Source organism: Pseudoalteromonas sp. bablab_jr010 (assembly GCF_016464105.1).
Lineage (GTDB): Bacteria > Pseudomonadota > Gammaproteobacteria > Enterobacterales > Alteromonadaceae > Pseudoalteromonas > Pseudoalteromonas simplex.
On record NZ_JACDWV010000085.1, the window covers coordinates 1 to 115,343 of the forward strand.

General features: G+C 41.3%; 94 protein-coding genes. 55 read left to right on the forward strand and 39 right to left on the reverse strand.

Annotated features, from left to right (window positions below; translation table 11 throughout):
* The first annotated feature begins 214 nt into the window (after nucleotides 1-214).
* Both JIG37_RS07750 and JIG37_RS07755 read left to right on the forward strand, forming a co-directional pair.
* Nucleotides 215-847, forward strand: a complete 633-nt coding sequence (locus JIG37_RS07750; protein ID WP_166339057.1) for a LysE family translocator — start codon at nucleotides 215-217, stop codon at nucleotides 845-847.
* Nucleotides 848-855: 8 nt separating this feature from the next.
* Nucleotides 856-1,320, forward strand: coding sequence for a methylglyoxal synthase (locus tag JIG37_RS07755; protein WP_054551787.1), 465 nt, complete (start codon nucleotides 856-858; stop codon nucleotides 1,318-1,320).
* A 31-nt stretch (nucleotides 1,321-1,351) separates the two neighbouring features.
* Here JIG37_RS07755 and yegD read toward each other — a convergent pair whose 3' ends face one another.
* The 6 genes from yegD to JIG37_RS07785 all read right to left on the reverse strand — a co-directional run bounded on the left by yegD (nucleotide 1,352) and on the right by JIG37_RS07785 (nucleotide 9,190).
* A complete protein-coding gene (yegD, locus tag JIG37_RS07760) occupies nucleotides 1,352-2,719 on the reverse strand; it encodes a molecular chaperone (protein WP_199529108.1) in 1,368 nt (455 codons plus the stop codon).
* A gap of 67 nt (nucleotides 2,720-2,786) precedes the next feature.
* Nucleotides 2,787-3,626 (reverse strand): DNA ligase, encoded by an 840-nt coding sequence (locus JIG37_RS07765; RefSeq protein ID WP_199529167.1) that lies wholly within the window; start codon nucleotides 3,624-3,626, stop codon nucleotides 2,787-2,789.
* Between the two features lie 92 nt (nucleotides 3,627-3,718).
* Entirely contained in the window at nucleotides 3,719-4,375 is a 657-nt protein-coding gene (locus tag JIG37_RS07770) for an HAD family phosphatase (RefSeq protein ID WP_199529109.1), read from the reverse strand.
* A gap of 48 nt (nucleotides 4,376-4,423) precedes the next feature.
* Nucleotides 4,424-4,723 carry a hypothetical protein gene (locus JIG37_RS07775; protein WP_054551791.1) on the reverse strand — a complete coding sequence of 100 codons (300 nt, stop codon included), beginning with the start codon at nucleotides 4,721-4,723 and terminating at the stop codon, nucleotides 4,424-4,426.
* Nucleotides 4,724-4,832: 109 nt separating this feature from the next.
* The gene (locus JIG37_RS07780) at nucleotides 4,833-7,127 is read right to left on the reverse strand and encodes a TonB-dependent receptor (RefSeq protein WP_199529110.1); all 2,295 of its coding nucleotides are present in this window, start codon (nucleotides 7,125-7,127) and stop codon (nucleotides 4,833-4,835) included.
* Nucleotides 7,128-7,495: 368 nt separating this feature from the next.
* Nucleotides 7,496-9,190, reverse strand: coding sequence for a mechanosensitive ion channel domain-containing protein (locus JIG37_RS07785; protein ID WP_235376934.1), 1,695 nt, complete (start codon nucleotides 9,188-9,190; stop codon nucleotides 7,496-7,498).
* 156 nt (nucleotides 9,191-9,346) lie between these two features.
* On the opposite strand from JIG37_RS07785, the gene JIG37_RS07790 reads away from it, so the two are divergent.
* Entirely contained in the window at nucleotides 9,347-9,895 is a 549-nt protein-coding gene (locus JIG37_RS07790; protein ID WP_054551794.1) for a DUF308 domain-containing protein, read from the forward strand.
* Nucleotides 9,896-9,917: 22 nt separating this feature from the next.
* Here the strand turns inward: JIG37_RS07790 and JIG37_RS07795 are convergent, their stop codons facing one another.
* Nucleotides 9,918-10,790, reverse strand: coding sequence for a mechanosensitive ion channel domain-containing protein (locus JIG37_RS07795; RefSeq protein ID WP_054551795.1), 873 nt, complete (start codon nucleotides 10,788-10,790; stop codon nucleotides 9,918-9,920).
* Nucleotides 10,791-10,988: 198 nt separating this feature from the next.
* Between JIG37_RS07795 and JIG37_RS07800 the strand changes: the two genes are divergently transcribed.
* The 5 genes from JIG37_RS07800 (at nucleotide 10,989) to JIG37_RS07820 (ending at nucleotide 16,593) form a co-directional block, all read left to right on the forward strand.
* Nucleotides 10,989-11,198: a hypothetical protein gene (locus JIG37_RS07800; protein WP_138616917.1), complete on the forward strand. Its 210-nt coding sequence runs from the start codon at nucleotides 10,989-10,991 to the stop codon at nucleotides 11,196-11,198.
* A 217-nt stretch (nucleotides 11,199-11,415) separates the two neighbouring features.
* Nucleotides 11,416-13,554 carry a M3 family metallopeptidase gene (locus tag JIG37_RS07805; protein WP_138616915.1) on the forward strand — a complete coding sequence of 713 codons (2,139 nt, stop codon included), beginning with the start codon at nucleotides 11,416-11,418 and terminating at the stop codon, nucleotides 13,552-13,554.
* An 89-nt stretch (nucleotides 13,555-13,643) separates the two neighbouring features.
* Entirely contained in the window at nucleotides 13,644-14,501 is an 858-nt protein-coding gene (locus JIG37_RS07810) for a carboxylate/amino acid/amine transporter (protein WP_199529111.1), read from the forward strand.
* A 35-nt stretch (nucleotides 14,502-14,536) separates the two neighbouring features.
* Nucleotides 14,537-15,766 (forward strand): glycerophosphodiester phosphodiesterase family protein, encoded by a 1,230-nt coding sequence (locus JIG37_RS07815; RefSeq protein ID WP_199529112.1) that lies wholly within the window; start codon nucleotides 14,537-14,539, stop codon nucleotides 15,764-15,766.
* 89 nt (nucleotides 15,767-15,855) lie between these two features.
* Complete coding sequence (locus JIG37_RS07820; protein ID WP_199529113.1) at nucleotides 15,856-16,593, forward strand: dienelactone hydrolase family protein; 738 nt, start codon at nucleotides 15,856-15,858, stop codon at nucleotides 16,591-16,593.
* Here the strand turns inward: JIG37_RS07820 and JIG37_RS07825 are convergent.
* A complete protein-coding gene (locus JIG37_RS07825) occupies nucleotides 16,590-17,501 on the reverse strand; it encodes a LysR family transcriptional regulator (RefSeq protein ID WP_199529114.1) in 912 nt (303 codons plus the stop codon). The two genes, JIG37_RS07820 and JIG37_RS07825, sit on opposite strands and share 4 nt — an antisense overlap.
* A gap of 134 nt (nucleotides 17,502-17,635) precedes the next feature.
* On the opposite strand from JIG37_RS07825, the gene JIG37_RS07830 reads away from it, so the two are divergent.
* The gene (locus JIG37_RS07830; RefSeq protein ID WP_187490557.1) at nucleotides 17,636-18,322 is read left to right on the forward strand and encodes a type 1 glutamine amidotransferase domain-containing protein; all 687 of its coding nucleotides are present in this window, start codon (nucleotides 17,636-17,638) and stop codon (nucleotides 18,320-18,322) included.
* Between the two features lie 112 nt (nucleotides 18,323-18,434).
* A complete protein-coding gene (locus JIG37_RS07835; protein WP_199529115.1) occupies nucleotides 18,435-19,025 on the forward strand; it encodes a rhomboid family intramembrane serine protease in 591 nt (196 codons plus the stop codon).
* A gap of 22 nt (nucleotides 19,026-19,047) precedes the next feature.
* Here the strand turns inward: JIG37_RS07835 and JIG37_RS07840 are convergent, their stop codons facing one another.
* Both JIG37_RS07840 and JIG37_RS07845 read right to left on the reverse strand, forming a co-directional pair.
* Nucleotides 19,048-20,067, reverse strand: coding sequence for an endonuclease/exonuclease/phosphatase family protein (locus JIG37_RS07840; RefSeq protein ID WP_348535077.1), 1,020 nt, complete (start codon nucleotides 20,065-20,067; stop codon nucleotides 19,048-19,050).
* Nucleotides 20,068-20,075: 8 nt separating this feature from the next.
* A complete protein-coding gene (locus tag JIG37_RS07845) occupies nucleotides 20,076-20,450 on the reverse strand; it encodes an STAS/SEC14 domain-containing protein (protein WP_054551805.1) in 375 nt (124 codons plus the stop codon).
* Nucleotides 20,451-20,561: 111 nt separating this feature from the next.
* Between JIG37_RS07845 and yghU the strand changes: the two genes are divergently transcribed.
* From yghU to JIG37_RS07860, 3 genes are read left to right on the forward strand one after another with little or no spacing between them, the layout of a single operon-like run.
* Nucleotides 20,562-21,401 carry a glutathione-dependent disulfide-bond oxidoreductase gene (yghU, locus tag JIG37_RS07850; RefSeq protein ID WP_199529116.1) on the forward strand — a complete coding sequence of 280 codons (840 nt, stop codon included), beginning with the start codon at nucleotides 20,562-20,564 and terminating at the stop codon, nucleotides 21,399-21,401.
* Between the two features lie 35 nt (nucleotides 21,402-21,436).
* On the forward strand, nucleotides 21,437-22,735 hold the full coding sequence (locus tag JIG37_RS07855; RefSeq protein WP_054551807.1) for an MFS transporter: 1,299 nt from the start codon (nucleotides 21,437-21,439) through the stop codon (nucleotides 22,733-22,735).
* 58 nt (nucleotides 22,736-22,793) lie between these two features.
* On the forward strand, nucleotides 22,794-23,180 hold the full coding sequence (locus JIG37_RS07860; protein WP_054551808.1) for a hypothetical protein: 387 nt from the start codon (nucleotides 22,794-22,796) through the stop codon (nucleotides 23,178-23,180).
* Between the two features lie 59 nt (nucleotides 23,181-23,239).
* Here the strand turns inward: JIG37_RS07860 and JIG37_RS07865 are convergent, their stop codons facing one another.
* Entirely contained in the window at nucleotides 23,240-25,162 is a 1,923-nt protein-coding gene (locus JIG37_RS07865) for a S9 family peptidase (protein WP_199529117.1), read from the reverse strand.
* 186 nt (nucleotides 25,163-25,348) lie between these two features.
* On the opposite strand from JIG37_RS07865, the gene JIG37_RS07870 reads away from it, so the two are divergent.
* Nucleotides 25,349-25,948: an NAD(P)H-dependent oxidoreductase gene (locus JIG37_RS07870; RefSeq protein WP_199529118.1), complete on the forward strand. Its 600-nt coding sequence runs from the start codon at nucleotides 25,349-25,351 to the stop codon at nucleotides 25,946-25,948.
* 43 nt (nucleotides 25,949-25,991) lie between these two features.
* Here the strand turns inward: JIG37_RS07870 and JIG37_RS07875 are convergent, their stop codons facing one another.
* Nucleotides 25,992-26,459, reverse strand: a complete 468-nt coding sequence (locus JIG37_RS07875) for a hypothetical protein (RefSeq protein ID WP_138601393.1) — start codon at nucleotides 26,457-26,459, stop codon at nucleotides 25,992-25,994.
* Entirely contained in the window at nucleotides 26,456-26,743 is a 288-nt protein-coding gene (locus JIG37_RS07880) for an EF-hand domain-containing protein (protein WP_199529119.1), read from the reverse strand. The genes JIG37_RS07875 and JIG37_RS07880 overlap by 4 nt, the downstream gene beginning before the upstream one ends.
* Nucleotides 26,744-26,912: 169 nt before the next feature.
* Here JIG37_RS07880 and JIG37_RS07885 point away from each other — a divergent pair, with 169 nt between their 5' ends.
* The 4 genes from JIG37_RS07885 to JIG37_RS07900 all read left to right on the forward strand — a co-directional run bounded on the left by JIG37_RS07885 (nucleotide 26,913) and on the right by JIG37_RS07900 (nucleotide 29,987).
* Entirely contained in the window at nucleotides 26,913-28,409 is a 1,497-nt protein-coding gene (locus JIG37_RS07885; protein ID WP_199529120.1) for a deoxyribodipyrimidine photo-lyase, read from the forward strand.
* On the forward strand, nucleotides 28,399-28,551 hold the full coding sequence (locus JIG37_RS07890) for a DUF2256 domain-containing protein (protein ID WP_138601387.1): 153 nt from the start codon (nucleotides 28,399-28,401) through the stop codon (nucleotides 28,549-28,551). Before JIG37_RS07885 ends, JIG37_RS07890 begins: the two co-directional genes overlap by 11 nt.
* Before the next feature lie 89 nt (nucleotides 28,552-28,640).
* Entirely contained in the window at nucleotides 28,641-29,069 is a 429-nt protein-coding gene (locus JIG37_RS07895) for an OsmC family protein (RefSeq protein WP_054551814.1), read from the forward strand.
* 126 nt (nucleotides 29,070-29,195) lie between these two features.
* The gene (locus JIG37_RS07900) at nucleotides 29,196-29,987 is read left to right on the forward strand and encodes a putative porin (RefSeq protein WP_138601384.1); all 792 of its coding nucleotides are present in this window, start codon (nucleotides 29,196-29,198) and stop codon (nucleotides 29,985-29,987) included.
* Between the two features lie 65 nt (nucleotides 29,988-30,052).
* Here the strand turns inward: JIG37_RS07900 and JIG37_RS07905 are convergent, their stop codons facing one another.
* Entirely contained in the window at nucleotides 30,053-31,543 is a 1,491-nt protein-coding gene (locus JIG37_RS07905; RefSeq protein WP_199529121.1) for a dipeptidase, read from the reverse strand.
* A gap of 156 nt (nucleotides 31,544-31,699) precedes the next feature.
* On the opposite strand from JIG37_RS07905, the gene JIG37_RS07910 reads away from it, so the two are divergent.
* Nucleotides 31,700-31,846: a DUF2986 domain-containing protein gene (locus JIG37_RS07910; RefSeq protein WP_199529122.1), complete on the forward strand. Its 147-nt coding sequence runs from the start codon at nucleotides 31,700-31,702 to the stop codon at nucleotides 31,844-31,846.
* A gap of 1,092 nt (nucleotides 31,847-32,938) precedes the next feature.
* On the opposite strand, the gene JIG37_RS07915 is transcribed toward JIG37_RS07910, so the two are convergent.
* Both JIG37_RS07915 and JIG37_RS07920 read right to left on the reverse strand, forming a co-directional pair.
* Nucleotides 32,939-35,071, reverse strand: coding sequence for a TonB-dependent receptor (locus JIG37_RS07915; protein WP_199529123.1), 2,133 nt, complete (start codon nucleotides 35,069-35,071; stop codon nucleotides 32,939-32,941).
* A gap of 104 nt (nucleotides 35,072-35,175) precedes the next feature.
* Nucleotides 35,176-36,027: a universal stress protein gene (locus JIG37_RS07920; RefSeq protein WP_187489923.1), complete on the reverse strand. Its 852-nt coding sequence runs from the start codon at nucleotides 36,025-36,027 to the stop codon at nucleotides 35,176-35,178.
* A gap of 267 nt (nucleotides 36,028-36,294) precedes the next feature.
* Here JIG37_RS07920 and JIG37_RS07925 point away from each other — a divergent pair, with 267 nt between their 5' ends.
* On the forward strand, nucleotides 36,295-37,494 hold the full coding sequence (locus tag JIG37_RS07925) for an MFS transporter (protein WP_138619567.1): 1,200 nt from the start codon (nucleotides 36,295-36,297) through the stop codon (nucleotides 37,492-37,494).
* A gap of 86 nt (nucleotides 37,495-37,580) precedes the next feature.
* Here the strand turns inward: JIG37_RS07925 and JIG37_RS07930 are convergent, their stop codons facing one another.
* The gene (locus JIG37_RS07930; RefSeq protein ID WP_054551820.1) at nucleotides 37,581-37,772 is read right to left on the reverse strand and encodes a helix-turn-helix transcriptional regulator; all 192 of its coding nucleotides are present in this window, start codon (nucleotides 37,770-37,772) and stop codon (nucleotides 37,581-37,583) included.
* On the reverse strand, nucleotides 37,769-38,197 hold the full coding sequence (locus JIG37_RS07935) for a hypothetical protein (RefSeq protein ID WP_054551821.1): 429 nt from the start codon (nucleotides 38,195-38,197) through the stop codon (nucleotides 37,769-37,771). Before JIG37_RS07935 ends, JIG37_RS07930 begins: the two co-directional genes overlap by 4 nt.
* A gap of 238 nt (nucleotides 38,198-38,435) precedes the next feature.
* Between JIG37_RS07935 and JIG37_RS07940 the strand changes: the two genes are divergently transcribed.
* From JIG37_RS07940 to JIG37_RS07955, 4 genes are all read left to right on the forward strand, one after another.
* On the forward strand, nucleotides 38,436-41,690 hold the full coding sequence (locus JIG37_RS07940) for a winged helix-turn-helix domain-containing protein (RefSeq protein WP_199529124.1): 3,255 nt from the start codon (nucleotides 38,436-38,438) through the stop codon (nucleotides 41,688-41,690).
* A gap of 23 nt (nucleotides 41,691-41,713) precedes the next feature.
* Nucleotides 41,714-42,091, forward strand: coding sequence for a DP-EP family protein (locus tag JIG37_RS07945; protein ID WP_199529125.1), 378 nt, complete (start codon nucleotides 41,714-41,716; stop codon nucleotides 42,089-42,091).
* A 150-nt stretch (nucleotides 42,092-42,241) separates the two neighbouring features.
* A complete protein-coding gene (locus JIG37_RS07950) occupies nucleotides 42,242-43,222 on the forward strand; it encodes a sensor domain-containing diguanylate cyclase (RefSeq protein WP_316247573.1) in 981 nt (326 codons plus the stop codon).
* A gap of 135 nt (nucleotides 43,223-43,357) precedes the next feature.
* Nucleotides 43,358-45,877: a TonB-dependent receptor gene (locus JIG37_RS07955; RefSeq protein ID WP_187489926.1), complete on the forward strand. Its 2,520-nt coding sequence runs from the start codon at nucleotides 43,358-43,360 to the stop codon at nucleotides 45,875-45,877.
* A 58-nt stretch (nucleotides 45,878-45,935) separates the two neighbouring features.
* Here the strand turns inward: JIG37_RS07955 and JIG37_RS07960 are convergent, their stop codons facing one another.
* Nucleotides 45,936-46,817: an intradiol ring-cleavage dioxygenase gene (locus JIG37_RS07960; protein ID WP_199529126.1), complete on the reverse strand. Its 882-nt coding sequence runs from the start codon at nucleotides 46,815-46,817 to the stop codon at nucleotides 45,936-45,938.
* A gap of 231 nt (nucleotides 46,818-47,048) precedes the next feature.
* Here JIG37_RS07960 and JIG37_RS07965 point away from each other — a divergent pair, with 231 nt between their 5' ends.
* The 3 genes from JIG37_RS07965 to JIG37_RS07975 are packed head-to-tail and all read left to right on the forward strand — an operon-like array spanning nucleotide 47,049 to nucleotide 49,766.
* A complete protein-coding gene (locus tag JIG37_RS07965; RefSeq protein WP_199529127.1) occupies nucleotides 47,049-48,458 on the forward strand; it encodes an ATP-binding protein in 1,410 nt (469 codons plus the stop codon).
* Nucleotides 48,459-48,462: 4 nt separating this feature from the next.
* Complete coding sequence (locus JIG37_RS07970; RefSeq protein WP_166339112.1) at nucleotides 48,463-49,158, forward strand: response regulator transcription factor; 696 nt, start codon at nucleotides 48,463-48,465, stop codon at nucleotides 49,156-49,158.
* Nucleotides 49,159-49,217: 59 nt separating this feature from the next.
* The gene (locus JIG37_RS07975; protein WP_199529128.1) at nucleotides 49,218-49,766 is read left to right on the forward strand and encodes a hypothetical protein; all 549 of its coding nucleotides are present in this window, start codon (nucleotides 49,218-49,220) and stop codon (nucleotides 49,764-49,766) included.
* Here the strand turns inward: JIG37_RS07975 and JIG37_RS07980 are convergent.
* On the reverse strand, nucleotides 49,763-50,668 hold the full coding sequence (locus tag JIG37_RS07980) for a hypothetical protein (RefSeq protein ID WP_138619559.1): 906 nt from the start codon (nucleotides 50,666-50,668) through the stop codon (nucleotides 49,763-49,765). The genes JIG37_RS07975 and JIG37_RS07980 overlap by 4 nt on opposite strands.
* Before the next feature lie 306 nt (nucleotides 50,669-50,974).
* Nucleotides 50,975-52,327, reverse strand: coding sequence for a magnesium transporter (locus JIG37_RS07985; RefSeq protein WP_199529129.1), 1,353 nt, complete (start codon nucleotides 52,325-52,327; stop codon nucleotides 50,975-50,977).
* Nucleotides 52,328-52,586: 259 nt separating this feature from the next.
* Here JIG37_RS07985 and JIG37_RS07990 point away from each other — a divergent pair, with 259 nt between their 5' ends.
* The 3 genes from JIG37_RS07990 (at nucleotide 52,587) to JIG37_RS08000 (ending at nucleotide 59,325) form a co-directional block, all read left to right on the forward strand.
* Complete coding sequence (locus tag JIG37_RS07990; protein ID WP_199529130.1) at nucleotides 52,587-55,346, forward strand: cadherin-like domain-containing protein; 2,760 nt, start codon at nucleotides 52,587-52,589, stop codon at nucleotides 55,344-55,346.
* Between the two features lie 258 nt (nucleotides 55,347-55,604).
* The gene (locus JIG37_RS07995; protein ID WP_199529131.1) at nucleotides 55,605-58,262 is read left to right on the forward strand and encodes a TonB-dependent receptor plug domain-containing protein; all 2,658 of its coding nucleotides are present in this window, start codon (nucleotides 55,605-55,607) and stop codon (nucleotides 58,260-58,262) included.
* Complete coding sequence (locus tag JIG37_RS08000; protein WP_054551832.1) at nucleotides 58,255-59,325, forward strand: cytochrome c peroxidase; 1,071 nt, start codon at nucleotides 58,255-58,257, stop codon at nucleotides 59,323-59,325. Before JIG37_RS07995 ends, JIG37_RS08000 begins: the two co-directional genes overlap by 8 nt.
* Nucleotides 59,326-59,361: 36 nt before the next feature.
* On the opposite strand, the gene JIG37_RS08005 is transcribed toward JIG37_RS08000, so the two are convergent.
* Nucleotides 59,362-60,360 carry an AraC family transcriptional regulator gene (locus JIG37_RS08005; protein WP_166339122.1) on the reverse strand — a complete coding sequence of 333 codons (999 nt, stop codon included), beginning with the start codon at nucleotides 60,358-60,360 and terminating at the stop codon, nucleotides 59,362-59,364.
* Nucleotides 60,344-61,261 carry a sensor domain-containing diguanylate cyclase gene (locus JIG37_RS08010; protein ID WP_138599929.1) on the reverse strand — a complete coding sequence of 306 codons (918 nt, stop codon included), beginning with the start codon at nucleotides 61,259-61,261 and terminating at the stop codon, nucleotides 60,344-60,346. The genes JIG37_RS08005 and JIG37_RS08010 overlap by 17 nt, the downstream gene beginning before the upstream one ends.
* Nucleotides 61,262-61,545: 284 nt before the next feature.
* Between JIG37_RS08010 and JIG37_RS08015 the strand changes: the two genes are divergently transcribed.
* Both JIG37_RS08015 and JIG37_RS08020 read left to right on the forward strand, forming a co-directional pair.
* Nucleotides 61,546-63,846 carry a TonB-dependent receptor gene (locus tag JIG37_RS08015; protein ID WP_199529132.1) on the forward strand — a complete coding sequence of 767 codons (2,301 nt, stop codon included), beginning with the start codon at nucleotides 61,546-61,548 and terminating at the stop codon, nucleotides 63,844-63,846.
* 58 nt (nucleotides 63,847-63,904) lie between these two features.
* Nucleotides 63,905-65,833, forward strand: coding sequence for a phytase (locus tag JIG37_RS08020; protein ID WP_199529133.1), 1,929 nt, complete (start codon nucleotides 63,905-63,907; stop codon nucleotides 65,831-65,833).
* A 57-nt stretch (nucleotides 65,834-65,890) separates the two neighbouring features.
* Here the strand turns inward: JIG37_RS08020 and JIG37_RS08025 are convergent, their stop codons facing one another.
* The 3 genes from JIG37_RS08025 to JIG37_RS08035 form a co-directional block, all read right to left on the reverse strand.
* On the reverse strand, nucleotides 65,891-67,477 hold the full coding sequence (locus tag JIG37_RS08025; RefSeq protein ID WP_199529134.1) for an L-lactate permease: 1,587 nt from the start codon (nucleotides 67,475-67,477) through the stop codon (nucleotides 65,891-65,893).
* A gap of 94 nt (nucleotides 67,478-67,571) precedes the next feature.
* The gene (locus tag JIG37_RS08030; RefSeq protein WP_054551838.1) at nucleotides 67,572-68,156 is read right to left on the reverse strand and encodes a VTT domain-containing protein; all 585 of its coding nucleotides are present in this window, start codon (nucleotides 68,154-68,156) and stop codon (nucleotides 67,572-67,574) included.
* Between the two features lie 59 nt (nucleotides 68,157-68,215).
* Complete coding sequence (locus JIG37_RS08035; RefSeq protein ID WP_054551839.1) at nucleotides 68,216-69,124, reverse strand: GGDEF domain-containing protein; 909 nt, start codon at nucleotides 69,122-69,124, stop codon at nucleotides 68,216-68,218.
* Nucleotides 69,125-69,360: 236 nt separating this feature from the next.
* On the opposite strand from JIG37_RS08035, the gene JIG37_RS08040 reads away from it, so the two are divergent.
* Both JIG37_RS08040 and JIG37_RS08045 read left to right on the forward strand, forming a co-directional pair.
* Entirely contained in the window at nucleotides 69,361-70,593 is a 1,233-nt protein-coding gene (locus JIG37_RS08040; RefSeq protein WP_199529170.1) for a TMEM143 family protein, read from the forward strand.
* Nucleotides 70,594-70,734: 141 nt separating this feature from the next.
* Nucleotides 70,735-72,774: a S9 family peptidase gene (locus tag JIG37_RS08045; protein WP_138599923.1), complete on the forward strand. Its 2,040-nt coding sequence runs from the start codon at nucleotides 70,735-70,737 to the stop codon at nucleotides 72,772-72,774.
* 32 nt (nucleotides 72,775-72,806) lie between these two features.
* On the opposite strand, the gene JIG37_RS08050 is transcribed toward JIG37_RS08045, so the two are convergent.
* Nucleotides 72,807-73,937: an ROK family transcriptional regulator gene (locus tag JIG37_RS08050; protein WP_199529135.1), complete on the reverse strand. Its 1,131-nt coding sequence runs from the start codon at nucleotides 73,935-73,937 to the stop codon at nucleotides 72,807-72,809.
* Between the two features lie 155 nt (nucleotides 73,938-74,092).
* Here JIG37_RS08050 and fucP point away from each other — a divergent pair, with 155 nt between their 5' ends.
* From fucP to JIG37_RS08090, 8 genes are all read left to right on the forward strand, one after another.
* On the forward strand, nucleotides 74,093-75,370 hold the full coding sequence (gene fucP, locus JIG37_RS08055) for an L-fucose:H+ symporter permease (RefSeq protein ID WP_199529136.1): 1,278 nt from the start codon (nucleotides 74,093-74,095) through the stop codon (nucleotides 75,368-75,370).
* 150 nt (nucleotides 75,371-75,520) lie between these two features.
* Nucleotides 75,521-75,901 (forward strand): hypothetical protein, encoded by a 381-nt coding sequence (locus JIG37_RS08060; RefSeq protein ID WP_199529171.1) that lies wholly within the window; start codon nucleotides 75,521-75,523, stop codon nucleotides 75,899-75,901.
* A complete protein-coding gene (locus JIG37_RS08065; protein ID WP_138599920.1) occupies nucleotides 75,901-76,281 on the forward strand; it encodes a hypothetical protein in 381 nt (126 codons plus the stop codon). Before JIG37_RS08060 ends, JIG37_RS08065 begins: the two co-directional genes overlap by 1 nt.
* A gap of 84 nt (nucleotides 76,282-76,365) precedes the next feature.
* The gene (locus JIG37_RS08070; RefSeq protein ID WP_199529137.1) at nucleotides 76,366-77,124 is read left to right on the forward strand and encodes a transporter substrate-binding domain-containing protein; all 759 of its coding nucleotides are present in this window, start codon (nucleotides 76,366-76,368) and stop codon (nucleotides 77,122-77,124) included.
* Nucleotides 77,124-79,340 (forward strand): tetratricopeptide repeat protein, encoded by a 2,217-nt coding sequence (locus JIG37_RS08075; protein WP_199529138.1) that lies wholly within the window; start codon nucleotides 77,124-77,126, stop codon nucleotides 79,338-79,340. Before JIG37_RS08070 ends, JIG37_RS08075 begins: the two co-directional genes overlap by 1 nt.
* 160 nt (nucleotides 79,341-79,500) lie before the next feature.
* A complete protein-coding gene (locus tag JIG37_RS08080) occupies nucleotides 79,501-81,384 on the forward strand; it encodes a propionyl-CoA synthetase (protein WP_199529139.1) in 1,884 nt (627 codons plus the stop codon).
* 112 nt (nucleotides 81,385-81,496) lie between these two features.
* Complete coding sequence (locus tag JIG37_RS08085; RefSeq protein ID WP_199529140.1) at nucleotides 81,497-83,164, forward strand: asparagine synthase; 1,668 nt, start codon at nucleotides 81,497-81,499, stop codon at nucleotides 83,162-83,164.
* A 115-nt stretch (nucleotides 83,165-83,279) separates the two neighbouring features.
* Nucleotides 83,280-83,849, forward strand: a complete 570-nt coding sequence (locus JIG37_RS08090; RefSeq protein ID WP_199529141.1) for a DUF2799 domain-containing protein — start codon at nucleotides 83,280-83,282, stop codon at nucleotides 83,847-83,849.
* Here the strand turns inward: JIG37_RS08090 and JIG37_RS08095 are convergent.
* From JIG37_RS08095 to JIG37_RS08115, 5 genes are all read right to left on the reverse strand, one after another.
* The gene (locus JIG37_RS08095) at nucleotides 83,835-85,517 is read right to left on the reverse strand and encodes a sensor domain-containing diguanylate cyclase (protein ID WP_054551849.1); all 1,683 of its coding nucleotides are present in this window, start codon (nucleotides 85,515-85,517) and stop codon (nucleotides 83,835-83,837) included. The two genes, JIG37_RS08090 and JIG37_RS08095, sit on opposite strands and share 15 nt — an antisense overlap.
* Before the next feature lie 130 nt (nucleotides 85,518-85,647).
* On the reverse strand, nucleotides 85,648-86,961 hold the full coding sequence (locus JIG37_RS08100; RefSeq protein ID WP_199529142.1) for a DASH family cryptochrome: 1,314 nt from the start codon (nucleotides 86,959-86,961) through the stop codon (nucleotides 85,648-85,650).
* Nucleotides 86,962-87,057: 96 nt separating this feature from the next.
* The gene (locus JIG37_RS08105; protein ID WP_054551851.1) at nucleotides 87,058-87,531 is read right to left on the reverse strand and encodes a VOC family protein; all 474 of its coding nucleotides are present in this window, start codon (nucleotides 87,529-87,531) and stop codon (nucleotides 87,058-87,060) included.
* A 139-nt stretch (nucleotides 87,532-87,670) separates the two neighbouring features.
* Nucleotides 87,671-91,231 carry an ImpA family metalloprotease gene (locus tag JIG37_RS08110; RefSeq protein WP_199529143.1) on the reverse strand — a complete coding sequence of 1,187 codons (3,561 nt, stop codon included), beginning with the start codon at nucleotides 91,229-91,231 and terminating at the stop codon, nucleotides 87,671-87,673.
* A 144-nt stretch (nucleotides 91,232-91,375) separates the two neighbouring features.
* Nucleotides 91,376-92,626, reverse strand: coding sequence for an MFS transporter (locus JIG37_RS08115; protein WP_199529144.1), 1,251 nt, complete (start codon nucleotides 92,624-92,626; stop codon nucleotides 91,376-91,378).
* 251 nt (nucleotides 92,627-92,877) lie between these two features.
* Between JIG37_RS08115 and JIG37_RS08120 the strand changes: the two genes are divergently transcribed.
* The 3 genes from JIG37_RS08120 (at nucleotide 92,878) to JIG37_RS08130 (ending at nucleotide 97,065) form a co-directional block, all read left to right on the forward strand.
* Nucleotides 92,878-95,247: a TonB-dependent receptor gene (locus JIG37_RS08120; protein ID WP_199529145.1), complete on the forward strand. Its 2,370-nt coding sequence runs from the start codon at nucleotides 92,878-92,880 to the stop codon at nucleotides 95,245-95,247.
* 158 nt (nucleotides 95,248-95,405) lie between these two features.
* Nucleotides 95,406-96,326, forward strand: a complete 921-nt coding sequence (locus tag JIG37_RS08125; protein ID WP_194442744.1) for an alpha/beta hydrolase — start codon at nucleotides 95,406-95,408, stop codon at nucleotides 96,324-96,326.
* Between the two features lie 43 nt (nucleotides 96,327-96,369).
* A complete protein-coding gene (locus tag JIG37_RS08130) occupies nucleotides 96,370-97,065 on the forward strand; it encodes an ATP-dependent Clp protease proteolytic subunit (protein WP_138599910.1) in 696 nt (231 codons plus the stop codon).
* On the opposite strand, the gene JIG37_RS08135 is transcribed toward JIG37_RS08130, so the two are convergent.
* The 4 genes from JIG37_RS08135 to JIG37_RS08150 all read right to left on the reverse strand — a co-directional run bounded on the left by JIG37_RS08135 (nucleotide 97,062) and on the right by JIG37_RS08150 (nucleotide 101,242).
* Nucleotides 97,062-98,138: a hypothetical protein gene (locus JIG37_RS08135; protein WP_187489949.1), complete on the reverse strand. Its 1,077-nt coding sequence runs from the start codon at nucleotides 98,136-98,138 to the stop codon at nucleotides 97,062-97,064. The two genes, JIG37_RS08130 and JIG37_RS08135, sit on opposite strands and share 4 nt — an antisense overlap.
* Nucleotides 98,139-98,280: 142 nt before the next feature.
* Nucleotides 98,281-99,648 (reverse strand): alkaline phosphatase PhoX, encoded by a 1,368-nt coding sequence (locus JIG37_RS08140; protein WP_199529146.1) that lies wholly within the window; start codon nucleotides 99,646-99,648, stop codon nucleotides 98,281-98,283.
* Between the two features lie 112 nt (nucleotides 99,649-99,760).
* The gene (locus JIG37_RS08145) at nucleotides 99,761-100,414 is read right to left on the reverse strand and encodes a hypothetical protein (protein ID WP_054551859.1); all 654 of its coding nucleotides are present in this window, start codon (nucleotides 100,412-100,414) and stop codon (nucleotides 99,761-99,763) included.
* 15 nt (nucleotides 100,415-100,429) lie between these two features.
* Nucleotides 100,430-101,242, reverse strand: coding sequence for a MipA/OmpV family protein (locus JIG37_RS08150; RefSeq protein WP_199529147.1), 813 nt, complete (start codon nucleotides 101,240-101,242; stop codon nucleotides 100,430-100,432).
* Nucleotides 101,243-101,445: 203 nt separating this feature from the next.
* Here JIG37_RS08150 and JIG37_RS08155 point away from each other — a divergent pair, with 203 nt between their 5' ends.
* The 9 genes from JIG37_RS08155 (at nucleotide 101,446) to JIG37_RS08195 (ending at nucleotide 111,876) form a co-directional block, all read left to right on the forward strand.
* Entirely contained in the window at nucleotides 101,446-102,543 is a 1,098-nt protein-coding gene (locus JIG37_RS08155) for a sensor histidine kinase (protein WP_199529148.1), read from the forward strand.
* Between the two features lie 3 nt (nucleotides 102,544-102,546).
* Entirely contained in the window at nucleotides 102,547-103,182 is a 636-nt protein-coding gene (locus JIG37_RS08160) for a response regulator transcription factor (protein ID WP_199529149.1), read from the forward strand.
* Between the two features lie 88 nt (nucleotides 103,183-103,270).
* Nucleotides 103,271-103,741 (forward strand): DUF4920 domain-containing protein, encoded by a 471-nt coding sequence (locus JIG37_RS08165; RefSeq protein WP_054551863.1) that lies wholly within the window; start codon nucleotides 103,271-103,273, stop codon nucleotides 103,739-103,741.
* Nucleotides 103,734-104,303 (forward strand): PepSY-associated TM helix domain-containing protein, encoded by a 570-nt coding sequence (locus tag JIG37_RS08170; protein ID WP_199529150.1) that lies wholly within the window; start codon nucleotides 103,734-103,736, stop codon nucleotides 104,301-104,303. The genes JIG37_RS08165 and JIG37_RS08170 overlap by 8 nt, the downstream gene beginning before the upstream one ends.
* 464 nt (nucleotides 104,304-104,767) lie before the next feature.
* Nucleotides 104,768-106,312, forward strand: coding sequence for an aspartate aminotransferase family protein (locus JIG37_RS08175; RefSeq protein ID WP_199529151.1), 1,545 nt, complete (start codon nucleotides 104,768-104,770; stop codon nucleotides 106,310-106,312).
* Entirely contained in the window at nucleotides 106,305-107,597 is a 1,293-nt protein-coding gene (locus JIG37_RS08180) for a SidA/IucD/PvdA family monooxygenase (RefSeq protein WP_054551866.1), read from the forward strand. The genes JIG37_RS08175 and JIG37_RS08180 overlap by 8 nt, the downstream gene beginning before the upstream one ends.
* Nucleotides 107,594-108,781, forward strand: coding sequence for an MFS transporter (locus tag JIG37_RS08185; RefSeq protein ID WP_199529152.1), 1,188 nt, complete (start codon nucleotides 107,594-107,596; stop codon nucleotides 108,779-108,781). The genes JIG37_RS08180 and JIG37_RS08185 overlap by 4 nt, the downstream gene beginning before the upstream one ends.
* Before the next feature lie 19 nt (nucleotides 108,782-108,800).
* Complete coding sequence (locus JIG37_RS08190; protein ID WP_199529153.1) at nucleotides 108,801-111,200, forward strand: GNAT family N-acetyltransferase; 2,400 nt, start codon at nucleotides 108,801-108,803, stop codon at nucleotides 111,198-111,200.
* Complete coding sequence (locus JIG37_RS08195) at nucleotides 111,175-111,876, forward strand: (2Fe-2S)-binding protein (RefSeq protein WP_199529154.1); 702 nt, start codon at nucleotides 111,175-111,177, stop codon at nucleotides 111,874-111,876. Before JIG37_RS08190 ends, JIG37_RS08195 begins: the two co-directional genes overlap by 26 nt.
* A gap of 46 nt (nucleotides 111,877-111,922) precedes the next feature.
* On the opposite strand, the gene JIG37_RS08200 is transcribed toward JIG37_RS08195, so the two are convergent.
* Nucleotides 111,923-112,372: an Lrp/AsnC family transcriptional regulator gene (locus JIG37_RS08200; RefSeq protein WP_054551870.1), complete on the reverse strand. Its 450-nt coding sequence runs from the start codon at nucleotides 112,370-112,372 to the stop codon at nucleotides 111,923-111,925.
* Nucleotides 112,373-112,471: 99 nt separating this feature from the next.
* Here JIG37_RS08200 and JIG37_RS08205 point away from each other — a divergent pair, with 99 nt between their 5' ends.
* The gene (locus JIG37_RS08205) at nucleotides 112,472-113,062 is read left to right on the forward strand and encodes a LysE family translocator (RefSeq protein ID WP_199529155.1); all 591 of its coding nucleotides are present in this window, start codon (nucleotides 112,472-112,474) and stop codon (nucleotides 113,060-113,062) included.
* A gap of 59 nt (nucleotides 113,063-113,121) precedes the next feature.
* On the opposite strand, the gene JIG37_RS08210 is transcribed toward JIG37_RS08205, so the two are convergent.
* On the reverse strand, nucleotides 113,122-114,303 hold the full coding sequence (locus JIG37_RS08210; protein WP_199529156.1) for a hypothetical protein: 1,182 nt from the start codon (nucleotides 114,301-114,303) through the stop codon (nucleotides 113,122-113,124).
* A gap of 254 nt (nucleotides 114,304-114,557) precedes the next feature.
* Nucleotides 114,558-115,229, reverse strand: coding sequence for a penicillin-insensitive murein endopeptidase (locus JIG37_RS08215; protein ID WP_199529157.1), 672 nt, complete (start codon nucleotides 115,227-115,229; stop codon nucleotides 114,558-114,560).
* Nucleotides 115,230-115,343 lie beyond the last annotated feature (114 nt).

A 115,343-nucleotide genomic window follows, 5' to 3' on the forward strand; every position in this document is an offset into this window, starting at 1 on the left:
ATGAATTACTGACAACTCTTAGGTTGTTTATCTTACCCGATAGGCTACCAGACAGGCATTATCCAAGGGTGGTAAGAAGGAAACCTAATAAATATCCCTATAAAAGAAAATGCCAGTCAGCTCTTAACTGACTGGCATTAGGCATTGATTGCCCGCTTTTTCTTTTTCTAGAAGCTTGTTAAAATCAACTACCTAGCTTTTTATCTTTGTGCCGATGATCAATCCAGAATTTCTACTGTCGTTTTTAGGCGCCAGCTTTTTAATTGCCGTAGCTCCCGGCCCTTCTAATGCATTTTTAATGGCACAAACCTTTGCCAATGGCCGTAAAGCCGGAATGCAAAGTGCCTTTGGTTTTGCCTTAGGTGGTGTAGTGCATACTTTTTTTGCGGTGGTGGGTTTAACAGCAATCTTAAAAGCATCGACTGTTGCCTATACCACAGTCCAGTACTTAGGTGCGGCGTACCTGTGCTATTTGGGCGTAATGACGTTAAAAGACACCTTCACACAGCCTGAGCCAGACTGCGACGAAAAACCCCATGTAAGTACCAGTAAAAAGCAAAATGTGATGTTTCAAGCAATGATGACCGAGGTACTCAATCCTAAAGTCGCCTTATTCTTTATTGCGTTTATTCCGCAGTTCGTCGATCCGAGCTTATCTTCAACGACCTTCCAGCTCGCTTTTTTTGGCTTACTCTACCCACTTTTTGCTTTTCCGATCGACTGCACGTATATTTATTTCGGCGATAAGATAGCCAGTTATTTTCGTGATCACCCACAAACCCAAATTTGGATTGATCGGATCACGGGGCTGGTGTTTATTGCACTAGCAATTAACCTATTGATATAAGAGCACTTATGGAACAAAAACAACAAGCCTTACCAGCCAAAAAGAATATTGCCCTCGTAGCCCATGATGGTAAAAAAGCTGCCCTTCAGGCGTGGTGTGAAAAACACCAAGACATTTTAAGTAAGCACACGCTATACGGTACGGGCACAACAGGTCATTTAATCGAGCGTACAACAGGGCTTGAAGTGATTAAGCTGCTAAGCGGCCCTATGGGGGGCGATCAACAACTTGGTGCTAAAATTGCTGAACATGAAGTGCACATGCTGGTGTTTTTCTGGGATCCACTTGCATCGCAGCCACACGACCCAGATGTAAAAGCATTACTGCGTTTAGCTGCGGTTTGGAATATTCCTGTTGCCTGTAATGAAGTCAGTGCCGATATGCTATTAAGCTCACCTATGATGGAAACTGAGCTGTGCCGCACGTTGCCAGATTACGAAAAATACCTCGCAACGCGCCAAGTGACTCTTTAGTTCTATAAATCGATATCTCAAAGTGGGGCGATTAGCTATAAAGCTTATGCGCCCACTTAGTTAAACCTGCAGTCACACTACCAAAGTGATCTCCGTTCAGCATTGCAATATCACCTAAATGGGCTTTTAACGCAGCCTTGATAAGCGGTGATTGTGCACTACCGCCCGTTAGGTAAATAACATCAGGCGTTGTACCTGCTTCTTGAATCGCTTGTTTAGCTAGGCTCACGATCTGGCTTATCGAATCATCAACGGCTAAAGCGAGATCTTTTAGCGTTAAGCACTGTGTTAAGTCTGAATCTAAGAAACGCAAATCTGTAGTAAATTCATTCGCTGATGAGAGCGCAATTTTTGCCGCCTCGCCTTGCTGCACTAATTGATGACCTTGCTTATTTTGCTGCAATTGAATTAAGCGTTTAAAAAGCGCAGGCTCTTTGACTTCACGAAGTTGAGTCAGTAACTCACGATGATGGGCATCGCTATAAAACTGACTTTGCAGATTTACATCATTGATTTTACAAGCTTGCCAAAACGGTTGATTCGGCAGTGGAAGTCCCGATTTAAACTCAGTGCCTAAACCTAGTAATGGCATTAAACCATGAAAGCTCAGCGCAATATCTAAATCATTTCCACCCACACGCTTACCACTGTGAGCTAAAAAGTCATTGTCACGGCACTGTTTTTCACGAAAGCTCGGCCCCATTTGTACAAATGAGCAATCGCTAGTCCCCCCGCCAATATCGACAACCAACACTTTTTGGTCTTGCTGCAATGAGGTTTCATAATCAATCCCCGCCGCTAACGGCTCATATAAAAATGAGACCTCTTTAAAGCCTGCGCGTTTTGCTGCTCGCTCTAATATGCCGAGCGCTTGTTGATTAGACTCTTCACCACCGACTGATTGAAAGTTTACCGGTCGTCCAATTACTGTTTCTGTTAATGTGTCTTGCAAAGATTGCTCGGCGCGTTGTTTAATTTTTAAAATCATCGCCGTGGCAATGTCTTCAAAGAAGTTTATTTGCCCTTGCTTTAAGCCTACTGCACCAAAGAATGACTTAGGTGATTTTACAAAGTAACCTTCTTCAGGAAATTGCACATACTCGCTAATTGCTTCGCGACCTATAAATAAGGTCTCATCACCAGCTTGAATATCGAGGTCAGATTTAATCCGAGGAATGATATTTAAAAGCGCTTGTCGCTCAGTTTTAAAGTCGTGCTCAAACGGGCTACCTGTCAGATGTTTTGTCACAAAATCGACAACTAATGCACTGTGATGAGTATAAAGTGTTGAGGGTAAATACTGTTTGCCTTGCTCAAGGGGTACTAAAGAGACTTGTTGCTCATTATCCATTACACCGATTGCACAATTTGAGCTACCGTAATCAAAGCCTGCAAACATTCTAACACCTATACATCAATAAAAAGGCCGCGAAATTTACCATAGTCGCAGCCATTTTTGAATGACGCTATGGCGTTTCATGCAAAAAGCTTGCAAAACGTGGTAGGCCATTTTTAGTAAAGCCATGATATTTGTAGGTAATAGTACTACCTATCGCTGGAGGCGATGTTCTTTGTTGATCGGTAAACCCCGAGCCAATTTTAAATTCGGTCCCATCACTGCTACGCACCTTGAGTGCACCAAGCATATTTTTATACTTACCCTTTCCTGCAATGTAACCGATTACAACCGCTTCAGCGTCAAAATAAGGCTTTAACTTTAACAATGCATCACTACGCCCTGTACTGTGCTTAGCTGAGGCTAAATGCAGCATGACGCCCTCAGCACCTTGTGCGACTAGCTCATCCATAAACAAACTAAGTTGCTTGTTATCGTTAAAATGTTTTTGCTCAACAGCTTTAATATGCTCAATTTTCAGCTGGTTTACTAACCTTGAATAGTTTTCATAGCGCTGACTGAATGGCGTTGTTGCATCCGGCATATCAAATATCATGTAACTGACGGTTTGCCATTCAGACTCTACAGGTGTGACTTTTCGAACAATCCCGCTCACATTGGCAAAGTCTTGGTGCTTAGTCCAAAGCTCTCCATCAAGCCAAACATCTGGCAGCGGCGCGGTAAACCACTTTGGCGCATAAATTAGGTTACCATTTCGGGTTACTAATTGACTCCCAGTCCAAATAGCTCGAACGCCATCATATTTTTCACTAACTAAATAGTCAGATACATTTACCTTTTCGGCTTGATAGACGTTTGCTAAAAGGACTGAAGGAGCTTGTTGCGCCTCGGCTGAAAAGCCTATAAATAAAGTGATTGCGCACAAAAGCGCACGAGTGAATTTAACCATCATTGCTTCCTTGCAAATTTGTGAGTTTTAAAGTGGCTATTCCTGCTTAATCATAACCACTTAACAATAGCTGTTTTGTGATTGCCAGCTAATTATAGTTTAGTTTCTAGCCATTTGAAAAATTCGTTCAAATCAGCAAACACGCCTGCCGCTTTACTAAAATCATGCTCTAACGTGAAATGATTAGGCACAGCAAACACAGCAACACCGGCATTGCTCGCAGCGGTGACACCGGTATAAGTATCTTCAACTGCTACAGCTTCATTAGCTGTAATATTTAACGTATCAAGAGCTAGTTGATAAGGGTCACCAGCAGGTTTAGGATTGTTAACATCATCTTTGGTAACCACACAATCAAACCAATCAAAAATGCCATAGCCTTTTAAAATAGGATAGGCTTCATTTTTTGCACTGCCTGTTACTAAAGCCATTTTTAAACCACTGGCTTTTACTTGCTCTAGCACTTCTTTAGCGCAAGGCATATAGGCGGGTAAATGAGTACTAACAAAACGGCCAAATGCCGCGTACTTATCATCCGTTAACTGCTCTGGATTGATACTAAGCCCATAACTTTCAACAACCTCCTTTGCGGCTTCAAATGTTGGTCTCCCAGAGAAGCGCTTACAAAAAGTAGCTTCATCATACTGCACACCAAAAGGAGCTAATAAATCATTCCAAATATTAAAATGCACACTTTCAGAGTCCACTAAAGTGCCATCCATATCAAACAATACTGCTTTTAAAGTCATCCTCATTCCTTCAAAGTAAAAAGGTGCCATAGGCACCTTTAAATATGATTATTCAGTTAAGCCCGCAGGTGGCTCAGCAAACGCTTCCTCGCCGGTTTCTACATCAACCAGCTCGTAGCCACGTTGCTTTCTTACCACTTTTAAAATTGGCTTAGAAAACGCTGTTTTTAAACGATCTGCATCTGCTTCAAGTTCTTCGACTGTATTACCAAATGGTGCGGCACCGGTTTCTGACCAGTTAGTCACTTTACCATTTAAGTTATATTCAACTTCATGAATTTGATATTGTGCCGCTTCATCTTTTGTTGCTTCACAAAAAATGACACGGTAGTTCCAAAATCCAGCCATAGCTATTCTCTTTCTCTTTAATTAATCCTGCCACTTTAGCAGTTACCAACGCGATTATAAACGAAAAAACCCGCTATACAGCGGGTTTTCATAAGACTTATTTTTCAGCTTAGAAGAAGCTTACTTTAAACTCAGCACCGATGTAACGCTCTTCGTTCACCATTGCTGTGTTGTTATTGAAGTCAATAGCACCGATTGATTGCTGCTCATCGAACATGTTACGTACGAATGCTGATACTTCATATTCGTTGTCGCCTTGTGCCCAAGCATAGCCTGCACGTAAACCAACTTCAGTTAAAGGCTTGCCTTCAAACTCAACTGACTCATATAAGAAGTAGTTGATTTCACTGCGGTAAGACACGTCAGCGTAAGTGAAGAATTCACCATCAGCTACTTCGCGGCTATAACGTAATGTAAGGTTAGAGATCCACTCAGGTGCGTGCGGTAAGCTGTTACCGTCTAAAATTGCACGGTCTTCAGGACCAAAGGCACCAGGCACTTGGAATGTTGGATCAGTCACTGTACATTGACCACATACTGCAACAGCTAGGTTATCATCTTTAAGCTCTGTGTTGTTATAGCTTAAGTTAAACGTTGCGTTTAGGTTGTCAGTTAATACCCACTCAGTGTCTAACTCAAAACCATAACCAGTTGTTTTATCAGCATTAACTAAGCGATTGAAGTTTGCACCACCACCTACAGCTGTTAATTGTTGGTCATCCATTGTGTAGTAGAACACTGTTGCGTTTACACGACCTTGGCCGTCAAGTACGTCTGATTTGATACCTGTTTCGAATGACGTCACAGTTTCAGACTCAGCAACAGTTACTTCATCACCGAATAAGATACGACCTTGGATACTTGGTGCACGGAAGCTGTTAGCAACACGTGCGTACCAGTTTACGTCATCGTTGATCTTGTAGTTAGCAGATAAATCCCAGCTAACGTGGTCGTCACTTGGGTTTTCTGTTAGGTATAACGCACCGCCACCTGCTGGGCTTAAAGTACGGTTTGCAGAGAACTCTTTTTCGTCATCTGAGTAACGAAGGCCTGCAGTGATTTTTAAATCATCTGTGATTGTGTAATCTAATGAACCGAATACCGCCCATGCTTTGGTATCTTGCTGCTGGATAACATAGCCGTTTAACTCACCCGGTGTTGAACCGTATGTATCGTAGCTGAAGTTTTCGATTGTTAGCGCTTCATCAAAGTAGAAAACACCTACTTGGAAGTTTACGTCGCCAGCATAGTTACTAGATAAACGAAGTTCTTGCGTGTATTGGTCTTGATCTGGAATGCCGTCAGCACTTTCAGAGTAGAATGGGATAAAACCTGGGCCCATTGGAGCTGAAGGATCGTCTTTAACATAAAAGCCGTAACCACCGTCGATGTCAGCGCGAGAATAGATTTCGGCACTTTCCCATGCAGAGATTGACGTAAGAGTTAAATCATTGATATCCCACTCAAGCTTTAAGCTTGCGCCTTGAGATTCAACTTGCTGTGTCGCACGAGAAGCCGCATCGTGATAAACCACATCGTGCTCAAAATTATCTACTAAGTCGTTTGAACCCGCTTTAATAGCGTTACCACGGAATGCGATTGGCTTACCGTCCATATCACGAACGTGGTAGTTGAAAAGACCTGTGAAATCGTCACCTTCGTATAAAAACTGAATACGTGCCGCTTTTTCAGTGTAACCACCTAAAACGTCATCTTGTTCAAAACCAGGTGCACGATTATCAATATAATCGTCTTTTTCTTGCCAAAGTACAGAAACACGCGTTGATAAACGGTCAGTTAAGCCACCGCCAACAGCACCTTCAAAGTCAACTGCGCCACGGCTACCGTAAGATACTGAACCATAGCCTTCAAATTCTTGTGATGGTTTAACTGTATCAAATTTAACAAGGCCAGCCGGTGTATTACGACCGAATAAAGTACCTTGTGGGCCACGTAGAACTTCTACACGTGCTACGTCAAAAACAGGGAAACCTTTTAAGATTGCATTCTCTTGAACAACTTCGTCTACAACTAACGAAACTGGTTGAGAAGCATTTAGGTCAAAGTCAGTGTTACCTAGACCACGAACATAAAAGCGTGGGAAAGAACGACCAAACGAAGATTCGATTGATAAGCTTGGGATCTTCGCGTTCATAAAACGAATATCCATACCAGCTGAGCTGTAAGCGTCTAAGTTGTCACCTTGTAATGCAGATACAGCAACAGGTACTTCCTGAGCATTTTCTACACGTTTACGTGCGGTGATTTGAATAACTTCTAGTTGGTTGTTTTTTGCTGCTGGCGCTTCGTCTGCAGCAAGAGTTGAAAATGAAGTACCTGCTACGGCAGAGAACAACGTTGCATTGATAAGTGTTGCTAACGTAGATCTTTTCATTGCTTTCATGTCGGGTTTTAACCTTTTTTATGCACTCTTATTCAACGGTGATGATGTTGCGTCAATTCATTTGACGGGCTCGGCCAATTTTTCGCGCCTTGTAATAAGCTGCGCGGACCTCTAAATCGAGAGTGCAAAACGAAGTGAAGAGGCTGAACGAACGCTGACGATTATAACACTTTATGACACTTTTACTGCATTAAAAGTTAGAAATATACAAATTTTTTACAACAATTAGCGGCAACATCGGCGCATTTAGAAGATTTTATGCAATTATTTTTCAATAAAGCGGACATATGTCCTGTGCATCTAATTACAACAATGTGTAGACATTATGTACAAATGAGAGCCACTTTCATTTGCTCCTTTTTCAGTAACTAATCGGTAACTCGTGCGAATTCTGGGTTAGCTAATTCGCATTCATGCTCATTTAATAAGCCTAACACTGCTAAATTTAATTCTTCGATTACTTCCATATAGAATGCAAAGTCGACGGTCTCTACGTAGCTTAGTACATCCACTTGTAAAGCCCAAGGCGTAAAGCCTTTAAAGCGAACCCGACACGGTTCAAAGGCGATATGCTTATGTTGTTCTAATAACTCTCTTAGGGCCTGCATAAACGACATAAGATTTTGTTGCTTGGTGTTGGCACTGAGCATCAGTTTAGGTCGATAAGAAATTCGCTCTCGTTCAGAGACGTTCTCAAGCTGCATATCAACAAACTTAGCATTTGCTACATAAATGACAGAGCGGTCAAGGGTTCGGATACGCGTGGCTCTTAAGCCTATTTCTTCCACAGTCCCCAACTGACTGCCAAATTTACATAGATTACCTATTTTTACCGGCGCAGAAATATAAAGGGTGATTGCAGCAATGATATTCTCAACAGTTTTTTGCGCTGCAAGGGCAATAGCAAGCCCACCAATGCCTAAGCCAGCTAACAAGGTAGTAGCATTAAAGCCTAAATTTTCAAACCACATAAATAGCAATGAAATGACAATCAGAGTTTTTGCTACATTGCTTATAGGTCGTAATAAGAAAATCGCTTGTGGCTTATCTTGTTTAATAAAACGCTGGCTTAATCTGTGTTTGGCAAGATCAACTGCCCGTAAACAAATCCAACCCCACGCAATCAATAACACAGTTGCGCCATGGAATAGCGCCATTACAGCAATAGTGACATTTGATTGGTCGTTCAATGAACGAGCCATAAACACAGCAAGTAACAGGCTAATTGGCCCATTAATAAAACCAATAACGTCATTTTCTACAGGTACTTTCAAATGTGCGAGGATAAATGTGATTAAGCGAGTAATGATAATCGCGACTAGCAAAAACAACACAAATGAGAAGGCAAAATAAATCCATTGCCAAAGCATCACCCCCAAAAACTCGATGTCTGGCAAGTTATCATATAGCCATTCACCTACTTTGTTATAACCATACTCTTTGGTGAGTAACGGTATTTGACTTACCGTTGCATTTGATATTTTCCAGATCCGATTATCTGTTTTATCATCAGGTACTAGTTGTAATAAAATTTGTACCTTACCTTGTGATGTACTGATTTCCCCCACCAAATCACGATAGCTAGGCACACTTTCTTTTTGTTTACCTTCAGGCTTATTACTCAAGTTATCAACATCAACCCATAAGGTACGATCCAGTACCACTGATAAATTTTCAGCAAGTTGAATTTTTCCTAATGCTTCAACGTCTTTAGGTAGATTACGATAGTCAAGATAATGGCTAGCCAGTTCAAAATCGCGAGCGCGAGCCGCTTTTAAGTAACCCTGCATTGAACTACGTGGCGTTATCCGGTCAAAGGCATCATAGGGCAAGTCATCTTCGAGAGATTCCTGCGCTTTTTCAGCTGTTGAAGGTGTATTGGTTTCTGATTCTTGTTTGACGGGCTTTTGTTCGACTTGTTCTTCCTTGCTGTCTTTATCAATTAAGGATTTAACGGTCACTTCTGGTGTGGTTGTTGCCCATAATGGCGCGTTAAACAACAGTAAAAAACACACTAATAACTTACTAAATTGTAATGAAAACTGGGTATTACAACGGCTCACGCTTTATTCCTTGTTCGATAAACATTAAATCGCTGAAATATTCAGCTAATTAAATTAGAGCATGGTTTGTGTAACTGTACAAAAAATAATTAAAAATCTTTGCAAGTAAGCGCTGAGATGATAGTTATATAGAAACTAAAGCAAAGGAAAACGATAATGCAGATTTCAAGTTCACTCATTCCTCATTGGTCGTCATTGATGATCCATGGCGCCATTGCCATCGTTTTTGGCTTGTGTGGTTGGTTTGCCCCAGAAGCTTCACTAGCGATTCTGATGTTTATTTTCGCCGCTTACTTTTTTGTCGATGGTGCCATTAGGACTTGGTTAGCTATTGCTTCAAAAAATGAAAACCCACTTTGGTGGATGCTATTAGTGGGTGGTTTAATTTCAATTGCTGCTGCACTTGTAACCCTGTTTGCTCCCAACGTAACGGCTATCTTAATGCTCTACTTTATTGCCGCATGGGCCATTGCTATCGGTGTAATTGAAATATTGATTGCGAGTAAACTACGTAAAGAGATCAGTAATGAGTGGCTGCTAATTGGTAGCGGTATTATTTCAATAATCTTTGGTGGTTATCTGATATTTAACCCAGGCGCAGGCATAATCACCCTCCTGTGGCTAGTAGCAAGCTATGCAATCGTGTTTGGCATAATGATGGTGTTACTTGCTTTGAAGCTGAAAAAACTCAATGAACAAGCATAAAAAAGCGGCTTAGCCGCTTTTTTTATTTTTGGCTGTTACGCCTTGTTAAAGCAATTTCACCATCAATATGAATATCGCGCTGCGGGAATGCGATAGTAATGTTGTTTTCAGCAAATACTTTATAGATGCTAAAACGCAGCTCACTGCGCACTTGGCGAAGCGGTGCTTCTGATTCAGCACATACCCAGAAAATAGCGCTAAAAGTTAAAGAGCTATCAGCAAAATCATCAAACAATACTGACGATGCAGGTGTTTTTAAAATTGCTGGGTGCTCATTAAGAATTTGCTTCATCAGCTTTTCAACCAATACCACATCTGAACCATAAGCAACGCCAACATTTACAAACGAACGAGCATTACGGTCAATTAAGGTCCAGTTAGTTACCGTGTTTTCTAATAAATGGCTATTAGGTACCAGCATATGCACACCATCGTTACGACGGATACGGGTTGAACGGGTATTAATAGTCTCGACAACCCCTTTTGCTGTGCCTACTTCTAAAAAGTCACCAATACGAATTGGCCGCTCCCACATTAATATCCAACCACTAATAAAGTTATTAATAATGTTTTGCGCACCAAAACCAACACCGATAGCAATGGCACCAGAAACAAATGCAAACGCCGTCAGAGGAATATTGAGTACCTCAAGCGAGGTAAACACGAGCACAGCAATAGTAACGACAAGATAAATACGCGTGAACAGGTGAACTGTGTCAGGGCCTAGGTTTTTTGCCTGCAATGCTTTTTTAATTAATCGACCAATCCAGGTGACCACAAACCACATTAAAAACAGTACCAAAGGTACTTGAATTACTTTTAGTACAGTAATTTGCACATCGTTGTAGGTGAACAAGACAAACGATAGTGCAGATTGCAGATCAGCAAGGGTCATAAATTAACATTCCTAGTAAAAAATGAGTTTGATTCAGTTGTGACTAAGTTTAGCACGGCATAATAGGTGAAAACTTGGTAAATACTAAGTTCTTTATGCGCAATATGCGCTAATTATTAACTATTTTAGACTACAGCTGCTATATACATAGAGAGAGCTTGAGGTTTCACAGGCTTTGAATAGCACGAGGAGAACACAATGTCACAAATGACGCTCACACAAAAACTTGCCACTTTACAACCCTTGGTCGATCTAAACTTATTTGAATCAAGTTTAGAGTACCGTAACCGCATCTTAAATTTACTTGCTGAGCAAGAACACTCACTGACTTTAATTAACAAAGAGTTTGGCAACGCTATGCCAGAAAGCTTTGGCTCAGAGAAAAAGTTTGTGTTGGGTTACAACTAACCTATGGTGATTTATTACCAACAAGATTTAAACTGGCAGCTAGTGCCACTTTTTACTTAAGTGAGCCATTAATACACAATTGATGGCTTTTTACGCACATTTATCCCCTCGATCACATTATTTGCGTTCAAATTCCCCATTCAGACGACAAACTTGATTGTTTCTAGCCAAAAATTTGATAAGTTAGAAAAGATTTATCCACATTTTTGGAGCTCTCATGCGTAAGACCTTAGTAGCAACTACGATTGCTAGTGTGCTTTTATTATCTGCTTGTAGTTCACAACAAGCCGACACTCAAACTCAAGTTGAAACTGCCGCTGAAACACAAACAGCTAATGTTGAAAACGTTCTTTTCAAGCCAAGCCCTTTACAATACATGGCCCCTGAGTTTGATAAAATTTCGACCAAAGATTACGAGCCAGCGTTTGAAGCAGGCATCGCACAGCAAAAAGCTGAAATTGCAAAGATTGCAAACAACCCAGAACCAGCAACATTTGAAAATACCCTTGTTGCTATGGAGTACTCTGGTGAGCTATTAGACCGTACGTCTGCGGCATTTTTTAATTTATCGGGTTTAATCTCTAACAGTGAGTACCAACGTATCGCCGCGAAAATGGCGCCGATTATGTCAGCTCACACAGATGATATTTACTTAAACAAAGCTTTATTTGCTCGCGTACAAAGCATTTACGACAACAAAGCGTCTTTAAATGCTGAAGATCAACGTCTTGTTGATTACTACTACAAAAAGTTCGTTAACGCAGGTGCAAAACTAACTGAAGCTGAAAAAGCAAAAATGCGTGAAATCAACGCAGAGCTTGCCAAGCTTTCAACTGAGTTTTCACAAAACATCTTAAAGTCATTCAAAGAAGATGTGATTTTAGTTAAAGATAAAAGTGAATTAGCGGGTTTATCTGAAGGTGAAATTGCAAGCCTTGCAGCTGCTGCCAAAAAAGCAGGTAAAGAAGGTTACATGATCACATTGGTGAACACGACTCGCCAACCTATCTTACAAAGCCTTGAAAACCGCAAGCTTCGTGAAAAGATTTGGACAACGTCTTCAACGCGTGCACAAGCAACAAACAGCCCTATCATCATCAAAGAAACTAAGCTACGTGCAGAAAAAGCGGCATTACTTGGTTATAAAGATTGGGCTTCGTATGTAATGACTAATCGTATGGCGCAAACAACTGAAAATGTTTACGGCATCCTTGATGACTTAGCACCGAAAGCGGTTGCTAAAGCAGAAGCAGAAGCAGAGCAAATCCAACAAGTAATCAAAAAGTCAGGTGAAACGTTTGCGCTTCAACCTTGGGACTGGGCGTTTTACGCTGAAAAAGTTCGCCAAGAGAAGTACGACTTAGACCCAGCTTTAGTTAAGCCTTACTTTGAAATGCAGTCAGTGATCCACGACGGTCTATTCTTTGCGATGAATAAACTTTACGGTATTACCTTTAAAGAGCGTAAAGACCTACCGGTTTATCACGAAGACGTCATGGTGTTTGAAGTATTTAACGAAGACGGCAGCGCTATTGGCCTATTCTACATGGACCCTTACGCACGTGAAGGTAAACGTGGTGGTGCCTGGATGAGTGCCTATGTTAGCCAAAGCGGTCTTAAAGACACTATGCCTGTGATCTACAACGCACAGAACATTCCTAAGCCAGCTGAAGGTCAACCTACACTCATGACTTTCTCTGAAGTAACGACTATGTTCCATGAGTTTGGTCACGCTGCACACGGTTTATTCTCTGATGTTAAATACCCAAGCTTAGCGGGTACAGCCACTGCTCGTGACTTTGTTGAGTTCCCTTCACAAGCACACGAAGACTGGAATATTGAACCAACAGTACTGGCAAACTATGCCAAGCACTACAAAACAGGTGAACCAATTCCAAAAGCGCTTTTAAATAAAGTACTTGAGTCACAAAAATTCAACCAAGGCTTTGATACAACTGAGTATTTAGCTGCGGCACTGCTTGATATGGAATGGCACTCATTTGGTGTTGATGCTGACATTACAGACGTTCAAAAGTTTGAACATGATGCATTAGACAAGCACGGTATTGCTTACTACCCAGTACCACCACGCTATAAGTCTTGCTACTTCAGCCACACCTTTGCCGGTGGTTACTCAGCGGGTTATTACGCTTACCTTTGGACTGAAGTATTCGCAGCAGATGCGTTTGCACACATGACCGAAGAAGGTGGCTTAACACGTGAAAACGGTGATAATTTCCGTAAAGAGATTTTATCAAAAGGTAACAGCCGCGACTTAATGCAAAGCTACATTGAGTTCCGTGGTCAAAAACCAACAACAGACGCACTATTAAAGCGTCGTGGTTTAGTTGAATAATCTAAAATTATTCGCAAAATGATGAAAGCCCGCAATTAATGCGGGCTTTTTGTTATAGTGCAATTTTTAAAATGACAAATTAATCAAACATGATCTACTTATTTGCTGTAACCCTGCTTTGGGCCTTTTCGTTTAGTCTTATTGGTGTCTATTTAGCAGGCCAAGTGGATGCATGGTTTAGTGTATTAATGCGTATTGGCTTGGCAACTTGCGTATTTTTGCCCTTTTTACACTGGCGTAAAACCCCTAAAGCCTTAGCACTAAAGCTCATGGCAATAGGCGCAGTACAGCTTGGTGTGATGTACAGCTTCTATTACCATTCGTTTTTGTACCTTAGCGTGCCCGAGGTACTGCTATTCACGGTAATGACGCCACTTTACATCACTTTGTTAAACGATTTGCTTGAAAAACGTTTTAATGCCAAGTTTTTATTCGCCGCATTACTGGCTATTTTAGGCGCCGTTGCTATTCGCTATGAAGGCGTCGATGAAAACTACCTTATTGGTATGTTAATGGTGCAGGCTGCCAATATTTGCTTTGCCACTGGGCAAGTAACCTACAAACGTTTAATGCAAGATAAGCAGCTCCCCCACTCTCGGGTGTTTGCTTGGTTCTTTATTGGCGCTTTAATTGTCGCGCTGATTTGTTACGGTTTATTTGGTGATACCAGTAAGCTACCCACCACAACGACACAATGGGGCGTGTTAATTTACTTAGGCACGATTGCTTCAGGGCTTGGTTATTTTGCTTGGAATAAGGGCGCGACCATCGTCAATGTAGGTGCCTTGGCTGTCATGAATAACCTCCTGATCCCAGCAGGGATCATCGTTAACATTGTGATATGGAATCGTGATGCCGATATCATCAAGCTTACCATCGGCGCAGCGATTATCTTATTAGCACTTATTATAAATCAGAAACTTAATAAAACTGCCATGGAGCAATGATAGGCTAAACTCTATTAGATTAGAGGAATGCTGTTATGCGCGCACTGGTTTTATGTTGTTTAGTTTTCATTATTCAAGGTTGTAAAAGTCTGCCTGAGGAGCAGGCAGTGCAAGTGGGTGCTAGGCCTTACTATTTAATCGACAAGATGACAGATGGACTTTTAAAGCAGCAACTTGCAGCATGCGGTAATGGCCCTTTCTATAAAACTGATTTTGTAATTGGTCATCGTGGCGCCCCTATGCAGTTTCCTGAGCACAGCAAAGAGTCATATTTAGCCGCTGCAAGAATGGGCGCTGGCGTACTTGAATGTGACGTCGCCTTTACTAAAGACAAACAACTCGTGTGTCGCCATTCACAGTGTGATTTACACACCACTACCAACATTTTAGCGATTCCTGAGCTCGCTGCAAAATGCAGCCAACCTTTTACCCCGGCCAAAGACGGCCAACCAGCTCAGGCTAAATGCTGCACCAGCGATATCACCCAAGCTGAGTTTTTAACCTTAAAAGCTAAAATGGATGGTGCCAATGCAAATGCCAAAACCGTCGCAGAATATATGCAAGGCACACCAAGCTGGCGCACTGATTTATACGCAAACAGCGGCACCCTAATGACCCACCAGCAAAGCATTGAGTTATTCAAATCTCTAGGTGTAAAAATGACACCCGAGCTAAAAAGTCCAGAAGTCAGCATGCCATTTAACGGTTTTAGTCAGCAAGATTATGCGCAAAAAATGCTTGATGAGTATCGAGCTTTAGGTGTGGATAGCCAAGATGTTTATCCGCAATCATTTAATCTTGAAGATGTGAAGTATTGGCTAAGCAATCACCCTGAATTTGCAAGCAACAGTATTTATCTTGATGGCCGAGATGAGCAAGCAGACTTTGATGCGATGGATGAAACAACTTGGCAGCCATCAATGCAGGCTTTATATAACGATGGAGTACGCATTATCGCACCGCCAATGTGGATGCTTTTGAGCCTTGATGAGTCAGGTGCAATCGTGCCTTCGCTTTATGCTATTAAAGCTAAACAAGCAGGGCTGAAAATCATTACTTGGAGTTTAGAGCGCTCTGGTCCATTAAATTATGGCGGTGGTTATTATTACCAGTCGATTGCCCGTGTAATTAAACAAGATGGGCAAATGATGAAAGTGGTAGACGTCCTTGCTAAGCAAGTGGGTGTGATGGCTATTTTCTCTGACTGGCCTGCTACTCTTACCTATTACGCAAGCTGTATGCAGTATCCTGCCTCAGAGAGTTAACTGAGCATCAATAAATTTCAAGGGCTTTGACTCGTCCAAAAGGTGGGGCTGAGGTATTATTAGCTAAACCGTTTTTTACAAGGATAAACATGATTATTCAGCACCATAGCCACGACATAGCGATAAATACTGGCGCAATGCGCACCAGTATTTATCGCCCTGTAGAAGAAGGTAAATACCCGTGTATTATCTTCTATTCTGAGATTTTCCAAGAAACAGCACCAATTGCACGCTCTGCGGCAATACTTGCTGGTCATGGTTTTGTCGTGTTAGTGCCAGAAGTTTTTCATGAGTTAAATCCTATTGGGACAGTACTTGCCTATGATGATGCAGGTAAAGACAAAGGCAATGCCGACAAATGGGCAAAACCGCTTGAGAGCCATGACTCAGACACTGACGCTTTAATTGCATTTGCACGTCAGCAAGATTACTGCACAGGCATTGTAGGTGCCATGGGCGTATGTATTGGTGGTCACCTTGCATACCGTGCTGCATTAAACCCAAGTATCAAAGCCGCTTTTTGTTTATACGCGACAGATATACACAGCGATACCTTACCAGCGCAAGCGGGTAATAACTCATTTGAGCGCATGGCAGATATTAAAGGTGAGATCCACTTTGTTTGGGGTAAACAAGACCCACATGTACCAAAAGAAGGCCGCCTTAAAATTTACCAACAAGCGGTGGCAACAGGCATTAATTACCAGTGGCAAGAAGTGAACGCCCAACATGCGTTTATGCGCGACGAAGGCGACCGATACGACCCAGCCCTTGCCATCAGCATGTATCAACAAGCCGTTGCTTTATTTAATCGCACGCTTGTTTAAATCGTCATAGTGGCAACTTGATTAGTAAAATAATCCTTCAAGTAATCAAGTAAAACCCGCAGCTTTTTACTTCCCGCCGCCCCTGGCGGGAATACGCCATAAAGTTCAATATCAGCAGTTTTGTAATCATCTAAGATTGTGCGTAACAATCCCGCTTTGATCCTGGGTAGTGCATCATAAACTGGGATTTTCGCTAAGCCATGCCCAGCTTCTACAAAGGCAGTTCGTGCAGCAGCGTTGTTGGTACTTATGCCACCACTAACAGCCACTTCAAAACGGCGTTTATCTTTTTCGAGCGTGACAACAGCACTACTTGGTTGATACACCACCCATGTATGATCTGCTAAATCGGCGATGCTCTTTGGTATAGGGTATTTTAAAAAGTAATCGACTGAACCGCATAAGCAGGTAGCCATACTTGCAAGTTTAGTGGCTTGTAAGTTTGAGCTTTCAAGGGCCACGCCTCTAATCGCTAAGTCAAAGCCCTCTTTGATGATATCAACCACATCATCACTAAGCTGTAAATCAATATCTATTTTCGGATACAAACGCTTAAACTGAGCCAGTGCCGGTACCACAAGTTGCAAACCAACATTCACCGGACAACTCAATTTAATAACCCCAACCGGTTCACTCTTTAAGTTCTCAAGGTGTAGGTTAGCAGCCTCAGCCTGCTCGGTGATAGCCTGACAACGTTCATAATAAGCCATACCCGCTTCGGTAAGGGTCATGGTGCGCGTTGAGCGATTAAGTAACGTCAGCTTTAATTGCTGTTCTAATTTCTTTAAGTGATAACTAACTACAGCCCTTGATAAACCAAGTTGTTGAGCCGCTTTAGTTAAGCTGCCTTGCTGCACAATGTGGGCAAATACCACCATACTTTTTAGCTGCTCAAACGATACTTTCATACAAACTCCTAATCTAACCTGAATCATTGTATCAATTATTAAACCAATGAAGTCAAGTTTATCTGCGTTGTTTAATTCAACTCTCACCCCTATAGTTTTATCAACGATGTTTAATTCACAAAAAGGGATTCACTATGTCAGCTAAGAAAATTTTAATGGTACTTACTTCACACGATCAGCTTGGCGATACAGGCCATAAAACGGGTTTTTGGGTCGAAGAATTTGCAGCACCCTACTACGCCTTTATTGATGCTGGTGTAGAGGTAACTTTAGCCTCTGTTAAAGGTGGCCAACCTCCGGTTGATCCAAACAGTGCAGCCCCTGATGCGGCAACCGATGCCACAAAACGTTTTGAGCAAGACAGCGCAGCAAAAACTTTAATGGCTAATACTAAACCTCTTGCTGAAGTTAAAGCCGATGATTTTGATGCGGTATTTTACCCTGGCGGCCATGGTCCGTTATGGGACTTAGTTGATAACCAAGATTCGATTAGCTTAATTGAGCAATTTCTTAACTCAGATAAGCCAGTCGGTGCAGTATGTCACGCCAGTGCCGTATTACTGAATGCGAAAAATGCCGCTGGTAAATCTGTGGTATTTGATAAAAAAGTAACAGGCTTTAGTAATTCAGAAGAAGATGCCGTACAGCTTACCAATGTTGTGCCATTACTTGTTGAAGATGAGTTAATCAAACAAGGTGGTCAGTATCAAAAAACTGATGATTGGGGCGAGCTTGCAATTGAAGATGGCCTACTAATTACAGGGCAAAACCCTGCAAGCTCTGAGCTTGCCGCGAAAAAACTACTGACCAAATTAGGTTAGACTAGGTCAACATGCCCTAGACCTTTAGTAAACACCTTGCATATCAAGGTGTTTACCTTCACTTTTAATAAGTTATACTCATTCGGTCACATTGATTTAAGAGCTTCTCATCATGACTGAAAAAAAAACTGTCAAAATTCCTCCTATCAGTAGTAAGCGATTCGCAATTTTAGGCATTATGCTACTGTGCTTGGTACTGCAAATAGTTAATTCCCTACCCGGCATAAATTTAAACGGTTTAGGTATATTACCAAGGCAGATGTCTGGTTTATCAGGGGTATTTTTTGCGCCATTTTTACATGGTGGCTGGGCACACCTTTTCAGTAACCTAGTGCCATTTGCTATTCTCGGCTGGCTAGTTTGCCAATTTAGCGTAAAACGCTTTTGGCTGGTGTTTGCAGGCACAGCGCTCATTGGTGGATTACTAGTATGGCTATTTGGCCGCAGCAATATTCATGTAGGCCTAAGTGGTGTTATCTATGGTTTATGGGGCTATTTAATTAGCTACGGCATTATGCACCGCTCATTCAAAGCCATTTTAATCAGTATTGCGGTTGCTGTGCTATACAGCGGCCTGATTTGGGGTGTCTTCCCGCAGCGCGTTCATATTTCATTCGAAAGCCATTTATTCGGCGCAATTAGCGGCGCATTCATTGGCTATATTATGGCAAAGCGTGATAAACAAAAGAGCCCTAAGCTTTAAACTGACAGCTTAAAGCTATAAGTTAGTCTCTTAACTTCATTGTCACCATCACAACGCCATGGTCGGTACTTTGATCATCATAGGCAAACTGTGGGTTGATTAAGTGCTGATCATAAGTGTGATAATCAACTACTTCAAAAAAGCTACCCTGAAACCCGGCATCAAACTCACGGGATAACAAAATATAATCAAATACTGAGCTGCTACTACCAAAATAGTGGGTGGCTTCTCTGTCGTTCTCAGTGACAACATGGCGCTGATAGAGTTGCCAACTATCTTGTAGTTTAAACTCTGAACGAGATGGGCTATTTTGGCTATGACCGCTAAAACGAAGGTGGTCAGCGATTAAATGGTTAAGCACACCATCGTGTAACTCATTATTAAAGTCCCCCATCACAATCACAGGGTTATTGGTGTGCGCTCTGCGCTTAATAATTTCAACGAGTAACAGCGCTGCTTCACTGCCACGCTGCATACTTGATGCCCAGCGCCCAAGGGCTTGCGATTTTAACTGCATAACTAAGTTTTGCTGTTCGCTGTGGCTTTCATCATCTTGGTGATGGAGCATGCTGCGCTTAGATTTAAAGTGCACTACATAGCAATCGACGTGTCCTATGTGAGGTACTTCAAGTGTCGCGCGAATAATACTGCGGCTAAAGTTAAAATTATCGCTCAAGCCCATCGCTAAAATATCATCTTGCTCTGCCTCAACCTGACTGACAGCAACAATTTTAAAGCGTGAGGCAATGGCCACAACCGGATCGCGATAAATAAAGTCATCAATCACCGTTGGCTCATCAACGACTGCAAAATAAGGGTAACCCTCTGCGTTAACTTGATGTTTTAGTTCATTGATACTGAACACTTCTTGAAAGCCAATAATATCTGGCTGCTGATTTTTAAGGTAATCGGCCAACCAGCGCTGCTTTTTGGCCCATTGCTCAGCGCTATAAATGCGCTGAAAATCATAAAAGGCGTCAGGTGGCGCTAAATAATTATATAAATTAAATGTCGCCACCTTTAATTGGCTGTTTTCTATCACTTAATTCCTTATTCGTGTAACCACTCAGAGGCAATAATCGGGTCTTCAAAGTATTTCACTTCGCCACTGATAAACCAGTTACCCACTTTGCTTGCCACTTGTTGCCAGTGTTTGTTACCAACTACTGCTATACGGCAAAACTCTTTGTTGTGTTTAAGGCCTAGCTTAAAATCATCCCACGCGGCTTGTAACTCCCAGCCTTCTAGTTCAGTAATATCAACATAGGCTCTTATTTTTGCACTCGGAACTGCCGCTACAGCATTATCTATAAGCGGAGTGAGAGTTTTATAATCCTCGTGGGTAAGCTTCCCAACAATTTTCATTGTGAGATAAAAAGTCGTGCCAGTGCGCTCAAGGCCAATGGCTAAACCATGCTTTTTCATGTCATCCTCCTTGTTATTCATAATTAATAACTGTACTTCCCTTGCTCTATCTGATCAACTAGGATGGTAGTCTCGTAATGACATTCATTAAAGCACAATTTAGGAGTTTCAATGAGTAATACCGACAGTTATACGCCACCTAAAGTGTGGCAATGGGATGCAGAAAACGGTGGTGAATGGGCGAAGACGAATCGTCCGGTCTCAGGTGCAACCCACGAGCAAGACTTGCCCGTTGGTAAACATGACCTACAACTCTACTCGCTTGCGACACCAAACGGCCAAAAAGTCACTATCATGCTCGAAGAGCTATTAGAGATTGGTATTGATGAAGCCGACTACGATGCATTTTTAATTAAAATTGGCGATGGTGACCAATTTTCTTCAGGGTTTGTCAGTGTTAACCCTAATTCAAAAATCCCAGCCTTAATGGATCACAGTACCACACCCGTTACTCGCGTGTTCGAGTCAGGTGCAATTTTACAATACTTGGCAGAAAAGTTTGATGCGCTGATCCCAAGCGATCACGCCAGTAAAACAGAGTGTCGTAATTGGCTGTTTTGGCAAATGGGCTCTGCCCCCTACTTAGGCGGAGGCTTCGGTCACTTTTATAGTTATGCACCATTTAAAATGCAGTACCCAATTGATCGCTTCACCATGGAAGTAAAACGCCAGCTAGACGTATTAAACCGTCATTTAAGCGACCATGACTATATGGCTGGTAGCGAATATTCAATTGCCGATATCGCTATTTGGCCTTGGTATGGCAGCTTAGTACTTGGCAATTTATACGATGCGGCAGAGTTCTTAGATGTTGAGTCATACAGCCATGTGATGCGCTGGGCAAAACAAATTGAGCGCCGCCCTGCTGTAAAACGAGGTCGTAGAGTCAATAGAACTTGGGGTGATGAAGCTGAGCAATTAGCAGAGCGCCACTCTAAGGAAGATTTTTAAGGGCTTAACGGCCCTTTTTCATAAAAATAAACAGTATGAAAAAGCTCAGTAAAGAAGATATCTATCAACGTCTTAGCAATACCGAAGATGCCCGTGCCTGTAAAGCGATTGATGAAGCTGCTTGTAAAGTGGTACCCGGCAATTTTATTACTTTATTAGTGAGCCAGCTATTTAGTAAGTTTGCAGATGCCCTGCTAAACCCTAAAGTGACTCTGCCGTGGCTACTGCAAAGCATTAATGTACCAAGTAGTTTTATTGCTTGGCTTGTGCCTATTCGTGAGTCAGGCTCAATGTTGCCACAACTGGCCATCGCCAGTGCTATTCGTAGGCTCCCAGTTAGAAAGTGGGTTTGGGTGATTGGCGCCATAGTGCAAGCTTTGTGTATTGTAGGCATGCTTATTTGTGCTTTAACACTTCAAGGTGCAACAGCAGGTTTTGCTATCATCGCGATTTTGATTATCTTTAGCCTTGCTCGTGGCTTTAATTCCATTGCTGCAAAAGATGTATTAGGCAAGGTCATACCTAAACAACAACGAGGCAGTATTAGCGGTCTTGCTGCGAGTTTTGCCGGATTTGCAACGCTCACCTTTGGTCTTGGTTTATGGTATCTACAAAGTCTTGGCTATGAAAATGGGGTGTATGTTGCTTTAATGCTGGCCGCTTTAATGTGGCTGTTTGCAGCGCTCAGCTATAGTCGCATTCAAGAATACAAGGGCGCAACCGAGGGCGCTGAAAACGGCTTTTTGCATGCTTTGTCAAAATTAAAACTGCTTTACCAAGATAAACAATTTGCTCACTTTATTATCACTCGTGCGTTGTTGCTATGTTCTGCTTTGAGCGCCCCGTTTTATATCGTTCTTGCTAGTGAACAGGCTTTCGACTTTTCACTACTTGCTACGTTTATGGCGCTTTCTGGGCTTGCCAGCTTAGTCTCTGCGCCTATCTGGGGTCGACTAAGTGATTTATCGAGCCGCAAGGTATTAGTGTTTGCTGCAATGCTCGTCACCCTCAACGGTTTCGCCGTTTATTTAGTTGCTTATCTGAGCCCACAAACGCTCAATGAGTTTTGGCTATTACCACTCTGTTATTTTTTACTCACCGTAGCTCATCAAGGGGTTCGCCTTGGTCGTAAAACCTACCTTGTTGATATGGCTGAAGGAAACAAGCGCACTGACTATGTCTCTGTTAGTAATACGGTGATCGGAGTTATATTATTACTGCTAGGTAGCGTCGGCTTACTAAATACCTACTTAACGACTGCTGAGTTAATTTTTTTCTACAGTATCTTAGGCTTACTTGGTGCAATTAGTGCGTGGTTTTTACCCGATGCCTAGACCCTCGGGTAAAAAAAGCGCATAATCGCGCTGATTTTATTTCTAAAAAGGACTTACTATGAAAAAGGCAGCGCTTGCACTTTTTACCCTACTTACACTTTCTGCTTGTAGCACCAGTGTGCCTATTCGTAACTTTGACGCAAACCCTGTACCGCAAATGGCGTCTGGCCAACATGACCTTGAAAGTATCAAAACCAATATTTTAAAAGCATGTATGAAACTAGGCTGGACGTGTCGTTCAAATGCCGAAGGCCAAATCTTAGGTAAACTTGATATTCGTAAACACCAATTACGCGTTGATATTACGTTTAACGAGCAAGAATACTCTATTGATTACAAAGATTCGATCAACCTTGATTACAATGGCAAAAAAATCCACCGCCAATATATCAATTGGGTTACCAACTTAATGCGCAATATTGATGCTGAATTAGCCTATAAATAAAATTGACGCAGAATCAGGTATTAAAAAAGGCGACCTAGGTCGCCTTTTCTTTGCTAATTCTAGTTTTTCAAGTTCTTATCGAAGAACTCTAAAAACGCTTTCAACGTTTTAATTCTGTATGGCTGGTGCGATAAGTAATGATCGCCATCTTCAAGCTCAATGTAAGTAACATCTTTACCTTCGTCTTTAAGTTCATCATCCATTTCACGGCTATGATAAACAGGCACTACATTATCATCAGAGCCATGAACCAACAGCACCGGACGATTAATTTGCTTTGCAAAATTAACAGGCGACACCTTTTCAAGTTTATCGCCATCAGTTCCAAATTGCTTACGCACAATTTCTTTATTAGTGAAATAACGCGCTTTACTAACAATACGCTCAAGATCAGTAACGCCTGCAAAGCTTGCTGCACATTTGAATGTTTCTGGGTGTTTAACCACCGCCATTAATGCAGCATAACCACCATAACTTGCCCCGCCAATACAGATTTTATCTTTATTAGCGATACCTTCCTCAACAAGCCAATTCGCCGCATCTTGCAAGTCATCTTGCATTTCTTTACCAAAACCTTGAACTGCAGCCATCTCAAATTCATGGCCATAGCCACTAGAACCACGGAAGTTTGGTTGCAGTACTGCATAACCATTATAAGCAAGTAATGCAGTCCAATAGTCAAAACCAGCGTAATCACGAGCCATAGGACCACCATGCGGGAACACAATAGTGGGTAATTTATCGCCTTCTTTGTAACCCACAGGTAAAGTTAAATACCCTTCAATAGTTAAACCATCACGGGCTTTATAACTGATTTTCTTTTTACCGCTGTAAACTGTTTCATTTACATCTGGGAATGCGCTTGCAAATACCGTTAGCTCACTGGTATCGCGATTCCCAATCATGTAAGTTCCAGCACTATCATCACTAGTTAAATAAAGCACATATTGGCGCTGATCTTTACTGGTATCAATGATATCTATGTCAAATTTATCTTTTGGTAAAACAGCGCGTAAACCTGTATAGAGCTTATTTAAATCCTCATTCCAGTAACGGATCCCTTCATCTAATTGAGAGTGTGTAAAGCCTGCTACTTCACCTGTAAGTGGTGAGTAGAAAATATGACCGTCGAAGTCATAGTTATCATCGCTGAACACTAACTCTTTTTTCATGGTCGTTAGGTCCATTTTATAAAGCGCATCATAGCCATCTTTAAGAGCTTTGAAATAAAGAATATTAGGGTCTTTATCGAAGCCCAAAACAGTCACTACATCAGGGGTAAATGCTTTATATTTAAATAACGTTTTACGGTTATCTCTATCTTCATCGTAAAGAATATATTCAAATTCGTCTTCATCCATTTTAAGGGCAATACGCACATTACCTTGGCGGTCTGCTGTCCAATCAATCACTTTACTGCGTGAGCGCTGAATTTTTTTCTTACGAAGTGTATTTAAATTAAGTTCATACACGCCAGGGGCATTGGCAACATCAAAGTCACCTTGAACTAAAATTTTATCTTTTTGATCGGGTAAAAAGCTGATGACCTGATCACCAAATTGCGGTTGGCGTTCATCACGGTTAAAGTTAGGCTTTATAGCCAGTTTCGCTTTTCCATCACCACCAATGTTATACGCATATAAACGCGTAGATGTATATTTAGGGCCGCCAAATTGACGTTGAATATAGCGTGCACCTAAAAGCAGTACCTCATCATTTGCCCATTCATACCAATCGAAGAAGATAGTGTGATTATCTGAACGAATAACAGCATCTGCTTCTTTAGTTTTGCGGTTATAAACCATTAAAACCAACTCACCATTCACATTTCGAATAAACGATATGTGTTCACCACTAGGCGAAAATTTTACTTGGCTAAAAGCGCGTAAAGAGGCGAATGATTCTACAGGGAGTTGCGTGTTTTCAGCAGCACGGGGCATTAAGCTCAGCACTGCAAAAAATGTAAGCAGTAAGTACTTCATAGTAAAGTCCATTTTTTTATTGTTCCGACAATATTAACATTAAATTACAAAAAAAGACTAACTCAAAAAAACTTAGGCATATCTTTCATTCGCTTAAAACGAACATAACACTCGATTAATAGCATTATTAATTTATTTTTTGATAATTATAATGGCTGCACTACTTCAGTTTTCTTAGGTGACATGATGAAAAAAGTACTTGTGTTAAATTCATCTTTAAATGGTGAACAAGGTAATTCAACCAAACTTAGCCAACAATTTGTTGAGCAACTTGCTAACAACCAACAAATTTCAGTAACAACGCGCGATTTAAGCGACAATGCGATTGCTCACTTAACGCAGACAGAAATGGCTGTTTGGATGACTGATGCAAACGAGCGTAGCGATGAGCAAAAAGCACTTGCTGCAATTTCTGACGATTTAATTGCTGAACTTAACGATAACGAACTGATTGTTATTGGTATGCCAATGTACAACTTTGGAATTCCATCAACATTCAAAGCTTGGATTGATCGTATTGCTCGTGCTGGTATTACGTTTAAATACACTGAGCAAGGCCCTGTAGGTTTAATTGCAAACAAGAAAGTGGTGGTACTTGCAGCACGTGGTGGTTTGTATCAAGGCACTGACATGGATACACAAACTAAATACTTAAAAGATGTACTTGGTTTTGTGGGTATGACTGACGTTGATTTTATTTATGCCGAAGGTCTTGCGATGCCGGGTGCAGAGCAAAGCTTAGAAGCAGCACAAAACGAAATAAAGACTTTTGCTGCAGCACTGTAATTAGCAGAGCATAAAAAAGCGGTCATCATGACCGCTTTGTGATTTACGCTGTGACCGATAACAGCGATTCACCTTCAGATAAACCAAACTTTTCTTGCACAGAGGCTAGAATCGCTTCTTTATCTTCTTCTCCCAGTTGATCAGAATATTGCGCTAACAACTCATCTAAATAACTGACAACTTCTTCAGTATCAACCTGCTCAAGTGAGTTACCACTAGGCGGAGGTGGTGGCGGACCAGGAGGACGCTCACCTTCAGGACGACCTAATTCACCGACTTCAGCGGCATCAAAGCCTGCTTCAGCCATAATTGCTTCCATTTCTTGACCTGGTTGAATACCCGCATCTTTAAATGTTTGCATAATAGATTGTGCATCTTCTGCAGTTAAGTTTTCAGGATCAAACTGAGCTAAAGTTTCATTCATTAACTCTGTCTGTTCACTGGTTAACGGCTCTGCTTGCGGTCGTTGCATGGGCTGAAAATTCGCACCCGATGAGACACTGTTGATCATCGTTGATTTTCCTTACGTTTTGGTGGTTTATGGTTGTTGAACTCGTCTTCAGTTACTTCACCATTTTGATCAGTATCCATGTCATTAAAAATGGTTTGCAGCATATCTTCTGGCATAGGCTGTTCACTAAACTCAGTAAAATCAATCATCCCATTGCCATCAATATCAATCGTCGTAAAGTCAGGTCGCTGGGGTGGACCGCCTTGATGGTCGCGAGCAAAGCAAGCGGGCGCTGTGACTAACAACGAAATAGCTAAAACAGAAAGTGCAGATAAATGCTTCATAGCGAACCTCTTATGTCATTCAATTGACCATAAGCATAATCTGAATATCATTCAAAAGTGTGTGGGCAATATGCTACAAATGTGGAAACTTTGTGGATCGTTGTAGCAATTAATCGAAGTTGTAACTTGTTACGTATTAAGAGCAAAACACTTTTTCAACTCCACGTTTATGGCAGACTCAAAAAAACAAAAAGTAAATCTTGTTTGGTTCAAACGTGACCTAAGACTGTCTGATCATCAACCACTTGCCAGTGCGATTGCATCAGACCTGCCTTGCTTACTCATTTATAATTTTGAGCCTCTATTACTCGACGACCCCCATTACAGCTTAAGGCACTGGCGTTTTGTTGCTCAGTCACTAAAAGACATCAACCAACAACTTGAAAAATACAACGCTGAAATCGCCATTTATAATCAAGAAATGATTACCTTGTTAGAAACCCTCAGTGAAGATTTTGATATTGCGGGGGTTTATAGTCATCAAGAAATAGGCCTAAACAATACATTTGAGCGAGATAAACAGGTCACACGCTGGCTAAACAGTAAAGCAATTCCATGGCACGAAACGCCACTTGGAGGTGTAAAACGAGCGCGGCCAAAACAGTTTGATTGGCAAGCACATTGGCATGGCGTGATGAACCAACGTCTTGTAACGCCAAATTGGCAAGCCTTTAATGCAGTGCTGCCTCATAATTACCAAGCCGCGACCTGTGTTAATGATTTTCTAAAGCACGACCCGCAGTTTCAATATGGTGGCCCTCATGCAGCTAGAGCTTGCCTACAGAGCTTTGTAGAAGAGCGTGCAAAAAACTACCAAAGTGGCATCTCAAGTCCTTCCAAAAGTAGAGGTTCATGCTCTAGGCTTTCGCCTTACTTAGCTTTTGGCAACCTGAGCCTCAGACAAGTTTATCAAACCCTAAAATACTATTTAGTAAAGCAGCCTTTAAGCTGGCGTCGCTCATTACATGCTTTTGAATCTAGGCTTCATTGGCATTGCCATTTTATGCAAAAGTTCGAAACTCAATGCAGCATGGAGTTTGCACCGCAAAACGCGGGCTACCTACACTACCCCTATCGCGATGATGAACTCGTTGCAGAGCACTTAAAGCGCTTTGAGCAAGGTCAAACAGGTATTCCTATTATTGATGCGTGCATGCGTTGCCTCGCAGCAACGGGTTACATTAATTTTCGAATGCGCGCTATGCTAGTCAGCTTTATGACTCATCATATGAACATTCATTGGCAATCAGTCAGCTTTATTTTATCGCGTTATTTTTTAGATTTTGAGCCGGGTATTCACTACCCACAAATCCAAATGCAAGCATCGGTCACAGGAACTAACACCATTCGTTTGTATAACCCAATAAAGCAATCTGAAGACAAAGACCCAGATGGTATATTTATAAAAACATGGTGCCCTGAGCTTAAAAACTTACCCATAGAAGATCTCCACCAGCCATGGCAACAACCGCCAATGGAAGCCTTGTTTAATAATTTTAAACAAGGCGAAGACTACCCAGAGCCCATGGTCGATATTGAACACGCAGCCAAACAAGCACGTGAGCGGTTATGGTCATTTCGAGAACGTGATGACGTAAAACGTGGCACAAAAGCCGTACTGCATAAGCATGTGATAAGCCTTAAAAGACAACGCCATGGCTCATAAAAAGCTGAATTTACCCAGCAAAACCTGCCCCGTTTGCGACAGGTCATTTATGTGGCGTAAAAAATGGCAACGTGACTGGGAGCATGTTAAATACTGCTCAGAACGTTGCAAGCGTGAGGCAAAAAGAAATATTGGCGTTTAAGTTGCACTTATATCGTGAACTCACCGTTTTCGGCACAAAACCCTGAAAGCCTTTCACGGTCGTCGAAAAAATTTACAAAGGAGATGACGATGACAATTAAAAAATCTGCACATACGAGTTGGTCTGGTGATATTAAATCTGGCAAAGGCTATATTTCTAGTCAAAGTGGCGCGCTTGAGAAACAGCCATTTGGCTTTAACACTCGCTTTGAAGATAAGCCAGGTACTAACCCTGAAGAACTGGTTGCAGCGGCACACAGTAGCTGTTTTAGCATGGCGCTATCGCTGGCTCTAACTGAAGCAGGCTTTGTCGCTGACGACATAACGACCAAAGCAACAGTGAGCCTTGATGAGGTTGATGACGGCTTCGAAGTGAGCCACATTGCACTTGATGTCAGCGCAAAGATAAAAGAAATCTCACTCGAAAAGTTTGAGCAACTTTGTGAGCAAACCAAGCAAGGCTGCCCTATTTCTAAACTGATGAATGCCGAAATATCACTCACCACAACGCTTAATTAATCTCTGTAGGCCAAGCAGTGCTTGGCCTTTTCACAAACTAACAGACCCACAACACTTTATTACATTCTTTTTACCGCCTCGTTGTATTATCTTTATGAAGCAAAACCAAATACAACAAGGATATGTATGATTAAAAAATTAGCCCCGATCGCTCTTGCAACACTTGCTTATTCAAACTGCTCAATCGCCACAGAACAACAAGTAAGTAAACAATGGTTCAACAGTATCGAATACACTCATATTAATAATGACTATTATGACTTTGATGGCTATCAATTAGTAAGCCATTACTACTTTGAAGAGCAGCAAAGCTCGGGGGTGCTCGATGATTATGGTTACCTAGATACAGATACAAACTTTCGAGTGAATTACTCAGGAGGAGACTATTACAACGATATTGGTTTATCAGGCGAGTATTTTTTTAACAACTGGTTTGCTGTAGCTGATATGAGGGACGTGAGGGATTTAGACAATTACACGCTAGGACTTGGCTACTTATTTGCCGATGCCTTAAAAGTCTCTGTAAATAGGGATGTGCGTAGCTATGGTGATGATTATTTCCGCTTGAAAGCGCAGTATAACCTCCAAATCAACGATAAGGATTACCTTGGTTTTAGCGCAGAAACAGATGATGAACTCGACGTTTGGAATGTCTCTGCCAGATACTTTAATCATTTAAGCGGTAGCCATTACATTACCGTCGATGTTGGCCATCAAGACAGCCTTTATGATTCAGCAAGCAATGCCATGATCAGCTACTACTTCGGCGATCACTATGCCATAGGTGCAGGGTTGGATGATTCTGAACTCGTTTTACAAGGTAAGTACTTTATTAATGATAAATACTATTTAACCGCGAATTACACTGAAAGCGGCTCTGCTGAACTTTATAACCTTAAGTTTGTTGCCCAATTCTAAATAGGAATGAGTCACCAGTTTTAAACAAAAACGCCGCTATAAAGCGGCGTTTTCAGTTTATAGAATTACATATTACCTAGCTTCATCATCATTGCAGTATACATTTTTAAGTTCAGTGCTAACTGCTCTTCAGTAATAAACTCATGCTCTGAGTGACCTGTGTACTTTTTCCCTGGCATTGATGGACCAAATGACACCGCATTATCAAACAGCTTAGCATTTGTGCCACCACCAATTGACACAAAGCCCGCGTCCTTATCGCCGGTAAAGTGCTTAAAGATATCGAGTAATGCTTCTGCATGAGGCGCACCATCTAACAGCATTGGCGTACCAATAATAACTTTAGTGTCTTTTAACGTAGCACCATTAGTGGTTTGCCAAGCACTAAGTGCTTCATTAATTTGCTGCTTAAGCACCGCTTCTTGTTTACCTACCGGACGACGCATATTAATCGACAGTTTAATGTCGTTAACGTCGCGGCTTAATAAGGTAGGCGAAACAGTCATCGGGCCCATAAAGTCATGCTTGTAACCAATTTCACCGAATTGCGCGCCGTATAAATCAAGGCCAATTAGTTGATTGATAAACTCAATGGCTTGACCATCACTATTGTTCTCAAGATCAATACCTTTAAAGATTTCTGCAAGGTGCGCAATGGCATTTTCACCCGCTTCTGGCTCAGATGAATGCGCTGAAATCCCCTTCACTTGGACTAACAAGCCATTGTCTTGCTCTGTCATCGCCACTTTGACGTTTTTAAGCTTAGCGACATTGTCGTGTAATTTAGCCACTGTCGCCGCATCAGCGTTATGCACTAACACGCTGGCATCTTCAGGGATTTGGCTAACAAAGGCGCCGCCTTTTAAATCACTGACATATAAGCCTGTTTGTGCTGAGGTCGCAGAGAAAGTCGGCGCAATTAGGCTCCAGCCTTTTTCTGCAACAACCACAGGGTATGAAGCATCAATAGTGACAGCATATTTTGGTTGCTGATAGGTTTTCATGAACTCTTCGAGTGGTGCCCAGTCAGACTCTTCTGCAAGGTAAACCATTAATTCAATACGGTTATTTAAAGTAATACCTTTGTCTTTAATCGCCTTCATTGCATGCAGTGCAGTCGCAATTGCGCCTTTATCATCTTCTGTACCACGAGCTATTAGCTTTCCTGGCTCAGAGGTTTTATCCATTTTAAATGGACTTTGCTGCCATTTACTGGCATCTGCAGGTTGCACATCGCCATGGGTTACTATGGTTACTTTGTCAGCTTGGTTACCCATGCCAATTAACACTGTGTAGCCTAAATCTTGATAATCAAAACCAAACTGCGCCGCTTTCATTTTTAAGAACGACTTAAAGCCAATGAAATCTGGGTTATCAGGAGTCGCTAGACCTTCTTTATTTACCGTTGGATACGAAACTAAATTCTCTAATGTATGAATTTGCGCTTGTTGATATTGCTCTACCGCGTAGTTAGCCAGCTTTTCACTTTGCTCAGACACAGCTGCCTGACTAGAGAAAGCACTTAATAAAAATGCAGCAAGTAATGAATGTTTCAAGATAAGCTCCAGAGTTTAAGAAGGTTTTTAGAAAGTCGCCTTGATTGTAACGCTTATAACGCCGACATAACATCTCTAATTAAAGCAAAATAGATCGCTTAAAAATACCAACAAGGTACAATAGCCACTCACCCTATTAATTCGTTTGTTAGACTCATGAACCGCAGAAAAAAGATCTTCACTAAACTTAAGCACAAAGATAAGCGCGCCAATGCAAAATTGCATAAAAGCAATAAACCGGCATACATTTCAAAGGCAGAACGCGAAAAATTAGCACAGCAAGAAGCTGAGCAGGAAAATTAAAATACCTAGCGGTAAGCGCGATTTTATATCGCGCAACACGCAAAAGAAATTCCACGCCTACGGCAAAGACATTTATTTTCACAAAGAGGATAAGAGGCGCTGCGCTTTAGAGGAAAACAACAAGTAATCCAGTGTTTTACCTCATTGTCTTCTCATTCTTTTCTCTTTGTGCAATTTGTTTTAACGCGAAATAAATTTCACGCCTACGTCAAAGACATTTATTTGCACAAAGAGAATATGAGGCGCTGCGCTTTAGAGAATACAACAAGTAATCCAGTGTTTTACCTCATTGTCTTCTCATTCTTTTCTCTTTGTGCAATTTGTTTTAACGCGAAATAAATTTCACGCCTACATCAAAGACATTTATTTGCACAAAGAGAATATGAGGCGCTGCGCTTTAGAGGAAAACAACAAGTAATCCAGTGTTTTACCTCATTGTCTTCTCATTCTTTTCTCTTTGTGCAATTTTTTTTTACGCGAAATAAATTTCACGCCTACGTCAAAGACATTTATTTTCACAAAGAGAATATGAGACGCTGCGCTTTAGAGAAAACAACAAGTAATCCAGTGTTTTCCCTCATTACCTTCTCATTCTTTTCTCTTCGTGCAATTTGTTTTAACGCGAAATAAATTTCACGTCTACATCAAAGACATTTATTTTCACAAAGAGGATAAGAGGCGCTACGCTTTAGAGAAAACAACAAGTAATCTATTGTTTTTCCTCATTACCTTCTCATTCTTTTCTCTTTGTGCAATTTGTTTTAACGCGAAATAAATTTCACGCCTACGTCAAAGACATTTATTTGCACAAAGAGAATATGAGGCGCTGCGCTTTAGAGAATACAACAAGTAATCTATTGTTTTACCTCATTGTCTTCTCATTCTTTTCTCTTTGTGCAATATGTTTTAACGCGAAATAAATTTCACGCCTACGACAGCTTATGTCACATTTATATCGGACACGTGATCTGACTCGCTAACTTTACTCTCGTAACTAGAAACTCTGGTTTTAATCTGAAAGCTGACAGCTCTCTTCACTCTTTACCCTAGCAGCTTGCTAACTTTACTCTAGCAACTCGCTAACTCCCTAACCTAAAACCTATAACTCACACTGGCATTATACGAACGGCCTTGTCCGGCAAGTTGCTCAAAGCCATTGCTCATATCTTGCTTGTAATTAGCAATGCTTACACCGCCAAGTGGCTGTTGGTAATATTCATCAAGTAAGTTGGTAATTGCTAACTTAAAGGTTAAATTTTGCCACGTTTTCTGGCTTGAGATAGCCAGTAACTGATAACTGTCGGTTTGGTTTTCTAAACGGCGCTCATCAACATGAGTTTTACTATCAACCCATTGCCAGCTCAGTGCGTTTTGCCAGCCTTTGTATTCGTGCTCTAGGCTCAGCTCAGTGTGCAGTGGCATAATTTGATATAAGTCTTCATTGCTATCATCACGCTCACCATGAGTACTGGTTAGTGAGCCTTTTAACTGCCATTTTCCTGCTTGCTTTGAGTTGTAAAGCTCTACCAAGCCCGCCAGTTTTGCACCGTAAAGAGTGGCATCTAGGTTCGTAAAAGTAAGAATATTACGCTTGGTATGCGCCATGTCGGTGCGATTAAAGCTCTTAGTCACTTCAGCATCAATATAATCATTTACTTGCGTGTACCAAACATTTGCCGTTACTTGCCAGCTATCGTCTTTGGCAAGTTTGGTGTAGCTAGAGCTTAATGTGTGAGCTGTTTCGGCTTCTAAATCTGGGTTACCAATATAACCATTACCATCACCAAACCAACCAATCATGGTGGTTGCCATCGTACCTACACCCCAGCTGTAACGCTCATATAAATTAGGTGCGCGGTTTTTACGAGCTAAACCAAATTGCAGCTCATCGTTATTCGATAATTGATAGCGAGCAAGCAAGCTGATATCAACTAAAGTGTCGTCACGTTTACGGTCTAATTGGTTAAATTCCATCGCAGCTTGGGCGTCGGTTTTTGACATATCCATCATTGAGCCCATATTAGCCATGCCGCTCATGCCACCTTCGTTATAAGCCTGCACTTCGCCAGTATCTGTGGTGACTTGCTCAACACGAACACCTGCCGACACCCACCATGCTTGGTTTACTTGGTTTTGGTACTCCGCAAATGCCGCAAGGCGGTCACGTTTGCCATCGTTAATGTTTACGTATTCATTTGGGCCCATCATCATTGACCCTGTAACCGCTGGCCACCAATCATCAATTCGATAACCGTAATATTCTTGCCCTAGCATTAGTGATGACTGTTTTGATAAGTCAGTGCGCCAATGAACTTGGTAACTGTAATCTTGTGCATCGGTATTCATCGGCATCATGCCGGTTTTCTCATTACTGAAAAAACCCATTTCGTGTTTTACATCATGCGCATTCACTTGCACCTGCAAATCACCATTTTCAAGCTCAAGTTGATACTGAACAACGAAACCATAACTGGTGTTATCGGTCATATCCATGTATTGATTTGCAAAGCCTTGGTAAGGAATTTTTTGATGCGTCAGCTTAACCACAAGCTGTTGTTTCTCATTACGAATAGCGCCTGTTAAGGCATGATTTTGTACTCGATATAAGGTATCAAGTACACGCTCACCATGGCCATCATCATAGCTGTTAGCATCTTCAAAGCTGCCTTGGTAAGACAAGCTAAACTGTTTGCTCGCAAGGCTGGCACCTAGCGCGTATGCTTGGCTATCGTTAACGCTTTTGTACTGGGCGGTAACATAGCCTGCGCGCCATTTCACTGAGTCTGAATCACTAAATTCAGGGGCAATCGTATTTACCCTAATAACACCGGCAATATTATCCCCGCCACTGCTTACCGGTGATACACCAGCAACGACACTGTAAGAGGCAATTTGATTTGCCGACACATAAGAGAGTGGCGGGTTCATTTGGTTAGCACACGCTGCTGTGACATCAGCACCATCAACTAAAACTTTAACTCTATCGCCCATCATGCCGTTCATTACTGGCAAGTTAGACACCCCTCCGGCCGCTGAAAAATCAACACCTAAATCTTTCAGTAACGCGTCTGCAGAGCCAACTAATTGATGGTTATTTTGGGCATGACCTTGTACTTCTATCACTTCAATAGAATCATCAGCAAAGGCTGAAATACTTAAAACACAGCTAAGTGCTGCAGCAATTTTGGAAAATAAAAAACCAGGGCGAGAAGATTGCGTGTTCATAACTCTTTTAAAATCAAAGCAAATAATTAATGACGCCGATTATAAAACTCATTAATTAGTCTGAACACGTGACATATTGTCGCACCCTGTCACAGGTAAATAACTTAGCGCAACACCACTAAAGGAATACGGCTATCTTCAAGCATTTTTAAGGTCGTGCTGCCTAAAAAGAACTGCCGCCATTTAGAGTGACCAAATGCGCCCATCACCATTAAGTCAACGGCGTGGTCACTTTTATACCGCCACAGCGCTTGGTAAACATCGCCATCGAGCATGCGCGCTCTCACATTAAAGCCGTTTTCAGCCAGCCTTGCTGAGGCAGTATCAAGTTTGTCTTGGCAGTGACCGTCTTGTTTATCAACCATCACCAAGTGGCAATCTAAGCCGGATAAAATCCCGCCCTTGATAATTTGTGTAATCGCTTTGTCGGTACTTTCGCTGCCATCATAAGCCAGCATAAAGTTTGTGGGCTCATGAAATTGCGGCGGCACAATCGCAACCGGGGTATGTACCTGACGGATCAGCGTTTCAATATGCGAGCCCAGTACTTTAAAATCATCGTAATGGCCTTTACCAGAGCGGCCAATAATCATCACGCGGGCATTGTCTTCATGTTCAAGCAAGGCATCAACAAGACTCATTGAAAGCTGCTGTTGCTCAATCTCGTTTAAGCCTGCATGCTCGGCTTTTTTCATTGCTTCATCTAGCAATAATTGACCATGCTGCGACGCTACTTTGTTGCGCTCTTGCTCAAGTTTTGCCAATTGCTCTAACAATGAAGTTTGCGAACCTAAACCAATAATTGCGGTTAAATCATCACTGCCCTGCGGCAAAGGTGGCTCTAAAGCATGCAGAAAATTAATTGGATGGCTGGAGCGCTTAGAAATCCAAATAGCCGCTTCTGTCACCGCATCGGTCATGCATGAACCGTCGATACAAGCAAATATCTTTTTCATTACACTCTCCTTTAAACCAATTTAATTCACCAAGTATAGTTGGCTTTTTCTCTGTATTTATTTTGAACAGCAAAGACTTAAGAAGTTCAGGTTATTTTCTTATAGCAAACAAATATAGAACGTTCCAAAAAGTACTGTATCAACCCCATTAATTTGTATTAAAATAGCGCTGGGCACACATCTCTACTCCAGAACAAAGTATTTGTTACTGGCACTTTCAATTATCAAAAATCTATTTTGTTTTTAAATTTATTTTAAAGGAATTACATGACTAACGTAGCCAACTCCCAAGGCAACGCAAGCACGTTTACCATTCTGATAGTATTGGCTTTAGGCACATTCATTTTAGGCCTATCAGAATTTTCTATGATGCCAATGTTGCCCCTGATCAGCGAAACATTTTCGTCTACGCCAGCGCAAAGTGGTTATGCCATCAGCGCTTACGCGATAGGCGTCGTCGTCGGTGCACCGCTATTTATGATCACAACCGCCAACATGCGTAAGCGCAATGCACTGTTGATGTTTGTCAGTATGATGTTTTTATTCAATGGCTTAAGTGCTTTTGCAAACTCGCTTGAGCAACTTATTTTATTTCGCTTTTTAAGTGGTTTACCACACGGTGCCTACTTCGCCGCTGCTATTTTATTGGCTGCCGACATCGCCCCTGCCGATAAACGCGCAAGCTTTATGTCAAAAGTGTTTATGGGTTTAACCATTGCCACTATCGTTGGTGTGCCCATGGTCACCTTAGTGGGGCAAAACTTTAGCTGGCGTTATTGTTTGGCAGGCACCGCTGTACTTGCGTTAGTTGCCTTGGTATTGATTGTGAAATACGTACCTAACGTAAAAAATACCGCGCCAACATCGATTCTCGATGAGTTAAGTGTATTAAAGAACAAGCTCGTATGGACCATTCTAGGTATCATCATTATTGGTTTTGGTGGTGTATTTTGTGTTTACACTTACATTGCCGACACTATTTTAGAAGTCACCCATACCCCTGCTTACACTATCTCTATTGCTATGATCATGTTTGGTATTGGTTGTACATTAGGTAACTACCTATTAGGTAAAGCCGCCGACCACTCACCGCTGAAAACCACAGGGGCTGCGCTAATTGGTGCTGTAGTATTTGCAGCCAGTTATGTAAGCGCAAGCCATAATATTTGGCTGTTATACGCGGTGATTTTCTTTATTGGTTTTAGTGTTGGTTTAGGTACCGTGATCCAATCGTTATTAATGGATGTATCACCACAAGGGCATGCCATGATTGGTGCGCTAGTACAGTGTGCGTTTAATACTGCCAATGCCATAGGCCCTTGGCTTGGCGGCATGGCTATTGCTGGGGGCGCACTCCCTAGTCAAACAGGCTATGTTTCGGCGGCATTATTCTTAGGTGGCTTTTTAATGTGGTCGTTAAGTGCGATGCAGATGAAAAAACAAAGCTGTAAGCTCTCAAAAATGTAGTAGCGATTTTATATCGCGTAGGATAAATGGCGTTTAACCTGAATGATTTAACATTCGGCGTTAAAACGCCTCTTACGCTATCAGACTTACTCATCCTGAAATATCTCTTCGATACTCAGGTTAAATAAACGCGCGGCTTTAAATGCTAATGGCAAACTTGGGTCAAATTTACCTTTTTCAATCGCATTAATGGTTTGCCTAGACACATCCAAAAGCTCTGCGAGTTTCGCTTGGGTGTAGTTGTGCTCAGCACGAAGCACTTTCAAGCGGTTTTTCATTCTTCGCCCTCGTCGTTTAACTGCTTATTCATCATTAAAAGACTCACCAAATAGGTTAAGCCCATAAAGAGCACGAGGTGCGATATATCTTCTTTAAAGCTTATTAAACCACTTGATTGCACCACCGAGTAAGCTAAACCAAATACCAAGCTTGCACCCAAGGTAATGGCCATTGCATTAAGGTGCATACGCTGCTGCAGCTCATCCATTCCTTGTAGTTGTCGTTTGTTCGATAAAATCATCATGATGCCAACTACTACATTGATTAAGATTGCCACAACACTAAAAATAGCCTGCTCTTGCCATAAAAAATGCGGCCCAAATGAGGCAATTGCTAATGTAATCACCCATGCTGATGTCCATTTAGCGAGGTTTAGCGTGTTCTGCTTATTACGTTGTTTAAAGGTTAATCCTGTTTGATTCATTATTCTCACCTTAAAAGTAAAGTAAACTTGACTAAAGATTAACCTAGTAACACAAAAAGTCAAACAAACTTTACAAAAAGTTTTATATACACGACATCAATATGATTTTTTAATGTCAGAAAAGGCAAGGCGCTTGCTGTTGATCTCATAATATTGTATTAATCAAAGTATCCCGTAATCTAATATAAAATCGGTCCAATCGGACTGCGTTTCTAACAATAACAATGAAGATAACACTATGAATACGGCGCTGTTTTTCGTTGGCGAATGGCAAGTTACTCCGGCTACTAATTCAATCAGACGCGGTGAACAAACAAAGCATCTTGAACCCAAGGCGATGGATGTATTACTGCTGCTTTGCGAAAAACAAGGTGAGCTACTAACAAGTGAAGAAATTATCAGCCACTGCTGGCCAAATGTGGCGCTCGGTGACAACCCCCTACATAAAGTGATCACCCAATTACGTAAAGCCTTTGATGATAAAGCAAGCGATCCGCATTACATAGAAACCATTCGTAAACGCGGTTATCGGGTTATTGCCGAAATCAACTTTCCACTCAACGAAGAACAAAAAGCCAGCCAAACCAGTTGGCAAGGTGATTCGCCCTTTGTTGGCTTAAGTGCATTTGCACCAGAGCAAGCCGATGTGTTTTTTGGTCGAAACAAACAAATTGCCACTTTGCTACAGCGGGTATCGGCTCAAATAGAGTTTGGTCGCGCATTTTGCTTAATTTTGGGAGCCAGTGGTTCAGGTAAATCGTCGTTAGTTAACGCAGGTGTATTGCCCGCTTTAATGTCGAGTAATGGCTACGATGGCATTAGAGTACATAGTTACTGCCAACTCGACTTTGCCGATGTCAGCAAAGAGCGCTTACTGCTTGATTTAGCCTCAACCTTGCTCGATTTAGAAATAAACGACGCACCTGTACTTAGCGATATAAGCGCCGATGCGTTGGCTGAATTGTTATTAACAGATCCAGAACAGGTTATTTCCCGCTGTAAAGCAGCACTTGCAACGCTAAATAAAGAGTGCACTACACCCTATTTATTTTTATTTATCGACCGGCTCGAAGTGCTATTGTCATCACCTTTATTTAGCGATGACGAGCGCAACCAGCTGTTAGCACTTATTGAGCGCTTAGCAACAAGTGGCTGCATGATCATTTTTAGTGCCTGTCGTAATGACTTTTACCCGCAAGTAGTGAGTCAACCAAGTTTAATGGCAGATAAAGCCAACGGCGCACACTTTGATTTATTAGCGCCAACTCGCTCTGAGCTTAAGCAAATGATCCGTTTGCCAGCACTTGCAGCAGGCTTAAGTTGGCAACATCACCCAGAGCATCACACACCGCTTGATGAACAACTTTGTAACGATACTGCCAATAACCCAGATGCATTGCCAATGCTGCAATACACCTTGCAACAGCTTTATTTACAGCGAAGCCCAGACAACGAATTATTGTTTTCTGAATACCAAGCGCTTGGCACCATCGAAGGAGCTATCGGCCAAAAAGCCGAACAGGTATTTTGCCAATTACCCAAAGACCAACAAACTGAACTTGCTGCAGTTCTTTCAAAATTGATCACCTTAAACCCAGATGGCGAAACACTCACCAGCCGTGCAGCACATTGGAGCGAATTAACCAGCCCAGCTGCGACCAAGCTTGTTCAGGCTATGGTCGACAGCCGCTTGTTTGTGTCACACCTTAAAAATGAGCAAGCCTGCTTTAGCCTCGCCCACGAAGCGCTGCTGCGCCATTGGCAACGCGCCATAGATTGGGTGCAAGAGCATCAACAAAGCTTAGCAATTCAAAGCCGTGTGCAACTTGCCACCGAGCGCTGGCTGCTTGAACAAAAGCACAGCGACTTTTTATTAGCGCAAGGCAAACCGCTGCAAGAAGCACAAAGCCTTGTGAGTAACCCTATGTTTAGCTTATCGAGTGACGAGCAAGCGTTAATTAAAGCTTCTAACAACAAAGCCAAACGTAAAAAGCGCGTGTTACAAATAACGGCGGCTGCACTTGTGTGCTTAACCTTTATTGCCACATTTATGAGCGTGCGCAGCTATCACGCCGAACAAGTAGCAAAACAAAAACGCCAAGAAGCGGAGAGTTTATTGGGTTTTATGGTCGGTGAATTTGCCGACAAACTCAGAAGCGTAAGGCGTATGGATTTACTGGATGGTATTAGCAACAAAGCCCTTGAGTATTTTACCAATCAAGACGAGGAAGTTGCCTCGTTGTTTGACTTTAGCGATAAACAAGCCCAGTTTAATAACCGTTTTCAATACGCTCAAACCTTAGAGGCCATGGGTGAAGTGGCCTACTCTCGCGGCAAAACCGACGAAGCCTTCACCGCCTTTGAAAATGCGCGAACGCGCCTAGAATCATTACTAAAAATTCAACCCAATAACCTAGATGTTTTAATGCTCGCAGGGGTCAATGCCTTTTGGCTTGGTAATTTAACTTATGAGCAAAGTAATTATTTAGCGACTGAGCCAATGTTCAAACGTTACTTGGCTTACAGTGAAAAAATGTATCAGCTTGCCCCTAATGACTTTAATTCAATTATGGAGCTATCTTACTCACACAATTCACTTGGCTCGCTGTATTTAAAGCAGTTTAATTACGCACTTGCAAAACAAAGCTTTACTGAATCTTTAAAACTTAAAAACCAAGCCCTTGAGCTTAAACCTAATAACAAAAATTTATTACGCGATAAGACAGATACTATCAGCTGGATTGCAACCACAGAAGAAAGCCAAGGGAATCTAAACGCTGCACTTGAACTACTTGAGCAAGCCTCTCAAGAGCTAATCAACATGCTTGAAACGTCACCGAATGATGCAAGCATATATAATTATTTAGCAAACACTTATATGCAGCAAAGCTTTTTATTGAGCTACTTCCCAAATAAGAAAGCGGCATTTTTAAAAGCAGAAAAAGCAACCAATGCGATTAATCAAGCAAGAATACAAGATCCAAAAAATCAAAAGTTTCAACGCACCTTTTATAGATCACTTGCATACCAATTAATGCTGTTAGATAAAAGCAAAAAAAGTGAAAGAGTAAAAGATGTTTTGAGTTACATTAATAACCAAGGGTTTTCAGATACAACCTCAATAAATATTCAAATTGGGGTGATTCATTATTATATCAATCGAAACCTTTTAAGAGAAGCCGAAGACCTTTTGTTAAAGTTAGAAAGCAACTCAGACTTTATAGAGAGAATTTCTGACACTAGCAAAATAGAAAACCTCGCTGCTCTGATAAAGGTTAATTTAATTAAAGCAAAGCTTGCTGAAGACAAGATAGCAAGACAACAAGCATGCCAAGAAGCTATTAATGCAATTGAAGAAAATAATAACGGCGATAAAAGTATAAAAAGAACTTACCCACTTATTAAAGCCTACACCTGTTTAAACAAGGAAAGTGAGGTAGGTACAATTAAAAGTAAACTAATAGAGTTAGGTATTACTAACTTTGATCTATAAAAAACAACTAGAAGGTAATAACAATGAGCGAAAGTCAAACTTACAATTTTTCAGTGAATATTAAACTTAACACTGAAAATGAAGCTTTATTCACATACTTCCAAGACGGTCAGCAAGTTTCTGGAGGCGGCACTGTGAATGAAAGAAACAGCCTAGGTATTTATACACTTGATGATGCAACAGTGGATGCTGGCTTTCAATTTACAGATGCTAAATTTGCAAACCTTGAAGGTGATTGCGAGCAAGACTTTAGCTTTAAAGTCACTAACAATGGTCAAACAATTGAGATTGCCGATTCAGATGAAAATAGCGGTACTGCGTGTATGATTTTCATCGTAGAGTGCAATGGCACAAGCTATGAAAGTGCAGATCCACAAGTTGAGAACGAAAAAGAAAACTAAAAGCCTCTCGTGAAAAGCTCCTTTTTAGGAGCTTTTTTACATTATAAAACAACAAATTAAAACCAGAAGATTACCGGAAGGTTAATTTGCACTTTTTTAAGTAACTTTATAGACACCAAAATCGTTTGCATCGGTAAAAAGGAAACGAACGTGTCTACTAATAAAAATGAACAACCAAGCACTGCTAAATCAGAAACGAAAAGCGCACTTGCGCAGTCTATCAATTCAGAGCAACTTGCACTGATTGCACAAATGTTTCAGAGCATCCCTGAAGGAGTGTTTATCATTAATGGCCAAGGCACGTTTGAATTTGCAAACCCGATGGCAGCACAGCTTTTAGGTGACAACCAAGAAGCGTTAATTGGGCAAAACATTTTACATTACCTACACGACACCGACCGTGATAAATACATGTATACCCTACTCAGTTGGTTAGACCATAAAGACTCGCCGATAAGTCTTGGGCCAAACGAAGTTAAAATAAACCGTGCCGACAGTAAAACCCTTGAGGCGGATTTATGTATATCGAGCCTGCCAAAAAACATTGCCGTTGCAGAAAATTTATTTATTTGTGTATTACACGATTTATCATCACACAAAGAGCAATATAATCGTTTAATTAAACAGGCTACCACTGACCATTTAACCGGCCTTGCAAATAGATTAACCCTTGAAGAGTCATTAAAAGAGCATTGGCAAGAAAGCGTACAAACCAACCAAGCCATTAGCACTATATTAATCGACATTGATTACTTTAAATTATTCAACGACCGATTTGGTCATGTAAAAGGCGATAAATGCTTACAAAAAGTAGCCAGTATAATCGCAGAATCACTCCCTTCTCGCGATTGTTTAGCAGCGCGTTATGGCGGTGAAGAATTCGCCATTATATTACCCCGCTGTCAAAAAGACACGGCCGCCGCCATTGCTAAACATATTCAAATAAAAATAAATAACATGCCATTTACTGACATAGGATTACCGAGTGATTTTAGAATAAGTGTAAGCCAAGGAATTGCTTGCGAGTTCAATAATCAATATCGTACTTCAGAAGCATTAATTTGCGCTGCAGATACTGCTTTATACCGAGCAAAAACAGAGGGCAGAAATAAAATAAGCATTAGCGCGTAAACATAACAGTAACAATAAAAACATAAATTCAACAACAATCATAAGTAACACATATACTATATTTTAATGTTATTTGTTTGTTCCCGTTTCGTATTATAGACTAAATTCAGTTAGATAAGTCAGATGGGAACAATAATGACATTATTCAAAAAATTACCTTTGCAACTTGCAATCGCAAGTACGTTAGCTGCATCAGCGACTGCAATCGCTGCTGAGCAAAATACAGAAGATACAGCAAAAGATATTGAGGTTATCTCTGTTACAGGTACACGTAGGAGTTTACGTAGCCTTTCTGAAAGTACAGTGCCAGTTGATCTACTAACAAGTCGCGACTTAGCAAGTACTGGTCAGCTTGAAATTAGCCAAGTACTTGCTTCACAGTTACCAAGTTTTAATTACCCTAGCGCCACTCTTGCCGATGGTACTGATCATGCAAAACCAGCCGTTTTACGTGGCCTTGCTCCTGATCACACTCTGGTATTAGTAAACGGTAAACGTCGCCATGCAGGCGCACTATTAAATTTAGGTGGCACAGTGGGTCGTGGCTCGACGGCCGTTGATTTAAACAATATTCCTACTTCAGCTATTAAGCGCGTTGAGATTCTTCGCGATGGTGCTGCAGCACAATATGGCTCTGATGCCATTGCTGGCGTGATCAATATTGTACTAAAAGACGCTGATGAGGGCGGTAGCGTTAGCTACACTTACGGTGAATACGACACGCAAATGGCTGGCTCGCCGCAACTACTAAGCACAAGCGCTGATAACGATGGTAACTTGAGCTTTGCAAAAGGCAGTGATCGTAAATTAAACGATGGTATTTCGCGAACAGCAAGCGCGAATGCCGGTTTTGCTTTAGGTGATAACGGCTTTATAAACATCTCTATCGAATCTCGCAATAACGAGCCAACAAACCGCTCGGGAATTGATCAACGCGAGCAATACAGTCGTGATGATAATGGCAACCTAGACTCACGTGAATTTGATTTCGACCGTTACAATCATCGTTTTGGTAAAGCCGATATCGAAGACTATGCACTTTTTTATAATCTAGGTTACGAGTTTGATAACTCACTATCACTTTACTCGTTTGCTAGTTACTCAAACCGTAAAGGTAATTCGGCAGGCTTTTATCGCCGTGCCAAAGACTCTCGTAACTTAACCGAAGTATACCCTAACGGCTTCTTACCTGAAATAGATACGGATGTTGATGACTATTCATTTGCGATCGGTGTTAACGGCGAAACCAATGACTGGACATGGGATGTAAGTACCAATTATGGTCGCAACGATTTCGGCTTAGGGGTCAGTAATAGCTTAAATACGTCGATGGGTGTTAGCAGCCCAACTGAATTTGATAACGGCGCCCTTGTTTATGAGCAATACTTAATTAACATGGATGCCAGCAATACTCTTGACCTTGGCTTACCTGATGATGTGTTTGTTACCGTGGGCGCTGAGTATCGTCACGAAAATTATCAAATCAAAGCAGGTGAAGAGGCTTCATACATCACCGTATTGGATGACGATGGCAACCCTGTTGCTGCTGGTGGCGCACAAGTGTTAGCTGGTTTCTCTCCAGAAAGTGCAACTGACGAAAGCCGCCATAACATTGCGGTATTTGCTGAGTTTGATACTTACCTAACAACAGATTGGAATCTAGTGTTGGCTGGTCGTTTTGAAGATTACAGCGATTTTGGCAGCACTTTTACCTCTAAACTAGCTACGCGCTACAGCATTAACGAGTCATTGTCGTTACGCGGTGCAATTAGCACAGGTTTTAGAGCGCCTTCACTTGCACAAACTTCTTATAAATCAGTAAGTACTGTATTTGAAAACGGTATTCCAAGTGAGGTCGGTTTATTCCCAGTTGATGAACCTGCAGCCCAAGCTCTAGGGGCACGCAAACTTGATGCTGAAGAATCAGTTAATATGACGGCGGGTTTTATCTTTACGCAAGGCGGTTTTAGCCTGACGCTTGACGCATATCGCATTGAAATTGACGACCGTATCGTATTGTCTGAAAACTTAAGTGGTCCCGAAGTTGAAGCGATTCTAGCTGCAGCTGGTGAACAAAACACTCAAAGCGTTCGATATTTTACAAACGCTATTGATTCACGTACGCAAGGTGTTGATATTGTAGCTACCTACTCATTAGGTTTAGAAAACTATGGTGATTTACGCTTAAGTGCTGCGGTTAACTTTAACGACACAGAAGTCACACACGTTAAAGAAAACCCAGCAGAGCTAGAAGCACTAGGTGATAACTATCAATACTTCGCACGTCGTGAAATCACTCGCTTTGAAGAAGGCACTCCTGCTGATAAGTGGAACCTATCTGCAACATGGGATTATGAAAACTTTCAGACCACATTACGTGCAACCCGTTATGGCGAAGTCGTTGACACTTCAAGTACGCCTGAAGGTGATGAAATTATTGATGCTAAATGGATCACTGACTTAGAGGTAGCTTATCGTCCCGATGAGCAGTGGAAATTTGCATTAGGCGCTAATAACCTATTTGATCAGTACCCTCAAGATACTGTAAGCAATATCGGTTATAGTGATTTCAATCAAATTTTTACCTACAGTGCATTTACGCCATACAGTTTAGATGGTCGTTTTGTTTACGGTAACATCACTTATAGCTTTTAAAAAATAGGGCGTGAAAGCAGTAATTGCTAACACGCCCTAACCTACAATGATGGGTTGCTTAATTAATCTGAATAGTGTGGTAGGCCAATAAAGTGCCATCGCTATTTTGTGCTGTATTTAAAATAAACTGCTCATAATCACTACCAAACACATTATCGTTGCTAGCAAGGGTTGTATCTTGTTCACCTCGTGATTTGTACTCGCTGTGAGTAGTACAAATTTCTTTAGCGAACGCATCTGTAAAACAAAACTGACTAATTACATAGTCGTTATTGTTGTTCGACACTTTAAAATGAATATGAATAGTTCGCCCCGAATACCAACCTGGAAAATGCGTTTTAAAGTTCACACGACCACTACTATCTGTGATCAATGAACCTCGGTACCAGGTGCTTGCCTCAGCTTCGGTATCGCCATCAGTACAGAAGTCACCGGCAAAACGTGAGCTATCAGAACTACTACTTGTATCACCCGAGTAAATACCGCGGGTATCACAGTGCCAAACCGATATTTCGTAATTTGCTAGTGGGTTACAGTCACTATCAATTAACTGTAAACAAAGCATCATAGGCAAACCGGTTAAGCCATCCGAAATATCTTCGTCTGAATCAGCTTGGAAGTAACAGGGGCCTTCTGTTGTTGCTTTAGTAAGTGCTAACACACATGCGGTGGATGTTTCAAAAATACTGTCATCCGGAAAGTCATCAGTAATAAGCGCTGTTGTGCCCGATACATATTCACTGTCGTTCGTGGTTGTTGTATCGCCTGTATCAGTGCTGGTGCCTGTGCCCGTTGATGTGTCGGTGTCTGAGGTTGTGTCCGTTGACGATATTGTGTCTGAGTTACAACCTAAAAATGCCAACAAAGGCACAGTAGCAAGAGAAACCCCTAATGTTTTTAGCATTTTTCTACGAGTATATAGTTCAGGTTTTAAAGTCACCTTGTGCCCCTTCGTTAACTTGAATAATTAGCGTCGAGTATAAAGAACAAATGTAGAGACTTTGTGTAGAAAAAGTGGTGCTTTTATAGAGTGATTAGGATGCACATGCCAAAAAATAGACATTTATAGTATATTCAATTTTGGCTATTACATTTTACTATTATACCTATGAAGTTAATTCACAAACTCTTAATTACCAATCTTATAATTACGTTACTGCTGGTACTGACCATGTTTGGTCTTAATGCAATAACTAATAAGCGTATGCTCAATAGTGTATTTGAGGATATAGACAACGAAGCATTTAACCTTATAGCCACTGAAATTAGCCAGCAGTACCAGCAAACGGGTTCGATTGGTATGTTTATCGACTCTAAAGCTCTGTGGTATGAGCTAATTAACCGCAATTTTCACTCAAGCCGTTTATTGTTTTCGCCGAACAGACCAAAACCAAGAGAGCCCAGACCTTTTTCACTAGAAGGCCCCCCTCAAAAGCACATGCAAAATGAGGGAATGCCACCACCTCGCAATAAACCGATGGCTGATGACTTTATGCCTTTTGAAAAACGCCTCAGCTTGCTTGATGCAAAAGGCAAAATATTGATTGCAGGCAATACCGATACTGAGGTCGTGAACGAGCAAGAAATCACTCACAATGGTGCCGTTGTTGCAGTGCTGCAGTTGCATGCTAACGGTAACCATGTCAGCGCGCTTACTCAGCATTACCTTAATACACAAATTAATATCAGTTTGTGGACAGCGGGGATTGGTTTATTAATTGCTTTATTGTTTAGTTACTTACTCGCACGTCATTTTACTAATCCTATTTCACAACTAAAAGAAGGCGCAAAAGCCCTTGCTGAGCGCAAGTTTGAGACCAAAATTACAGTAAATAGTAGTGATGAATTCGCCACCTTAGCGGAAGATTTCAACCGTATTGCCACAGAGCTTAGGCGTTTTGAATCGCAGCAAAGTCAATGGATTATGGATATTTCTCATGAACTGCGTACGCCTTTAACTATTTTAGAGGGCGAACTTGAAGCAATTAACGATGGCATTATCGAGCCCAACCAAAAAGCGATAAGTTCACTACAAGAAGAAGTGGCGCTGTTAAGTCGACTTGTGAACGACTTACATAAAGTCAGCACACTTGACAGATACAGCTTCAACTACCAGATGGAAGAGATTGATTTTAATACCTTAGTAACTTTACAAGCGCATAAATATGCCTTTAAATTTCAATCAAAAAACATCACCCTCAATGCAACCTTATCTGAGCAACCCGTAATAATTTTGGCTGATCAGAATCGTATTACACAAGTACTACAAAACATTTTAGAAAATAATTTACGCTATACCGATGAACAGCAAAAAGTCTGGTTAGATTTAACCGTGTCTAAGCATCATGTATTTTTGTCGATAGAAGATTCTGGCCCCGGTGTCTCCGATGAAGCCCTTGAAAAACTGTTTGATCGTTTATATCGCACCGATAGCTCTCGCAACAGAAAAACCGGCGGTTTTGGCCTAGGTTTGGCGATTTGCCAAACAATTATTGAAGCTCACCATGGAAGCATAGATGCAACTAAAAGCCGTTTAGGCGGTCTGTGTATAACGTTAAAACTCCCGCTTGCAGAGGCGTAATAATATGTCAGAAACCTTAGCAAAACAGCATATTCTCGTTATTGAAGACGAAGTTAAAATTGCCGAACTAATAGAAAAATATTTATATCTGGAAGGGTTTAAAACAAGCTTAATTCACGATGGCACCTGCGCACTTGATGCTGTTAATGAGCTAAACCCTGACCTCATTATTCTCGATATCATGTTGCCAGGCACTAACGGCATCGAGCTGTGTAGCAAGATAAGACAATACAGTGATGTGCCTATTATTATGCTTACGGCACGGGTTGAAGAAATTGACCACTTAATTGGTTTTGATGTCGGTGCCGATGACTATGTTACTAAACCATTTAAACCAAAAGAGTTAATGGCACGTGTTAAGGCTATTTTAAAGCGCCGCCGAATGCCAACTACCGCACCAAATACGCTCAAAGCGGGCAATATTATTGTTGATCCGAGCGAATACAAAGTACTGGTAAATAATGCAGAGCTAAAACTAACAATTAATGAATTTAGCTTATTAAAAATATTAATTGCCTCACCCAATAAGGTTTTTTCACGCCAAGATTTATTAACCATGACCCAAGGGAAGTACTTTGAGAGCTACGAGCGTAGTATTGATTCACACATTAAAAACTTGCGTAAAAAGCTGACACAAGCCGACCCTAATAGTCATTACATTGAGTCAATTTATGGTGTGGGATATAAATTTAAAACTTAAACAACCTTTTTCATACTTGCGACGACTAACTAAATAACATAACCCTGTAGGATATCATTATGAATTTAGTACGCATCAGCGCAAGCGCACTCTTAATTGCTGCCACTACCGCTTGTATCGGCCTCTCTAATGCCAGTACAGCGAACGACCAAGGTGATTATCGCGTTATCACTTTTAAAGACTGTAAAAAGGTGAGCGAAATTACCCTCAATAACGAACAGATTGCTGCATACCTAGAGCTTAAACATGAGCAAGTAAAACTAGAAGCGCTAGAGCAACCAATTAGCAACATAGAACAACAAGTGACTGAGTACTCTGAGCAAATAGAAGCGATCGCCGAAAAAGCTGTTATTGAAGACGAGAATCACCTGCGAATTAATAAAAGCTTATTAAAAGAGCAAGATAAGTTGGCTACAGAGCTCAATAAACTGATGGCTGCTCATGATGCCGATTTTAAAGCGCTAGAGCAGCAAGCAAAGTTAATTGAACATGCCGCTAAGCAGTTTGATAAAACTATGAAACCTTTGATGGAGCAAGGCGATTCAACCCATCTACAAATTTTAGCGCCAGGTGAAGATGAAAAATCTGGGTGTTTTTACACTATCTAAAGCACATTACTAAGATGTGCATAAAGTTTCGCATGTGATTGACGAATGTCTTCTTTATGCACTTGTTTAAACCACTTTAAAGCCTGTGCTGGCTTGCCAGCTTGCCAATTGATTTCAGCAAGGCGTAATTTATAAATAGCAACTGCGTTGCGATCTGAGTCCGTGTCCATGAATTTGAGTGACTGCACATAAACATGATCAGCTTTCACATAATCAGCAAGAAGTTGATGAGTACGGGCTAAGTTACCTAATGCTACAGAAATCTTACGATTATGATTAGTTTTTAAAATCCAATCAGCTGCAATTTGTCGGTTTACAAGTGCACCATCTATATCCCCTAATGAATGAAAAACATTCGCTTTATTCGACGCTAATTCAAAATGAAAAATGGGGTCTTTGCTTTTGCCAAAACGGCGCTCTGCCCTATCAAGAATTTGCAACGCTGTTTCTTTATTACCAAACACAAATTGCAAATTGGCCAGCTCGACCATACGCATCGGATTACCAAACGAATCAAAAATAGCTTGTAGCTTTTCAAACGCTTTCGTCGCATATTTATGACCAGTTTCTGAGTCACCTAAATAGTGTGTTGATTTTGCGTAATAAAAGTAAACTTGTACTTGAAAGACGACTGGCAATTCTTCACTTGTAATAAAAGGCTCAGCGCGATCCTTTAAAGTTTGAAATTCCATTTTGTCGTAGAAGTAATCTAACTGATACGATTTAATCTCATACCAACGCGCAGAGCCAATCTCGCTGCTGGCAAGCTGCTGATTAATGTAATCTAGACAACTAATTTGCGATTGCCGCTCACAAAACATCTCATGATCACTAAAGTTTTCAGAGGCTGAGGCATTAAAACTAGATAACCCCAGCAATAACATGGCTAACTTTTTCTTCATCCACAATTATCTCAGTGATAACACCTTCAGAAAGCTAACAAAGTTTAATACTTTATAACAGTATTTTTTAACTAAATTAATAAATGTAACCGACAATAGTTCTAATCCAGTATCTTAATAGAGACGCTAAATAATGAATAAATTCGAATAGTCACTTGTATAAGTTAGAACAATTCAACTTGGACCTTTGATGGCAAAGCAAAACGTTGTGATATTGGAATTGTAGGTAATTGCAACCAATACCCGTAAAGAAACAGCATAATCGAAATGAAGCTGGCTAATTATCTTAGCCAGCGCATTAACCACTTAAAGTAAAAGAAGACTACCCAGGCCAAGGAAAGTGACAAAACCAACGATATCGGTGACTGTGGTAAGGATCACAGAACCTGAAAGGGCTGGATCAATTTTAAGCTTATCTAAAATCGATGGGATCACCACCCCTGATAACGACGCGGCAACTAAGTTAAGTAAAATAGCGATAGTGATTGTTAAACTTAACATACCATCGTTGAACCAAAAATAAGTGAGTACACCAATCACAAAGGCCCAAACACAGCCGTTTAATGCCCCTACTCTTAGCTCTTTCTTTAACAGTGCTTTGCGGTTGGAGTCGGTAACCTGACCAAGAGCTAGACCGCGTACAATAACCGTTAACGTCTGACTACCTGCAATCCCACCCATAGAGGCAACAACTGGCATCAGCACCGCCAGCGCAACCACTTGCTCTATGGTTGCGCCAAACAAACCAATAAACCAAGATGCTAGAAATGCCGTTGCTAGGTTTATACCAAGCCAAATACCGCGGTTTTTTGCCGACTTAGTGACACTTGAAAACAGATCCTCGTCTTCACGAAGACCACCGGCTTTTGCAGCGGCTTCGTCGGTCACTTCTTGACGCAATTCATAAGCAGATGACACTGACAATCGTCCTACTAGTTTGTTGTCGGCATTCACAACAGGCATCGCCATTTGTTCACTATGAATAACCACTTCAGCAGCTTCGTATAGGTCGTCATCAGCATGTAAAGCCGATACATCAAGGTTCGCGTAATCCAGCAGGCTGTCGTTATCATTGGCTTTAAACAAAGCATTAATTGCCACTTCACCAATAAGTGTTCCCTTACGGCTAACCAAATAAATCACCTCGGTGTATTGCGGTAAGCCTTTTTGAAAAATTTTACGCGCCCCTGCTACAGTCAGTTTTTCCGACACTTTTAGCGCATCAAAATCGAGCCAGTGACCTAACTGCTCTGGGTTATATTGCTGTGCAAGGTCGTACTGCTTTGTTTGAACTTCATCAAGTTGTTTACGTGCATAATCAACAAAGCGCTCAGGAATAATTTCTTCGAGTTCAAGTAATTCTTCTACGCTCACTTCGTCAAGTAGCTTAAAACCTTCAGCTTCATCTAAGCTTTGCAATAACCAGCGACAGCTATCACCGCCTAAGTTAATGAAGATTTCATGTTGCGTGTCTTCATCGAGTAATTGCCAAATCTCTAGACGTTGCTCTTTAGGTAGCGCTTCAAACAATAACGATAAATGTTCTGTAGAAAGCTTTTCTTTAGCATCAGTAAGTAACTTATTTTTGCGTGTTGTGGTGTCACACTGAAGCAAGTCATCAATTAACTGGGGAAGTTGGTCAACAGGATACTCAATCATTTGAGACCTCGGTTAATTACATCAATAACAATAGTCTAACGCAGCTCGGGAAAAATAACTGCTATGAATTAGCTTTAATTTTCAATGATGCGATTATTCTCAGATGGAAAGCATAGTTTCTACCTAAGCTTTCAAGTCTGAGTCACTACAATTGCATAAAAATGCACAAATAAACGCTATTAAGATCTATTATCATTCGTATTATAATGATAACATTCCCTCCCTTTTGAAATTACCAATAATAAATGCGGGTATAAACATGACTAATAGAATAAAGTATTTACCACTTGTGATTGCATTTGCACTCACTGGCTGTGGCGGTTCAGATAGTAATAATGCACCTGAGTTCACCAGCAACTCAGCGTTCACTCTAGATGAAGATACATCTATTACAGGTCAAGTTGTGGCAACAGGTGATAATGCTGTTAGCTATACCCTCGGCTCTGCAGCAAGTAACGGGATATTTGCTTTAAATGCTGATGGTAGTTTTAGCTATACCCCAAAAGAAGATTTTGCAGGCCAAGACACAGTAACCGTTACCGCCACTGATGGCAGCTTAAGTACTGATGCAGTACTTACTTTTACGGTTAATAACGTTAACGATACGCCAACACTGGCGAGCCAATCAATCACTGTAACCACCTCAACAACGACTGAAGGCACATTAGTATTTAATGATGTTGACGGTGACACTGTGACTGTTTCTTTAGTAACGGCCCCTGCCAACGGCACCCTTACTCTAGATGAACAAACGGGTGAATTTCTATTCACAGCTGATACGTTGTCAGAAATTAACGACAGCTTTGTTATCGAATTTACCGATGGCATTATTAGCTCGCCTATCAGCGCAACCATTGAATTAAAACCGTCCTATGTGACTAACGAAGATAAACTTAATTACTACTACAGCTCAAATAACTCTCATTTAAAACAAGCACAAGCGATTAGTGACAATATCAATGATGATGTTTACATGGACGAAGTAAACACACAATTAGCTATTGGTTATCTTATTGCAGGCTTTGCTGAGAAAGCAGACGAACACTTCAGCAAAATTTCAGCAATAGACACAAAAGCAAAAGCCTATTTAGATGCAGCTAAATCTCTTGATTTAGTAAGTTTAAGCGAGAGGGCTTTAACGTTTAGACAAGATGCTGCAACTCTTTACAATCAGTACCTTGCTGAAAAAGGCCTAGATAACATCAGCAGCTCAGATCCGGGGTTTTATCTGACTCTAACCAATCAATACAACGCAGCTGGCCAAACCGAATACGCTCAAGCCATGTTAGACACACTTAAACTTTATGCAAATGAGGTTTATACAGAAGAATATAATGCGACTTATATTAGATTTATATCTGCAATCAAAAAAACCGTTGAATCTTCTAAAGATCAATACGCAGCGACTCACACAGAAACAGTAAGAAATGAAGGAGTAAAAGTCACCCAAGCCATGGCCGAGTTAAGTGAAAAAATCGGTTATTTTACTCAAAAATCAGGTGACTACAAAGGCCAACCAACTGAGCGTATGAGAGTGCTTTACATTGCATGGGCTGCTCAATCTTTTATACAGCTCAATGAAGTTGATTTGGCAAAATATTATACGAACTTAGCGCTTTCATATTATGGTGTTGTTGGATTCGATAATACATATAGCTTTACTGCAAGCCCATATGCAGAAGCAACTTTAGCGACATACACCTATCCATTAGAAGTGTTAACAGCAAATATTAAAGCTTTATATGATGTAGAGCTTTCAAATAACCCAGCCTTTGCTTTACTTACAGATCAAGATGACAAAGATGATGCTATTGAATTTTCTTTTGCTTATGAAGTAGCTAACAAACTACAAGCGGGTATCTCCATAGAGGATGCGGTGCAAAACGCTAAAGAATACTTTATGAGTGGCGAAACACCTAATGCAAAAAGTTTCTATCAAACACTTATAACTTCATCAGGCCAACCAGGTGCTGCTGATATTCTTCGAGTTCGAGGTGAAAATGAACTTGGCCTAATTCTGACGGATTACGCCGCAAACATCCTATTTTCTGAAGAGTATGTGTTAAATGAAACTAACGCATATTATGTCACCGGAATATTCGGTTGTGGCGGCCTTGTCGACTTTACCCTTAGTTTAGGTGGGGAAGAACAAGCAAATATTTTTGCACAACGCTGTGCTGAGGTTATAGATTCTTACTTTATAGAAAATAACACTAACTTTAGTACTTCCTCTGCTGCTTATGCTTTAAATCAGCAGTTAGCTATTTTTGGATTTGTATCTCAGAATGACTCGGTAGCCATCACCGCAGAAAGACTTAACACTCAAATTAACTTAATTGAAGAAAAACAAACACAAATAGAATGGCGATTGAGTTCACTCGGATACCTTGTGCAAGCTGGGCTAATTGATATGGCGTTAAATTGGTTAGATATCAGTTTAACCACACTGCAATCAGAACAATCAAACCTTGATATTAATGACTATAAAACTCTACTTGATAAAGTACTTTACGCGACACTTAGTACTAGCGAAACAAGTGGTGGACTATTCAAAAGCTATTCTCTCACCTCATCATTAGCTAGATTCCAAGTAAATAACGAGCAGTATGCTTCAGCTTATGCTGAAACAATTGAAATGTTAAAGCCATTCGTAGCCAATGCAAATACGTTTGTACTCTTACAAACCGATAAAGTTATTCAAAGTAACCTTGAAACATTGCTTACTTTTCAGGCCCGACTTGGCAATGATGCCGCAGTAAAAGAATTAATCGATCACTCAGTCAATGCAGAAGCAGATAAGCTATCACTTACAGCCCTTTATGCTAACTTAGTAGCTAAAAAAGATGACTTCCCTGCATCTTCGATCGCAAGTATCGATACAGACCACGATGGCAAACCTAACTTCTTCCTATCCAGCGCATCAGAGCAAGCAATTGCTGAATCGGGCTTAATTGCTGATAACGATGCCGACAATGATGGTATTGAAGATAGTATCGATGTGACTCCTTTAGGAGAATAACACCATCACAATAATGCGAGGTCGCCTTGCCTCGCATTATTATTCAATAACATTAAGAAAAAAATTTTATATTCAATAGAAAGTCAAGCTTTAAAACACATCCGAAATCTCTTCGTATGTTTAGCACTGTAATTTTTCATCATTTACTTTTATGTGTAATGCGCAATAAAAGCAGCATTTAAAAAATGCAATGAAGCCTTACAAGTCATTTGACTGTTCCTATTTTAATCTAATCACTTGTATTTCAGGAGTTTTACCATGCAAATGCGCTACTTATCAGCGTGTTTGATGCTTTTACTTAATGCCCCTATACACGCTAATGAAGTAAAGCAACAAGCAACAAATCCTCAATGTAATGATAAGAACAATAAGCAATGCTCAGATCAAGAGGTAGAGCGCATTACCATTAAAGGGCAATACATAGGGATTGAAGTACCTGAAGTAATTGGTCGCGCCTATTTAGATAGAAACTTTATTGAAGCAACTCCAAAAGGTAATGGTGATATCAACGAATTGATTGCCTTACTGCCGGGCGTGCAATTAAGTGAAGACTACTACTCGATTGATAACCTGGCGGAAATTAGTGCCCCTGAAATTAGTATTTCGGGTGCAAAGCCTTGGCAAACAGGCTTTATGATTGATGGCATGAACTATAACAATCGTCTTGATCCTGCCAGTGCGAGCCGCATTGGCGCCTCTGAAAATGAGGTGTCAGGCGGTGTGCAAAGCATGAATATTAACAGTCAAATCGTAGAGTCAATTACTGTGTACGATCACAACATTCCAGCAGACTTTGGCGACTTTTCTGGTGGCGTAATTGATGCCGAAACGATATCTGCTTTCTCTAGAGAAACACGTGTAAGCTTAGGTATTCGTGGTAATCGCAGTGATTGGGGGGAGTACCATATAATCGATAATGATGAGCCAGATGACACCGCTGAGGGCAAAGACGCCCTTGAGCCACCAACCTATGAAAAAACCAATATCGATTTTTCAATTCAAAAAGAGTTGACTGACAAGCATGCCTTATTGCTAAGCGTAAGCTATTTAAAAAGTGATATCTCAGATGTTTCGCTTTCAGCACAAAAGGTCGAAAGTAGAGAAAACATCAATGCATTACTTAAATACAGCTATCGCGATGGCTGGGTTGATTCACTCGATTTAAGCGTTATGTATGCCCCTTATACTTCAGATTCATACTTGAAAGACGTGCTTAATAGTGACTACCAAGTCGAAGGAGGAAGCTTTGGTTTTACGGCTAATTTAGGTGAAGAAACACGCTTTGGTCACTTCAGCAGTAAGTTTAATATGAGCCAAAGTGATAATAATCGCACAGGGCCTGCGCATTTTTATACTTGGCTTCAAGCAAAAGGCAAAGAGTGGGGTCAATTAGCCGATCAGAGCCCTGATTCAACTCCTGTTTCAAGATACGGCGGTTATGGCAATCTTGATAACACGCAAACTAGCTTTAATTGGCGAAATTCCCTAACACTTGAGCGTAAAAGTTGGGGCAATACTGAGCACGCAATTCGCGTGGGCGCTGAACTCAACCATCAAAACTATGAGCGTACCCGCCAACAAAACTATTATAAGTATGACTCGCCAATTCAATACTCATCAACCAACGCACAACTAAACTGTAGTGGCTATACCCTTGATTGTGTTGAGCAAAATTTTTATATTGATTTAGATACCCTTGCCGAGCAATTAGGTGGCAGTATCGATTTTAATAATCCAGAGCACTTACTTGCCTACTCGAATAACGTAGCGACAACAGCTCAGTATTTTAACTCACGTTTAGTCACACCCAGTGAACAAATAGACGTAAGCTTAAATAAAGCGGCACTATATGCCACCGATGTGATCACCTGGAAACAGTTTGATTTTCATTTAGGTGTTAGATACGACTACGATGATTTTTTCAAAAATCACAATATCGCGCCACGCTTATCAATGGGTTATGACGTATTTAACGATGGCAATACACTATTGACCGCGGGTTTAAACCGTTATTACGATGCGGGCCTACTCGGTTATAAAATTAAAGAGCAACAAAAGTTTGCTTATCGTGAGTATCGCCCTATTCAAAACGGTTATTTACAAGCTTGGCTTCCTTCTTCTTACACAGGTAACTTCCGCTATATCTATGACGACGTAAAAAGTCCTTACGATGATGAAATTGCCTTAGGTCTTCGTCACGCGACAGAAGATTTCGGTAACTTTGCATTAAAATATGTGCACCGTAACAAAAAAGAACAATTAGCGAGAAACGAAGAAACCAACCTAAAAAATGACGGTTTTAAATATATTACTATTTATAATAATGGTACAGGTGAAAGCGAGCGTTACTCGCTATCTTGGGATGCCAAATTTGGCGACCATTCAATATGGGCTAATGCATCTTATAGCCAAAACAGTGAAAGCAATAGCGACTACACTGCAACACCCGATAACACGCCTGTTGAAACACTGGTTTACTATGAGGGTGAGCTGATGAGCTTATCTGAGTTAGATACCCTTAAAGCGAATTTTGGTCGCCCTGTAACTGCTAACTTTGGTTGGAATGCCAACTGGACTGATACTTTTTCAACTGGTCTAACAGCAACCTACAGCGGTAGTTATACAACCGCTATTAAGTCTAGTAACGATCAAAGAATAGGCATTGGAAGTGAATGTGCTACGTGTGGTTCGACCGATATATATATATCCAAATATGAAGCTCATACCTTTGACGCTCGTATTATATTTGCCTTAAGTAGCCGTTGGGAGTATCAAGTTAGTCAATCTCAATCTCTTGAAGTTCGCCTTGATATCAGCAACTTATTTAATGCCAGAAGTCACGCTATTACAGAAGGAAATTCAGGTATTGAACCAGGTAGAATGTTTTGGTTAGGGGTATCTTATAACTATGAATAAATGGTTATTTCTCTTAACTTGCGGCATTTTTACAACGAGCGCCTTCACACAAGAGCAATCATTACGCAAGTTATACGCAAAGCCACAGCATGAGTGGCCTGCGATTATTAGCAGTAAAGATGTGCCAGCTGCCCCGCTCAAACCTTTAAAAGCTAAACCGTTTAATCAAAGTGATGAGATCATCACATTAGGCGAAAAGCTATTTAACGATACCCGTTTGTCACGAGATAACACGGTAAGCTGCGCAAGCTGTCATGAGTCTCGTTTAGCATTCTCAGATAGGCGAAAACTAGCTGTCGGCATTGATGGCCAAGTGGGCACCCGAAATACCCAAGCCATTATTGGTGTTGACCATTGGCAAAGTTTCTTTTGGGATGGCAGGGCTAAAACTGCGACAGAGCAGGCATTAATGCCGATTGAAAACCCGATAGAAATGGGCACTTCCGTTGATCTTGTGCTTAACAAAGTAAACAGTGCTGAGGACTATAAAAGCCCAATATTCAATGCCTTTGGCAAAGAAGCACTAAACAAAGAACTATTGGCTCTTGCGCTTGTTGCCTTTGAACGTACCTTTGATATTCCAGAATCATTATTCACGCGCTTTATCGATAAAGCGCAAACGAGTCCTAGTGAAGCGGTTGCACTTTTAAACGATCAACAACTTGAAGGCTTGCATCTTTTTAGAACCAAAGCAAGGTGTATGACTTGCCATGAAGGTGCTTTACTCAGCGACAATGAATTTCATATTACGGGGCTGCATTTTTATGGTCGAAAACTTCAAGATTTAGGACGTTTTGATGCCACCCAAGACCCAGCTGATATAGGCAAGTTTAGAACCCCTTCTCTTTTAGCGTTACAACAAAGTACACCTTGGATGCACCATGGTGGCTTTCAAAGTTTGCTGGGGATAGTCAACTTTTATAATGCAGGTGGAGCAAGGCCAAAACCGAGCAAAAAATTTAAAGATGATCCAAACTACCCACAAACAACAGAGTTACTGCATAAGTTAGCACTTAGTAAAGATGAAAAAAATGCGCTTATCGCATTTTTAGAAACCCTTTAACTGCACGCTCGCTCTTAGCGATAAGAGCGGGCTTTCTTACCCCTTTAATTGACTTGGCGTAAGCCCGGTCCAGCGTTTAAATGCTCGTCTGAAATTAGCAATATCATAAAATGATAAGCGCATGGCGACTTGCTCATTGCATTGTTCGCGCATGGCAAGTAGGTAAATCGCTTTGCGCTTACTTTGCTCATCATACAAGGTAGAAAAACGTACGCCATGAGCTTTTAGTTTGCGCTTGAAAGTTGCAGGGCTCATAGCAAATTGGCTGGCGACTTGGTCTAAATTTAACGCCGGATTTTGATAAATTAATCGGCTTACGGCTTCCACAAAAGTGCTATTTGCTGAATCTAATGCCGCTAGCTGCGAGTTAATTTGTGAGAACCGAAAACTACTAAACGCGGGGTTAGTAAGCCTAAGCGCGTGTTTATTTAATACCCAGCGGGTTATAGGCTTTTCAAAAGCAACTTTAAGGCCCAAATGCTGCTCGTATTCTTGGCTATGTCTGGCGCGTTTACAGGCAAACTCAAACTGACAAGGGACTCGCTCACCCGCCACTTTTTTAAGAACTTGGTAAAACGCGGCGCTGTAAATTTCCATAACGTACTGGCTTATTTCATCATCCAAGCCCACTGCATTTTGCAGCACAATGTAATACTGCTCGTTATGTACATAACTGTAACTAAATAACAAAGGGGCTAGTTGCATGCGTAAATTGTGTAACTGCTTTAAAGCTTGGCCGATATGCGCTGCATGTAACACGCCTTGGGCGGCAACAGAGGTATCGTTTGCTAGTTGACTGCCTAGTAAAAAGCCACTGTCGGCGGATTTCATCAACTGCTTAAACTGCGTCAATAAGCGTACTTGCTGCGAAATACTAAACTGATGCTGCACACTCATTAAGTCTTGCTCAAACACCCCTGTGCCTCTGAGTAACTTATGCAGTGCAATGCCGCGACTTAAGGCCAGCTCCACCAGCGTGGTGATCAGTCCCTGTGCGGTGAGGTATTTGTCATCTTGATTAAGATACGGCTTCACAATGGCTGACTCTTTGTTGTTTTTGTTGTTGTAACTTAGCGTGTAAACGCGAGCTTAAACTTTGTGGTGTATCGCCATGCATACTGCCCACTAAGGCCGCTGTTACATCTTGAAACTTAGCGTGTTTTTCGCCTTCGACCTTAAATGCACAATGGCTCAGCGCCGAGGTAATTTGCGCCACCAGCTCTTTCGCTTGTACTGCGCTGGTGTTTGGCATTAGCACCATAAAGCAGTCTCCTGCATAGCGGCACACCACATCGCTAAGGCGACAATTCATCAATAAAAGCTCGCTTACTTCACCTAGTAAGCGGTCGCCTTCGATAAAGCCAAATTCAGCGTTAAAATCAGCAAAACCACGAATATCAATAGCGGCCAGTTGCAGAGGCTGTGGCTCACTTAATTGCTCTTTTAACACAGCTTGTAAGTAATCAGCCTTATACAGCCCTGTTATTGAGCATACTAATTCATGCTCACGATGCTGAGCTTCACGGCGTTTTAGTTGCCTGTTAAGCACGTATTGCTCTTGGTGCCACTGATACAGCCCAAGGCTTGTGAAAATCATGCCTATCGGCGCAGGCAATGATTCAATCCAAGTAAGCCACGTATTAGTTGGTTGATGTAACCACTCATCAAATAAATCAAGGGAAGCTGAAAACATAAAAAGCCCTAGCCCAAGCACTAAAAAGCTGGTGACTTTGCCGGGCGGCCTCGAAATAAGTAGCGCAGCTATCCAAGTCAGGGTCATTAGCACAATGCCACCCTCGCCTAAAATATCTAACCAAGCAATATCGGCAAAAGGCTTTAACTCTCCTGCTTGTGCGCTTAGCAAAAACGCAATCACAAACAAAGCAATAACGGCATTGGTTAAAAATCGATGATGAGTAAAAGGGTTATATCGCATTCTCAGTACCTAACAATAATTCACGCTGCCATGCTAACTCGTTAGCGCTTAAAGCAGCAGGGTCATATTAGCTCAATGATGTGACAGCAAAACGACAGTCATACCTTGTTAAACCCCTTCAGCACTGTATTTACCTTAAAAAGGTGGGGTTATTACAGCTCAAAAGCACTTTTAAAACCCGCTAATCACTTGTTTTTACTGGTTGTTAGCGATTTTCTGTCACATTTGCGTCATTTAAGCTGCGTACTTTGCTCATCAAACCAAGGACAACCAGGAGCAACCCCATGAAACAATTTAAAACGAAGGCGTTAGTAAGCGCCCTCGCCTTATGCCAATTTGCCGCTTACGCACAAGACGAACAAAGCAGCGATGAGAAAAAAGTAAAAGTCTCTGAAGAGCTTGTTGTATATGGCGAAATCGGCTATCGCAACCGCTCACAAGAGCTGGCACCGACGCTTGAATACTCACAAGAATACTTTCAACGTTTTGAACCGCTGACTGCCGGTGATGCATTAAAACGTGTACCGAGTGTCACGTTTTTATCGGATGTTTTAGAGTCTGATGGCGCACGTATGCGTGGCTTAAGCCCAGCTTACACAAAGGTACTTATTAACGGTGAAGAAGTCCCTGGTGCAGGTGCTGACCGCTCATTCTTTGTTGACCGTATTCCTGCTGAGCTAATTGAGCGTGTAGAAATTATTCGTGCTTCAAGTGCAAACCGCTCTGCCGATGCCATTGCCGGTACGCTAAACATTGTATTGCGTGACGGTTACAGCCTAGATGGTGGTTACTTGCGTGCAGGTGGCCTACGTTATGACGATGGCGAATTAAAAGAAAGCTTTGCAGGTGTTTACGGCACTGAGTTTGCTGGTGGCCGTTTACTACTTGGTGCGAACGTACAAGGCCGTTATAACCCAAAACAAAAATCAAGCCTACGCTATGGCGACAGCCCAGAGAATAACGCCAATTACAAAACCGAAGAATTCGATAACCGCGAAGATCAATCAGACACCCGTGACGGTGACGACACCTCGCTAAACGCCAGCTACGAAATAGCTTTTGATGACGGCAGCAAGTTTGATATCAGCGCGATTTGGGTTGATACCGACCGTACTGAAGATGAGCGTTCATTCGAATATGACGACCCAACAGCAATCAATAATTCAATTGTTGAAGGCGGTAACCTTGAGACCGACAACGCCAATGTATCTTTCATCGATCAAACCAACTACAACATCAACTCGGGTTATGAGTTACCCCTTTTTGGTGGCACCAGTAAATTTAAGCTTGGTTTTGCAAGCTTTGAAGAGTCAGTTTACGAGCAAGAAGTAGAAATCGATACCTCTGAGTTACCTATGGTGTTTGAGGAAGAAGAAGAAACTGTAGACCTGGATGACAAAGAATGGTCATTACAATGGCAACATAGCTTATTTGCAGGCGAGAGCAAAACGATTCAATTCGGTGCCTTTGTACAAGGTAAAGAGCGCGATACTGCGGTTTATCAAGCCGAAGGTGAAAGCGAGCAAAGCTTTACTAGCTGGGATCAGTTCAACAAAACACCACTGTCACTGGCAGGCTTTAATAACGAGTTTGAAGCAGCCGCTGGTGGCGTCAATAAACTCGAAGAAGACCGCCTAGATGTATTTGCATTAGTTAAGCACGAAGACCAAGACTTCTCGTGGGAGTTAGGTGTGCGCTACGAAACAACTGATTCAACCATTACTGACAAAGTAGAAGGTGTAAGCGCTAAAAACGATTATGACTTCTTCTTACCATCGGCACATTTACGCTACAACGTCTCTGAAAATGGCCGTGTTAGTGCATCGGTTGCACGTAGCTTACGTCGTCCTGACTTTGATTACATCACCCCTGCTCTACTTGAAAAAGAGCTAGGCGATAACGACTTTTTAGGTAACCCAGACCTACAACCAGAATCATCGTGGGGTATGGACTTAGGCTATGAATATCGCTTAGGTAAAAGCGGCGTCGTGGGTATTAATGTGTTCTATCGCGATGTCACTGACCTTATCGAAATAGCCAATACAGGCCAACAAGGCTCAGAAGGTGATGGTACTTACATTTTGCAACCGCGTAACACCGGTGATGGCAACGTAAAAGGTATCGAGCTTGATTTATCAACGCCGCTAAGCGCTATTAGCATGCCAAACACAGGGGTATTCTTTAACTACTCATGGCTTGATTCAGAAGTAGATGACACTTTCGGTAGCCGTAAATTCAACGACCAATCTGACTACGTGTTTAACGTTGGTTTTATTCAAGACCTACCTGATTTAGGCGCTTCGTTCGGTGCAACTTACCGTAAACAAGGTGATGCTTATGGTCGTATCGTGGGTGAAGAAGTAACCACACACTACGGCGCAGACCTAGAAGTATTCGTAGAAAAACGCTGGCAAGACGTCACGCTTCGTTTAGTGGGCTCAAACCTACTTGATGCAAGCAAAGACGAAACCTTCAACAAGTTCGACACGGTTGATGACCAAATCAACCGCGACTTTGACGAGTATGAACTGGAGTCTGAAGAAGCAGGCCCTGTTATCCAGTTAATGCTGCGCTACGCGTTTTAATACACATAAGAGTTATTAAGGCAGCGCATTGCTGCCTTGTTGTATATTTGGGGATCCCATGAATTTTAAAAAACCACTTAATCTTGTTGCCAGTGCAGTGATGCTAAGCACCCTAGCAGCGTGTAGCCAAACAACGGCAACCGAGGCACCAAGTAAAAACCAATTAACAGCCTTTGGCACAACTGAAAATATGCAAGGCTCACAAGCAGCAGCCCTTGCTGATGACGCTTGGCTATTAAGCTCACAAAGCCAAGGCCTACAACTTATTGATGTCACTGGTAAACAGCACGCATTACAAAAAGGTAACTTCGAAGCGCTATCTGTTAAGGCGATCGACAAAAACAGTTACCTTGTTGCCAGCATCGACAACGAAGCCGACCAAGCGGTGATTTTTAGCTTACAAAAAGCAGCTAAATGGCAGCTAACTGAAATTAGCCGTATCAGCCCACCAAAAGCAAAACCTGAGGCGGTGTGCTTATTTGCCAACCCGACCACTCAAGCCGTGTCGGCATTTGTGGCAGACGCTCGTGGTCTTATCCGCGAAACACTGGTGTTTGATATGGCAAACAAAAGCGCGTTAAACCTTGAATTACGTGAGTTTGCTGGCGTAAGTGAAACATCAGGCTGTGCGGTTGATGATAACAGTAAAACTCTTTATTTAAGTGAAGGCGAGCTAGGCATTTGGCAAATTAATGCCGACGCTGAATCACGCGCCGATAAAAAGCCCCTTGCTATGATGTCGCCATTTGGCAGCTTAGCGCCTGAAGTTGGCGGATTAAGCACAACAGAAGATGGCAGCTTATGGTTCACCACTTCTGAAGATAACCAATTACATCGCTACGAAAATAGCACAAAGCGTTTTAGCAGCTGGCAATTTGCTGGTGAACTGGCGATTGAGTCTGCCGCAGTGCGCTTTAACAATAATCAAGCTGACATCGTGTTATACGATGATGAATCAGGTCATTATGTAAAAGGTCAAATAAATGGGCAGGCTAAACAACACACTAGCGCTAAAACAGCGGCTGTTACTTACATCAATGCACAAGCGCAAACCGATGCAGTACGTGCTTTTGGTGATGCCGCCGATGACCCTGCAATTTGGGTAAACCCTAATAATGCAGCTAAAAGCTTGATCTTAGGTACCGATAAACGCCGTGGCTTAATGGTGTATGACCTTGCAGGCAAAGAGCTACAAGCACTAGAAACAGGCCGTTTAAATAATGTTGATGTGCGCCAACATGCCAGTATCAACAACGCAACGAATACCTGGATTGCAGGTAGTAACCGTACTCATAACAGCATCAGTGTTTACAGCGTCGATACTCACAATCAGGTGCAACATTTTGCTGAGCTGCCAACGACTCTAAACGAAATTTACGGTATGTGTATGTACTCATCAAACACAGGCAACTATGTGTTTATGAATGACAAATCAGGCCTGTTTCAGCAATACAAACTAACAGGTGATAATGAGAGCGTATCAGCACAACTAGTGCGCGAGTTTAGTGTTCCAAGCCAACCAGAAGGTTGCAGTGCTGATGATAAAACCGCACAGCTATTTTTAGGTGAAGAAGACGAAGGTATTTGGTTTATTGGCGCTGAGCCAACAGCAGGAAATAAACCTGTAATGCTACAAACCGTGAACGATATGCTGGTTGATGATGTAGAAGGCATGGAAATCTACCACGCAAAAGATGCTCGATATTTAGTGGTTTCTAGCCAAGGTGATTACAGCTATGTGCTTTATAAAATTATTGATGGCAATACCCCAAGCCTTGAGTTTGCGGGTAAGTTTGCAATCAGTAATAACCTAGAGTTAGCAATAGATGGCGTATCAGAAACCGATGGCCTAACGGTCACACCGGCTGCACTACCGGGCTACCCTGAAGGGGTGCTAATTGTGCAAGATGGTTACAACCGTATGCCACAGGCACCGCAAAACTTTAAGATTATTGACTGGCGCGAGGTAAAAAAAGCTATTCAATAAGTTACTCTGTAGGGTGTTCGGTTTATCTGGGCACCTTTTTTATCTGAACATGTTTAATCAGTAAAATAGATAACTAAAACACCCAACTATTGCACCGTAAATTAGCATAGGCAAAAAGGTTTTCTTAAGCACGGGCCCTTCTTGATTATTCACTCCAACAATACTGGCTACAGCAATAATATTGCTAATGCAGATCATATTCCCCATCGCCGCCCCCGTTGATTGCAACGCAAGCACTAAGGTTTCTGACAAGCCCACTTGCTGTGCAATACCATATTGAATACCGCCAAAGGTAAGATTAGATACGGTTGCAGAGCCTGAAAAGAAAGTGCCGAGTGCCCCCAAGTATGAGGCAAATAACACCCAGTGCTCACCGCTTAAATCTGCAAAGGTGCTCGCCATATAAAATATGGGCGCATTATGGCCGCCTTGCATTAAAACATTCACCATCACCAGCGCCCCGATCAAAGCAATACATGGCATAGCTATACGGCCTAAGGTGTCGGAGCACATTTGCTTTACTTGTGGCTTGCTCATTTTAAGTAACGGCACGCAGATCAGCACCACCAATACAAACGGGATCAACGCTGGTACAAACAAGGTTTTATACGACCACCCCACTGAGGTGCCAAATATCTCATGTAAAGATAAGATCAGCGCTTTGCTTAATTCAAATTGTGCAAAGCCCAAATGAATACTCAGCCAGAGCGTTTCGTCGTTAAGCAATGCTTTAATGCCCAACTGATGAATACGGGTTATCACCAGCACAACAATCAAAAGTAATAACGGGAATAATGCTAAAAATAGCGCTTTGGGTGTGAGCTCAGCTTTGCCTTTCGTGCTTTGTGCATTTACAGCTGACTTATCTAACCCCACTCCCCGACTTGCTAAATAGATAGTAACTAATAGCCCCACCGCACCACCAATCAGTGATGGAAACTCATAGTTCCACTGGGCAAACAACCAATAAGGTAAGACACATGAAAACACACTTAAATAAATGAATATGCTATTTTGACGCACCTTTTTTAATGGCAAAACAAGACACAGCGCAATCATAGGAATAACCAAAGCAGCAACAACATGACAAAGCGCCGTCCATCTTGAGAGAGCCAGCACTTGCCCATCATCTAATTGTAGCGCTGAAAAGCCAAACCATGTTGGTGTGCCAACTGCACCAAAAGATACGGGGATCGAGTTTAAAATAAGAGTGAAAATAATCACTTTAAAAGGCGAGAAACCAAGCCCGACCAAAATAGGCGCAGCGATGGCCGCAGGCGTGCCAAATCCCGATGCACCTTCGAGCATAAATGCAAATGCCCAACCAATGATCATCAACTGGGCAACCTGATTACTGCTAATAGATTCGAGCCAGTGTTTAATTGTGATTTCGGCTCCTGATATTGCCAACATGCGGTTAAGTAAAATAGCCCCAGCAATAATCGAAATAGGCGTCATAACAGACAATACACCAGCAAACGAATTAGCAAGCAACAGCCTTAAATCAGCTTGAAAGTAAAACAGTTGCAGTAAAGCAGCGAGTAGCGCTGTTATGGGTAAGGCAATATAAGAGGCGATGGGGCTGCGTTTTACCATCATCCAGATCAGCACCAAAATAGGCAGTGCAGCCACTAGGGTATTCATGGGTCATCCTGTTGTTTTTATTAAGCGCTTTCCTTAATTAAAAGTATAGACAGGATAACCCTAATCAGTATTTTTTATTTGTTAAATGAGTGTATTAAATGAGCGTACTTAGCCACCAAAGTAACAGTACTAACACAGAAATAGCCACTAAGGCTTTGGTTTTGTGCTTTTGAATAATTCGCTCAGCCTGATTACCCGCGTAATAAACAACGGCAGCAAGAGCAAAGTAGCGAATTGAACGCGCAATGACCGTTGCCAGTAAAAATAGAAAAATCGAATACTTAGTAGCCCCAGCGGCAAGCATGGCAATTTGAAATGGGATGGGCACAATACCGAGCGTCAATACAAACCAAAAGCCTTGTGCCTGCATTTTTTGCTTAACTTGCTCGAATTGCTCAGGGTTTGAGAAGGTATTAATCACCCAGTCCCCCACTACATCAAATAGATAATAGCCAAGGGCATAGCCAAAAATAGCACCGATTATACAACCTATGGTCGCCATTAAGGCAATTAACCAAAGCTTTTCACGGCGGGCTTGCATTAACGGAATAAGCACAGCTTCAAGAGGAATAGGCACTATGGTTGACTCTAAAAATGATGCCACCGTAATCGATTTAAGCATATGTTTTGAGTCAATAAACTGCCGTGTTTTTTGCTTAAGCTTTTTTGCAATCGCCATTATTCATCCTTAATCGTTTTGTTGCATTTTAGGTTACAACAAAAAGTCTTAACCGTCCCTTACGGTTTATGAACATAGCGACTACGACCCTGATTTTTAGCCAAATAAAGCGCTTGATCAGCACGTTTCAAGGTACTACTAAAGGTCTCAGTAGCACGTTTGATCGCTGAACCAACACTCACGCTGAGCGTTTTACTCGGTGTCACCATCACATTACTGGCAAGGCTCAGCAGTTGCTCGCAGGTAGCATGTAATTCATCTGCATCATCTGTGGCAACATACATTGCAAACTCCTCACCACCAATTCGCGCAAATAGAACGTCTTCTCCTAATGCTTGGTGACACTGATAAACAAAGTCTATCAATACCTGATCGCCTACATCATGGCCATATTCATCATTAATCGCCTTAAAATGATCAATATCGGCGATCACTAAACTATGTGGTTTACTTTGGTTTTGCTGCACATAATGGTAAAAATAACGACGATTGTACGCCTTTGTTAATACATCGGTTTTTAGCTCTTCTTCGAGCTGCTCTCGGGTTTTAGCTAAATCAGTAAGCGCTAAATAAAGACCAAACCCAGTGATAAGCATCCCTAAGGTGCGGGTAATATCTTCGATATAAATGCCGACCCAGATTGGTTGGAACACCAGCTCATCTAAAAAATCAAATGTAAGTCCGACGCTCCAAAGGAAGATACCCACACTTAAAAATAAGTAACTGCGCTTAGCAACCACCGAAGTTTGCACAAACGCAAAAATACAAATCAAAATGAGCAAATTAATAGCATCACTGAGCACACCATTTAAGTAAACATCACTTTCAAGCCGATTAAAGTTATACAAATAAGTCACGACTATCATCAATAAAACGACAACAAAAAAGCTAATAAAGAATTGCTTTACTACAAGAGGTACTGAATTTAACTCAGCCTTTACTTCTGGAGGGGGTGCTTGCTTATTCATAATTAATCACGACAACTTGCTGCAATGAATTAAACATTAGCAAAGCAAATTTAAAAGTGCATGATAAAGCCACTATAAAGGGGAAAAACCAGCGTTTTTACTGGAGTAAATATTCTAAACATAAGCCGTTTTAGTCAGTAAAAAAGTCTAAGTTCATGCCATTTGCCACTAACGGTCGCAATTTTGTCGTTATTTTTTTATTATCCCAGCCAGTTTTAATGACATTACACAAATCTATGAGCAACGCGCGATTCATCCCTTTTCGAAAACACGACATCATAAATCTTTGCCAAGCTTACTTGGGTGAGTCGCAATCAGCTTCGTTTATGGAGTTTGCTACTCTTTTGCAAAGCGTGACTCATTATCAATATCACGAGCTGCTGGAGTCTTTAAAAAACAACTATGCGCCATTTGACCCAAATAGCGACACCCGCACGCTAACACCGATTACCAACGAGCAACGTGCCAGCTACCAATCTGCCTTTGCAAAAGAGTTTGCCAAAGTACTCAATGCTGCCAATTTTGAAACCATTACCAATCAAGACTTACAAGATGCACTGAATGAAGAGTCTTTATTTAAAGTACGTTTAGCCGTTGAGTTTGATGACTTTGCAGAAGTGGTCTTTTACCGTCGCGGCGAATCGCAAAAAACCGAGACGCTACGCAGTTTTTGGGGGCTTAAGAAAAAGCAGATTCAGTTTACTAACTATGACCGCGTTGCCATATTCATCCGCTTTAAAGACGAGCAGTACTTTTTAGAAAAAGGCAAAATGCCGGTAGGCTTTGAGCCAAACTCAACCATCGTCAAATTATTCCAGAATGTGCCAAAAGCCGATTTAGAAATGCTGTTTCCGAATAGCGAAGTAAAAATGCGTCCAATAGATAAACTGATTATTGGTTCATCAGCACTGATTGGTGGAGCTGTGGTGTTGGTAACAAAATTAGGTGCGTCAATTTTACTCCTGATTGCTATGATTGCCTTTTGGGGTGGTTGGCGCAGTGAAGAAGTGCATATGAGTCAGCAACACTTTATTACCTTTGCAATCGGCATGGGGGTATTTGGCAGCTTTATTTTTAAAGAATGGAGCAAGTTTAAAAACCGTAAAATTCGTTTTATGAAAGCATTAGCCGACAACTTGTATTTTAAAAACCTCGATAACAACGCCGGGGTTTTTCATACCCTAGTCGATGCAGCTGAAGAAGAAGATGTTAAAGAAGCGCTACTTGCCTACACCTTTTTACTAAAAAGCGAATCAGCGATGACTGCAGAGCAATTAGATAGTCAAATTGAACAGTGGTTTAACGCGCAGCATCATTGCCAGCTCGACTTTGAAATTGATGATGCTTTAGACAAACTCGTCAAGCTTGAGCTGGTTCATCAACAAAATAACGTTTATACAGCCGTTGATTTAGATAAGGCCAAACAGCGCTTAGATAGTCGTTGGGATGACTATTTTAAGTTTGCCTAAGCCTTTAAAATCAGGTACTAGCAAGTACACATTAACTTCGAGTCAATTCAACTGGGGTAAATGCAACTTTATCTCAATGTGCTTGCGCAGCGAATGCTCTGCTTTTAGGATAAAATTTTACGGCTAAAAAAAGACCATTCCATGCAATTAAAAAAAACAATTCTTATTGGAGCAAGTTTGCTGTGCGCAGCAACGACGGCTCAAGTATATGCTAACGACAAGTTTGTCTCTGAAGATATTTTTCAACTTGAATACGCAGGCGACCCACAAATAAGCCCTGACGGTAAAAAAATCGTTTATGTGCGCAGCGGCTACGACATCATGAAAGATGGTAACAAGCGTAGCTTTTGGCTGTACGATATAAAGTCAGGTCAACACACGCCGCTGTTTTCTGATGAGCATAACTACAGCCAACCCACTTGGTCTCCAGATAGCAAGAAAATTGCTTTTACCAGCAACTCAAGCGGTTCGAATCAACTTCACGTTTATTGGTTAGCGCAAGATAAACAAGCATTATTAACGCAACTACCAAAATCAGTACGTAACTTAACGTGGTCAAATGATTCTGCACAAATTGCCTTCACCATGAGCATTCCTGAAGGTAAATCTGCGTTCGCTAAATCGGTAAAACTGCCGAAAAAACCAAAAGGCGCTGAGTGGTCAAAACCAGTGAGAGTGTTTGAAAAAGCACGCTATCAAGCTGATGGCGCTGGCTTTTTAGAGCCTTCATATCGTCACGTTTTTGTTATTCCGGTTTCGGGTGGCACACCACGCCAATTAACATCGGGTGATTATCAGCACTATGGCCCACTTGCTTGGGATCCAAGTAACACAAAACTAGCTTTTTCTGCTGATCGCAATGATGAGTGGGAATATCGCACAACTGAGTCAGACCTCTATGAAATCAATGTAAAATCAGGCGAGCTTACGCAACTAACTGATTTACCAGGCCGTGAGAGTAACCCGCGTTACGCTGAAGACGGTGATGAACTAGCCTTTGTTGCGCGTGACAACGCCCCTGTGCCTTACATTAACTCAACACTATCTATGCTCGATTTAGACGATAAATCAATCAAGCATATTACTGAAAAATTAGACCGTTCAGTGGCTGATTATAAGTGGTCAGGCGACGGCGACTTTGTTATTCAGTACGATGATTTTGGCAAGCGTAAGCTTGCTAAAGTAAACAGCCGCGGTAAGGTCACTGACTTAACGGATACGGTATCGGGCACTTCAATTGGTCGTCCGTATATCAGTGGTAGTTTCAGCATGGCCAATAATGGCGCTATTGCGTACACCACAGGCAGCGAGTACCGTCCAGCTGATTTAGGCTACCTATACAAGGGTAAAAGTAAAACGCTAACTTCATTAAATGAAGATGTGTTAGGCCATAAAAAGCTTGGTAAAGTGCACGAACTAAATGTTAAGTCACAGTTCGATGGCCAAGCTATTCAAGGTTGGTACATTACGCCACCTGATTTTGATGAAAACAAACAATACCCATTAATGGTTGAAATTCACGGTGGCCCACACCTAGCCTATGGCCCAAGCTTTACTGCTGAATTACAACGTTATGCCGCTGAAGGTTATGTGGTTGTGTATGTGAATTACCGTGGTTCAACAAGTTACGGTAAAGACTTTGCACTACTGCTAGATGGTAAATACAGTTCAGAAGAAGACTTTGCTGACCACAACTCAGCAGTTGATGCCATGATTGCTAAAGGCTTTATCGACAAAGATAACCTATTTATTGCGGGTGGTTCAGCAGGTGGTATTGCAACGGCTTATGCGGTTGGTTTAACAAACCGCTTCAACGCTGCGGCAATTACCAAGCCTGTGATCAACTGGTTAAGTAAAACGCTTTCAGCTGACAGCTATATTGGTCAAATTCGTAACCAGTTCCCTGGCATGCCTTGGGATAATGTTGAGCACTACTGGAAACGTTCGCCGCTTTCATTAGTGGGTAACGTCACCACGCCATCATTGATCATGACAGGTGAAGAAGACCGCCGTACGCCAATTTCAGAATCAGAGCAATTCTATCAAGCATTAAAACTGCAAAAGGTAGATACCGTGCTTATTCGTGTACCGGGCTCACCCCATGGTATTGCGGGTCGTCCATCACGTATGATTTCGAAAATTGAATACACGCTTGCGTGGTTCAAACAATATCAGAAGTAATGAATTAAGCAGGAGTGAGATGCTCACTCCTCTTAAAAATAATGATGACTAAGCGCAAGTTGAGCAGAACCTATCGACTGCGCTTTTTCCCCGCACACGCCTAAACCCACTTCACAGCTACGTAGTCCACGACTATCTAAACGTGCAAATGCGGCAATTGATAACTGCTTGAGCTGTTCAAGTGCTTTACTCGGTAACGGCGAATCAATAATCACAGCTTGCATATCTAATAAACTTAAACTGTTATGCATGGCAATACTGATAGCCTCAGCGGCTTTTTCAAGCCAAGGCTGAACAAGTCGTTTATGATCTGAAAACTGACTGTCTGTTAGCTCATACACTGAAATACCCAAATGCAGCTTATCAAACTCGCTTTGCAGTGAAAGTAATGAACATTGGCTAAGTAACTGTTCCCGATCAGTGTTTAGCATTGAGCCTATAGCACCGGCATTACCACTTTTACCTTCGAGAAGCTGATGGTTAATCACCACTGCACCACCTAAAAAAGCCCCCAAATAAACATATAAAAAATCGCAGTAGTTGTTAGGGTTACCAAGGCTTAGCTCTGCACAACAGGCAGCGTTATTGTCGTTACTAATATAAACAGGGAGCTGGAACTGGCTTTCTAAGTAACCTTTTAAGTCAAAGTTTTGCCACTGACTAAGTGTACTGGTTGCTGAGCCTGAAGCGGCTTGCCATTGCCAAATATCAAACGGCATAGCGACCCCAAGCCCACACACATGTGAGCGCAGTTCAGGCTCTAATTGACTGATTAGCTTTGGGATATGTGTTTCTAAAAATGATTTAAGTTCTTCAACCGATGCTTCATGCACCTCAACAGATACAGACGCCCTTTGCGTGCTTTGTAAGTCAACGAGTATCAGGTCAAAGCGTCGCCGCCCGATTTTCAAACCAAAACTAAATGCACCATCTGGGTTGAGCCTAAACGGCACACTTGGCTGCCCTACTCGGCCTTTAACAGGTGCATCACGAAGCAACAGCTTATCTTCTTCAAGCTTATTGATATTCACTGTTGCCGCCTGAGCAGACAAGGCTAACGCTTTTGCTATTTGTGCTTTAGGCATGCTTTGCTGTTGCCTAATTAAACTTAAGATTGCGCGCTCGTTCTTGCTTCTTGGTGCTCGCGATAAACTGCTCTTCATAACATCCTTCTTGATACAAGCTTGATAAGCGGCCTATTAGACCTGTTTGCAGTACTATCTACCAGTCAAAATAATAAATCAACTAGGTTGATTTATTATTTGTAGTCGTGAATACTGTCGGCCACAACAATATGAACACATTAACCTGGTGAACTATGCAAACACAGTCCGCTATTGTATCGCGCCAAATGCTTTGGCCTTTTATTCTGCTTACGATTTGCTTTGCTGCTTGGGGTACTGCGGCCAATATGACAGACCCATTAGTGAAAGTTTTTAGCAAAACATTTTCTATGAGTGCGTTGCAATCAGCACTGGTGCAGTTTAGTTATTACGGCGCGTATTTTTGCTTAGCTTTACCGGCGGCTATGATCAATAGACGGTTTAATTATAAAACAGGGCTGTTAGTGGGTTTAGCCATGGCCGCTTGTGGTGCCTTATTGTTTTACCCTGCTAGTCAAACCATGCTCTATAGCCACTTTTTATTGGCCTTGTTTATTCTTGCTGGTGGTTTGTCTATTTTAGAAACCTCTGCCAATCCCTACGTCATGCAGTTAGGATGCGAGGAAACAGCCACCCGCAGACTTAACCTCGCGCAAGCTTTTAACCCTGTTGGTACTAATATTGGTGTGTTTTTAGCGGCGACGTTAATCTTACCGAACTTAAATCAAGCTGATAGCGCAAGCCGTGCCCTGATGAGTGAAGCGCAATTAAAAACCGTTGTGAGTGCAGAGCTCGATGCTGTGATGGTGCCGTATGTGGGTATGGCCTGTTGCTTAATCTTACTATGGCTATGTATCTTCTTTAGCCGCTCTCCTGCAACAGAAACAAAAGTAACAGCGCAGCCGCGTAAACTTAAAAAGACCTTTCAACATTTGTATCAAAACAAGCATTATCGATTTGGTGTGCTGGCACAATTTTTTAATGTTGGCGCGCAAACCTGTGTATGGACCTACACCATTGGCTACACCATGGAAGCACTTAACACTACAGAAGTTACCGGCGGCCAAGTCTTACAATATTCGATGTTGGTGTTTTTAGTATCTCGTTTCATTATGACATGGCTAATGCGCTTTATTAGCGGCGCTAAATTACTGCGTTTTATGGCTTTAATTGCAGCCGTGCTGTGTTTTATTGTTACCACACAAGTGAATTTAGTGGGCGTAGTCGCACTTGTAGCTATTTCAAGCTGTCTATCTTTGATGTTTCCAACCATCTACGGCACAGCACTTGAAGGCCTTGGCGAAGATGCAAAAGTTGGTGCGGCTGGTTTAGTCATGGCAATTTTAGGGGGCGCATTTTTACCTCTGATCCAAGCCGCAACCATAGATGCTTTTAACACTGCGGTTTCGTTTGTTGTACCACTTGGATGTTTTCTTATCGTATCTCTTTATGGGCACCACAGCATTAGGTCACCACGACACCAGCAATCATAATTTTTGAAGGCATCTTGCAAAGTCAGATGCCTTTTATAATTGTACTTTGTGGTTAGATAATGTGAAAATCACTATCTTTCTAACTACCTATAAGTGAGTATGAAATCACTTAAGCTTTTTATCTTAAATTACACAGCAAAGCTTAAAAACATGAGTAGCTTTGAGCACTTTCGGTTTTTTTTAATAAAGTATATTTGTTTCTTTTTTGGTTGCTTTATCTGTTTCGTCTTACACGATTTTTTTCGTGTTCCTATTGTTGTAGCCGCTGCTGCGACAGGCTTAATCGGTACGTTTTTACCTTTTTCAAGAACGTTAAAATCACACCCTTATGCGGCCATTTACGCTGGTAGCTTTGCTGGCATGTGCTCTTCAAGTTTAATAAACAGTTATTGGGAGCTAAGTCTTATTTCATTGATCGGTGCCAGCCTTTATATTTTGACTATGAATCTATTTGCAGGTTTTGGCGGCCGACTTGGTAGTGTGGCTTTTGCCAGTGTGGCGCTTTATATGCTTGCAAAAGGGATTTTTTGATGAATATATTTATTGCGATAACAGCGTTATTTGGTGCTTACTCAACCTACTTTTTAGCACATCATAATCGCTTCGACGGCATTCGCGCATCAGCAGCCACCAGCATTATTGCATTTGCGATTTTGAGCCTATTCCCCGTTGATGTTGAGCTATACAGCGTGGCATTTTTCGGTGGTACTTTCATCGGTATGAGCGCACCAAAACGCTTTGGCATTTTTACATTAGCCATTGCGTCATTACTATTTGCTTTATTGTTTGAGTACCTCGTGCCGCGCTTACATGGCTACGGCGGTGCATTAGGGTTGAGTGCGTTTTTATCTGTCTGTGTTTGCCACATCGGTATTTTACTCGGTGCGCCACGAAGCAAAAAGAACAACTAATTCCGATTCACCGATTAAAAACCTATACCTTTTTATTAATATTCATTACTATGTTAACAATATGTTTAAAGGTGTAGGTTCTTTATGCTTCTTCGTTCATTGCTGATTGTTATTATCTTCTGCTTTATCAGTAGTGCTACGACGGCGAAAACACTGACCTTTATTGCCGAAGATTTACCCCCATACCATTTTAAAAATCAGCAAGGTAAAGCCGATGGTGCGCTTGTTGAAGTGATAAAGTCTGCCCTAGCGAAAACAAACATTGCTGGCGAATTCGCAATTATGCCAATGGCCCGAGCTTTTCATGAGTTTCAAAATAACCCAAGCATATTGATGATTTCATTGCTAAAAAATGAGTCTCGCGAATATAAATTCCAATGGCTAGCACAAACCTATTTTGCCGATGCTTATTTAGTTGGGCTTGCCAAACAAAACCACGATATAAAAAGCTTAAAACAAGCAAAGAAATACCGTGTGGCAACAATTCGTGGCTACTCAAGTGAACATTATTTGAAACAAGCCGGCTTTAATGAAAATAAAAATTTGGTGCTGGTCAGTCATTACCATCAACTTTGGCAAATGCTAGAGAAAGGACGAATTGATTTTGTACTAACCAACACGCTTACCTTACAAAACGAACTCGCGTTATCAGGAGTTCTCCCTAGTGACATTAATAAGAGCCTCCACTTAGACGACTACCCATCAGGCCTTTATTTAGCCGCGAATCTAAAATTGGACAAACAACTTGCTATGCAATTGAGTGATGCCATAAAAGCATTGAAACAAAACGGTCAATACCAAGCAATTTTACAAAAATGGCATCTGCCTTTACCTAGATTATAATGAAAAACACGCAATCACCTTACAAAGGCTTAGCTTTAGCTATTTTGCTTAGCTGCTTATCGCTAAATACCCTTGCTATTACCCCTGAACAAGCTTTAGAAAAGCTTAACGAAGCACAATTGTTACGTAACAGTAATCCAAACCAAGCCACTAAAATATTTGAGCAATTAACTAACGACTCAACCCTTTCCAATGAACCTAACATTATACAAGAGGCATTCGAATCGCTGGCATTTATGAATATGGGCAGTGGCGATTATGACCAAGCTCTTAGCTATGCAGAGCAGCTGCTTAATTACGGGGAAAAGCACAATAACCAGTCAGTAACAGTACGAGCAATGCTTATTCAAGGTTACGCACAAGGCAGAAAAAGTAACTTTCTTAAGGCAGAGCAACACTATCGCGATGCATTATCCATTGCCAAACAGATAAATAACTCAGTGCTGATTGCCCAGTCCTATGAGCGATTAGCAGCCATTTTACGCTGGCAAGATAAGTACATAGCTGCCCTCAATGAAGCACAAAAAGCAGTCAATATTTTACAAGAGTTTGATGACGATAAATCTTATGCCTCTGCATTGCAGAACTTAGGTATTATTGAAGCAATTATTGGTGACCACCACGACGCACTAGCCAATCTTACTTTGTCGTTTTCTTTACATCAAAAACTTGACGATAAAAAAGGCATTGCTGATGCACTTTATGAAATTGGCGAAGTTTATCGACGTATGGGTGACAGTGCCCAATCGTTAAAGCACTTTAAAATGTCGCACGTTCTGGATTTAGAAATTGGCTCTAAAGTCGATATCGGTAATAGTGCCATGAAGGTCGGCTATGCAGCGCTAAAACAAGGTGAGCTTACAACAGCCACAGACTATGCAGAAAAGTCGATTAGCTATTATCTACCCTCATCTTCAAACACAGGATTGTGCCGTTCATATAATTTAATGGCGTTAATTGCTCTAAAACAAAATAACATTAGTGAAGCGCAAGCCTATATTGATCGCGCCATGGCAATCGCCACTGACTTTAATTTCCGCTCCCATTTAGTGTCTTTAGCGATCACCCAAACACGTATCTATCAAGCTCTTAATGACCATGCAAAAGCAATTAAAACCGCAGAACAGGCCTTAAACCAGGCTAATGAGTTACAAGATGTCGAAGATCAAATTAGCTTAAATAAATTACTCACTGACTCTTACCTTGCATTACAACTTTATAAACAGGCATTTGAATCGCAAAGCCGCTATCAAACCCTTGAAAATAAAACCGGTAAAAATCAGCACGACTTAACTGTGGCCGCGATGCAAAGCCAAGTCGCCTTTATGCGAAATCAGCAAGAAATAAACCAATTAAGTGCAGATAAACAAATTCAAGCAGCACAACTAAGCGAAAGTGAATGGCAATTTAAAGCCTGGTTACTCGGCCTAAGCTGTGTGATTTTATTGATATCAGGCTTTGGTTACCGCTCATTTAAAACGCGTAAACTTGCCAGCGAGCGAGCACAACTATTACAAGAAGTCGTTGATAAGAAGAACCGCTTACTAGCCGATGTATCCCATGAAATTCGCACACCACTCACAGCGCTACAATTGCAAGTTGAAGCATTGCAATACAATATCGCAAAAGACGTTGATGCCTCTTACGATGCCATTAATCGAAAGCTAACCGATATCAATGTACTGATCCGTGATATCCACCAACTAGCACAAGCAGACTCAGATAGCCTATACCTGAACCTAAAACCCTATTTACTTGCTGATGTATTATCCGTTTGGCAGCAAGACTTTACTGCTTTTGTACAAAGCAAAGGCTTTGAATTTACCAGTGACATTCATGTTACTGCTGATTTAAAGGTGACATGGGATATCGATAAAATTAAGCAAGTACTGGCTAACCTTTTATCAAACAGTACCTTTTATACTGATAAACCCGGCAAAATTAAATTTATAGCGACAGCCTCAGCGCAGAGTATTACTTTTAGTATTGAAGATACCCCACCCGGTGTGACCGACAATCAGTTAGTTGAAATATTCGAACGTTTATACCGCGTTGATAAATCACGTAGCCGCCAAACGGGTGGCTCAGGCCTAGGACTGGCGATTTGTAAAAGCCTAATAGAAACGCACAAAGGTACTATTAAGGCTGAGCACAGTGAGTTAGGTGGCGTTAAGATCCTCATTTGCTTACCGCTTATTAGTGAACAACAGGTTTAATTAGCACCGTGATTCCCTGAAATCGCCTCAAATCCGGGCGAATTAACGACATTTAGCCCCATTAATGCCGACCAAGGTCGCATATTATTTAATCAAATATCGCCCTATATTTTTTAGTACGTTGTACAAATCTCTCACTAAAAAGTATAGGAGCCTCACAATGGCGGGCGAATATCAACAACAATACCAACAGTTCCAGCGCGATCCGGGTCAGTTTTGGCTTGAGCAAAGTAAACGAATTCCTTGGTTTAAAGAGCCAAGTGCCCCTTATCAATATGACGATAATGATTTTTACCATTGGTTTGCCGATGGTCAACTAAACACTTGTTATCTAGCCCTCGACCAACATGTCGAAGCAGGCTATGGCGACCAAACTGCACTAATTTACGACTCCCCTGTTACCAATACTAAACAACAATACACTTATGGCGAGTTACAAACTCAAGTTGCTAAATTTGCAGGACTCATGCAATCCCTTGGCGTAAGCAAAGGTGACCGTGTAGTCATTTATATGCCAATGATCCCACAAGCGGTTATTGGTATGCTAGCGTGTGCTCGCCTTGGTGCCATTCACTCCGTTGTATTTGGTGGTTTTGCACCGCACGAACTCGCGGTGCGTATTGATGATGCAAAGCCTAAGCTTGTGCTTACTGCGTCTTGCGGGGTCGAAATCAATCATGTGATTGAATATAAACCACTGCTTGATGAAGCACTCGAAAACGCCCAGCATACTGTTGAACACTGTATTGTCTTTCAGCGTGAGCAAGCCATTGCCGAGATGCAAGATGGCCGAGACATCGATTGGCAATCAGCCTCTGATGCAGCAAGTACAGTCGATGCCGTGCCGGTTGCAGGTGACGACCCGCTTTATATTCTTTACACCTCAGGCACCACAGGCACACCTAAAGGGGTGGTTCGAGAAAACGGTGGTCACGCTGTTGCAATGCATTACAGCATGGAGACCGTGTATGGCATGAAACCCGGCGAAGTATTTTGGGCTGCTTCTGATATTGGCTGGGTGGTAGGTCACTCATACATTGTATATGCACCGCTTATTTATCGCTGCGCTACCGTACTTTATGAAGGCAAACCCATAAGAACCCCTGATGCCAGTGCGTTTTGGCGTGTTGTAGAAGATTATAAAGTCACCGCCTTATTCAGTGCTCCTACTGCGTTTCGCGCTATTAAAAAAGAAGACCCTACCGCCGAGGGCTTTAAACAATACGATACTTCGAGTTTAAAACGTTTATTCTTGGCCGGTGAACGCCTAGATCCTCCCACTTATGAATGGCTAAAAGACAACACCGGCTTGCCCGTACTTGACCATTGGTGGCAAACAGAAACAGGTTGGGCCATTGCGTGTAATCCAATTGGTATTGAACAGCTTGCCACTAAGGCGGGTAGCTCAACAGTGCCAACACCGGGCTTTGATGTACAAATTCTTGATATGAATGGGCAGCAGTGCTCAGCAAACGAAAATGGTGCGGTGGTAATTAAACTGCCCTTACCTCCTGGCTGCTTACCAACAATTTGGCAAAACAATGAACGCTTTCAAGCGGGTTATTTAAGCGAGTATCCGGGCTACTACCTTTCTGGTGATGGCGGCTATATTGATGACGATGGTTATCTATTTATTATGGGTCGTACCGACGATGTAATTAACGTTGCGGGTCATCGCTTATCAACCGGTGAAATGGAAGAAATTGTTGCAGCCCACCCTGCTGTTGCTGAATGTGCAGTATTTGGCGTTAACGATGCACTCAAAGGGCAATTACCTATGGCGATGATAGTGCTCAAAGACGATTACCTTGGCGATAGCAAAGAAGTCGAGCAACAGCTAGTCCATTCTGTAAGGCATCAAATTGGTGCCATTGCCTGCTTAAAGAATGTTTTGCATGTTGAGCGCCTACCAAAAACCCGTTCAGGGAAAATACTCAGAAAGAACTTACGCCAATTGGTAGATGGTGAAGAACTACAAATTCCATCTACCATTGATGATGCGAGTATATTTGATGAAATCAACCAACAACTTAACAATCGCTGATCTGCGTTTGTAATTTTGTAATGTTACCAAAGGCCTTGTTTAAGGCCTTTATTCGTTTTGGCCTATGGCTTGCAACTTTACTAATAAGTTAGCAAACGAAAAGGTGGTTAACATGGCTATTATTGCAGGTTATTTCCAATTCAATGATTCAGATAAAACTGACTTTAAGTATATAAATCAACTAGCTAATGTATTTAGTAACTATGAAAAAAAACATGTTCGTTTTTTTAATTGCGAGTATGGAGCCATTTTTCAGTATGATTTTGATGCCTATCAGCAGGCGAGCTGGTTGCGAACTGAGTCGCAAATTGCAACACTCATTGGACACCCTCTCATATCAAGCTCTAGAACACAGGACCTAATTACACTTGCGGGCTGCGAGTCTCTCGACTTTTCTTTGCAGCAATGCGAAGGAGTATTTAGCTTTTGTCAATTTGATCTGCAGAGCCAGCGCCTAACATTAGCGACTGATCCACTTGGATTAAAACCTTTTTATACCTTACAAACACAGTATGGTTTACTATTTTCCACTAACCTTAATTTATTCAAGCAGTTGGATATCCAACTACAGAACAATCCGGATGCCTTAACTGAGCTTGCCGTGCTTGGTTATCCTCTTTTAGATCATACGCCGTTTAAAGACGTAAAATGCTCATACCCAAGTGAAATGCTATGCTTTAATGCAAAACAGGGTGTAACTAGAAAAAGATATTTTGATTGGGTATCACTTGCAAAACAAAAGCTCGTTGCACCAGATGCAATTGAAGGGATCTCAAAGGCTTTTAAAACTTTAGTTGCAAAGGCAAAACATAAAGATAAAACCATTCTTAGCACTTTGTCTGGCGGTTTAGACTCTAGGCTTATTAACAGTGAGTTATTGCGCCAAGGCGTGCAATTGAAGTCGTTTAACTTTTCGCAATCTGATAGCCAAGATCTATTTTGTGCTAAACAATATGCATCACAAAATGCAGTCTCATTAGAAGTAATACAAGTTTCAGACACCCAGCGGCTATCTGTCGAACAGCGCCTTGGCAAATATTGGCGTAAAGCGAAACATCAAGGTTTCACTAACGTATGCAGACCACAAATAAGCTGGTCAGGAAATGGCGGTAGTGTTGGGGTCGGGCTTATTTATTACGGTGATGAAATTTATGCTGCAGCAAAAGAAAACAACTTAGATAAACTAATCAGTGCTTACCTCAAACAACAATACGCTTTTTTACCTAAGTCAGTTGTTCATAATGCTGAACAATTACAACAAAAACTGATAGCTAACTTAAAAATTAGCTTCGAACCACTCGCTGAATTACCACTTGAAAAAGCATTTCAATTATTCTTGCTGCTTAACGATCAACACCACCATTTGAGTGTTCCTAACGAGCAGGTTTGCGAATTTAAAATGGAGTTTTTCCATCCATTTTATTCGTGGAAGGTCCTACAGTATCCGTTGGGTTTACCGGTGGAGTACGTTCGCAAACACCGCTTTTATCAACGATGGTTAAAAACCGATTACCCACGAGCTTTACTTGCGCCTTGGCAAACTTACCCAGGACACTTGCCTTGCCCAATAACCGTCAAGCATCAAACCCAATGGCAATTGAATAGCGCAAAACTTATGTCGCCCACAGAACTATTAAAGCTATGGTTTAAAATTATGTTTTTTGACCGCCATTTATTGATAAAGCGCTGCCATTTCACTTTACTTTGCATCTTACAGTTAACTCATTTAAAGAATGTTCAGCCTAATTTACGTGTTGCTCAGAAATTCTGCCAATGGTGAATGAAGTTCAGGCCATCATTTTGAATTAACTGCTTTGAAGTAAAAACAGCTTTCTAACAACGAACTTTTCGGGCTAGAATCTATTAAGTTATTAATATCATAAGCTGAGATTTAAATGAGAAAATGGACTCTTCCTCTACTGCCACTAATCGTATTAGCAGGCTGCACCTCGGTTAGCAAAAATGAATGTTTACAAGCTGACTGGCATGGTATTGGTTATAAACATGGTGCAGATGGCACTGAGTATCGCGATGGCATAGATGCACTATCACAATGCAGTGAGTATGGTGTAAATGCTGACATTGCTAAATATAAAGTGGGATACGATCAGGGCCTCGCTACATACTGTGAACCAGAAAATGGCTTTACGTTAGGCATGCAAGGCGCATCATACAATGGTGTCTGTAATAGCACAGCGTTTCGTAAAGCATGGCAAGAAGGTAACGATAGATATCAAGTGCAACAAAGACTGAGTTATATTGATAATCGTATTGACGATATCGACCGTCGATTAAAAGATATTCGTGGCGAGCTAAACAGTAACCACCTTAATAATACTCAGCAAAAAGAGCTTTATCGAGAACGCAAAGATTTAGAAAACGAGCGTAAAGATTTGCGCAAAGAACGCGCATTACTTCCGCTTTTGAATAAACTGCCTAGTGTTGAAATATCAACCGAGTGGTGAGACTTTTAGAGCCAATTTCATTTCATACATTTGTTTATCAGCGATGGCCAAAAGTTCCTTTGCACTGTGTCCGTGTAAAGGATACATGGCGATACCAAAGCTCGCACTTACCGGCTGAACCGTTTCATAATCTTGCGCTACTTTTTTAACCGCCTGCTGACATCGTAGCGCTATATCTTGGCACAAACTAGCCTTTGTTAATGAAGGTAAAACAATAACAAACTCATCACCACCAATGCGCGATAGCACATCTTTATCTCTCATTTGTAAACGCAATTGCTGACTAATGTCCAGTAACAAATTGTCACCCTGTTCATGACCATATGTATCATTAACGAGTTTGAAATTATCAAGATCAAGATAGATCAATGCAAATTGGTTATGCTCTGCTGGCGTTCTTTGTGAGAAAGCACGCAATTGAATATCGAGTCCTCTGCGATTCAATAGCTTAGTAAGTGGATCTTGATTAACTAGCTCATTGAGAAGCTGGCGCTTTTCTACCGCCGAAGAGATATCATCAAATGCACCGATATAATGAGAAACTAAGCCATTTTCATCATACAGTGCATCTATGGATAATTGCTCAGGAAACACCTCTCCGGACTTTCGCTTATTCCATACCTCTCCTTGCCAACAGCCTTTATCGAGCAACTCAGTCCACATTTGTTGATAAAACTCATCTGGTTGCTTCTTTGCAGAAAGTATTGAAGGTTTTTTACCTATTACCTCATGCTTCTTAAACCCTGTTATTTGCTCAAAAGCAGGATTTACATCAACAATCACAGACTCAGCGGTGGTGATCAGAATCCCCCGGCTAGTTGTAGAAAAAACAGCCGTTAATAGTTTAATTCTCTCATTACTTTTAACTTCCTCTGTAACATCCTCAGAATAACCATTCCATTCTACACTGCCATCAGCTCGGGCTATAGGAGATGATTTTGCCGAAATCCAGATCTGTCCTTTTTTGGGGTGGTTAACGCGAAACACTTCACACCAATCAGTTAGCTCTGCACGTGAATGCTCAATACTTCGTACAATACGTTCCAGATCATCTTGATGTATCGCTTGCATAACTCTATCTGCTGATGACTCAATATCTTTGGGAGAGCAGCCATAGATATCAAATACTTTTGATGTAGCAAATGGGAAAAACGCTTCATCTTTATTGTCTATTACATATTGATAAACAAAGCCTGGGAGGTTATCAGTGAACTTTTTTAGTTCTTGATGTAGGAATTCAATTTCGCGTTCTTTTTGCCATTGTTCCGTAATATCAATATGTATTCCAACCATCCATTCTGGATTACCGTTTTTATCCCACGTTTGTACTTGGCCTTTATCAAGCACTTTAACCCAGTGGCCTCGTTTATGTTTCATACGCGCTTCACAGACATATCGCGCTGATTCACCTTCGAAGTGCTCATTTAATAATTGCTCAGATTTCACTAAGTCTTCAGGGTGAGCAAAGGTAAGCCAAGTATCAATTGAAACGGGTTCTAGTTCGCACAGAGAATATCCAATGATATCTGCCCATTTATCATTAAAAATTGTTTCGCCTGTTTGCACATTCCAGAGCCAAACTCCCACATCACCACTTTCGAGAAGCAACTGTGCAATATCTAGTCCTAGCTGCGACTTTAGTTCATTGTAAGCTTCACTAAATGCCATAATCTGCCTTAATAACTAGCCTAATGATAAACAATTAAGTCTTATTCATTATTTTAGTTAAAAAGGCAAAAAATACTAAAATATAATCAAATAAATATACTCTTACAGATTTATTGCGGATTGGTATTTTTCACCTTGACGGCCAGTCAACCTCATCAACCGAGTCAAAAAGCGTTGTGGTCGTTTGCTCGCCATTCCATTTGCGAATGTAACGTGACAACGGATCATAAAGCGCTGTTTGCTTATTGATATGAAAGTGACGCCCACCTCTAGGGTCGACACCGACACCCGCAATATATTGCCAATTGCCCCAATTTGCAGCCACATCATAATCAATAAGTTGCTGTTCGAAGTAAGCTGCACCATAGCGCCAATCAAGAGCTAACTCATTAACCAAACAGCTTGCTGCAATCTGCCGCGAGCGGTTAGATATAAAGCCTGTTGTGTTGAGTTCATGCATTATCGCATTTACCAATGGAAATGGAGTGCAGCCATTACACCAAGCAGTGAAACGCTGGCTGTTAAACGTTGTTAGCGGCGCATTTTGCTTTTGACCTTTGAATAAAAAAAGCTTTGCTCCCGCTTGCAGTGCATGCCATTTGAAATATTCGCGCCATAGCAATTCAAACTTTATCCAATAGCTCGACTCATTTGCACCGTTTTGATGCTCATATTTTTCAACTTCGTTATACAGTTGTTTAGCACTAATTGTGCCTCCAGCGAGCCAAACACTAAACTTAGTGCTGTTGCTAAAGCCATCTAACTCATTGCGAGTCTCTTTATAGCTGCTTGGTGCTTTTGAGGAAAAGTACGCACTGCAATGTTGCTGAGCTGCAAATAAACCTCCTTTAAAGTTAGCTGACTGGGTAACTACGTCAGCAATATTGTGTTCAGCGCATAACTGTACTGGGTGAGGTAGTCGGCTGACCGCAGGTCGCGGTGCAGCTATAGAGGTTGGCTCAGCTTCTACCTTTTTTCGAAAGGCGGTAAAATTTTTTGGTAATTCATCAAGCTGAAATGGTAAGTCCGCTGCTTTAAACAAGGTATCTTGCTGATAAGTTTTCACGGCAGCTTGAGGGCATATAGCTTTAATTTTTTCGAGCTGTTTTTGCTCATAAACGCTAACTTGCTCGGTACAAACCAATGTTTCAATATTATATTTTTGCAAACGCTGGCTGATTACATACTCAGGCTCACCTGTGATCACATGAAGTGTTTGGCCAAGATTCTCAACTGCGTTTGCAAATGCAGATAGGCTCTCAAGTAAAAAGTTGTACTTATGTTCCCCATATGGCTTCTGTTGGTAATTAGTTTGCCTAAACCAACGCGGTTCAATCACAAACACTAAATCAAGCTCGCCAGCAAAATCTGCTAATTCAGATAAAATTTCATTATCAGCTAGGCGTAAATCATTTTGTAGCCAATATAAAACTCGTTTTTTCATGGGATAACTCATATGTTTTAACATACATACGAATACCCTTCTTATCCGGATTTAAATATCAGAACAAAATGATTAACTATAATTTGCAGATAGGTATTAAGCATCTTGCTCTTTACTCATAAGCTCGCTCATACGTTGCATAAGCTCTTGCTCACTGAGGTCTTCTTTGTGTGTCCCTATAGTCCAAATATGACCAAAAGGGTCCTCTAGAGTCCCTGACCTATCGCCATAAAATTGGTCATGTACTGGACGCAGCTCTTTCGCCCCAAGCGATAAGGCTTTAGCAAAAACAGCATCGACATCTTCAACATACAGCATAATGCTCACCGGCGTACCGCCAAGTTGTTGCGGCGACTTAAATTGCACATCAGGGCAATTATCAGAAAGCATAATATGAGAGTCGGCTATTTTTATTTCAGCATGTGCCACCCCACCATCAGGCAGAGGCATTTGCATTACAAGTTCAGCAGCAAAAGCTTGTTTGTAGAACTCTATCGCCTTAGTGGCACCTTCAATAACCAAATACGGGGTTACCGCATGGTAACCTTTTGGGATTGCAGAAACAGCCATGTTACACCTCAACGTTAAATGTGTGAGTTATAAAGGTAGCAGTTGTAGCTAATTTCACTAATCTAATGATAAAAACGCCAGCGAAATATTTCGCTGGCGTTTTAAATACGAATACCAATCAACTTAACAACGCGGTGTATTATTCAGGCCAGCTTTGCGTCCCATCAATTGCAACTTCTGTTTGATTTAACGTCGTACAATAGCCGGTGGCAGATGAGGCATAGTAAACATCACCTAATACCGTGTAGTTTTTCGCTTTAACCTGCTGTTTTGCTTTGTCTGACGTTGCCATGCCCCACATGCTGAAGTAGTTGCTCAAATCGAGCTCGGTTGCTTCTGAAAGTGCGATTAGGAGCCAATCATTGTTGCCTATGCTTTGTGCCTCTGACAAGCTGTAGCTTGAAAAGCCAAGTGTATCTTTTTGTGCCTGCCAATTAGTCTCGCTGTTATCAGCTAGATTAAACGCACGCTCCAAAATGTGTAAGCGAGGATATAAATGCCAGCCGTTTTCAAGCTTATTGTGTGCCTGTGCGGCCATCATAATTTGTAAATAAATAGCGTGACTTTGCGACCACTCTGACATCGCTAAATCTTGCATATAAGCAAATGCGTCTGCGCTTTGTTTACTGGCTTGTAAATGATCGAACAAGTTCTCGAATGGCAAGTTTTGGCACGATGCCGAAAAGCCGGTTTCATCCTCAAACTTCGACTTACTGTAGTAGGAGTAAAAATTGGTATTTGAATGGCCACCAAACCCTTCGATACGGAAGCGCCCTCTTTCAAGACCATGCCCTAACTCATGGATATCGCCATGCCCTGTTGGATTAAAATTCCAACCTGCGTCATACGGATTGCCCGAACAGCCCCAACCACAGGTCGGTTGGTCTGCATTCATATGTTTTACAATATCAATTGTTTGTACTTCAATATTGCGTTCACTCGCAAAGTCATGAATTTCGCTAACCACATCGATGCCCGGCCCTTTGAAACCAGCAAGTACATGTGGATAGTTATGGGTATAACGCTCTACAGCATGGGCGAAGTCAGACGCTACAGGCCAATAACCATCGTTAATTGAAATACGCATTTTCTCGAGCTTTGAATGCACCTCAAAACCACCGGTTGCGACCTCAGCCCAATCATAATCCCCTTTTTCAAGCAACTCAGCAAAGCGCTCATCATCACTGCTGCTACGCCAATACGGGTGCTCACCTACATTGCTAAATTCAAAGCTGACATCTAAATCATTTTGATCAAACTCAATTTGAATTGGTCCACCATAAGGTGACGTAAAATAGACCGTTTCATTTGTCTCTATAGGCACATGAACCGACTGCAATTTAGCGGGTCGATTATAGCCATTGCTGCTCATGTAATGTGTTGCGCCATCGCGCAGAGTATTAACAAACACCTTGGTATTCACTGCTTGATTATCAGTGCGTTTGATAGCAAATGTTTGACCCGGCAAGGCATACACACCCGTTGAGCGAAAATACGCCTTACTCTGCATATTCACGGTGACGGTTTTAGGTGTTACATGACTAAAATCACTACGGCTGAAATTCCCCATATCAACTTGAAGTGGATTAACTTTACGTATATTTAATACCGCATGATCGGTAAACAGGGCACGAAAGAAGCTTGTATTCTCGGTGCTTAGCTTATCCATCGGGAAGCTCACAACTTGGCGATAATGATCTGCAAGCAGCGCCAGTAACTGGTAAAAGCGATAGCCCTGCTCAGTAAAGATATCTGTTTTCGCTTGGTCAAAACCTCTAAACACCGAATTAATGATCGTTGCCGCATCACTAAACTGTTGCTGATATTGGCTTTCAGCTGGACAGCTTCGATTATCGCAAGCACTTAAATCAACACTAAATTCGCTGCTTTTAAAGCGGCTAAGTAAGTCTTTAATAGTTTGCGCATCAGTTGGCAAGCTGTCGTTGATAGCAACTGGGTTCCAATTTGCCAGTTCTAATCGGTGCCAGTAGTTATCACCTGCAACGCTCACATGGAGTAATTCAAATAGCGCTTTACCTAATGCCGTTTGACTACCATCACGCTGAATATAGATCACTGCTATATCGTTTTCTTGCGCTTGCTTTACTGCAGCCACAACATTATCAATATTTAATCCTTCACGCTCATGCTGAGAAATAATCAGTACATCCGTGTCAGTTGTTAAACACGCCGCTAAAGCGTCGTTGTCACAACTTGCATTGTCGTTATAGCTCACCATGCCTTCATATTGACTATCAAACCACTCTCGCGTTTTGATCCTATCTTGAAAGTAATAGCTTTGATCTAGTTGTGCTAATACAAGTTTGAGTGGCTGCTCTGCGGTTATTTCTCTGCCAGCTAACCATGTGGTGCTGTTTTTCAAAAACTGAGTCATTTGCTCGTTAATGGTATTTCGATAAGGATTACTACCAAATACCAAGTAACGGCCTTGCTCACCATCACTAGTCCCGACTACAGCAAGATTTCTAATTTTTGTCTCGTAGCCATCTTGCCAACTATTGTTGGTAAGTAGTACCGGCTCATTGAATGGATACGTGGCATTTAATAGCGTTGCATCCCAGGTTGGATACCAGCTTAATTCATCAAGGGTGGAGCTTGAGCCAAACCCAAATAAGCTATTTTTAATGCTTTGAAAGCGCGCTTTGTGGGTATCAATTTCATTAAGTGTCGCATCAAGAAGTAATTCGCTGTTTGGCACAACCAGCGCATTACCCGTTTCGAGTGCCTCGGCCACATAACTTTGAGTAATGTTTAACACAAACTCGAAGCTAGTCTCTGTACGTGAATCAGAGGCTGTGATTGTGAATTTATGTTCACCAAGTTCTTCATTACTCGCGGTGCCAGATAAGATGCTAGTTTGCTCATCAAAACTTAGCCACGTTGGTAAACCTGTTACGGTTAAGCTCACATCATCGTTGTCTGCATCGTTGCTGACTAACTGCACACTCAATGCCTGCTCAGCACGCACTTCACTACTCAGTGGAGAAACCACTGGCGCTGAGTTTGCTCTGGCAGCGATGTTAAATGTTTGCTCTGCCTGCTGCGTCACTTCGCCATCTGAATAACGAAAACGAATTTGCTGTTCGCCCGTATTCGCAAACAAGGGCGTGCCGCTAAAACTGAGGTTAGTCGCATCAAAGCTAAGCCAATCAGGTTTACTAACTTCACTTATTACCACAGTGTCATTTTGTGCATCAGTAAATGTTAGCTGGTAAGTATAAGCTTGGCCTTCATTGCTATCCGATGGTGTAGACGTGAGCGTTGGCGGCGTATTTTCGACAAGCTTGGCTTCTACATTAATATCAATCAAAAGCTGGGCAGACAGCTGCCCATCAGTGACCGTAAACTCAATGTTTGCATACTTACCTGCTTGCTCTGGCGTGCCACTGATACTTGCTGAGGCTTCATTAAAACTTAGCCAACTTGGTAAGTTTGTTACAGACAAAGTAAGAGGGTCATTATCTGGATCAGAGACTTCAGGGCTAAAACTCAAGGTTTCACCAACACGTAAAGTCTGTGATTGACCGCTGATTTGCGGCGCTTGATTTTGTGGTGTTTCGGTTACAGGAGGGGTTGTTGTTTGTTTTTCATCTGAGCCTGAGCCGCCACAAGCAGCAAGTGTTAGCAATACAGCCGAGCATAATAGCGAGCGTTTGCACAAAGAGTAAGGTGCGTTCATTGAGTTCTTATCGGTATGGTAAACAATTTTTTAACATTATAAGCCGATACTACAAACTAATATCTCGGAAAAAATACGTAAATTGATATCGCTGTCATTAATTGTTTAAACCATAAAAAGCCCCATGAAGGGGCTACTTAAAGGTTATGACAGGTTTGCAAAATCAGGTCTGGGTAACTTTTCGAGTATGGCGTATAAATAAATCACCACAACGCAAAGCCCTCCTGCTACAAAGAACAAGGTTGGGCCATTGTAATAATCTAAAATTAAACCACCTCCGAGTGGCGCTAAAGCAAACCCTAAATCGTAAAACGAAGCTGCGCCAAAGTAGGCACCGCGAAGATGTGAAGGCGCCAGCCTATCAAGGTGAACGTTCATCGTCGGAAACAAAATGGTTTCGGCCAAACTCATCACCACTATCGCACCAATCCAGCCCCAGAATAAATCGATTGGATTAAGTGCTAGCCAAAACTGCGACACCATCAATAGCACCAAGCCAATTTGAATGCGCACCGTTAGGCTAAATCGCGCCATCATTTTTAACAGCAGAAATTGGCTTGAAATGATCACTAACGCATTGGTAAATATCAATGCCGAAATCAGTGCTAATAAATCGGGAGCCTCTGCACGAGTTAAGTATTGTATGAGTGAACTATCCATTTGCGCATAAATAAACATGCACAAAATATTGGCTAAAATTAAACACTGCAACAGCTTATCTGCAAATAAAATACGTAAAATTTGCTTTCCCTGTACAGCTGGTTTTTTCTCTTCTGGCTCGTCGATTGCGGCAGTATTCTTTGCAGCTTTATCACTAAAATTAAAGCCCCAAACAAGCAGTACCAATAAAATAGCAAATGCCCCTGCGGTAATATAAAAGCTCGACTGCTCACCGGTTAAACCTAGCCATACTCCGGCTAATGGGCCCACCGCACAGCCCACATTAACAATAAAGTACAGCGACTGCATGGCCAGCTCACGAGTTTGTGCATCATCAATAATATCGCCAATTGCCGCACTGGTTAATGGTCGCCAAAGCGCAGTCGCAATCGAGCATAAGGTCATCACAATCACATAACCGGCCACGGTTTCTACCTCAGCCAACAGCGAGAAAGAAATGATATACAGCACGCCGGTAATGTACATCAGCGTATGCCGGCCCACTTTATCGGATAGGCTACTGCCAATAAAACTGGTAAACACCGAAATCACCGCAGCACTGGTAAGTACCAACCCGACTTCTGTTGCCGATAAAGCAAACTTTTCGTACAAAATCACCGCGAGAAATGGCCATACCATGTAATAGCTGCCACGGATAATAAACGAGCCAAATAAGAAGATCCACATAAGCACAGGAAACTGCTTAAAGCGCGCTAAAGAGATGTCTGAATTCATTATTTTAATTTTTATGGTGATGATGGAAGCACTATACATTAACAGGCTTTAAGATTGTAAATTGACTTCGCTTTAATCACCTTATTTTACTAATCAACAAAAACATAAATAGAAAAAAGTTGTAATAACTGTAAATGCAACTTGAAAAAGATTAATCTAAATAAGAATAATTATTGATTGTATTTTTCATTTCTGTACTATACGCAGCGTCCCTCAAAGGGATAACCTACAAAAAGAACTGGAACCCTACAATGAAATCAATAAAACCAAGCTTACTGGCACTTGCCATAGCAACACATTTTTCAGCCTTTGCTGATGACGCTAAGCCGAAACAAGATATGGAACGCTTAGTAATCACTGCAACAGGTTTTGAGCAAAAAGTTACCGAAGCACCTGCAAGTATTTCAATTATCACCAATGAAGATATTAAATCTCATGCCTTCACCTCAGTACTTGATGCTGTGCAGTATTTAGAAGGTATCGACATTGGCACAACTCGTGATAAAACGGGCCAAGGCAGTGTGAGTATGCGTGGTTTAACAGGTGAATACACCCTGTTACTAATTGATGGTAAACGCCAAAATAACCATGGCGACATTTACCCAAACAATTTTGGTGGCAACGCGTTTAACCACGTACCACCGGTTGATGCGATTGAGCGAGTTGAAGTAATTCGCGGTCCTGCATCAACACTTTATGGTGCAGATGCGCTGGGTGGTGTAATCAATATCATCACTAAAAAGCACACTGACAGCTGGAGTGGTGCAGTATCTTTTAGCCGTTCACTACAGCAAAACGATGATTTTGGTGATGACATTACCACTGACTTTAGTGTGATGGGCCCGCTAATTAAAGACGTATTAAGTTTAGGTGTGCGCGGCAGTGTTTACGAACAACAAGCATCATCGCCAACTTTTGAACCAGCGACCGATCCTAATGGTGTTGTACATACTCGTTCATTAGGCTTTGGCAGTGGCGGTCGTACCGTTGATAACACAAATGAGCAGTATGGTTTTACGTTAACTTATACCCCGTTTGAATCTCATCATTTACGTTTTGATTATGACAATTCAAGCCAAGTGTACGACAACACACCAAGCTACGACATTGAATCAGGCACAATTACTTACCCACTTGGTACTAAAGATAACATTGAGTCAATTTGGCAAGATCGCCGCGGCCAAGTAAACCCGCGCGCAGGTTACGCCGCAGACCAAGAGTTTGACCGTGAATGGTGGTCACTCAGCTACGATGGCGAGCTTGACTGGGCAACGGTAAAAGCCTCTGTGTCTTATGTTGATACGCAAAACAATGGCCGTACTTTACCACTGAGTGTAAGCGAGCGATTAGAGCTGCAAGCTATGTACGATGGTACTGGCGAATACGAAGGAATGGACGAGCAAGCACGTAAAGACTTAGCTGAAGAAACATTCTTACCACGCCCTGCTCGCCCACTTGAAAGCAGCCAATATACCTATGACTTACGTTTTGATATTCCAATCGAGGGGCGCTTTGGGAGCCATAACCTAGCAATTGGTGGCCAGCTTATCGACGGTGAATTAAAAGACGGTGTATTTGGTCTTGAAAGTGATCAAGCTGGCAAAGTACAAGAGCAAAACATGTACTCAATCTTTGCCGAAGATAACTGGATGGCAACTGATAACTTCACCTTTACACTTGGTGCTCGTTACGATGACCACGATGTATTTGGTAGCCAAGTATCACCTCGTGTTTACGGTGTATATAACTTATCTGACACTTGGACCTTAAAAGGTGGTGTAAGTACAGGTTACAAAACACCAAAAACAACTGACCTTTATGACGGGATCACCGGATTTGGTGGCCAAGGCACAAGCCCATTTGCAGGTAACCCTGAATTAGAACCAGAAACCAGTGTTAACTCAGAAGTTGCACTTTACTGGACTTCACTTGATGGCGATCACAACATTAACGTGACTTACTACAACACCAAGTTTGAAGACAAAATTGCCAGCGGCGATACAATTTTAAGCTGTGAACAAACTAACGACGTACGTCCATGTGTGAACCTAGGTCAATACGATCAGCTTGGCTACGATAGCTACAGCCAAAAGATCAATATCGACGAAGTAGACCTTCAAGGTGTTGAAATTGCTGGTCAATACACAATCACTAAAACAGTGTCTGTTAACGGTAACTACACCTGGACTGATAGCGAACAAAAGAGCGGTCCTGAACAAGGTCAACCATTAACTAACTCAGCTGAGCACATGGCAAACCTTACCCTAAACTGGGAAGCGACAGACTTTATGAACTTATACCTACAAGGTGTATATCGTTCAGACCGTTACCGCGGTTGGGATAACGTGCACGATAAAGCGCTGTATTACAAAAACTACAACCTACTTAATTTAGGTGCGCAGTTTTATGTAAATGAGTACGTGCAAATCAATGCCCGTGTAAACAACCTATTAGACGAAGATTTCACCTCTTATAGCACAAGCTATACCGACCTAAATGGCGATGGTGAGTACGAATATCTAACAGGTCGCGGTGTAATTAGCGAAGTTACATTCACAGACGACTACAACGTTAAAGATAAAGGCCGTAACTTCTGGATTGGCGTTACCGCTTACTTCTAAGTAAATTCCCTGAAAATAGACAGCATGTAGTCATATGCTGTCTATTTTCCTTACCGTCCCTATTACTGCTCCTGTTATCAGTATTCTTTTTACTGTCACTAAATTGCCAACTTCACACATTAAGCTGATGGTACCTGCGTAAGCCTATTTGTCAGTCTATGGAACATATCCTTACAGCCAGCGGTATTTGTATTAGTTATCAAGATGAAGGCGATAAAAATGCGCCGGTGATCATCTTAATTATTGGCTTAGGTGCTCAATTTACCGTTTGGCCAGAGTCGCTTTATTTTGGCTTGGTCGAAAAAGGCTTTCGGGTTATTCGTTTTGATAATCGTGATGCAGGGCTATCCTCATCGTTAGATGAGTTAGGCAAGCCGAGTCTCGTAAAGCATTGGCTTAGCCGCCGATTACCCATTCGCGCAAAGCTGCCCTATTCGCTCGATGACATGGCTCGCGATGTAAAAGAATTAATGGATGCACTGGCTATCAAAAAAGCGCACTTAGTGGGGGCGTCGATGGGTGGCATGATTGCGCAAATTGCCGCGGCAAAGTATAAAAAACGTGTACTGAGCTTAACTTCAATTATGTCGAGTAGCTCGCCGTTATCGTTTTCGGGATCAAACATTAACCTTTTGGTAAAGCTCGCAAAAATACGCCCCCGAAGCAATAATAAAGAAGCCGCGATTGATTACAATGTTAGGCTCAACCAACTCATTGGCAGCCCAGCCTACCCACAAGATGAACACGCTTTATACGCCAACGCTGAACGCTATATTGAGCGGGCCCACACAAATCAAACAGGCTTTAAACGTCAGCTTGCAGCCATTGCCGCAACGCCTTATCGCGAGCAATTACTAAAAAAGATTAAAGCGCCCACGTTAGTAATTCACGGCAGTGCTGATCCTGTTATGCCGCTGTCTGCGGGTATTAACACCGCCCTGTTAATAAAGCGCAGTAAGTTAAGAGTCGTGCCCGGAATGGGCCATGATTTTCCACCCGCTTTAATGAAAAAAATGACTAAGTGGATAGCTAAACATGCCGCTAAAGTCAGCGCCAAAAAAGCCGCTAAAAAACCCTAAAAGCATGATAGAATTATCATACAATTTATAAGGTTAGCGTTTTATGTTACGTGTATTTTTTAGTCTATTTTTAATCATCCCTTGGTTAAGTTTTGCCGGTGTGTCACTGAGCGAGCAGCGCATTATTTATCAAGGCGAAATTAATGCCAAAAACAATCAACATGTTGCACAGCTTTTGGCTGAGCAGCAAAACATAAACAGCATACAAATCACCAGTGGTGGCGGAAACATTGATTTAGGTATGGATCTCGCCGAATTGATTTTGGCGCATAATTTAAAAGTTCATGTAAAACAATTTTGCTTTTCGTCGTGTGCTAATTACGTATTACTTGCAGGAAACCCTACCACCATAGCTAAGAACGCCATTGTCGGTTGGCACGGCGATGCCGCTTCAGCTCGCTGGCGAGATAGCGATATTGATGCCATGGTAAGCCATTTAAAAGAGCCAGAAAAAACAACCAAGTGGCAGGCTTTGCGCACTCAATACGATGAAATAATCGCAAAAGCCATGGCTCGTGAAAAAGCCTTTTATGCAAAACGCGGAGTTAATCATGACTTGCTAACGATTGGTTTATCTAAAGAGCTAAAACGTGCAGCTGTGGCACAAAAAGCCAGAGGCTGGAGCTACTCAAAAAAAGCACTCAATACACTGAATGTGAGTAATATTGAGTTTGCAGATTGGCAGCCCCGCTCAGCAAAGAACTTTCCGTTACTAATAATTAGTGACCTTGGGGATTAGCTTTTGTAATCACGGATATAACGGTAATCAAATTCGGTGTCATCTAGAATGTCGCAATAATCACGAAAATCATTACTCTGCATTTGCTGAATATCGATGATCACCGACTGCTCTGTTACGAGTTTTTTAAAGCTTTGCAATAGCGTACGTCCTTGCTTTGCATCTATATGGCAACCGAATTGATAAATGTCATATAGCCGAGCGAACTGATCACCGCTCTGTCTTGAGCTTGCCATGAGTGCTTCACCACGCTCAAAAGCAAGCATTCTTCCCAGAATAAATTGCGCTCTAGGTTCATTTTTATGTTCAACGAGATAACGTAAAATAGTTTCTGATTTAAATGTATCTTGTGGAAAATTCCCCTGATAAACGCCTCGCTCATCAAAGTGACGACCCGAATAGTAGGCAAAAGCATAGCTAAATGCTTTTTTGTCAGACAAGGTTGCAAGAAACTCATCATCTGTTGGAATATGTTTTGCTCTAAACTTAGCTGCTTGATGTTGCTCTTGCTCCACCTGTTTTTCAACAAACAAATACTGCTGGTGAGCAAATGCACCAACGGCGCCTGCAAAACTCAAACATGATGTAGCAATTAGGGTACTCGGTAATACTACCAACCAATGATTTTTAATTTTTTTATACCCTGCCAGCTCACCGGATTCATACACCTCAGCAAATAACTTATGGTCAATAAATGGAATGCTTTTACGTGCAATAAATGCTGCTGACCAAGAGCCAAGTGCAAATAACAAAGCATAAATTGATAAAGACAATGTACCGCTGATCAAAACCTCTGAACTGAGCGCAACAGCGATTACAGATAGGTATGCAATAAGTGAAATAACTGAAAAGATACGATCATAGCCACGCCCATGAATACGAACAGCTAGGCCAACGAGTACGCCGCTAATCACTAACATTACAGGCCCAATAGCACTTTTAATTGAAAATACTGTGATCCATAAAATAATGATTGGGATACTCCAGCAAGCTACGCCGATTGCGGCTGCAAGTGGACTTTGCTTAACTAGTTTTGCTTTAACTTGCTCTCGACTCTGCTCAGTAACAGACATATCAACTCCGTTTTCGTTTTATTATTATTTTCCTGTGAAACAAAGTGATTCTAACTAGAACAGCTGATTATAAAAAGAGGAACATAAATTTTCGTGATACAAAAAAAGCCACCTCGCAGTGGCTATTTAAAATAGACTTTAATTAAACACTAAATTGATGCCATGGGCCTGTTATAGCAAGTGTTTTTGAAGGTGAGTAAACGTTCACAAACAAAGTGCTACCATCGGGTGAAAAACAGGCACCAGCCAGCTCAGTTTGCGCCACTAAGCGGGCAAAATTATAAACTTGGCCTTGGGGTGTCACACCACGAAGATGATTATCAACCACATCGGTGTATTGGTCTTCACAAACAATTAAGTGACCATTAGGTGACACGGTTAGGTTATCGCCAAAGTTGTAGAGAGTTTTGCTAGTACTTTCTACAAACAACGAGATCTTACCAGGTTGATGTGCTTCTTTATCTGTGCCCTCAAATTCTGATGGCTGATATTTCATAACCTGACCAAGTTGTTTTTTACCACCATTGGTACAGCAAAAATAAAGCTCTTTATCACCCCAGTGAATACCTTCACCACGAGCAAACAATGCTGCACCTTCTTTGTAGCCACGTAGGCGTAGGTCGTCTTTCGGGCTTTCAGGGTTATCTAGATTGACCCACTCAACCTCAAGCTCTTGATGTAGCCCCATGGCTTTATTATTCCAGTTACGGCTATCGAATTGTGGCTTACCTTTTACCACCATCGCTTGTAATTGCCCGCCTTTATGCAGCTTGCCATATTCATTTGGAATAAAACGATAAAAGACGCTATCACCTTTATCTTCAGTTAAATAAACAATGCCCGTACGCGGATCAACGGCAGCCGCTTCGTGGTTAAATCGACCCATGGCTTTTAATGGCTCAGGTTTAATTAAGCCTTTGCTATTTGCGGGTACTTCAAAAATATAACCATGATCTTGGTTAAATCCATCGGCTTTAGTATCGGTGGTTTCTTCGCACGTAAGCCAGGTGCCCCATGGCGTAATACCGCCAGAACAGTTACGAATAGTGCCGACCAATGACAAGTACTCTTGCTCTTTTTGAGAAGTTTTTAAGTTATACACGATATGACTTGTGCCACCCGGTAACGCCACACCGTCAATGTTAGTATCAAAAGCCAGAGGTGTTTTATGATTGGCAATACTTGCTTCAGCTTTCGCTAAGTCTTTTGGCTTTAGCTCATGGTTTCGCACTAATGCAACACGGTCATTACCAAGCGCTAGACAGCCCATGCCATCAGCTTTGTCCGGTACTGTAAACCCATCAGACATTTTCTCACCTAGGCTTGAAACTACTTGATAACTAAAGCCCTCGGGTAAGTCGAGCAATTTATCTGGATCAGGAATTAACGGACCAAAGCCCACAGCCGTTGTTTTTAAATCACCTAACGACACTTTACCTATGGCACTTTTTGATAATCCTAAAAAGGCTAATGTGCCCGCCCCTACTAAAAATTCTCGACGTGAAACCATGCTAACTCCAAGCTCAAAACCAGCTTTATCATACAAATAAAAAAGGCATTATAAAGCAATGAAACTATAAAAAGTTACATTATCACAATATTCACGAAATTGTCATAAAGCACTACTCTTTGATGATTGCTAGTTGCTCATTAGGTAGCAGCACAATTAAGTAACCACGCTGCTCTAAGTTACAAAAATCAAATTCAAAACCGGCAATTTGTAAGTCACTAGCGCAATGAGTTAACGGTATATAAGCTGTTGCTGTTGCTTCAGTTAATTCACTATTAGCAAGTTTATAGCTGTAGTTCGTATTGCCGATAAAACTAACCAGCCTAACCACAGGGTAATCACCACTATCTACAGCCTCAGTGCGTGCTAAAAAAGCCAGTTTCAGCGTTTCGCCATCCATATAAATGATCACATAATTAGCTATATCACTAACAACCCACTTTTGTAGATGAGCTTTTATTTCAGCATCATAAAAAGCTGCAAAGCCAACCTTTCCGACCACAGAACGCTTAAAGTTAAGCTTTTCAAAACCACCGTAGCCATCGATTGATTGTTGGAAGTTCTGCTCCTTATAAATTGCGCTTGTTGGTGTGTTGTTTCGTAGGTTCATCATATAAAAATCAACCGGGTACTCGCTAAAGTTATAAACATAATAGTCACTTTCATAGACACCTTGGTATAAATCGTCTTCGTCAAACACTTCCTCTTCAGCGCTATTGCAACCAGTTAGTAAGAGTAAAATGCATAATCTCAGTAGATAATTCATTGCTCATCCCTTTTTCTAAAAACGATAATTTATAGTTGCAGCGAATTGCTGCTTGGCAGTTTCTCCCACGAGCGGGCTTTTTTTGATAGTTGAGTCAAGTTGCTCATACCGCAAGCTCGTAAAAACAGACCACTGCTTATTAAAAACATAAGTCAGGTTTAGCGAGGTGAATGGGTTAAGGGCTGCACTTGGCTGATATTCATATCTGCCAAACTCAGGGGCGATATTGCCATTAGCTATGCCATACAGGTATTGAGTGTATTTTTTATCTTGCCAATAAAAACCGAGATCAGCACTTAGCTGTAACCCTAATCCTTGGCCATAAATCGGTAGGTTATAGCGGGCAAGAAACGTAAGTCCATCGGAGTGATTCGAAATATCTTGCGCTAAACGAACAAAAAGCTGTTTATATTGCAGCTGAGTTCTGAAGGTTAGCTCACCTTTGCCGTCTTTATAGTCAGTGAAAACCTCATCATCCGACAACTCATCACTAAAGATTAAACTGCTATCGTAGGTTTCATCTCGGAAACTAAGCCCCATTGACGCTTCAAACTCTGCGCCTTGTAAAAAGGCATATTGCACTAAGCCATATTTAGGCCCTATGCGCCAGTTGCCTTTTCGGGCGTTGAAGTATGGCAAGACCATGGTTTGAATATCGTGATCTCGCCATGCTGTATCAATAGCCAATTGTGCAGCACCGACCTCCATTTGCCATTGCTGTGATTGCTCATCGGCCTTGGCATCATCAACAAATAATGCTGCTAAACAATAAGCTACAATCAACAGATAAGAAAAAAGACTATTTCGCAGAAATTCATGTTTGGTCATGATAATGTCCCTATATTGGTGTTTTAATGCAGTTTAACGCCTCACCATTAGGACTGACTTGCTGCAAATGTCACATATTTAATCGTGACATTTGTCATATACATAAACGAATAATTGCGGATTAAACTAAGCGTATGAACAAACTCTTGCAAACGTTGATACATCGAAGCGATTTTATACTCTCAGCAATCACCTGGGGGTTTGTGTTTCTTTATACTCTGCACGCTTGGTCGCAAAGAGCAGAGTCGGCGCAGCTAAGTTTTAGTACAATAAATACGTTTTTGATCAGTGTGTTATTTATAAGCTTTTTTGCTTTTTTAATTTATTTTGAGTTTTTCAGATCACGATTTAAGCACTATCAAACCCGTATTTTGAACTTCACTATCGCTAATGTTGTGCTATTGATGTGGCTATTTAATATTGGCTTTGTTGCAATTCTATTGATCATCTTCTTAGTTAAATTCAGCGATTACGAGCCAAACAAAGCCAGCCTCTATTTACTCATTTGCCTGCCCTTTTTGATGGCGCTGACGCTTCACTATGGCTTTGATAAGCAATTTGTATTGCTCAACGGGTTGGCTTTCACTTTATACAATAGCTTTGCCTATCGCTTTGCTACTCGGCTTATTTCTGAGCGTAAAGCCAAAGAACAAGCAGCCCATTTATTACGTGAATTAAAAGCAACTCAAGCGCTTTTAAACGATACCGCAACTCGCGATGAACGTATTCGTATTGCCAGAGATTTACATGATACCCTTGGCCACCACCTTACAGGACTCAGTATTCACTTAGAAGTCGCCAATCACTGTGCTAATCATGAAGCACCAAAACACATAACTAAAGCACAGCAAATTACCCGCTTGTTATTAAATGATGTGCGTGACTCTGTCTCGTCAATGCGAGAAAACCAAACCATTGATTTACATGCATCGCTTAATTCACTGTGCAGCCATGTTACAGGCTTAAATGTCACACTCAATTACGATGAAAATATAAAAATAAGTGATACGTTATTGGCACAAACGTTATTTCATACTGTGCAAGAAGCGATTACGAATTGTATTAAACACAGTGATGCGACCGAGCTGTCGGTAAGCTTAGACCTCCAAGCTGATTCAGTGCATCTCACTATTTATGATAACGGCGGCGAAATGCCCAAGCTGAACTTAGGCAATGGCTTAACAGGCATGCAAGAGCGCTTAGCTTTAGTGCGAGGGGCAATCAAGTTTGAACAAAATAATAATGGGTTTGCGATTGCTGCAACGCTACCTCATAAACTTAATCCACATACTTTGGCGTAAAAAATGATTAGGGTATTACTCGTTGATGACCAAACATTATTAAGAGAAGGCTTAAAAAGCTTACTCGCCCTTAAAGCAAGTATTCAAGTCGTGGCTGAGACTGACAATGGCCAAACGGCTCTTGAGATGCTCAAGCAACATTCTATTGATGTTGTACTCCTTGATATTCGCATGCCTATTCTAGACGGTATTGGCGTACTGAAAAGTATGCAAGCACAACAGCTGAGGCAACCAGTACTGGTACTCACGACCTTTGATGATAGTGAACAAGTGCTAGAATGTATTCGCTATGGCGCTAAGGGTTATGCGTTAAAAGATATTAATTTAGAGCGCTTGGTCAGCGCCATCGAAACACTTGCTAAAGGTGGCTCAGCGCTAGCTCCTGCGATCACCGAGCGAATTTTGAATAAGCCCACTAAAACAACCGATACTTCTTTAGCAACTCCTGATAAATTAAGTAAAAGCGAGCTTAGAGTGCTCAATTTAATCGCTGCAGGCTATTCAAATAGTGAAATCGCCGAGGCACTTTATAAGTCTGAAGGGACTATCCGTAATCAAGTGTCTTTTATTCTCAGAAAGCTAGATGTACGTGATAGAACCCGTGCAGCATTAAAAGCAATTGATCTAGGTTTGATATAATTGCAAATCATTTTTAATCTCATTAAGCTTTTATCATACAAGTAAATCGCTTAAACTAAGGCTTAACTTTTTTAAAGAAGCAACCGCTATGTTCCTAAAATCAAAAACATTTATTGCATTTTCATTGGCGCTTTTAAGCTTTAGCCAACACGCCTTTAGCTTACAATTTGGCAATCAAGTCGACAGTGACAAACTCATTAAAATTTCGACGGTTATGGCCTCACCAGACGATTACCTTGCAAGTCCAATTACCGTGGAAGGGACTATCACTGGGGTTTGCGAAAAACGTGGTTGCTGGATGACGCTCGCATCAGACAAACGCTTTGAAAACTTACGTATCAAAGTTGAAGATGGCGACATGGTATTCCCGATGACGGCTAAAGGCAGTAAAGCTATCGTAACCGGTAAGCTCGATAAAATTCAGCTTAGCCTTGGCCGCACTAAAGCGCTACTTGCTCACAAAGCGCAGCAAGCTGGCGAAAGCTTTGATGCAAACTCTGTGACTGAAGCAATGGCTATTTATCAGCTCGTCCCGAGCGGAGTTGAAATAATTGAGTAACAAACGAGGTATCAACTGGTTTAAGTTAAACAGAAACTTGCACCGCGATATTGGTTACTTTTGTGTTGGTTTAGTGATTATTTTTGCGGTGTCAGGCATTGCAGTGAACCACAAAGATGATTGGAACCCAAACTACAAAGTAAGCAACCAGCAAATCGGTGTGAGCGATGAAACTTGGCAATTAGATAATGACGAGTTGCTGATTCAACAAATTATCTCTCATGCTGATGTAAGCGAGCCGGTAAAGGCTTCTTATTGGGTGTCGCCGCAAGAGTTTAAGGTGTTTTTAAAAAACGGTAACAATCTCAGCCTGAAACTCAATCAAGATATCATAAACTATGAAGCCATTGAGCCTCGTCATGTATTTCAAGCATTTAACCGTTTACACTTGAACGAGACAACCGCTTCGTGGGTTATTTTTTCTGATATTTTTGCAGGGCTGCTGCTGTTTTTAGCGATCAGCGGCTTGTTTATGATCAAAGGTAAAAATAGCCCATGGGGCAGCCGCTCAGTATTAGTCATTAGCGGTATGTTGCTCCCCGCTGCTTATGTGTTTTTATAAGCTAAAGCTCCCTGTTGCCATCCTCGCAAAGAACGATGGCAACTTTTTTAATTAATTTAATCCTCACCAACTTTGTAACACAGTCTTTCTTAAAATAACTATTCGCAGAACCCTCCCTTTGCTTACGCATTTTATAGCAGCTCAAAGTGTGTTTACTTAGCTCTTAAAACCTCTCACCTACCTATTATTGTTTTTTTAAATGATGGCTTTATTGCTTTTATTTGTGAGCATTTTCATCGAAAAAGCAAAAAACGCTGTCAAATAGAACCTGAAAAAGGGACTAACTTAGTCATAATTTACGACTAAATTGCAATTATTTATTACTAGATAAATTTAAAAACAAAACACTTTCAACTTATTGAAGGTAATTAAATTGTAAAGTAAATTAATGATTTATTATTATTGATATTGATAATCACTATCATTACGATCCCGATTCAAATTAACCGAGAAGGAATTGAGTCGTGAATCAATTAGCCCCCGTGCTTAATGCTCATTCATCAATAAACGTTGATGAACAGCCCCATGCGTTTATTTTTAACGAAAATAATTTACTCAAATATGAGATGGCTTCAATGCAAACAATGTCGCTCATCCATCAAGCGCTGCGTTCTGCAAAACAAGTTCATTCTGGCGTCTGCCACAAAGAGCTCAGTAAACAAATAGCCAGAGTAGAACTAAATCAACCTCTCAATAACGTTGAGCAAGCGCTAAATGAAGTAAAATCGTTGTATTTAGATCATGCTGTCTATTTTCATCATCCAAAGTATGTTGCCCATCTAAACTGCCCCGTTGCTTACCCTGCGGTGATAGCCGAACAGTTATTAACTGCTATAAATTCTTCGTTAGACACCTGGGACCAAAGTGCTGGCGGGACGCTCATTGAGCAAAAGTTAATTGACTGGAGTATCGAACGCATTGGCTTAAGTGCTACTGCCGATGGCATATTCACAAGTGGCGGCAGTCAATCTAATTTAATGGCATTGTTACTTGCTAGAGACCATGCAGCAGAGCGCTTATCAGGGCACCTTATTCGCGATTTTGGTTTAGGTCCAGATGCTCATCGCTACCGTATTTTTTGCTCTGAAGTCAGCCATTTTAGTATTCAAAAGTCAGCCGCTTTACTGGGTCTTGGCTATAACGCGGTTGTTCCGGTTACAGTTGATAAAGAGTTTAAAATGGACCTAGCCGCACTTGATGCAGCGATTGATGAATGTAAAGCACAAGGCAATATTCCGATAGCACTTGTTGCCACCGCAGGCACAACTGACTTTGGTTCAATAGACCCTATCGATGAGCTAAAAACGCGGTGCAAAGCTGATAATTTATGGCTTCATGTCGATGCCGCTTATGGCTGTGGACTACTTGCCGCTGACGATCACCGTCACTTACTCAATGGCATTGAACAGGCTGACTCGGTGACGTTAGATTACCACAAATCATTCTTACAACCTGTCAGTAGCAGTGCTTTTATTGTTGCTGATAAAAAGCAATTTAAACATTTAACTCATCATGCTGATTATTTAAATCCGTTTAACGACAACCCACAAGCAGCGCCAAACCTTGTTGATAAAAGCATTCAAACGACTCGCCGTTTTGATGCCTTAAAACTTTGGCTAACTTTACGCATTATGGGCCACGAACAAATTGGCAAAGTGTTTTCTTCTGTTATGGCACTAGCCCGTAGTAGTTATGTGGCACTCAAACAAGACCCTGAATTTGAGCTAATTCATCAACCTGAACTCAGTACCTTAGTGTTTCGCTTTAACGATAAAAACCTCAGTGATGAGCAATTAAACCTGCTTAATTATCAAATTAAAGATGAGCTATTCAAACAAGGTGAGTGTGCCATTGCTCGAACCAAATTTAGAGGTATCAACTACTTAAAGTTCACGCTACTTAATCCAAACACACAGATTGAAGACATTAAAAGTATTGCAGCTGATATTAAAGCCTGCGCCTACAGCATCAAGGCACGTCTAAAAGTAGAGGAAACTAGCTATGAATAAAGTGTACGATTTAATTGCCGTAGGTCTTGGTCCGTTTAACCTCAGTTTGGCATGTTTAGCTGAGCCAATTGAAAAACTTGATTCGTTATTTTTAGAACAACGTGATGAATTTAATTGGCATCCAGGGCTGATGCTCGATGGCGTTACATTACAAACACCATTTATGTCAGATTTAGTTACATTGGCAGATCCAACCAATCCATACAGCTTTTTAAACTATGCGAAACAACAAGGTAAGCTGTATCAGTTTTATATTCGAGAAAGTTTCTTTTTACTGCGCGAGCAATACAACCAGTATTGCCAGTGGGCAGCAAGTCAATTAAGTAACATACAATTTGGTCATAAAGTCATTCATAGCCAGTTTGATCACACTAAGCAGCTCTATGTACTCACTGTTGAATCTGCAAAGCAAACAAAAACGCTTTATTGTCGTCACTTGGTACTGGGCACAGGTCCCTCACCTTATTACCCACCCGCTGTTCAGGCAGAAGATACACAGCTCTGCCATGCCACTGAATATCTGTATAAACGGGATGAATTAGTAAATAGCAAGAGCATCACTGTGATTGGCTCAGGGCAAAGTGCTGCTGAAGTATTTTATGATTTGTTGTGTGACATTAAACAGCATAACTACCAACTCAATTGGGTAACGCGAGCGCCGCGTTTCTTTCCTCTTGAGTACACGAAACTCACGCTTGAAATGACTTCTCCTGAGTATGTTGATTACTTTTATAACCTAGAACAGGCCACCAAACAGGAGTTACTAGCCAAGCAACGTAATTTATACAAAGGCATCAACTCAGAGTTAATTAATCAGATTTATGATCAGCTCTATCAACTTGATATTCAAGGTGTGAACCGCGCAAGGTTATTGACCAACAGCGAGCTCATTAAAAAACAAGGCAGTAAGTTAGTTTTTAGACACAGTGAACAACAGGCTGAATTTAGCTTACATAGTAATCACGTCATCATGGCTACGGGCTTTAGTTATCAGCTACCCGATTTTCTAAGTGGCTTAATGAGCGAGATAAATTGGCTAGATAACGGGTGCTTTGCTGTTGAGCGGAATTACAGTATCGACAAGCTACAAAGGTTGTTTGTACAAAATGCTGAGCTGCACAGTCATGGTTTTGTAACGCCAGATCTGGGCATGGCCTGCTATCGAAACAGCCATATTCTGCGCTCAATTTTAGGTTATGCCCCCTACCCTGTTGAAACACAAATTGCCTTTCAAGAGTTTGGTTTACCCGATGTTGTCAACGAAAAACAGAAGCAAATAGCATGAAACAACCCGCATTAAAATCAAGCTTGGTGCTGCTGACGATTATTTCTGTTGTTTGTGACACCATGATTTTGCCCTTTTACCCGCAGTTTTTTAGTGCCCAATTTGGTTTGCAATCAAGTAATCACATTGGTGCCTATATCGCTGTTTGCTGCATCACCGTGATGTGTGCTTTCCCTGTATGGGCGAAAATAGCGCAGCACGTGCACGAGCTGTATTTATGGGTGATCACCCAAATAATGGCTGGGCTATTGGGTGTTGCGTGCTTTTACAGCGAAAACGTGTGGAGCTTTTGGCTGTTATCACAGCTGATGCTGGTATTTAAAGCAAGTTACCTGCTTATTTACCCCTTTGTTCTTAGTATCGAAGAAAAACAACAGCACCTCGGTGTCGTTGCTTTATTTAGTGTGCTTTTACAATTTGGCGGTATTGGCGGTGCTTTATTAGGTGGCTTGATCATCCAAAGTATTGAGCCGCGCTTTTTATATTTAGTAATGGCTGCGGGCGACTGCTTACAGGTTATGCTCTGCTTATATTTAATTTACTTATTAAAAGTAAGCTACAAGCCACGCGAATTAACCGCATCATCAGTAAAACGAAAGCGTTTCCCTGGCTACATTATTCGCTTAGGGGTTATATCTATGGGCGTGTACTTCAGCATGTTCTTAGCAACGCCATACTTTACGCTACTTTGGCAACAAGTAAGTGATTTCAGCAATGCACTGTTAGCTGGCGCTGTGTTTGCTATCCCTGCTTGGGTTGCACTTGTCATTTTGATTACAACCAAAAACAAACCTGCAACCAATCAACACAGTAAAACAATCGCCTATGCACTTGTATTAAGCAGTATCGGCCTATTTATACAACTTAGCTCACACTGGCAATGGCTTGTGTTCGGCCGTGTTGTATTTGCTATTGGGCTATTTTTACTGACCGTGCGTCTGCAAGTCATGTTGTTTGCAATGAGCGAACCACGCTTTTACTCAAGCGACTTTGCCAAGCTTCATTTTATGCAAAATATCGGCGTCATCTGCGCCTCATTTTTAGCGGGAGATTTAGTATCTCGCTTTGAACTTAACACCCCATTACTGACGGGCTCTGTTGGCTTTGCCATCACTTTATGTTTGTTTTATCTGCTTTTTTTACGCAACAAACATACCTCAACAGACCCTATTCACAGTTATTAATTTTTAAGAGAACACGACTATGGAAAATATTACTGAAACTCATATTAAGCACGCTTTGCTTGGTGATGTAAAAATCAGAACATTAAACCCTGAACACGATCTAACGACGATTACCCCTTGGCTTAAACACCCCCAAGCTCAATTTTGGGGAGCAATGGAACATTCACCCGAAGAGATTTTAGAATTTTATACAACACTCAATAAAGATGAGGCTCAACAAGCCTATTTGCTTGAAATAAACCAAACACCGATTGCTTTAATTGAGATTTACCAACCACACATACTAAAACTTGAGAACCACCTAGCGCTTAAAAACGGCGATTTAGGCATGCATATTTTACTCGCTCCAAAGCAGTTCTCTGTGGCAGGGTTTAGTCTTGCTGTTATGCAATCGGTGTTAGAGTTTATGTTTAATACCCTCGCCTGTGAGCGAGTGATTGTGGAGCCAGATGTAGCCAATCATAAAATTCATCGTCTTAACTTAAAGGCAGGTTTCAGCCATCATAAAGTTATCAAATTGGGTGAGAAAACCGCATTACTTGGTAGTTTAGAAAAAGATCATTTTAATTACTTACAACATCTTTCGTCTCGATTCGACACTTCACAGCAAGGGCCTGCAGTGCAACAATCCACGCCCTCTTGCAGTACTTCTCACCTAGACCAACAGGCATGGCAATACGCAAACCGTTTACTGATTGCCAAAATGCTCAGTGAGTTTTATCACGAACGACTATTTAGCTACGACAGTGAAAAACCTAACCATTATGTGTTGCATACCATGGGTGGGCAAAGCTATCAGTTTAAAGGTGAATCAATGCTGCTTAATCACCTACAAGTTGAGCCAAGTAGCATTACTAAAATGGCGCTTAACAACAGCCAACCATTAGATGCTATTGCGTTTGTGCTTGAGTGTAATGACAAGTTAAACATAGATAAATCAATGCTTGGCACCTATCTCGAAGAACTCGCGAGCACACTCAGTGGCTTTGCATTTAAATTTAAAAATAATCGCTATAGCGCTCAGCAATTAGCAGACGCAGATTTTCAAGTGATCGAAACCCAAATGACCATGGGTCACCCAAGCTTTATTGCCAACAATGGCCGGATTGGTTTTAACTCACAAGATTTTCACCAATATACCCCAGAAGCCGCAAACCCATTTCAAATTATATGGCTTGCGTGTCACAAACAGCACACCACCTTTAAAAGTACCGATGATTATAAATACGAGAGCTTGATTGCCGATGAGCTTGATTTAGCTGAGCGTTTACGCTTTGAAAAAGCACTGACTGAGCAAGGTTTAAAGCCAAGTGACTATCTGTTATTTCCTATGCACCCATGGCAATGGTTTAACAAATTAGTCCATGTTTATAGCTATCACATCTCGCAAAAACATATTGTCTGTTTAGGCTACTCACAAGATAGTTATTTACCGCAGCAATCAATTCGTACCCTGTATAACATCAGCAAACCGCACAAATGCTATGTTAAAACCGCCTTATCGATTTTAAATATGGGCTTTATGCGGGGCTTATCGAGCGCCTATATGAAAGTAACTCCGGCAATAAATCAATGGTTGTTCGACTTAGTAAACCAAGATAGCTATTTAAAATCTCTGAAGTTTCAACCTTTAAGAGAAGTCGCAACCCTTGGCTTTGATGAGCAGTATTACACTCATCCAGCGCTTGGCGATAACCCTTATAAGAAAATGATGGCGGCTCTTTGGCGTGAAAATCCTGCTCAATACATGGACGAGAATGAAAGCCTTGCTACTATGGCAAGTCTGCTTCATATCGATAGCGAAGGCCGTTCATTTGTGAGCGCTAAAATTGCCAAATCGGGGCTAAGTGCTGATAAGTGGTTAGCCCACTACTTACAGGCTTATATGACACCATTGCTACATTGTTTTTACCAGTATGATTTAGTCTTTATGCCACATGGTGAAAATCTCATCGTTCGATTTAATAATCATGTGCCGGTAGGCGTATTCATTAAAGACATTGGTGAAGAAATTGCCTTATTAAATAGTAATATCGAGCTGAATGATGAAATAAAGCGGATTAAGGTAACCATTCCAGAAGGCGTTGCCGTGTTGTCTATTTTTACTGATATTTTCGATTGCTTCTTCCGTTACCTTTCGGCAATTTTAGTAACTGATGGCCTTTTGACTGAACAACAGTTTTGGCAAGCCGTCGCCGATACAATTGTTCAGTATCAGGCGAGTCATCCCGCACTTAAAGACAAGTTTGCTGAGCATGATTTATTTGCTGAGTCATTCCCATTGTCGTGCTTAAACCGCTTACAGCTGCTTAACAATCAACAAATGGTTGATATTACCGACCCAGCTTCAAGCTTGCAGTATGCAGGTGATTTACAAAACCCATTGGCGCAATATGCACTTGCAAACACAACAGCATAATAAGCTTGAGTTAGCCTTACGTCAGCAGTGCTCACTGCTGACGTTCTTAACTCCAACAATCGATGAACAATGGTTTAGCAGTCAATGTTTAACTAACAAGCAATTAACCGATTTAGCTAACGCTATAAAATTAAGAGGAGCAAATGTTACTGAGGGATATGTCGCAATCAATCTCAACTTACAACTGAACTGGCAAGTTATTTACTTATTAGTAGCCTGTGTAGAGCAGCTTGGTTGCATTCCTGATCTGGTCAATATTAAGCAGCGGGTAACAGGCTCACATATTTATGGTTTGGCTAATTTAAATATCATGGCTCAACAAGACTCTTTTAATAATGCAGATTTGATTGAACTGGCAGCCAATCATTTATTTGACCACCAGCAAGCTTGGTACAATAACGTGCCATTGCAATACAGGCTAAATAAAGGATTATTAAAACGTTTACAAAGTGATACTTTTCACGCAGCGTTAATCGCTTGCTGGCCAGACAAATCGATAAAATTTATAGCAAAGCGTTTTCAACCATGGCAAAAGCTATATGGTAAACATCGCTTTAGTGATCAAAACAATAAGCTGACATTTATGCGTAAAACCTGCTGCTTACACTACCAACTTGTAACCGCTGATTATTGCGCTAACTGTCCGTTAAACAAAAAAGGCACTAGCGCTTGCTAATGCCTTTTTCCAAACGTTTACTATATGAAGGCTTTAAACCTATTTATTAAGCGCGTTCATCCTTAGGTGATTCCATTACCACATGAGTTGTAATGGTGCGTACCTGTGGTATTGAGCCTAGCACATCAGCATGAAATGCTTTATAGGACTTGAGATCCGCCGTCTCGACTCTCAGCAAATATTCAAACGAGCCAGTTACATTGTGGCACTCTTTTACTTCATCAATAAACTCAAGAGCGTGTTCGAATGCTCGCTGAGATACTGTTGAGTGCTCATTTAAACCAACCCCAACATAAGCGATAAATCCTAGGCCAACAGCCTGATTATTTATAACCGCCCGATACCCCGCAATAACCCCAAGCTTTTCTAGCTCTTGCACTCTACGAAGGCATGCCGAAGGTGATAAACCCACTTTATCTGCCAGCTCGGCATTGGCAATTCGGCCATTGCGTTTAAGTTCATGCAATATTCTGTCGTTAATTTTATCTTTTTTCATTTTTGGTTGTGAACTTTAAATATACACAACAACATTAAGCGCAAAAATTGCGCGCATTACAACTTATAATTGCATCTAAATTCAAATGGAGAGATAGCGATGAGTTTTGAAATTTTAACAGCCTTGGCATTATTTGCTTTGGTGTCATCAATTACCCCAGGGCCAAATAACTTAATGTTGATGAGCTCAGGTGCTAACTTTGGCTTTAAAAGAACCACACCACACTTACTTGGCGTGACGCTTGGCTTTATGTTGATGCTGGTTTTAGTAGGCCTTGGCATCATGCAGTTATTTGACTTGTTCCCACCAAGCTATTTGATATTAAAAGTATTTTGTATTGCTTACTTGCTATATCTGGCGTTTAAAATTGCCACAAGTAACGCACAACAAAAAGCCAGTAGTGAAAATAAGCCGTTTACTTTTATTCAGGCTGCACTATTTCAATGGGTGAACCCAAAAGCGTGGGCAATGGCATTAAGCGCGGTTAGTTTATATGCCCCAGATAAAAACCTCACCTCAGTGTTAATCGTAAGCCTCGTATTTGGTTTAATTAACCTGCCTTGTGTCAGCTCGTGGACACTACTTGGCGAAAAGCTACAACACTGGCTTGCCAGCCCAAAGCGCTTAAAAGCATTTAACTACCTAATGGCAATTCTATTAATCGCTTCAGTGATGTTTAGTTTATTTTAAATAATTATTAAGATTGAAATACCAATTCACTTGATTAAGTGAATTGGCTTGGATCTAAACTACATAAATTCAAACTGCTCAACAGTTGCGAGCTTTAATTTGTCTATATCTTTTTTGGCCGCTTTACAATGACGACGTAACTTTGAAGGAACATCTTTATCTGCAACAAGGCTTTTTAGCATAGCTTGATAACGCATCGTTTGTGCATTGGCAATAATTTTACAATAATACGCGACACCATCTAGCATACGCCCATCGACAGTATATTTATTTTGCCAGAGCTTATTCGCTAATGCGTCTAGGTATTGCTCTTTATAAACACCGATATTATAAAATTTCTTACCAAGGATTTGAGTTTCGGTACCATCAGCTTGGTTCACTACATCAACAAACTGATAATGCTCCTGGCTATTAACATTATAAGTTAACTTTGAGTAAAATTGCCCATCTGCAGGTGACTTAACCATTTGAACACTGCCAAGATCTGTGAAATGAAATATTTGTATTTCAGGCTTGTTATTAAAAAAGCCTTTTTCAATATAACGAATATGATCAGGCTCACCTAACTTCTTAATAATAGCTTCTGCGCTTAGCCCCTGCTCAAGAAAAAACAATGGGTTATCAAATGACTCTGTTGTGATAGCAACCTGCTTTTTAATAGTCGCTTGCGTTTTTGGCGGCTCGGGAAGTACAACTTTACCCTTAACTAATTTGTCGATTACAGCTTCACTCTTATCAGGATCACCTTTTAAAACAACAGCATCAGATACTTGCTCACCAGCGCTATTTACAAGCCAAACAGACGAAAAGTCACTACTCAAATATCCCTTAACTAGATAGCTTTGTCCTGCTTCTGGAATAAAAGATACATCACCTGTAACAATGTAATTCGTTCCTGAATTAAACATATAGTTAATAGGTGCGGCATGATGGACCTGCGCTACTAGTGTTAGTGTCATTTCCTCTGCTGGTACTTTTCGACTAAACCCCACTGGTGACAGAACCATACCTTGTCCATAAGTAGCTTGGTTTGTTGCCCTAATAGCGTTATTGACATCTTTACCATTCACTTTACTCAAGTAAAAGAAGCGACCTGTACTAGTTGCCATAGTTCTGAAGGTGTCATCTATAGTTGCTGTTTCGCCCTGATATCCTTGAGGAACAGGGTTATGAGTTGTCATACAAGCAGATAAAGTTGATACAAAGAATAAAATAGCAAAGATTTGTATTAATTTTTTCATATTTTTAAATTCTATATTTAATAGTAAATTCTAAATTAAAATGCTTAAGCTATGTGCATAGTGAGGCTTTAAGCATATTAAATACAAACAGAGGCATGATTCTATTTTTCTTAAAGAAAACGTGAGGGACTTACTTAAAAGTGGCACAAGTTGAAACATCCATGTTTTGCGCAACGTACTTTATCAGCTTTCAGCTGCTTGTTCACTAAAACCGTATAATCTAATTAACAATTCTAACCATAATGAATTGAAGACTATTTTTCACACGGCACTAAAAAATCAACATGGTAATGCTCATCATGTCGCACCCAGGATGGCTTAGTAGAAAACTGAATATGCTCTTGTAGATAGTCAGCATACTTAGTTTTATAAAGCCCAGCTTGCAGGCTTGGGTCAAAGATCACGCGCCAAAGATCGTAACCTTTTGCTATTGCCGATTTATGCAGCTCAACAATATGAGCTGCTAAAGCGGTATAATCAATCTTAAACTGTTCAAACTGGCCTTGTTTATCAAATTCAATATCGTAGCCAAAACGATTAAATACATGTGTTGGCAAATGAACTGATTGCCCCTTTTCGTTAATAACAGGTGTCATAAAATCAACCGACAAACCATTTTGATGGGTTTTATGCGGGCTAAATTTCCCGCCATTTTCTAAGCCCGTTTCAGCGTACTTGTATAGTTTATCTGGATGGGACTTCGAAAGGGCTTGGTAGGCATCAACAATGATGTTTTTTACCTGCGAATGAACATACGTACGCCCTGCCAGCTCAGCCATTTTGCTGTAACTGGTAAAGTTATCACCTTTGCTTGGTAGTTTTACTGCATTACGTACATAGCCATTGGCAGTCGTTCCACCACAAACGCTATTAGCCAGAACTGACCCAGAGCAAAATAATAAGGCTAAAACTAAACATGTTTTCATTGCAGTAGCTTCTTTAAAAATTTAAAGCTTAGTGACCTGTGAATGAACAAAAAGTGAAATCTCTGTCTAGCTTTCAATAAGTTAGCTAATTTGATTGAAAAAATTTAAATCTTT

Excerpts from the sequence above, each read along its gene's own strand:
- JIG37_RS08100 (WP_199529142.1), bottom strand. The coding sequence starts at position 86,961 with ATGAAAAAACGAGTTTTATATTGGCTACAAAATGATTTACGCCTAGCT.
- JIG37_RS08115 (WP_199529144.1), bottom strand. The coding sequence starts at position 92,626 with ATGAATTCAGACATCTCTTTAGCGCGCTTTAAGCAGTTTCCTGTGCTT.
- JIG37_RS07955 (WP_187489926.1), top strand. The coding sequence starts at position 43,358 with ATGACATTATTCAAAAAATTACCTTTGCAACTTGCAATCGCAAGTACG.
- JIG37_RS08125 (WP_194442744.1), top strand. The coding sequence starts at position 95,406 with ATGGAACATATCCTTACAGCCAGCGGTATTTGTATTAGTTATCAAGAT.
- JIG37_RS08045 (WP_138599923.1), top strand. The coding sequence starts at position 70,735 with ATGCAATTAAAAAAAACAATTCTTATTGGAGCAAGTTTGCTGTGCGCA.
- JIG37_RS08035 (WP_054551839.1), bottom strand. The coding sequence starts at position 69,124 with ATGAATAAGCAAGCACCCCCTCCAGAAGTAAAGGCTGAGTTAAATTCA.
- JIG37_RS07940 (WP_199529124.1), top strand. The coding sequence starts at position 38,436 with ATGAATACGGCGCTGTTTTTCGTTGGCGAATGGCAAGTTACTCCGGCT.
- JIG37_RS07875 (WP_138601393.1), bottom strand. The coding sequence starts at position 26,459 with ATGATCAACAGTGTCTCATCGGGTGCGAATTTTCAGCCCATGCAACGA.
- JIG37_RS07945 (WP_199529125.1), top strand. The coding sequence starts at position 41,714 with ATGAGCGAAAGTCAAACTTACAATTTTTCAGTGAATATTAAACTTAAC.
- JIG37_RS08105 (WP_054551851.1), bottom strand. The coding sequence starts at position 87,531 with ATGGCTGTTTCTGCAATCCCAAAAGGTTACCATGCGGTAACCCCGTAT.
- JIG37_RS08150 (WP_199529147.1), bottom strand. The coding sequence starts at position 101,242 with ATGACCAAACATGAATTTCTGCGAAATAGTCTTTTTTCTTATCTGTTG.
- JIG37_RS07895 (WP_054551814.1), top strand. The coding sequence starts at position 28,641 with ATGACAATTAAAAAATCTGCACATACGAGTTGGTCTGGTGATATTAAA.
- JIG37_RS07830 (WP_187490557.1), top strand. The coding sequence starts at position 17,636 with ATGTCAGCTAAGAAAATTTTAATGGTACTTACTTCACACGATCAGCTT.
- JIG37_RS07965 (WP_199529127.1), top strand. The coding sequence starts at position 47,049 with ATGTTTGGTCTTAATGCAATAACTAATAAGCGTATGCTCAATAGTGTA.
- JIG37_RS08140 (WP_199529146.1), bottom strand. The coding sequence starts at position 99,648 with ATGGTTTCACGTCGAGAATTTTTAGTAGGGGCGGGCACATTAGCCTTT.
- JIG37_RS07910 (WP_199529122.1), top strand. The coding sequence starts at position 31,700 with ATGAACCGCAGAAAAAAGATCTTCACTAAACTTAAGCACAAAGATAAG.
- JIG37_RS08180 (WP_054551866.1), top strand. The coding sequence starts at position 106,305 with ATGAATAAAGTGTACGATTTAATTGCCGTAGGTCTTGGTCCGTTTAAC.
- JIG37_RS08070 (WP_199529137.1), top strand. The coding sequence starts at position 76,366 with ATGCTTCTTCGTTCATTGCTGATTGTTATTATCTTCTGCTTTATCAGT.
- JIG37_RS08120 (WP_199529145.1), top strand. The coding sequence starts at position 92,878 with ATGAAATCAATAAAACCAAGCTTACTGGCACTTGCCATAGCAACACAT.
- JIG37_RS07925 (WP_138619567.1), top strand. The coding sequence starts at position 36,295 with ATGACTAACGTAGCCAACTCCCAAGGCAACGCAAGCACGTTTACCATT.
- JIG37_RS08190 (WP_199529153.1), top strand. The coding sequence starts at position 108,801 with ATGGAAAATATTACTGAAACTCATATTAAGCACGCTTTGCTTGGTGAT.
- JIG37_RS07865 (WP_199529117.1), bottom strand. The coding sequence starts at position 25,162 with ATGAAGTACTTACTGCTTACATTTTTTGCAGTGCTGAGCTTAATGCCC.
- JIG37_RS08015 (WP_199529132.1), top strand. The coding sequence starts at position 61,546 with ATGAAACAATTTAAAACGAAGGCGTTAGTAAGCGCCCTCGCCTTATGC.
- JIG37_RS07815 (WP_199529112.1), top strand. The coding sequence starts at position 14,537 with ATGCGCGCACTGGTTTTATGTTGTTTAGTTTTCATTATTCAAGGTTGT.
- fucP (WP_199529136.1), top strand. The coding sequence starts at position 74,093 with ATGCAAACACAGTCCGCTATTGTATCGCGCCAAATGCTTTGGCCTTTT.
- JIG37_RS07975 (WP_199529128.1), top strand. The coding sequence starts at position 49,218 with ATGAATTTAGTACGCATCAGCGCAAGCGCACTCTTAATTGCTGCCACT.
- JIG37_RS08040 (WP_199529170.1), top strand. The coding sequence starts at position 69,361 with ATGAGCAACGCGCGATTCATCCCTTTTCGAAAACACGACATCATAAAT.
- JIG37_RS07980 (WP_138619559.1), bottom strand. The coding sequence starts at position 50,668 with ATGAAGAAAAAGTTAGCCATGTTATTGCTGGGGTTATCTAGTTTTAAT.
- JIG37_RS08060 (WP_199529171.1), top strand. The coding sequence starts at position 75,521 with ATGAGTAGCTTTGAGCACTTTCGGTTTTTTTTAATAAAGTATATTTGT.
- JIG37_RS08080 (WP_199529139.1), top strand. The coding sequence starts at position 79,501 with ATGGCGGGCGAATATCAACAACAATACCAACAGTTCCAGCGCGATCCG.
- JIG37_RS07990 (WP_199529130.1), top strand. The coding sequence starts at position 52,587 with ATGACTAATAGAATAAAGTATTTACCACTTGTGATTGCATTTGCACTC.
- JIG37_RS08075 (WP_199529138.1), top strand. The coding sequence starts at position 77,124 with ATGAAAAACACGCAATCACCTTACAAAGGCTTAGCTTTAGCTATTTTG.
- JIG37_RS08210 (WP_199529156.1), bottom strand. The coding sequence starts at position 114,303 with ATGAAAAAATTAATACAAATCTTTGCTATTTTATTCTTTGTATCAACT.
- JIG37_RS08110 (WP_199529143.1), bottom strand. The coding sequence starts at position 91,231 with ATGAACGCACCTTACTCTTTGTGCAAACGCTCGCTATTATGCTCGGCT.
- yegD (WP_199529108.1), bottom strand. The coding sequence starts at position 2,719 with ATGTTTGCAGGCTTTGATTACGGTAGCTCAAATTGTGCAATCGGTGTA.
- JIG37_RS07900 (WP_138601384.1), top strand. The coding sequence starts at position 29,196 with ATGATTAAAAAATTAGCCCCGATCGCTCTTGCAACACTTGCTTATTCA.
- JIG37_RS07985 (WP_199529129.1), bottom strand. The coding sequence starts at position 52,327 with ATGATTGAGTATCCTGTTGACCAACTTCCCCAGTTAATTGATGACTTG.
- JIG37_RS07885 (WP_199529120.1), top strand. The coding sequence starts at position 26,913 with ATGGCAGACTCAAAAAAACAAAAAGTAAATCTTGTTTGGTTCAAACGT.
- JIG37_RS07805 (WP_138616915.1), top strand. The coding sequence starts at position 11,416 with ATGCGTAAGACCTTAGTAGCAACTACGATTGCTAGTGTGCTTTTATTA.
- JIG37_RS08200 (WP_054551870.1), bottom strand. The coding sequence starts at position 112,372 with ATGAAAAAAGATAAAATTAACGACAGAATATTGCATGAACTTAAACGC.
- JIG37_RS08065 (WP_138599920.1), top strand. The coding sequence starts at position 75,901 with ATGAATATATTTATTGCGATAACAGCGTTATTTGGTGCTTACTCAACC.
- JIG37_RS08010 (WP_138599929.1), bottom strand. The coding sequence starts at position 61,261 with ATGCGATATAACCCTTTTACTCATCATCGATTTTTAACCAATGCCGTT.
- JIG37_RS08205 (WP_199529155.1), top strand. The coding sequence starts at position 112,472 with ATGAGTTTTGAAATTTTAACAGCCTTGGCATTATTTGCTTTGGTGTCA.
- JIG37_RS07755 (WP_054551787.1), top strand. The coding sequence starts at position 856 with ATGGAACAAAAACAACAAGCCTTACCAGCCAAAAAGAATATTGCCCTC.
- JIG37_RS07790 (WP_054551794.1), top strand. The coding sequence starts at position 9,347 with ATGCAGATTTCAAGTTCACTCATTCCTCATTGGTCGTCATTGATGATC.
- JIG37_RS07920 (WP_187489923.1), bottom strand. The coding sequence starts at position 36,027 with ATGAAAAAGATATTTGCTTGTATCGACGGTTCATGCATGACCGATGCG.
- JIG37_RS08050 (WP_199529135.1), bottom strand. The coding sequence starts at position 73,937 with ATGAAGAGCAGTTTATCGCGAGCACCAAGAAGCAAGAACGAGCGCGCA.
- JIG37_RS07880 (WP_199529119.1), bottom strand. The coding sequence starts at position 26,743 with ATGAAGCATTTATCTGCACTTTCTGTTTTAGCTATTTCGTTGTTAGTC.
- yghU (WP_199529116.1), top strand. The coding sequence starts at position 20,562 with ATGAGTAATACCGACAGTTATACGCCACCTAAAGTGTGGCAATGGGAT.
- JIG37_RS08085 (WP_199529140.1), top strand. The coding sequence starts at position 81,497 with ATGGCTATTATTGCAGGTTATTTCCAATTCAATGATTCAGATAAAACT.
- JIG37_RS08000 (WP_054551832.1), top strand. The coding sequence starts at position 58,255 with ATGAATAAATGGTTATTTCTCTTAACTTGCGGCATTTTTACAACGAGC.
- JIG37_RS07810 (WP_199529111.1), top strand. The coding sequence starts at position 13,644 with ATGATCTACTTATTTGCTGTAACCCTGCTTTGGGCCTTTTCGTTTAGT.
- JIG37_RS07825 (WP_199529114.1), bottom strand. The coding sequence starts at position 17,501 with ATGAAAGTATCGTTTGAGCAGCTAAAAAGTATGGTGGTATTTGCCCAC.
- JIG37_RS08165 (WP_054551863.1), top strand. The coding sequence starts at position 103,271 with ATGTTCCTAAAATCAAAAACATTTATTGCATTTTCATTGGCGCTTTTA.
- JIG37_RS07770 (WP_199529109.1), bottom strand. The coding sequence starts at position 4,375 with ATGACTTTAAAAGCAGTATTGTTTGATATGGATGGCACTTTAGTGGAC.
- JIG37_RS08090 (WP_199529141.1), top strand. The coding sequence starts at position 83,280 with ATGAGAAAATGGACTCTTCCTCTACTGCCACTAATCGTATTAGCAGGC.
- JIG37_RS08195 (WP_199529154.1), top strand. The coding sequence starts at position 111,175 with ATGCACTTGCAAACACAACAGCATAATAAGCTTGAGTTAGCCTTACGT.
- JIG37_RS08130 (WP_138599910.1), top strand. The coding sequence starts at position 96,370 with ATGTTACGTGTATTTTTTAGTCTATTTTTAATCATCCCTTGGTTAAGT.
- JIG37_RS08025 (WP_199529134.1), bottom strand. The coding sequence starts at position 67,477 with ATGAATACCCTAGTGGCTGCACTGCCTATTTTGGTGCTGATCTGGATG.
- JIG37_RS08030 (WP_054551838.1), bottom strand. The coding sequence starts at position 68,156 with ATGGCGATTGCAAAAAAGCTTAAGCAAAAAACACGGCAGTTTATTGAC.
- JIG37_RS07855 (WP_054551807.1), top strand. The coding sequence starts at position 21,437 with ATGAAAAAGCTCAGTAAAGAAGATATCTATCAACGTCTTAGCAATACC.
- JIG37_RS08135 (WP_187489949.1), bottom strand. The coding sequence starts at position 98,138 with ATGTCTGTTACTGAGCAGAGTCGAGAGCAAGTTAAAGCAAAACTAGTT.
- JIG37_RS07835 (WP_199529115.1), top strand. The coding sequence starts at position 18,435 with ATGACTGAAAAAAAAACTGTCAAAATTCCTCCTATCAGTAGTAAGCGA.
- JIG37_RS07780 (WP_199529110.1), bottom strand. The coding sequence starts at position 7,127 with ATGAAAGCAATGAAAAGATCTACGTTAGCAACACTTATCAATGCAACG.
- JIG37_RS07995 (WP_199529131.1), top strand. The coding sequence starts at position 55,605 with ATGCAAATGCGCTACTTATCAGCGTGTTTGATGCTTTTACTTAATGCC.
- JIG37_RS07845 (WP_054551805.1), bottom strand. The coding sequence starts at position 20,450 with ATGAAAAAGCATGGTTTAGCCATTGGCCTTGAGCGCACTGGCACGACT.
- JIG37_RS07970 (WP_166339112.1), top strand. The coding sequence starts at position 48,463 with ATGTCAGAAACCTTAGCAAAACAGCATATTCTCGTTATTGAAGACGAA.
- JIG37_RS07800 (WP_138616917.1), top strand. The coding sequence starts at position 10,989 with ATGTCACAAATGACGCTCACACAAAAACTTGCCACTTTACAACCCTTG.
- JIG37_RS07890 (WP_138601387.1), top strand. The coding sequence starts at position 28,399 with ATGGCTCATAAAAAGCTGAATTTACCCAGCAAAACCTGCCCCGTTTGC.
- JIG37_RS07860 (WP_054551808.1), top strand. The coding sequence starts at position 22,794 with ATGAAAAAGGCAGCGCTTGCACTTTTTACCCTACTTACACTTTCTGCT.
- JIG37_RS08185 (WP_199529152.1), top strand. The coding sequence starts at position 107,594 with ATGAAACAACCCGCATTAAAATCAAGCTTGGTGCTGCTGACGATTATT.
- JIG37_RS07935 (WP_054551821.1), bottom strand. The coding sequence starts at position 38,197 with ATGAATCAAACAGGATTAACCTTTAAACAACGTAATAAGCAGAACACG.
- JIG37_RS07930 (WP_054551820.1), bottom strand. The coding sequence starts at position 37,772 with ATGAAAAACCGCTTGAAAGTGCTTCGTGCTGAGCACAACTACACCCAA.
- JIG37_RS07820 (WP_199529113.1), top strand. The coding sequence starts at position 15,856 with ATGATTATTCAGCACCATAGCCACGACATAGCGATAAATACTGGCGCA.
- JIG37_RS07775 (WP_054551791.1), bottom strand. The coding sequence starts at position 4,723 with ATGGCTGGATTTTGGAACTACCGTGTCATTTTTTGTGAAGCAACAAAA.
- JIG37_RS07765 (WP_199529167.1), bottom strand. The coding sequence starts at position 3,626 with ATGGTTAAATTCACTCGTGCGCTTTTGTGCGCAATCACTTTATTTATA.
- JIG37_RS07795 (WP_054551795.1), bottom strand. The coding sequence starts at position 10,790 with ATGACCCTTGCTGATCTGCAATCTGCACTATCGTTTGTCTTGTTCACC.
- JIG37_RS08095 (WP_054551849.1), bottom strand. The coding sequence starts at position 85,517 with ATGGCATTTAGTGAAGCTTACAATGAACTAAAGTCGCAGCTAGGACTA.
- JIG37_RS07915 (WP_199529123.1), bottom strand. The coding sequence starts at position 35,071 with ATGAACACGCAATCTTCTCGCCCTGGTTTTTTATTTTCCAAAATTGCT.
- JIG37_RS08020 (WP_199529133.1), top strand. The coding sequence starts at position 63,905 with ATGAATTTTAAAAAACCACTTAATCTTGTTGCCAGTGCAGTGATGCTA.
- JIG37_RS08215 (WP_199529157.1), bottom strand. The coding sequence starts at position 115,229 with ATGAAAACATGTTTAGTTTTAGCCTTATTATTTTGCTCTGGGTCAGTT.
- JIG37_RS08145 (WP_054551859.1), bottom strand. The coding sequence starts at position 100,414 with ATGAATTATCTACTGAGATTATGCATTTTACTCTTACTAACTGGTTGC.
- JIG37_RS07750 (WP_166339057.1), top strand. The coding sequence starts at position 215 with ATGATCAATCCAGAATTTCTACTGTCGTTTTTAGGCGCCAGCTTTTTA.
- JIG37_RS07870 (WP_199529118.1), top strand. The coding sequence starts at position 25,349 with ATGAAAAAAGTACTTGTGTTAAATTCATCTTTAAATGGTGAACAAGGT.
- JIG37_RS08160 (WP_199529149.1), top strand. The coding sequence starts at position 102,547 with ATGATTAGGGTATTACTCGTTGATGACCAAACATTATTAAGAGAAGGC.